Origin of the sequence: Arthrobacter sp. MA-N2, from assembly GCF_000517125.1 — a bacterium.
GTDB lineage: Bacteria > Actinomycetota > Actinomycetes > Actinomycetales > Micrococcaceae > Arthrobacter > Arthrobacter methylotrophus.
Genome location: NZ_KI912155.1, coordinates 882,065 through 996,650, shown reverse-complemented (window position 1 = coordinate 996,650; position 114,586 = coordinate 882,065). Strand labels below are relative to the sequence as shown.

Genomic DNA, 114,586 nt, shown 5'->3' with positions numbered 1-114,586 from the left:
GGGAGCGGCATCCATCATGTTGCCGGCATCGATGGCACTGATTCGACAGGCCTTTCCGGATCCGCGCCGTAGGGCACACGCCCTCGGGATCTGGGCCGTCGGAGGGGCCGTCGCCGGCGCTGTCGGCCCCTTGGTCGGCGGCCTGCTCACCACGGTGAACTGGCGACTCGTGTTCGGCATCAACCTTCCGGTCTGCATCGCGATGCTCGTACTTCTGGCCTCCGTTGCCACCTCGCCCCGCCGCCCCAGCCCTTTCGACTGGGCCGGTCAGGCCGCAGCGGTCCTCGCCCTGACCGCGTTGATGTACGGGCTCATCACGGGTGGTTCCGAGGGTTTCGGCACGGTGACCGTGGTGGCCAGCCTGGTGCTCGCAGCCCTCAGCCTTGCAGCTTTCCTCCTGATCCAGGCGCGCGTGCGGCACCCGATGATGCCCCTTGGGCTGTTTCGCTCCGCTGGCATGCGGATCTCCCTCTCGGTGGGATTCGCGTTCATGGTGGGCCACTTCGGGACGGTCTTTGTTATCAGCCTCTTCCTCCAACAGCATCTTGGCCTGACCCCACTTCAGGCTGGATTCGCTTTCCTTCCTTCTGCGGCATTCAGCATCGTCGGCAACATCGTCAGCGGGAGCCTCTCGAACCGCTTCGGGACGCGGGTGCCTGTGGTGGTGGGGCTGACGTCCATGGTCTGCGGAATCGTCGCCATGCTCCTCACTGCGCCGCTTGGATCTCCGCTCCTCGTCGCATTGTTCCTGATCCTGACGGGTTCCGGCGGATCAATCGCGATGCCGCAAGTCACCGCCGTCGTCCTCGCAAGCGTGCCCGGCGACAAGGCGGGCACGGCGAGCGCAGTGTTCAACACATTCCGTCAGGTGGGCGGCGCCGTCGCGATCGCGGTTTTCGGCGCGCTGATCGCCGGCCGCGGCGGCTTCGTCCAAGGAATGCAGACGAGCTTCATTATCGCGGCGTCCCTGCTCCTGCTCACCGCCATCGCGAGCCTCTTCATCCACGTTCCGGCCAGGGCTCAGGGGAACGCGCCGTCCCGCTAATTCATGCTCCGACGTAGGCCGCCAAGTGCTTGCCCGTGAGGGTGGAACGAGCCTCGACGAGATCGGCCGGCGTGCCCTCGAAAACGACCTGTCCACCGTCGTGACCGGCGCCCGGGCCGAGGTCGATGATCCAGTCAGCGTGCGCCATGACTGCTTGGTGGTGTTCGATCACGATGACCGACTTCCCGGAGTCGACGAGCCGGTCCAGGAGGCCCAGCAGGTTCTCGACGTCCGCGAGGTGGAGGCCGGTGGTCGGTTCGTCGAGGACGTAGACATCGCCCTTCTCTGCCATCTGGGCGGCCAGCTTGACGCGCTGCCGTTCGCCACCGGAGAGCGTGGTGAGTGGCTGCCCGAGGGTGAGGTAACCGAGTCCGACGTCGACCAGCCGGTCGAGGATCTTGTGGGCGGCAGGCGTGCGCGCCTCTCCTTCGCTGAAGAACTCCGCCGCCTCGGTCATGGACATCGCCAGGACGTCGGCGATGTTGCGACCGCCCAGCGTGTATTCGAGCACGGAGGCCTGGAAACGCCTGCCCTCGCACTCCTCACACGTAGACTCCACGGTCGCCATGACGCCCAGTTCGGTGAAAATCACCCCCGCGCCGTTGCAGCTGGGGCAGGCGCCTTCCGAATTGGAGCTGAACAGCGCAGGCTTCACGCCGTTGGCCTTCGCGAACGCTTTGCGGATCGGTTCGAGCAGTCCGGTATAGGTCGCCGGGTTGCTGCGCCGCGAGCCCTTGATCGCGGCCTGGTCGATGACCACCACACCTTCCCGGCCAGCCACGGAACCGTGGATCAGCGAGCTCTTCCCGGAACCCGCCACGCCCGTGACCACGCAGAGAACGCCCAGCGGCACGTCGACGTCGACGTCGCGGAGGTTGTGCGTCGAGGCGCCGCGCACCTCGAGGGCCCCCGACGACGTCCGGGCCGATTCCTTGAGCCGCGCCCTATCGTCGAGGTGCCGTCCGGTGATGGTGTCACTCTGCCGCAAGCCCTCCACGGTGCCCTCGAAGCAGACGCTACCGCCCTCGGTACCGGCGCCGGGACCAAGATCGACCACGTGGTCGGCGATCGCAATGGTCTCCGGCTTGTGCTCGACAACCAGCACCGTGTTGCCCTTGTCCCGGAGCTGCAGCAGCAGTTGGTTCATCTTTTCGATGTCGTGGGGATGCAGGCCAATGGTCGGCTCGTCGAAGACATACGTAATGTCCGTGAGGGACGAGCCGAGGTGGCGGATCATTTTGGTTCGCTGTGCCTCGCCACCGGACAGCGTGCCGGCCGGCCGGTCCAAGGAGAGGTAACCCAGCCCGATTTCGGCGAACGAGTCGAGGAGGTGCCGCAGACCCGCGAGAAGCGGCGCGACCGACGGTTCCTGGAGGCCCCGGACCCAGTCGGCCAGGTCGCTGATCTGCATTTGGCACAGCTCGGCGATGTTCTTGCCCTGGATCTTCGAGGACCGGGCCTCCGGGCTGAGCCGGGTACCGTCGCACTCGGGGCAGGCTTGGAAAGTGATGGCGCGCTCCACGAAAGCCCGAACGTGCGGCTGCATCGCGTCCACGTCCTTGGAGAGCATCGACTTCTGGATCTTCGGTATCAAGCCCTCGTAGGTGAGGTTGATGCCTTCGACCTTGATCTTGGTGGGCTCCTTGTAAAGAAGGTCGTCCAACTCCCTCTTGGTGAACTTCGAGATCGGCTTGTCCATGTCGAAACCGACGCCGCTGAAAATGCGGCCGTACCAGCCGTCCATGCTGTAGCCGGGGATGGTCAAGGCACCCCCGGCCAGCGACTTGCTGTCATCGTAGAGCGCCGTGAGATCGAAATCGGAAACCGAGCCCATGCCTTCGCAGCGCGGACACATGCCGCCAAGATAGACCGCGTTCCGGACCACGCTCTTCTCGACCCTGCCGCCCTTATCCGTGCTCATCACCCCGCTCGCCTTTCGCGTCGGGACATTGAAGGAGAACGCCGTGGGCGGCCCGACGTACGGCGAGCCAAGCCGGCTGAAGAGGATGCGCAGCATGGCGTTGGCATCAGTGGCCGTGCCGACAGTCGAACGGGGGTTCGCGCCCATCCGCTCCTGGTCGACAATTATGGCCGTGGTAAGTCCCTCAAGCCGGTCGACGTCGGGCCGGGAGAGGTTCGGCATGAAACCCTGCACGAACGCGCTGTACGTCTCGTTGATCATCCGCTGCGACTCGGCGGCGATCGTGGCGAACACGAGCGAACTCTTGCCCGAGCCGGAGACGCCAGTGAACACTGTCAGGCGGCGCTTCGGTATCTCAACGGTCACGTTCTTGAGGTTGTTCTCGCGCGCACCCTGGACCCGGATCAGATCGTGGGTGTCGGCAACATGCGTCTCAGGCGACTGTGTTTCCGTCCGCGAGTCCGTTCCGGTGGTAGTGCTCATTGTGTCTCCATCTGTTACGCGGGACCGCATTTGCGCTCTCCGTCGGCGTCTGGCTCTATCTAACCAGCTTCGAGTAATACGTCTTGGCCGGGACTCAGGGATCCTGAAGCAGCCCGAGGACGTTGCCATCCGGATCGGTGACGGTTGCTACCAAACGGCCGCCACCGACGTCGTGGGCTGCTTCCTTCACGGTGGCGCCCGCGGCGGTGACTTCCGCCAGCTTCGCCTCGATGTCCGAAACGTGCCAGTAGGCTACGGGCGAGGTCATTCCTTGCGGGCCGCCGCCCGGGACCAGCCCGATGTGCTGCCCCGCGGCATCGAAGCCAACGTAGTAGGGACCGTCAGCTTGTGGTTGTATGCCAAGCAGGGCGGAGTACACGGCTTTCGCTGAGGCGAGATCGGAAACGGGATGCAGCACGGTCTTGATTCCCTCGGTGGGAGAAGGGCTCATGATTTCTCCTGAAGTCGTTGCGGGACGAAGCTTCCGTGGACGGTGTTGTCCATGACCGCCATTCTAGGCGCGGGCAGTGAGCGGCGCTTCTCCGATCCTGACGGGTCTGGTTGCGGACTCAGACCCCGCCCCCGAGGTGCTGGATCAACGCATCGAGAATCGGCACTTGGCCGCCTACCAATTTGGTACGGGCAACACTTGCCGTGGCCCAGACGGCGTTGTCGATCTCCGGGTAGCTCCGGACCACACCGGATCCCTTCGGCCACTCCAGGTCAAAAGTGTTGCTCACGATTTTCCCGGGGTCAAAGTCAGACTCTGCCGCGAAGGCCGTGATGAGCTTGCCCGACGGTTGCCGGAAGGTGCCCAGCTTAAGGTAGCCGACGGCGGGTGCGGCAACGCCCATCTCTTCCGCGAATTCACGCTTGGCAGCCACCAAGGGATCCTCGTCTTCGAGGTATTCGCCCTTGGGGATGGACCACGCGCGCTCATCCTTGCGGGCCCAGAACGGTCCGCCCATGTGCGCTATCCACACTTCCAGTTCCGCGGTGGGGCTCTCGCGGTACAAAAGGATTCCTGCGCTTCGAACGGTCATCGCGTCCGCGTTTCTTCCGGTTTCAGCCGGTGTAGCCCTCCACTTGCTTGGGAGGCCGTGGTCTGGCATCGTTCGGGTTCTCGCCGTATTGCCTCTTGGCCCGCCGCTGCCGCAGCAAGTCCCAGCACTGGTCCAGGTCCTGTTCGATGTGCTCCAGCCTTGCGCGGTCAGGGGCATGACCGGGACCCGGTGGGGCTGCCTCTGCCTTTTCCCGGAGCTCCCGCTCCTCCTCCACAAGCGACTGGATACGGTCGAGAATGCCCTTTTCGTCCATGGAGTCCTTCTTCCTGAAGTAGCCGTTACCAGTCAGCGTAATGAGGTGCGCTGGGCGTGGCCAGAGGGGCACGTTGCCTGGACCATCCCGGCAACTTCCCGATTGCGGAATACTTGGATTCAGGTCCAGGATTTCCGCAAGCGAAGGCGGTTTGAACCGTGAACGGTGAAAACAGTGCGTTCAGGCACCGGCTGGAGCGTGCCATGGAGCTGCGAACTCTGCGCGCCACCGGCATGACAGCCAAGGAAGAAGCCGAACTTGAGGCCGCCGAGGAAGAAGAGCGGCGGAAGCGCAAGAAGGTGGGCGACGCGGCGCGGGTCGAGTACTTGATCCGCGATGCCATGGCGCAAGGAAAGTTCGACAACCTGAAGTACTCAGGCAAGCCGATTCCCGGGCTGGGGGAGCGCTACGATCCCGATTGGTGGGTCAAGGGCCTCATCCAGCGCGAGCACCTCAGCGGCCTGGGCCCCAAGGCCATCCTGCTGCGCACGGAAGACGCCGAATTGGATGCGAAGCTCGATGCCCTGTACTCAGAGACGCAAGTGCGCGAGGTGGTGGAGGACTTCAACGCCCGGGTCATCGACGCGCGTCGCCAGCTCCAGGGCGGACCTCCGGTGATCACAAAGACCCGCGACATCGGCGTCGAGCTGGAGCGCTGGCGCGAGCGCCGGGCCGCTGCCCAGGCTGCCGCCGCGGCAGCCGCCGCGGCCCGGGAATCCCTGAACCAGGAACTTGCGAGCAAACAGCTGTGGTGGCGCCGCATCTGGAACGGATCGGGCTAGGCCCCCGACACCGAATTTGCTCGCCACGTAGCCGCTCATCCCAGCGACGCCTTGTTCGCCGGCCGTGGAGGGCATGTTCACGATTGCCCCGCCGTTTCCGCCGGCCAGCATGAGCTCAATTTCGTATTTCAGGCAGAGGAACACTCCGCGAAGGTTTACCGAGACGGCACTGTCGAATTCCTCGCTCGCCCACTCGGCCAGCGGCGCCGGGATCCGCCCGCCGAAGCGATCGCGGCGACCTTCTCGGACAAGCCCGCGCCGTCCCGGGCGGCAAGGACAACTTGTGCCCCGGCGCCGGCAAGCGCCATGGCGATCTCCGCACCGATCCCGCGGCTGGCTCCGGTGACGAGCGCGACTTTGCCGGACAGCGGCCGGAGGGGATCCGCCGTCGTCATGGCGTTGCCCGGGTGGGGTGGGGCGCGCGCGATCGCGGCTCCCGGTTCGCGGCCGCCCGGGTGTGCGGCAGCAGGAACCCCACGGCAACCAGCCAGAGGAGGCCGCCGAAGCGCCCGATGGGAAGCAGGAATTGCAGCGGCTCGATCGCCATGGACAGGAAGCTCAGTTCGGAGAGGGCGGCAAGGGCAAGGCCCGCCCAGGCCAACCAGCGGGGCACGAACCGCAGGATCAGGGCCGGCACGGCGATGCCCGCAACCATCAAGCCGATTCCGACGACGAAGCCGACCCCTCCGGTGATGAACGCAAGGAACGCGAGGGCGTGGGTGAGCGTCGCATCCGTGGTGATTTCGGGCCGGCTCAAGAGCCACGTCACGGAACCCGAGAACATGAGGAAGATGGCCGCAGTGACCCCTCCGAAAAAGCCGATGGCCGGCCCGGGAACGCGCACGCCCAGCCGAAGCTGCCGGGCGTAGACGGTGGCGGCATAGATCCCCAGCGGCACCGCGGAGCCGAATTGGAGCATGCCGCCGACCCGCATCGCGGCAACGTTTTGCTGGAAGAAGGCGGCCACTTGCCCCGCCGGGGCGAAGAGCGAAACGAACGTTTGGCCGCCGCTCAGGATTGCGGACGTGATGAGGCTGGCCAGGAAAATGCCCAGGCTGACAAGGGCAAGGATGCCGGGGTGCGGGCCGCCTTGCCCGGCCCGGCTGGCGTCACCGGGAATCGAACGACTGCTCATGGCTGAACCTTTCGTAATTGCATCACTACTCAAATAGTTCACCTCTGGAATTGTTCTGTCAAGCATGTATTCTGGATGCATGGACTTAGCCACACCGGGCCGGCCGAAACGGACCGCTTTTCTCTTGTCGCAGCTGGGGGCCGTGGCGTCCTCCCGTTTTGCCGACCGCACGCGGGGCATCGGCCTCACGCCCGGCGACGCCGGCGTCATCCGCCTGCTCGGGCGTGCCCCCGGCTTGAGCCAACGCTCCCTCGCAGACAGGCTGGGCGCCGTCCCCAGCCGGGTGGTTTCACTCATCGACTCACTCGAGGAACGCGGCCTCGTGGAGCGGGTGCGCAGCAGCACCGACCGGCGGAACTATGAACTCCACCTCACCGACGCGGGCAAGGGCGCACTGCGGGAACTTCGGGGCATTGCCGAACAGCACGAAGCGGAGCTCCTGGCCCCGCTGACAGGCGCGCAGATCGCGCAACTGGACGAGCTGCTGGCACAGCTCGCCAACGGGCACGGCCTGGACAAGGACCTGCACGGCGGCACCGGAAGCGACGCCGGACCCGAGGCCCGCGACGGTGGTCTCGCCGGCCGGCCCGACGGCGGACGAAGGACTTGATCGGACGCCCGGACCGGGTGCCGGCGCCGGACATGGACATGTGAAAGGCGCCACACTTGACGCCGCATTGTGGGGAATAGCAGCAGGATGGTGTATGTTGCACATTCGCCAGTCAATACACAAGAGAAGAGATAAACCCCAAGTGGCAACCGATTACGACGAACTCCGCTCCGACGTCGCGGAATCCCAAAGCACGTCACTTCAGGCCCTGCAGTCCGCCAATGCACCGGACGCCCGCAGCGTTGTACGGGAACTGGACGAGGCCGATGCGTTTGAAGGCAACGAGGTGCCCGGCGGCGAATTCGTGGCCGAGGAACTGGTCATTGCGGTCGTCCCGCAGAAGGAGGACGAGTTCACGTGCTTCTCGTGCTTCCTCGTTCGCCACCGCTCCCAGATTGCCCGAGAAAAGAATGGCCACGCCTACTGCATAGAGTGCGAAGGCTGAGGCTGCGAGGCGTAGTCCTTTCCGTCACAGGCTAGTCAAGCGCTTCTTCTTAGCGAGCTTTTCATAGCGGCGCTCGGAATCAGTTGCTCGCTGCTCTTCAGCAGCGAGCACGCGGCCAAAGGCTGAATTGTTCTCGGTGGATCCTCCGGTGTCATGTATGAGGCGAAGCAGCACCGACTGCGCGATGACGCTGTCCTGGTGCTCACCCAGGATTTTCTGGATCTTTTGCGCATCACGGGCCAAGCGCGCAGCGGGCTTTCCGTGGACGTCCCGCAGCGCCTCGGCCGCATGCCGTAGCCTTTTTGCGTCTTTGCGGACCTGGTGCAATGCCTTGTCACGTTGTGCGCCGGCCTGCCGTGCTGCTTCCTTCTGGGACCGGTGCACCCGCTTGATGGCTTTTGCTGCCAGCTTGGCTGTGACGGGACGGGCCTTCTTTCCTGCACGCGGAGTTACAGGAGGCTCGTCGCGGAACGCCTCAAGTGCATCCAAGAGCTGGAAATAGCGTTTCGTTCCCAAGGAGCGGAGCATCTGGCGGTAACCGGAGTTGAAGGCGTCTTCGAGTTCGTCCGTGAGCTTGGCGGCAGCCGGACCAGACAGGAGTCCATCGGGTTGGGTATTTAGCAATTCCCCGATCCGGTCGCGCAGCACCTCGGCGTCCCGGGCCTTGCCCAGGACCTTGGTCAGCCATTTCAGTTCAGCCTTGAGGCGGCTCCGGGCGTCGGCGTCGAACAACTTGCCGTAGGCGGACAGGGCCGAGCGGAGCCGGCGGATGGCCGAGCGCATGCGGTGAACGGCGTCGTCCGCACCTTGCCGAACTCCGGAATCCAGTGTGGTGACTTCGGCGATTTGTGCGGCCATGTATGCCACTATCGCGTCTCCGGCAGAACCTTTCGGGCGTGCTTTAGGCGGTGCAGGCACCGGGAGCGGCCAGGCTGTCCCGAACGCACGGGCCAGTTTCGAGGCATGCGCGGACCGGGTCGCGCCTGCCAGCGAAACGACGTGCTCCGCACTCTCCAGGAGATCTTGATCGCCATGGACCAGTTCGATTTCCCATTCCCGCCATTGCCTCTCCACTTGCACCGGGTGCAACGTCTCGGCTGTCACGTGGTCATCGGCGAAATCGGCCAGTGTGAGGTCATCGCTTCCATGCAGTCGAAGCAGAGTCCGGCGGGTGTGGATCCGGGCCGTGGGCCTCAGTTCGTTGCCGCGGGTGAACACCAGGAGTCTCTCGGCCAACTCCTCGGGGACGGTCTCGGGCTGTCCCAGCGGTGCGTGGATCTCGATGCGACTGTCCTGCTCAGCCGGCAGTTTCAGATGCCAGCCGGCATCGGTGCCTCCAGTACGGCGCCGCAACGTGATGCGATGCCGAGCCAGGGCGAGGTCTGCTGTGTCGAAATAGACGGCTTCAAGGTGATGATCGACAGGGTTGGCTATCTGTTCCACGCCGGTGATATCCCCGAGCGCGGGGAGGGGCGTCTCCAAGTCAGCGTCATACTTGCGTTCGGTTTCCACGGATTCCAGGGTGGACATGGCGTCCTCGCCTTTCGCGTCGCTGATACAGGCATGTATAGGCATCGTCCCACGCGTCCGCCTCCCGGGAAAGGCTCGCAGCACTTCTCCGGCGGTCCTGGCGCTGGTGGACTTTCCAAGCTCGCGGCAGCTGATTCCCTAGACCGGAGTCAGTTCAGGCCCTAAGATCGCTCTGACGGCACCAGCCCTGCGCTGAGCGATGTCCGTCACGGTCTCACCTAAAACGTGAGCGCCGGGTCCGTTCATCGACTCCCCCAAAGTCCACGAACGGGCCCGGTCGACATCGCTTTGACCACTTGTCCCATGGCGAAATCAACTTGTCCCGCGGCGAAATCAACGCGGACTCGTACGCTGAAGCGATAGTTAGCGAGTAATTACTCGTAGATGGTGACTGCAACCCGACAACGGAGGATGCTTGATTGTTGGGAGGGAAAATCATGACACGAGATGTGAGTCATTTCGAGCGCCTTTCGGCATGGACCGAAAACGATATGAAGCCAGCCGTCGGCAAGCTCTTGCGCGGTGATGGCCTGCCTTCCGACGCCCTGGAAAGCAGCCGTCCCTCGCCCCTGGACTTCCAGATCCCCGAGGAACTGGACCGCGCCCTGGAGTCGGCTTCCCAAACACTCAGCCTCACGCCCAGCGAGATCTTGCGGGAGGCCTTGTCCGAATGGCTGGGGAGCCACGGACAGCCGGCCACGGGCCATCACCCGTTTGGGAAGCACACAGCACTGTAACGAGCGCCGGACCGCACAGCTCAAGTCTCGCCAGATCCGGGACATGACTCCGGCTGTATCGAGCCCCCCCGAGGACCAAGCATCCATGGCCAGCCCCCGGGCGGGGAATTCAAGCTGTCTCTAGCTGCCGCAGTACTTGCCGTAAGCGGTGCCGGCATTCTGGTACCCGGTCTTCAGCGAATCGAGCTTCGCGGAATCCGGGTTGTCCTTCACCGACTCGTCCAGATAGTCCACGATTGCCTTCAACGTCGGCTTCAGCTCATCTGAGGAGACAGCCTCGATGGGGCGGATCTGGTTGGCGAACTTGATCATTCCAGTCTTGTCGGTGCTGTTCGTGGGGTTTGAGATGACGGTCTTGACCCGGCTGCAGGTGTCCGCGGTGCTCAGCTGCTGCGGTGCGGAGCAGGCTGAAGCGGAGAGGAGGAGCCCGGCCGCGAGCAGGGTAGTGGTGATTTTCTTCATGGTTCCCTCAGTAGTTGCTGACGTCTGATTGTAAGCAGACGCCGAGCGGCACCCAATGCAGGTTTCGCCGTCGGAACGGTCTATTGCCTGCAGCGTGGGTCCGGTTGTGCCACTGGAGGGGTCCCTCAGCCGCCTGGCTGCCGAACCCCTCCAGTGTCCAACGCGCGGTTCGACCAGCGCCGGATCAGCGCTGAGGAAGAGCCTTGGTTCCTTCGATCTGCACGGCCTGCAACTTGTTCGGGTCCAGGCCAAGTGTCTTCAGGATGGTCGGGGCAATCTGGGTGGTCTCCACAGTGCTATCCACAGTGCGGGCATGGTGGTCGTTGGCGCCGGAGATCACCAGAGGCACGTCGCGGTCGTCGGCGTTGGCACCTCCGTGTTCGGCGATTTTTGACTTTCCGCCGGTGTAGACAACGCCGGTCTGGGCGATGCCCAGGATATCCGGGTAACGGGCATCGCTGGTTTGGGTGCCGAAGTAGCGGGCAACTTCGCTGCCCGCGTAGACCTTGCTCAGCCCCGAGGCAGGCACAGTTTTGGCGGCGCTGTTGATGTCATTGCCGGCGGCAGAGTGCGCTGCCAGGTAGTCCTTGGCGAACTGCGCTGCTGCCTGCGAGTGGTCCGAGAGCCACAGCTGCATGATGTCGTCGTCAGTGGAGAACGCCACCAGGTCAGCGGAGCCGGGGTGGGATGACTTCCACGCGGCGTTGAGGCCGTCGATAATTGCGCTGTCAGGAACCCTGGTCAGTGCTGCCGGATCCATGGGGGACTGTCCGTGCTTGGCCGAGAGGATCACGGTGGTGTCCTTGGCATGGCCGGAAGCGGCCAACGCGGACTCGAACTTGCCCACCGAGGAATTGACGAAGTCCAAGGCGTTGCTCAGGAGCGGTCCTGGAGCGGCGCCGCCCTGAAGGTAGCCGCCGGTGAGTCCGTCCGACGTCGGGAGCTTCTGCGCCGTCGAAACGGACTGGAAGTTCATCCCGAAGATGCCCGGTACCGCGGCGGCCTTGGTTCCGGAATGGTCCTTGCCCCCGATTTCGTTGAGCACGGCCTGGACCTTGTAGCCGTCGTACTGCTGGGTCGCGGCATTGTCCTGCGTCCAGTCGCCCGTGAACGGGGCAGGGGCCTTGCTGTTGATTTCAGGGGTGAACAGGTCATCCACGCCTTTGCCGGAGGGGCCGTTCAGGATTTCATAGGCCGGGTGCTTGTCCGACCACGCCGTGCCCAGGCCAGCGCTCTTGGCAACTTCGAAGACCGTGTTCACTTTCAAATACTGGTGCGGGTAGACCGGCTTGCAGCTTGCCGGGTCAACCGGGAGGGCGGCCGGGTCAAGGAGCGTGCCGGGCTGTCCCGTCATGTTCAGGATGCTGCCCGGAAGTCCAGGCAAGCCTTGGCCGGCGTCGAGGGCGTTCTGGCTCTTGTCTGCCGCTTCGGTGAATGCAACTTCGGCACCGGGCGCAGTGTTCTTGCAGTCCGTGGTGCCCGCGGGCAGGAGTGCCCGGTTGAACGTGTCGTCATAGTAGACGCCGGTGGTACCGGGATTGCCGCCGGTCAGCTGGCCGACCAAGCCGGGGAAGGAATCCGAAGGCACGGGAGTCTGGGCGTGCGTGTAGCTGGTGCCATGGTTGACCAGCGACGCCAGCGCCGACGTCGGGTGGTTCTTCACGTACAAGTCCAGGTCCTTCTGGTGGAGGCCATCCACCGAAAGCAGCAGGACATGCTTGGAGGTTTCACCCTGACCGCCCTGGTCCTTGTTACTGTCCGGTCCCTGCTGGCCTTGGACGTTCTGGCCGCCGCGTGAAGCGTCGTCGGCCATCGCCGGCGCTACCGCGGATCCGGCCATGAGCACGGCCCCCAGGACCGCTGCTGTGGCAAGCCCGTTCTTCTTGGCTGTCTTCTTCAAAATAAGGCCCTTCGCTCTTGCGTTCTTATCGATCGGAAAATGCGTCCCCGGACGATTCTTGTGGCCGGGAGGGACCTCATAACGCCGAATTGGCTTCATCCCTGAAACGTTCACGGCAGGTTCAATCAGGAGTTGCCAAACTCTTCCGAAACTCACAGAAGAAACGCGTACCCCTGAGGCGGCCCGAGGTACGGGCTCACTGGCGCTCCACGATCGGGGTCTTCAAGGCTCAGGGGGACGGACTCGCCGTCGGCGTTCCCGTCATGGAGGCGGGCGGCGCCGGGAACGCTGCGGCCGGGTACAGGCGGCCCACCTGCGTCATGTAGTTCGCCCACTGCGGCCCGGCCAGCATGTAGCCGTCGATTGCGGTGTAAAACTTGCCGTTGATGGTCACGTTTTGTCCGGCTCGGCTTTCCCCCGCCATGGTGTCGCCAAAGAATGACGCGGTGGCGAGGCCCGTGGTGTATCCGAGCACCCAGGTCGAACCATTGCTATTGTTCGTTCCCGTCTTTGCCGCGGTGGGGAACAAGTCCTGGACCTTGGGTTGAATGTAGACGCCGGATCCCCGTTTCAGGACGTCCTGAAGCACGGAGTTGACCCCGCGGGCCACCTCCGGCTTGATGGCCGGGCGGCAGGAAGCGGCTTGGGCGGGCAACTTGCTCCCGGCCGGGTCCGTCACGCTCACAATGGCGATCGGCGCGCAGTACGTCCCGTCGTTGGCGAAAGTCGCAAAGGCGCTAGCCATCACCAGCGGCGATACTTCGGTGCCGCCAAGGAGGTTGCCTAGCTGGTGCATGTTCACGGGGGCGTTGTCCACTCCACTATGGAGGCCTACTGCATCGACTACTTTCTGAATGCCACAGAAGTCCAGTTGGCTTGCCTCCGCAAAGGTTGCGGTGTTGATGGAGTTGTAGAGCCCGTAGTTGACGGGCATGGGGCGGTAGTAGCCCTCGTCGTTGTTGCGGAGATCGTCAGCTGTGCCAAGGCCGGCGATTTTCTGGGCCGTGCTGTAGCCGCCCAGGACTTTTCCACAGCTGTCTCTCCAGGGGAACCCGAGGGGATAGACCCTCCTCGACGCGTCCACCACGGTGGTCATTGACTTGCCCTCGTTGAGCCACTCCGTGAAAGTGAACGGCTTCATGGCCGAACCTGGCTGGAACCCCCCGGCTCCGTTGAGGTCATTGCCGTTGGCGTCCTTGGAATCGACATTGAAATTCAGCTGCGTATCGAATTTGCCGGGCTCGGGCAGAAATACCGTGTTTTGTGCCATGGCCAGGATCCTGCCCGTGCCCGGCTGCACCGTGACCAAGGAAGCGCCCCACTTGTCCGGGTTGGTCCCTGCCGTAGCATCGACCTGCTGCTGTGCGACTACCTGCAAGCGGCTGTCGAGCGTCGTGGTGATGGTCAAACCACCCCGGTACAGAAGCTGTTCCCGGTCTGTGACGCTGGCACCGTAGGCCGGGTCGTTAAGGATGAGATGGGAGATGTAGTCGCAGAAGTACACTGCCATCTCCGCGGCGGCGCAGCCTTGACCTCCCGGGGTGATGTTGAGCTTGAGGGGCGTGGCGACGGCAGACGCGTACTCTGCTTGCTGGATCTTGTGTTGGGCGAGCATGTCGGCCAGCACAAGATTGCGCCGTTTGATGGAGTTGTCCGGATGGAGGGACGGATCGTAGAAACTGGGGCTGTTGACGAGTCCGGCGAGCAGGGCGGCCTGCGGCAGGCTGAGGTCCTTGGCAGAGACGCTAAAGAAATGCTGTGCAGCGGCTTCGATGCCGTAAGCATCCCTGTTGAAGAAGACGATGTTCAGGTAACCCTCGAGGATCTGGTCCTTCGTGAATTTCTTCTCGAGTTCGACGGCGAGCTTCATTTCGCGGATCTTGTCACCGAGGGTCTTCTGCCCGCTGAGGACCACCGCTCCGGTCTGCCCTGCCGCCAAACGGGACTCGTTGAGTACGTTGGTGACATATTGCTGGGTCAGGGTCGACGCGCCCTCGTTGGTGCCTTTAGTGACGTTGGACGCCAGTGCCCGGAGAATCCCCTGGGGGTCGATGCCGCCGTGATTGTAAAAGCGGCTGTCCTCTACGGCGACGATCGCTTCCTTGATGTAGGGCGACATCTGGTCGAGGCTGACCCTCACGCGGTTCTCCGCATAGAAGGTTGCGATGGTCTTTCCGTCGGAACCAAGAACTCTGGTTGACTGTGACGGCGCATTGACGACGAGGTCACCAGGAAGGTTGTCAAAGTACTGGATGGAACCGCTGATGGCCATCCCTGCAGACGCAACACCGGGGACCACAAGCCCAGCGGCCAGAACGCCACAAAAAGCGCTCACCACGAAGAATCCGAAGATCCTCCACAGGGCCGCGCTCAAACCCCGTTTTCGACTGTTTTTCGATGCCATTTTTCCAGCTATCAACCGTCCGTGTATCCAGAGTACGCCGCTCTTCCACGCGTCAAACAGGCCCCGAAAATCGTGGCGACACGCCCTGCGCAGTTATGTTCGTCACTTCGCCCGCGCGCTGACAGCACTCCTTGTTTGTCCGGATGCATACTGAAGATATTCGGGTGTGACGAAGGAAGGCAGGTGGGCAGCCGGTGGAGACACTCATGGCTGTTGTGCGAAGCGAATATTTTCCGGCGGGAGCGGTGTTCGTGGGCGTGCTTCTGTTTTGGACGATCGGGTTGCTCGGCGGCTTGTCCTGGTTGAGCGGAGGGCAGCCGCCCCTGGCCATCCTGACGTGGATGATCTTTATCTACGGAGTGGTTGTGCTTTCTCCGCTCGCCGGAATCTGGGCCGCAGTGGATCTGGTCCGCCGTTGGTGGCGGAACCGCCAGACTCGCCGCCAGCAACTCGGAACGGCCGACGTCGAGTCCTCCTGATCCCCACCGCCGCCCTCGCCCCGCAAGTCCCCACCAGCTCCCAGCCTTCGCAAGCTCAGGCAGGGACCCTCGCCGGTGGGGCCCCACCGGCCAGGGAACCCTGGCAGCGCGGGCCCAGGCGATAGCCTAGGCATAGCCCTGCCATGATCTTCCCGCACCGAACGAGGACCTTCCCATGATCACACGCGCCGACGTCGATGAAGCGGCTGCCCGGATTGCCGGGAAGATCCGCCGCACGCCGGTATTCGAGGCGGATGCTGGAACGGTGCCCGGCCAATTGTGGTTCAAGTGCGAATTCATGCAGCACACGGGCACTTTCAAGGCGAGGGGTGCCTTCAACCGCGTCCTGGCGAGCCGGGAGCGCGGCGAGCTGAAGGACGACGTGGGAATCGTCGTCGCGTCAGGTGGCAACGCCGGGCTGGCGAACGCCTATGCGGCAGCGCAACTCGGCGTCCCCGCAACCGTTTTCGTCCCCGAAACGGCACCTGCCGTGAAGGTCAACAAACTCAAGGCCAGCGGTGCCACCGTGGTCCTGCGCGGAACTGAGTATGCCGAAGCGTTCGACGCCGCACTGGCCTATGCTGCGGAATCCGGCGCCGTCTATTGCCACGCCTACGATCAGCCCGAAATTGCCGCCGGCGCGGGCACTGTCGGCTCGGAACTTCTCGAACAGCTTGGCGAAGTAGACACCGTGGTGGTGGCTGTTGGCGGCGGCGGACTCATGGCGGGAATCGCGGCCGCCGTCGAAGGTCACGCCCGGGTTATCGGCGTCGAGCCGGACAACGCGCCCACCCTTCATTCGGCACTCGCCGCAGGGACACCCGTTGACGTGGCCGTGTCCGGGATCGCCGCCGACTCACTGGGAGCCCGGCAAATCGGCCGGATCGGCTTCGAAATGGCAGTCCGCACGGGCGTCCGGACGGTACTGGTGTCCGACGACGACATCGCCGCCGCGCGCTCCCTCCTCTGGGAGCAGTACAGGATCGTCGTGGAGCATGGCGCAGCCACCGCGTTCGCGGCCCTGAACGCCGGCGCATACGTTCCCGCGGAAGGGGAACGCGTGGCCGTGATCCTCTGCGGAGCCAACACCGACCCCGCCACGGTCTAGAGCGGCGAGCCAAGGCAACCCTGCCGCGAGCGCTTCGGAGTTGCTAAGCTCTAGCCCACATGCCGGGGCAAGAAGAACCGCTTCACGAACGGACAGTGACATTGCGATTAATCATCATGGGCCCTCCTGGCTCGGGCAAGGGCACCCAAGCTGAATACATCGCGAGGCATTTCGGTGTCCCCGCCGTCTCTACCGGCGACATTTTCCGCGCGCATGTTCTGGGCAGGACAGAACTCGGCGCCGAAGCCAGCAAGTACATGCACAGCGGTGAGTTCGTGCCGGATCACGTCACCAATGCCATGGTCCGGCAAAGGCTCGGCGACACCGATGTGCAGACAGGGTTCCTCTTGGACGGCTACCCCCGCACGACGGCGCAAATCGAGGCACTCGACGGCTTCCTGTCCGGCACCCGGCATCGGCTTGACGCGGTGCTCGAACTGACAGTCGACGACGACGAACTCGTGGCTCGCATGCTCCGCAGGGCGAAGGAACAGGGGCGCAGCGACGACACGGCGCCGGTGATCCGACGCCGTCTGGAGCTCTATCGCGACCAGACGCGGGCCGTCGTCGAGCGGTACCTTGAGCGTGGAATCGTGCTCGCCGTGGATGGTTCCGGCCACCGGGAAGAAATCACCGCCAAAGCCATAGGCGCCATTGAATCAGCTCTAAGGAAGGGACTGTGAACGGTCAACCGTCTACCGGCCAAAGAATCGAAGACTACGCAATGATCGGGGACCTGCATACCGCGGCCCTGGTCAGCACGGCAGGCTCCATTGACTGGCTGTGCCTTCCACGATTCGATTCGCCCGCGTGCTTCGCCGCGCTCCTGGATTCACCCAAAGCCGGCCGTTGGCTCCTTGCCCCTGAATCCGCGGGCACCTGCACGCGCCGTCAGTACCGGGACGGGACGCTCATCCTCGAAACCGAGTGGGAGACCGGGGAAGGGCACGTGCGGGTCACCGACTTCATGCCGCCGCGCGATGACGTCGCGGACGTCGTCCGGATAGTTGAAGGGATCCGCGGGACGGTCAAAATGCGGGGCGAGCTGATCCTGCGGTTCGACTACGGGCACGTGGTCCCGTGGGTGCGTCGCGACAGGCACGGCCTCCACGCGGTGGCCGGTCCGGATTCCGTCTATCTCAAGTCCCCGGCGCCGTTGATAGGAAAGAACTTCACCACGGTCAGCGAATTCACGGTGAATGCCGGTGACCATATCCCCTTCGTCATGACCTGGGCGCCCAGCCACGAACGGCGTCCCCGCACGGTCGAGGCAGATATCGCTTTGGATGACACAGCGGCGTTCTGGACGGAATGGTCCAAGCGTTGCACGGTCCGGGGGCCTTACCGGAAAGCCGTCCAGCGCTCGTTGATCACGCTGAAAGCTCTCACCTATGCGCCCACCGGGGGCATCGTTGCCGCTGCCACCACTTCGCTCCCCGAGCAGATCGGCGGGCCGCGGAACTGGGACTACCGCTATTGCTGGCTGCGTGATGCCACGTTGACTCTGCAAGCCTTCCTGGCCGCTGGCTATACCGAGGAGGCCGCCGCATGGCGCCATTGGCTCCTGCGCGCTGTGGCAGGCGACCCGGCCGACCTCCAGATCATGTACAGCCTGCATGGCCACCGGAGATTGCCGGAGGCGGAGCTGGCGTGGCTTTCGGGATACCAGGGTTCCACGCCGGTACGAACCGGGAATGCGGCAGCCGAGCAGCTCCAGCTCGACGTCTGGGGAGAGGTCCTGGACTGCCTGTCCCTGACCCGCGCATCGCTGTTGGCCATCGGCGACGATTCCTGGGATGTCCAGACTGCCTTGATGCGCCACCTTGAGCGCATCTGGAACCAGCCCGACAACGGGCTCTGGGAAGTGCGGGGCCCGCGGCGCCACTTCGTGCACTCCAAGGTGATGGCATGGGTCGCGGCCGACCGCATGGTCCGCGGCATCCGTGAATCGGGGATGCCCGGACCGTTGGATCGCTGGGAGGCTCTGCGGGACACCATCCACAACCAAGTCATGACCAAGGGATTCGACACCGAACGCAACACTTTCGTCCAGTCCTACGGGAGCAAGGAGCTGGATGCGAGTCTTCTCCTGATTCCCAAGGTGGGCTTCCTGCCGCACGATGATCCACGCGTTATCGGGACCATTGAAGCCATCCAGCGCGAGCTGACGGAGGACGGCTTCGTGCTGCGCTACCGTCCGGCAGACAGCGACGACGGACTGCCGGGCCGCGAGGGCGTCTTCCTTGCGTGTTCCTTCTGGATGGTGGACGCCCTTCTAGGGGCCGGGCGCCATGCGGAGGCGACGGCGCTTTTCGAGAGGCTCCTCGGCTTGAGCAATGATGTGGGGCTGCTGAGCGAAGAATGGGATGCACAGGCCGGACGGCAACTGGGCAACATGCCCCAGGCCTTCAGTCACTTCGGCCTTGTTCTGAGTGCCTTGCAGCTGCACCACGGCAAAGTCCATCACAGCAACGCCCCGATTGGCGGGGTACCGCCGTCGGACTCAACGGCAGCCTCATCGGAAGCGACGTCGGCGTCGTCTGCGAGCTCAAGCCCGGCGTCGAACTGACGTCCGGGAGCGTTGGGGCCGGCGGAAGATCCGGCCCAGCAACGCCAGCCCGGCCCCGAGGTTGAGCATTGGGAGGTATGCCCTTGCCACCGCAGTTCCGACGGCGGGTAAGGAAGCGGCATCCGGGTAAAGCATGTAGAGGGGCTCGTACCGGGGCCGGAATTTTGCTTTGAAGGCCAGGAGGGACCTGAACCCGTACACCGGCTCCAAGGTCGCCCCCAACCAGTCGAGCAAGCGGTCGAGGTTGCCTGGAGGCCGGGATCGTGGTCTTGGCCTCGGGTTTTCGGAAGGATCCTCCTCGGCCCGCGCCAGGGGTGCTCCGGAAAGGCTCAGGAATTCGCATCCTTCGTCCTTGAGGCTGAGAGCTGCGGAAGCGATGAGGAATTCGATGCTGGCGCGGAAGCCATTGCTGCGGCGCCGCATGAAATCGAGGGTCCAGCCGACGATGTGCCCGTTGCGGTACACGGGCAACCACGACGTGACAGCGTGGACGGTATGGCGCTGGTCAATGGCGAGTAAGCAGCGGACCTCGGGATCGTCGAGCTCGTCGAGGCTGCCGAGGGTAAACCCCATCTCGGGCATGTTCTTGTCGGCCACCCACTCTTCGGAGATTTCCTCGATCTGGACCTGGACGGAGAACGGAGCCGAGGCGTAACTCGTCCACTCGTAACGGATGCCGGCCTTCGCAGCATTGTTCAGGGCTGTACGGATGTCCTGGAACTTCTTTCCTTTGAAGGAAACCGAGTGCAGCGGCAGGATCGTCTCTTGGGCCACTTGTGCCGAACTCCAGCCGGAGGAGTCCGCGTGGTCGCGCAAACCCTGGGGTACGGAATAGAAACACGGTGTCCACCCGTTGCCCCTGCAATAGCGGGCAAATTCCGCGAATGTGGCATTCATCTCGGATTTGGGTCCCACCGGGCCACCGAGCGTGAGCGCAATCCCCGTGCTGACCCGATACGCGACAAAGGACTTTCCTGAAGCGGAGAACCAGTACATGTTTCCTGGCCACGTGGTCATCCAGGATAGCGAGCTGCCTTCCCCGGTCCTGATGACCTTCCGGGCGCGCTCCGTGCTGGCGTCGGGCCGGGTATGCGCATGGCGGAGGAACGTCCGGAATATCAGGAAACCCGCAACGGCCCAAAAGACAACTCCGACACCCTCGTACACGAGGACGGCGGCCGTACCAATGGGGAAGAAAGCCGGAGGCACGTCCAGTACGAAGCCCAGTGGCAGGAAACGGTCAGGGACATCCGCGAGGAGGTCCGGCCATCCTGGCACAGGAGAGAAGTCCCGGGCCAAGACGAGAGCTGCACCGACGTACACCACACTGAGGGCAGCCGCGATGGCAAGAACCTGGAAAAGGAGGCGCCGGTAGCTCCCTTTCGGCGCCTTGACGTGGAAGAGGCGCCGGGTCGTTAAAAGAACGATGGTCAGGGCAAGGGGCAGCAGCAATGGCAGGGCGAGGGTGAGCGGCTGGGAGGAGGCGGATCCCTCGATTGCGGCGATCCCTTCGCTAGCCCCGGTATCCGAGGTAGTCGGTTGCAGGACTCCGGCAATGGCAATTCCCGCCAGGACGGAAAGGCCCACTTGGATCAGCAGGACTCCCACCCAAGCGAAACGCCGTCCGCGACGTAGGCCCTCCGCGAGCAACAGCAGGAGGAACGAGGGGAGTATGGCCATAAAGAGCCCGCCGGCCCCGGCGCGCAACTGCAGTTGTGCGACGGCACAGTCCTTCGCTTGTGCCGGATCCGAGCAAAGATTCTGGAGCGTTTGGGGATCCACGGGCTGGATGTTGGTAAACAGGAACCGCAGGATCGACAACGGCCCCACCGCATGCGGGATAAGTCCGGCAACCACCGGGCCGATCGCTGACGCGGCGATGAGCAGCGATAGCAGCACGCGTGCTTCATGCCGGGAACTGAGCAGGCGCCCGAATCGCGGCCGGCGGCCCATCAACAGTGGACCTAAGGCCACGCCTACCGCTGCGGCCCCGAGCCTCACGAGATCCGCAAACCCTCCGCTGTAGAGCGCCAGGAGCATCAACAGTGCGAAGGCGGCCAGCCTGATACGGCGCCTCCACAGGGTTGCCATGGACGCCGTTCCTGCCATGGCCGTGCCGATGATGAACGCACTCGGACCGATAAAGAGATGGCTGCCCATCTCGGTGGTCCAACTGCCCAGCAAGCCTTGGGCCAAGGCCAGGAATCCAAGGGAAACACCGACGCCCAGAACCTGGCTCGAAACGGCGGCGAGGGCAAACGCCCGCCGTCCCATTCGCCGTTCCAAAGGCACTCCGAGCAGCAGCACCATCAAGGTTCCCAGCACATACCCCGCCAGGTCCCTTGCCCACAGCGCGGAAGCCAGGACGGTCCACCAGTGATCGGTTACCGAACGGGGCGTCAACTCGACGTTGAGCCGCCAGAGGGTGTCTGGTCCAGCGGCAAGGCTCGAGGTGAGGGCACCCAATCCCCAAAAGACGACGATAAAACCCAGGGTGAGCTGCGCCGAACGCAGTCTTCCGGTCCACGATCGTCGCGAGCGGACGTCGGGGACAGGAGGGGTTCCCGGCTCGGGCGCCGGTGCGTGCACGGGGTTCCTTTCTGGGCGTTGGAAGGAAGGGATGCGAAATGAAATTCTTCCACACCGGCCGGCCCACGAGGATAGTTCCCCCTTCGTTGTGACGAGCCTTGCCCTGATCCAATAGACTCCGACGTAGCAGGTTCTCCGGTCGATTTTCTCGCTCGCAAATGGGCAGGACAGCCGCATTTGCACGTTGAGCCACATTTCCACGTTGAGACCAAGAGAAAGCAAGCCCGGGACAGGACGATGCACAAACCGCGCACATTCCATTTCGCTGCAGCCGTGATCGCCGCCGGTTTGGTGCTGGCGGGCTGCGCACCGGCGCCCACCACGTCCTCCGACGGGCCGCAGACGGCGGCGCCCGTAGCGCCCTCCGGAAGCCCGGCAGCAGCGGCCCAAGCTCCCAAGAAACCGGTCACCGGCGAGGACCCGCTCAAGCTTCCGGTGGGGTCCCTCTACAAGAACCCGAGTAACAACCGGAACGAAGTCATCCTCGCTGACGTGCGGCACACTGCCGTCCTTATCGGCGACTCGCAATCGCAGCCTGAGGGATCCTGGCCGCGGGCGGCACTGGGCTCCATCGGTTACAAGGTGTACACCGTGGGCCGTGGCGGAACAGGCTTCGTGGCGGCAACGGCCACCACAGGCAATTACATCGATGCGCTGCAACGCGGAGACTGGGTGCTGCCTTTTGGGACGCCACCATTGATCGTGATCCAAGGCGGCGGCAACGACGCCGCCCGCAACGCGAGCGATGAGCAGATCACGGCCAACGCCAACAGGCTCATCGTGACTCTCAGGAAGCGATATCCGCTGGCCAAGATCGCGATGATCGGAACTCTCGCCAAGGGCGCCGACGACGGCGGAGGCCGCCGCACCCAGGTCGACGCACTGCTGGGCACCATCGCGGCGAAAGCCGGGGCCCCGTTCTTCAGCGTCGGCGACTGGATCACTAAATATCACGTCGCAGGGGATCTCGTGGACGGCGTGCACCTGAACGCTGCCGGGCATGCCAAGCTCAGCGGTATATTGGCGGCAGATATGGCGGCAGCAGGGCTTCGCCTGCAGCCGGACCCTGCGGGCTGAGCCGCCCCCGCCATTTCGCGCCATCAGGACGATCTAGCCATCAGGACGAACTCGAGGAGTGCTTCGTGAGAATCGCGGTAACCGGAGGAAGCGGAAAACTGGGCAAGAGCGTGGTCCGCAGGCTGAGCGCCGCCGGGCACGATGTCATGAATTTGGACCGCGCGGGCGGGAGGGAGCGCGGTACAGTCACAGTAGACCTCCGCAACTACGGCCAGGTTGTGGACGTGCTCCTTGGATTGGACGATCGCCATGACGGGTTCGACGCCATCGTCCACCTCGGCGCAATCCCGGCTCCAGGGCTGCTTCCGGACGTCGCAACCTTCGAAAACAACATGCTCTCCACCTACAACGTCTTCCAGGCCGCCAGACGGGCGGGAATCAAGAAAGTTGTCTACGCCTCCAGCGAGACAGTGCTGGGGCTGCCGTTCGACGTCGATCCTCCTTATATCCCGGTGGACGAGGCATATCCGGCGCGACCGGAAAGCACCTATTCCCTGGTGAAGCACCTGGAAGAACAGATGGCCATCGAACTTACGCGCTGGGATCCCCAACTGAGCATCGTGGCCTTGAGGTTCTCCAACGTGATGGACCCGGAGGACTACGAAGCCTTCCCGTCCTTTGATGCCGACGCGAAACTTCGCAAGTGGAACCTTTGGGCCTACATCGACGGGCGAGACGGTGCTCAAGCAGTGGCGCGTGCTTTGGAGAACGGCAAACCGGGTTTCGACGCGTTCATCATTGCGGCGGCGGACTCGGTCATGGGCCGCTCAAGCGCCAGCCTCGCCGCCGAAGTCTTCCCTGGGGTCAGCGTGACCAAGGAATTGGAAGAACACGAAACCATGCTGTCCATCGACAAGGCCAGACGCGTCCTGGGGTTCTCCCCGGAACACAGTTGGCGGGACTACCACTCGAACCGGACCACACCCACCGAAGACTAAGCCCACCGAAGGCTGAGGCGCCCGACGGCGGCACGTGCCTTGCGCCGTCGGGCCCCGTTGTCCGAACCAGACTCAGGTCTGGCAGAACTCCCCGCCGCGGAGAACAATTGATGCATGGTCAGCTATTCAGCCCTTGAAGCAGCGTCCAGCAAGAATCCGCATGACTGGGGCCGGGCGATGGCAACGGCAATGACGAAGCTCCTGGATGCGGCCCGCATTGATGGACGGCATTTTGAACATGAGTTCCTCTACGGCGAGGAACTGTGCATGAGGATCGACGAAAACAACGACGGAGCCACGGTCAAGCTCACGTGGACCCCCACGGACCCGGAGCCCAAAGAGGAGGAACCTGCGCAGTAGCCGCCATGGATATTACTCAGCAGAGGCCGTTCATGGCAGCAACGGCGACGTCCCGGAGCTGCTGGAACTCCGGCTGGCTGCTACCGTCCAAGGATTCAAGGTGCTTGGTCGTGTCAGACGGGTAGGCGAAGCTCACGGCGATCTGGCGTGTCCCGTCGCTCGTGGAGAAGGCGATGCTGGCAAACCATGTGCTGCCGCCGTGGCCGTAGTAGAAACCGTTGGTGCATTCGTCATTCCAACGCTGCAGTCCGAGTCCGTAGTTCTCTTCCCAAATGGTTTGCATTTCCCGGAGGGTGTTCGCACTGAGTAGCCGGCCCTCCATGAGCGCAGCGTAGAAGGTGTTGATATCGCCGACCGTGGTGATGACTCCCTCTGCGGGAGAACCCAGGAGAAACCCCGGCTGAGAGGCGTTGACGCGCTCGCCGTCGATGAATTCGTAGCTCTGGATCATGTCGCGCGCATCCAGGACCGGCTCGGCGGACAGTGATGTGTGGTTCATTCCGAGCGGAACGAAGATGTCCGAAGCCAAGACGTGGCCAATCGGCTGGCCACGGAGCTTTTCGACGAGCGCGGCCAAGGCGTAGTAGTTGGCGCCCGAGTAGCGGAAGGGCTGGAAGTGCGCGGACCCCCATGGCACGGTTCCGGCCATCCGAAGATAATCCTGGATGCCGAACCTCGTGTTCATGGCCTGCTTGGGCGTCATGGCCTTCAAGATGGCTTCCGGCGCGTCGGGCAGCCCGGAGCTGTGGTTCAGCAGGGAACGGACCGTCACTGGTCCCGGCGGATGGACGAGCTGTTCGAAGTCCGGCAAGTACTCCGTGATGGCGTCGTCGAGCCCCACCTTGCCCTCCTCCACCAGTTTGAGCACTGAAACTGCCACCATGGACTGGGTGATGCCGCCAGCCTGGATCAGGTCGTTGACGGCGGCAGGTTCCCCGGTTTCGACGTCCTGGCTGCCGTAGGCCTGGGACCATTCGCGTCCCCGGACTTTGATCCGGACGACCACCGCCGGTGCGCCCCGGCTGAGCATTTCATGGGCGAAGAAATCCACGGCGGGGGATTCGGGCAGTGCTGTTGGCGATGCAGACGCTGAGGTACTTGGCGGGGATTCAGGTGTCAGGGGGTAGGTGCACGCGGAGGAAGACAAGGTGAGGACAACACTGGCGGCCACCAGGAGTCTTGCAAGCGAAGGGGTAGCTCTCGATCGGGAAGTCGGGGCTACCCGCGCAGCCTGCATGACTGCCTCCTGAAGCTATCCCGGGGCAACAGCTAGGCGCCAGTGCCCCCGTAGTTTCGATCGTCCTCTTCGGAAGCGAGGGGGTCAACGCTGGAGACACGGGTGCGTCCCGAACCCAACTGACTCGCATTTAATGTCGCTATGAGCGCTCATAACGACATTAAATGCGAGTCAGTTGGGTAGCCGGGGGAGGACTAGGTTAGCTTGATCTGCCGGTTGACGTCCTTGTACAGCAAGTACCGGAACGGACCCGGGCCGCCGGCGTAGCAAGCCTGCGGGCAGAAAGCGCGCAGCCACATGAAGTCGCCTGCCTCGACTTCCACCCAGTCGTTGTTGAGCAGGTACATGCCCTTGCCCTCAAGGACGTACAGGCCGTGCTCCATGACGTGGGTCTCCGGGAATGGGATGACCCCGCCGGGCTGGAATGTCACGATGTTCACGTGCATGTCATGGGCCAGGTCATTGGGGTCCGCGAAACGGGTGGTTGCCCAGACGCCATTGACGTCCGGCATTTCGCCGGCCTCGACTTCAGCATCACTCGTGACGAAGGACTTGGCTTCGTAGCCCTCAAGGCGCTCGTAGGCCTTGCGGATCCAGTGGAAGGAGACGATGTCATCCGAGACGTTTTCCAGGCCCCATGTGGAACCGGCAGCCAGATAGGCGTATCCACCCTCCTCGAGCCGGTGCAGTTCACCGTCAAGGGTCAGGTTGACTTTGCCCTTGGTGACGAAGACGACGCCTTCGACGCCTGCCTCGAACTCGGCCTTGGGAGCACCGCCTCCCGGACCGATCTCAACGATCAGCTGGGAGAACGTGGTGGCGAATCCGGAGATCGGGCGGGCAATAATCCAGGAACGCGTGTTGGAGAATCCAGGCAGGTTGCTGGTCACGATGTCGGTCAGGACGCCCTTTGGGATGACCGTGTAGGCCTCCGTCACGATCGCGCGTTCCGTGGTGAGGTGGGTCTGCGGCGGCAGGCCGCCTTGAGGATAGTAGTACTTGCCCATCATTGGATCCTTAGTTGGAGGTGGTGTGTGCGAGCCGGGGATGCGCCAGTGCAGTCAGCCGGGAGAGTTCGACGCCGGCAAGCGCCAGCACTTCTTCGGAACCTACCGCCCCGCACTGGACGCCGCGGAGAACGAAAGCGGCCAAGGCCCGGGCGGTTGCGGGTTCGTCCATGACGCCGCCTTCGGTACGCTCCACGTAGTTGCGGAGGCGGGCCGCTGCGGCAGGCAGGCCCTCGCGGTAGAAGGCGTACGTTGCCGCGAAACGGCTCGGCAACTGGGCAGCATGGAGGTCCCAGCCCTGGTAGTAGCCACGTTCAAGGGAACGCCGCACCAAACGGCCGTGCAGCTTCCACGCGTTTTCCACGTTGTCGCCCACCGGGATGATATTGGTGGAGCCATCGGAGAGCCGGATACCCGTCCCCGCAACAGCCAACTGCATGACTTCCTTCGCGAAATCCGCCACCGGGTGCTCCATGGACTGGTACTCGGCCGAGATCTGCAACGAGGCCGAGTAATCGTAGGTGCCGTAATGCAGCGCGCTGATGCGGCCCGGAACTGCGTGCGGGAGCTGAGCCACGGGGGAGGTTCCCTCCGGGCCCAGGATGAGCTGTGGCGTCTCGACCTGGACTTCGAAGCGGAGCCGGCCTGCCGGAAGGGAGTGGATCTCTTCCAAACGCGAGACCGCGAAGTCCATTGCCTGCACCTGGGCCACCGTGGTGACCTTCGGCAGCGTCAGGATGAGGCCCTCCGGGAGCTCTCCTGCGGATGCCAAGGTGGAGACGAACAGATCCAAGGTCTTCAAGCCACGTGCCCGGGTGGAGGCCTCGAAGCACTTGAACCTGATCCCGATGAACGGCGGGGCCGAGCCCGCGGCAACGGCTTCGCTGACAGCCTGGGCCGCCGCGACCGCTGCGACGTCTTCCGTTTCGTCGCCGCGATCGCCGTAGCCGTCTTCGAAGTCGAGGCGCACGTCTTCGATCGGTTCGCTGCGGAGCTTGGCAGCCACACGGGTGGCGACGGCGGCAGCCAGCTCGGGCTCCTGGCCCAGCAATGTGCCGAGCCTTTCGAGACCGCCGTGGGCCTCCGCCGTCGTGATCGCCTGGGCGCCCCATTCAGCGGAGAGCGACGGCGTGAAACGGTCCGCCGCGACGTACACCGTGTGCACGGGCTGGCGTGTGCCGTTGTCGCCGGGGTAGTTGCGCTCCAGGAGCTGGTCGGTGGCGGCAAGCTGCGAGTCGATCGCGGCGAGATCTGCCGGAGTCAAGGAAGCCTGGAAGGAGGATGCGCCCATCCCTACACCAGCTCGTAAGCGGGAGTGGTGAGGAAGTCCGTGTAGTCCTCGGAGAGACAGATGTCCCCGATGAGGCGGCTGGCGGGCTCGTAGAACTTCTCGAAGGACTCGGCGTCAACCTCGCTGCGCAGACGATCGGTCTCCTCGCCCAGGATACGGGTGACCAGTTCGCGGGTCACCGTGTTGCCGGTGTCAGCCAGGACGGACTTGTTGCGGATCTGCTGCCACACCTGGGAACGGGAGATTTCCGCGGTGGCGGCGTCTTCCATGAGATTGTGGATGGCAACAGCGCCGCTGCCGGAGAGCCATACGGCGGTGTACGCAACAGCGACGTAGAGGTTCAGGCGAAGCCCGGCCTCGGTCACGTGGCCACCGGCGGAGGAAATGTCCAGCAACTGTTCGGCTGTGACGGAGACCTCGGGCCGCTGCTTGTCCAGCTGGTTCGGCTTGTCGCCCAGGACCGAGTCGAACACTTCGCGGCAGGTGGAGACCAGATCCGGGTGGGCCACCCAGGAACCGTCGAAACCGTCGTTGGCTTCGCGGGTCTTGTCGGCCCGGACCTTCTCGAAGGCCTGTGCCGTGACTTCGGGTTCGCGGCGGTTCGGGATGACCGCTGCCATGCCGCCCATTGCGAAAGCGCCGCGCTTATGGCAGGTCTTGACCAGCAGTTCCGTATAAGCGCGCATGAACGGGGCCGTCATGACCACGGACGCACGGTCCGGCAGGATGAAGGACTCGCCGGCATCGCGGAAGTACTTCACGATGCTGAACAGGTAGTCCCAGCGGCCGGCGTTCAGGCCGGAAGCGTGGTCGCGCAGCTCGTAGAGGAACTCGTCCATTTCGAACGCGGCCGGGATGGTCTCGATCAGCATGGTGGCGCGGACGCTGCCCTGCGGGATCCCGAGGTAGTCCTGGGCGAAGACGAAGATGTCGTTCCACAGCCGGGCCTCGAGGTGGCTTTCCATCTTGGGCAGGTAATAGTACGGGCCCTGGCCGTTGAGCAGGAGCTGCTTGGCCACGTGAAAGAAGTGCAGGCCGAAGTCCACCAGCGCGCCCACGGTGGGTTCGCCGTCGAACAACAGGTGCCGTTCGTCCATGTGCCAGCCACGGGGGCGCGCGACGACGACGGCGAGCGGCGCGTCCGTGCGGAGCCGGTACTCCTTGCCTTCCGGGGAGGTGTAGCTCAGGGTGCCCTGGGCGGCGTCGCGGAGGTTGAGGATGGCGTCGATGACGTTCGCCCAGGTCGGAGTGCTGGCGTCCTCGAGGTCGGCGAGCCATACCTTGGCGCCGGAGTTGAGGGCGTTGATGGCCATTTTGGCGGGGGAAGCCGGGCCTGTCATCTCAACCCTCCGGTCCTGCAAGGCCGCGGGTGCCTCGGCAACTTTCCAGTCGCCGTCGCGGATGCCCTGCGTTTCCGGAAGGAAGTCGAGGCGGCCGGTACGGGCCACTTCTTCACGCTTGGCCGTGCGGGCCGCGAGGAGCTCGCTGCGGGTGCCGGCGAAGCGGCGGTGCAGTTCCTCCACGAAGGCCAGCGCCTTGGGAGTCAGGATTTCCTCGGCGCGTTCGATCGGCCGGGGGTCTGTGACGATGAGAGCCATGGGGTGGTCCTTTCCTAGAGAGCGCTAGTGGCCGTGGCGGACGCTGCAGCTGCCGCTTGCGCAACCGCATTGGCCACGTCGGCGGCAACGTGGGGATCGAAGACGCTGGGGATAATGTAGCTCGCATTCAGTTCATCATCCGCAACCCGGTTGGCGATAGCCTCTGCGGCAGCTACGAGCATCTCCGGGATGATGTCCGATGCTCCGGCGTCGAGCAGTCCGCGGAAGAAGCCCGGGAAGGCCAGCACGTTGTTGATCTGGTTCGGGAAGTCGCTCCGGCCGGTGGCGACCACCGCGGCGTGCTTGGACGCAATCACCGGGTCGATTTCCGGGGTGGGGTTGGCCATGGCGAAAACGATCGCGTCCTCGGCCATCGAGGCGACCTGCTCTTCGCCGATCACGTGTGGAGCGCTGACGCCGATGAAAACATCGGCACCCTTGAGGGCTTCGTGCAGCGTGCCGGAGAAGCCTGCCTCGTTGGTGTTCGCGGCGATCCAGGTGCGGTGCTCGTCGTCGTACTTTTCGCCCGAGTGGATGGCGCCGGAACGGCCCGCCGCGACGATGTGCTGCGCGCCCTGGGCCTTGAGGAGCTGGATGATGGCTGAGCCCGCAGCGCCGACGCCGGAGACCACGATCTTGACCTCGGAGAGCTTCTTGTCTACTACGCGTAGCGCGTTGACGAGGGCGGCGAGGGTGACGATCGCCGTGCCGTGCTGGTCGTCGTGGAAGACGGGGATGTCCAGCTCGTCGCGGAGCCGCCTCTCGATTTCGAAGCAGCGCGGAGCGGCGATGTCCTCGAGGTTGACGCCGCCATAGACCGGAGCCAGGGCCTTGACGATCTTGATGATGTCTTCGGTGTCCTGGGTGTCCAGGCAGACCGGCCACGCATCGACGTTGGCAAACTGCTTGAACAGCGCGGCCTTGCCTTCCATGACCGGCAGTGCGGCGGCGGGGCCGATGTTGCCGAGGCCAAGGACCGCGGAACCATCAGTGACGACGGCGATGGTGTTCCGTTTGACCGTGAGGTTGCGGGCAGCGGCCGGGTCTTCGGCGATGGCGAGGCAGACGCGTGCGACGCCGGGAGTGTAGGCGCGCGAGAGGTCGTCGCGGTTGCGCAGGGCCACCTTGGGGACGACCTCGAGCTTGCCGCCCAGGTGCATGAGGAAGGTGCGGTCCGAGACGTGCTGGACGGTGACGCCGTCGAGCGCGTTGAGGGCGTCTTTGACGCGGTTTGCGTGGTCTTCGTCTGTTGTGTTGCACGTGACGTCGACAACCAGGGTGTCGTGGTGGGACTCGCTCACGTCCAGCGCGGTGACGGCTGCGCCTGCGGCAGCGACGGCCGCCGCCAGCTCGCTTGTGGCGGTGAAGCTCGACGGCGCGGCGACGCGCAGGGTGATCGAATTTCCGGGGCTCGGGTTCGCCATTGAATTTCCTCCTCGTACAGGCCCGTAACGGGCCTCCGCTCAAACGAATGTTTTCGTATTATGGATATTATTATCTACAAAGTGGAAACACAAGCCCTCGTTGTGTGGGTAAGCATTCCGGCGTCGCGTGCTGTATCTTGAGTGTTCTAAGCAATTCTTTTCACGATGCGGATAAGAGTTGTCAGATTCCGAGCCATAGGAGACAACGGAATGGCTGAAAAGCCCTCGGGAGGCGTGCAGTCCGTCGAGCGCGTCTTCGAACTGCTGGAACTCATCACCGACGCCGGCGGAGACGTGACGTTGAGCGAGCTGTCGTCGTCAACAGACCTGCCGCTCCCCACCATCCACCGCCTGCTGCGCACCTTGGTGTCCCTCGGCTACATCCGGCAACTGCCTAATCGTCGCTACGCCCTGGGCCCCCGGCTCATTCGGCTGGGAGAGGGGGCCAGCAAGCAGCTCGGAGCCTTGGCGCGTCCCCAGCTGAAGTCACTCGTGGACCGGCTCGGCGAGACGTCCAACATGGCTGTGCTGGATTCCGACATGGTCATCTACGTGGCCCAGGTTCCATCCCTGCACTCAATGCGCATGTTCACCGAGGTGGGCCGTCGGGCCCATACGCACGACACCGGCGTCGGCAAGGCCATCCTGGCCCAGCTGGATGACGAGGTGGTCCGCGGCATCGTGGCCCGCACGGGCATGCCCACTCCCACGGCAAAGAGCATCGGGGACATCGATTCCCTCCTTGCTGACTTGAACCGGATCCGCGAACGTGGCTATTCGATCGACGAGGAAGAGCAGGAGGTCGGCGTCCGTTGCTTCGCGATGGCCGTCCCCAATGCGCCCACGCCGACGGCTATCTCCGTTTCCGGACCGGTGTCCCGTGTAGACCAGCACTTTGCCGACCGTGCGGTTCCTCTCCTTCGCGAAGCAGCGCAGGCGATTTCCGACGAGCTGAACCAGAACTAGCGCCCCCTTTTCGCGCCTTTCTCGCGCGAACTGGCAGTTGTTGCCCCTTTTCTTGCGAAGTAGGGGCATTAGCTGCCTGTTCGCGCGGAAACGCTGACGCAAATGCCGCCCGACACGTGTGTGGGGCGGCATTTGCGATTAAGAGCCGTCAGTGCTCGACGGCGGTGGTTGGGGTGGTTGACTTGAGCGGCACTTCCTTGCCTTCGGCGTCGATCAGCTTGCCGTTCTCGAAACGGTCGCCGTGCGCGAGGCAGGCAATGTCCGCTTCGCTGACCACGCGTCCCGTCCCTGCCACGAACACCGACTGGTTGTCCGAGTTGCCGGCCTTGAAGTGGTTGAACAGGACATTGAGAAGGATTGCCATGAGGGCCGCCGAGCTGATGCCTGAGTGGAAGATCGTGCTAAACCACGCAGGGAACTGGTCGTAGAATTTCGGGGCCGCGATCGGGATCATGCCGAAGCCGATGGATGCAGCCACGATGATCAGGTTCATGTTGTTGCGGTACTCCACCTTGGAGAGCGTCCGGATACCGCTGGCGGCCACGGTTCCAAAGAGTACGACGCCGGCGCCGCCCAGGACGGGCGTCGGAACCGCCGCGACGACCCGGCCCAGGACGGGCAGCACACCGAGCACCACCAGGATGAGTCCGCCGGCGCTCACCACGAAGCGGCTCTTGATGCCGGTGATTGCCACGAGGCCGACGTTCTGGGCAAAGGCGCTCTGGGTGAAGGAATTGAAGATCGGCGAGACGGCGCTGGAGAGCATGTCCGCTCGAAGGCCGTTGCCGATGCGCTTGGAATCGACCTTGGTTCCCACGATTTCGCCGACGGCGATGATGTCCGCCGAGGTCTCGGTCAGGGTGACCAGGATGACGATCAGCATGGAGACGATTGAGGCGATCTCGAAGGTTGGGGCGCCGAAGGCGAAGGGGGTGGGGAAGGCCACCACCGGACCCTGGCCGACCTTGGAGAAATCAGCCATTCCCGTGGCGAGGGCAATGATGGTTCCGATCACCATGGCAAGCAGGATGGACAAGCGCGAGATGGCCGCATTGCCGATCTTGCTGAGAAGCAGGACGATTCCCATCGTGGCCGCGGCGAGGCCGATATTCGCCACGCTGCCGTAGTTGGGCGCGGTGCTGTTGCCGCCCATGGCCCAGTTGGCTGCAACCGGCATGAGGGTTAGCCCGATAGTGGTGATGACTGTACCTGTGACGACGGGCGGGAAGAATTTGATGATCTTGGAGAAGAGGGGGGTGATGACCAGCCCGATCAAGGAGGCCACCATGACCGAGCCGAACACCGCTTGGATCCCGCCGCCCCCGTTGACGATCGCCACCATGGTGGAAACGCCGGCGAAGGACACTCCCTGGACCAGCGGCAGCTGCGATCCGAAGAAGGGGATGCCGATGGTCTGCAGGATGGTGGCGAGGCCGCCGACGAAGAGGCAGGCCGCGATCAGGAGGCCGATATCCTGCGAGGACATGCCTGCCGCCGCTCCAATGATGAGCGGCGGAGCGATGATCCCGCCGTACATGGTCAAAACGTGCTGGAAGCCGTAGGCGAATGTGCTCCCGATCGAGAGGCGCTTGTCCTCGGGCCGGGCCGGCACGGGCTCTGCGGGAGGGGTCTTCTTCTTGATGTTCATGGCAGACTCTCTTGGTTCATGGCAGACGTCTTTGTCTGGCTAACAATGTCTGGCTAACAAATGTTGAGTTTTGGGTACGGCCGCCCAACTGACTCGCATTTGATGTCGCTTTGACGCTCCAAAACGACACTTACTGCGAGTCAGTTGGGCGGGTACCCGGGGGCTGGGGGCTTAGCAGAATCCGGCGATGCCGCTCCAGGCGATGGGGGCAGGCGTGGTGTCGTCGCGCTGGACCGTGGCTTCGATCAAGCCGTACGGGCGGTCAGCGGCGAAGAAGACCTCGTTGGGGTTGTCGAGGCCGAACGGGCTAAGGTCCACCAGGAAGTGGTGCTTGTTGGGCATGGAGAACTTGATCTCGTCCACTTCGCTGTGGGCTTCGAGGACCTTCTTGCCCATGTCGAAAAGGGTCTGCTGCAGGGCGTGGGAGTAGTTCTCCGTGAAACCCTCCAGGAGCAGGGCTTTGATGTCCTCGTAGCTCTTGTTGAAGTCCGTCCCGGCAAGGTCCAGGCCGGTGCTGTAGCGCCAGCGGGCCGAAACGTCGGTGGCGAGGATGCGGTCCGTGGTTTCGGGCAGCGTGGTGTACCGGTCGCGGGGATAACCCACGAAGCCGGACTGCGTGGTCTTGAGGACGGTCAGGTCCTTGAGGCCGGAAATGACGTGCGTGGTGTTGCCTTCGCGGACCACGACGGCGGTGCGGACTTCCTGACCCTTGCGGACAAAGCTGTGGTCGTGTTCGGAGCCGTGGGCTTGGATGCGGTCCCAGGTGTAGGCCTCGGCTTCCCACCGGCCGCCGGTGACCCACTCGAAGCCCGAGGTGAAGTGTTCGCTCAGGCGCAGGAGGAAGGCCTCGGGGGAGCCGATGCCGTCACGGGCAAAGGCGTAGATGGTGTTCTTCTGGGTGTCCGTGGCGACGATGTGTGCGTTGTCGCCTTGGAGGTGCGCAGCCTGGAAGTCGCCACGCAATTGCGACGTGACGTTAAGGTCTTCGATCTGGTGGCGGTCGGTATCGCGGGTGACTTTGACGACGCGGACTTCTGCCTTGCCGTACTGGTTGTCGCCGAGGACGATGTTGTTGCTCATGGTCATATCCCAACTTCTATGAGGTGGAAACACTAAGGTCCACCAATGAAATTAAGCGCGTGTTTCATACGCGTTTCTGGTGGAGCCGACCCAACAAAAAAGAGCCGGCATCCGTTGATGCCAGCTCATTACGACCCTGCCTGCTGCTCCCAGGTTACGTGACCTGCGCCACGAATTGAAAAAAGCGTAGCCCATGTTTGCTAGTGGTGTACATCACCCTTGGAGAATCGTTATCTACTTTCCGAATGTGACCGCCACTGTCCGACGGCGGGAGCGCGGTCCGGCGGGCGCCTCTTGACGGGATTTCGGGAGGGCTTTAGTATTTTCCATATAACAAAAAAACTTTTCCAAGATGCGGAATGACTCTCATGTCTGAGAGTCTCGGTGCGCATCGCCACAGATAACTTGAACGTATGAACGAGGAGGACAGATGGACTCGCAGGATAAGAACAACGTGGTCGAATTCCCGGCGCCCGGCCAGGAACTGTACCTGCCGTTCGGCGCTACGGATCCTGACTTTTACATTCCGGCCGACTGTGACCGCAAGCCCGGGACATTCTCGCGATGGCTGCGCGCAATTCCGGCCTTCGGCCAACAGCGTTCCTAGGGCGCCTGCCCCTGGGGATGAATGACTCTTCGCAACAGAGCCAAAAGGCGGGCGGCACTGACCCCTCTCGGGGTGGTGCCGCCCGCCGCTTTGCGTTCCGTGACAGAACGTCAGCCGGGGGAATCTACATAGTCATGGCCCTGGCGATGGTCGAAGCAATCATGCTCACTTTGACGGCCACCAGGATGAAGCCCAGAGCAAACAGGCCAATCAGTGCCCAAACCGGCGCGAGTCCGCGCTGTGGGGCGACCTTGTGGACGATCACGGAGCGGCCCACCACGTAGACTCCCGCGCCGAGGAAAGCCCATGCCCAGTGGAAGGGGCGGACCACACCGTCCCTTTGCAGCTTTTGCCAGTCGAGGTAAGACAAGAGAACGCTGACCCCGTAGATGAGCCAACCAGTGGCGATGAGCAGGAAGTATGGAACGCCGAAGGAGCCGGGATCGAGGACCGGCACACGTCTGGCGCCCGCATACCGCAGATGGAAGACCGGGTTCCAGATAAGCAGGATGATCAGCGTGATCACCGGCAGCAGCGTTACGAGCCAGATGAATGGGTTGTAGACCGGGGTCTGCTTGCCGATTTCCGGGCGTGGCGTGGGCTGGATCGGGCCCGCGTATTGCCCGGGCCCCCCATATTGCCCGGGCCCGGCGAATTGTCCAGGCCCCCCGTATTGTCCTGGCCCCCCGTATTGTCCTGGCCGCGCGGCCGAGGGCCACGCTGCACCGGGCTGACCTGTGCCGGGCTGACCTGCGCCGGGCTGGCCTAACCCCGTCTGGGCGGCCGCGGCTTGTCCCGGTGGATTCCACGCGGTTCCGGTCCAGGCGTTGCCGTCCCACCACCGTAGTTGCCCTGAGCCTGAGGGGTCCGGGTACCAGCCTGGAGGGGTCGGCGTGTTGTGCTGGGGGACGGTCATGATATGCCTCCTGATCTACGACCTAATCGAGAGGCTACTCCAAACCTCTGATGATTTTCTGTGCGGCGGCTGTATGTTTGGCAATAAGTTCCGGGATGTCCAGATCCGGAATCCGGCCGTCCACCACGCGCCACTTGCCGCCCACCATGACGCGGTCGGCGCGGTCCGCCGCGCAGAGCAACAATGCCGCGATGGGATCGTGGCTGCCGGAGAATCGCAGCCCGTCCAGCGTGAACATGGCAAGGTCAGCCTGCATTCCGGGGGCGATCTGGCCAATGTCCGTCCTGCCCAGGGCTGCGGCGGATCCCCGCGTCGCCCAGCCGAGGGCTCTCTCCACGGGGACGTCCGCGCCATAGCGGAGCCGCTGGAGGTATAGCGCTTGCCGCGCTTCGAGGATCATGTTGGAAGCATCGTTCGACGCCGAGCCGTCCACTCCCAGCCCCACCGGAACCCCGGCGGCCTCGAGTTCCAACACCCTTGCGGTGCCGGACGCGAGCCGCATGTTCGACGTCGGGCAGTGCGCGACGGCGGTGCCCGCGGCACCCAGCCGGGCGATCTCGTCGTCGTCGAAATGGATGCCGTGACCAAGCCAGGTTCGCTTGCCAAGCCAGCCCACACTGTCCAGGTAGTCCACGGTGCGCAGCCCGAACATCTCGCGGCAAAAATCTTCCTCGTCGACGGTTTCGGCGAGGTGCGTGTGGAGCCGGACATCCAGCCGTTCGGCCATGGCGGCGCTCTCGGCCATGATCTCCCTGGTCACTGAGAACGGTGAACAAGGGGCCAAGGCAATTTGGATGACCGCCCCGTCTCCGCGTTCGTGGTACTTCCCGATCAGCCTTTCGCTGTCCGCCAGGATCACCTCCGGGCGCTGCACGGTGGACCGCGGCGGCAGGCCGCCGTCGTCCTCGCCCAGCGTCATGGACCCGCGGGTGAGCATGGCGCGCATGCCGAGTTCACGCACGACGCCGGCCTCAACATCGATCGCGTCCTCGAGTCCCGCGGGGAAGAGGTAGTGGTGGTCGGCTGCGGTGGTGCAGCCGGAGAGCAGCAGTTCCGCGAGGGCCACTTTGGCGGCAAGCTCCAGGCTGTCCGGGGTGAGGCGGGCCCAGACGGGATAGAGGTTCTGCAGCCAAGGGAACAGTGGCGCGTTGGCCACCGGGCCCCAGGCGCGCGTGAGCGTTTGGTAGAAGTGGTGGTGCGTGTTGATGAGCCCGGGCAGCAGGACATGGCGCCCGGCGTCGAAGGTTTCATGGCAGGGTGCGGAAGGTTGCTTTCCGGCGGGGACGAGCTCGGCGATTTTGCCGCGGCTGACCACGATGCCGCCGCCGGCGTCGAGTCCGTTGGCGGTGAAAGCTGCGAGGGGGTTCTTGATCCAGAGTCGGTGAGGGCTTGGATCCGTTGCTGGGGCTGCTGGCTGGAAATCGGATTTCGGGGACATGGGAATCCTTGACTGGTCGGCGTAGTTGCGTTCCAGCTCAGTGGTTCCTGTCTGCTGATCCAGGTTCCGGAGGTCAACCCTGCCGGTGGCACCCAGCGTAGGTGGCTCGCTGAAGCGCGTCAATGTGACCGGCGCCGGCACTCGGCACCCGGCCGCAAATTTCGCATCTCGAAATTTTTTTTCCAGAACCTATGGCGCGGCTCACATCTCCGGTGCTAATCTCAATTTGCCAAAGGCGGGCACCCGGGCTCCGGGAAGCTATGTACCAGGCGAAACCTTCAAAAGCACATGCTGAAGCCTGGTAATCGCAGCACTGGTCTGTCATGTTCAGATGCCTCCCTGGTTACAGGCTTCCTCCGCACTAAGGAAGTCGCACATGAGTACCACCGTCACGGCCGAACAATTTCTGGCCACCTCCATTGAGCTGGCAACAGCCAATGTCCTCAACAGCGGCGGGCCGTTCGGCGCCGTCATTGTCACCGCGGACGGCCGCGCCTTCGAAGGCGTCAACCGGGTCACCGCAAGCAACGACCCCACGGCGCACGCCGAGGTCACCGCCATCCGCAATGCCTGCCGCGAGCTCGGCACCTTCGATCTCAGCGGAGCCACCCTCTACACGAGCTGCGAGCCATGCCCCATGTGCTTGGCCTCGGCCCTCTGGGCACGCATCGGCAACGTGGTTTTCGCAGCCGACCGGCACGACGCCGCGTCCGTCGGCTTCGACGACGCCGTCTTCTACGAATACTTCGAGAACGAGGACCGGGACAAGCTCATGCCGGTCACCAAGCTGGAGCTGGGCGACCCCCAGGCGCCGGCCATCCTGGAACCGTTCAACACCTGGAACACGCTTGACTCCAGGATTGACTACTAGGGCCCGGTGGCTGAAATGACAATCCTGGACCCCGCAGAAATGCGAACGGCAACTGAAAAGCAGGCTGCGCCCTCCGGCGCAGGGCAGACAGAGGCACGCGAAAAGCCCGCGGCAACCGGACTGGCACAGCGGGGGAGCAGCCCCAAGCCCCCGGCGTCGAACTCCTTCCTGGACGGTTTCTTCCAGATCACCAAACGTGGCTCCACCCTGGCCCGCGAATTCCGCGGCGGCATCGTCACGTTCTTCACGATGGCCTACATCGTGATCCTCAACCCCCTGATCCTGGGCGGATTCTCGGCCCAGAACGCGCCCACGGACGTTGCTGGCGGATGGTTGTCCGCAGCGCAAGTGGGGGCGGTCACCGGCCTGACCGCCGGTGTCATGACCGTCCTCTTCGGCCTGATCGCGAACCTGCCGTTCGGGCTCGCCGCGGGCTTGGGCATCAACTCGTTCCTGGCAGTCGCCGTCATCCACGAAGTCACTTGGCCGGAAGCCATGGGCCTGGTGGTCATCAACGGCATCCTGATTGTCCTGTTCGGCGTCACGGGTGCCCGGACTGCGATCTTCAAGGCTGTCCCCAAGGAGCTCAAGGCCGCCATCACCGTCGGCATCGGCCTGTTCATCGCCTTCATCGGCTTCGTCGACTCCGGCTTCGTCCGCCCCACCAAAGGCGGACCCCCGGTTCAGCTCGGCACGGATGGTTCCATCACCTCCATCCCCACCCTCGTTTTCATCGTCGGTCTGTTGGTCATGGGTATCCTCGTGGCCCGCAGGATCCAAGGCGGCCTCCTGATCGGAATCGTCGCCACCACGGTCCTCGCCGCCGTCGTCGAGGCCGTCATGCACATCGGAGCTGGCAGCGCCGCCAATCCCGGTGGCTGGCACCTCAATACTCCGGTACTGTCCGGCCAGCTGGTCTCCGCCCCGGACTTCAGCCTGGTGGGCCATTTCGACCTCTTCGGCTCGTTCACCCGGATCGGCGGGCTGGCGGCCACGATGCTGGTGTTCACGCTCGTGTTCACCAATTTCTTCGACGCCATGGGCACCATGACCGGTCTCGCCAAGAGCGCCGGCGTGGCTTACAAAGACGGCACGTTCCCCAAACTGAAGTCGGCCTTCATCGTCGAAGGCCTGGGCGCGGTAGCCGGCGGCGCGACGTCGGGCTCGTCAAACACCGTGTACATCGATTCCGCTGCCGGCATTGGCGAAGGTGCCCGCACCGGCCTGGCTTCGGTGGTCACGGGCCTGTTGTTCCTGGGCTCGATGTTCCTGACCCCGCTCACAAGCGTGGTTCCGCTCGAGGTCGCAGCCGCAGCCTTGGTGGTAGTGGGAGCCATGATGATGGCACAGATCCGCGAGATCAAGTTCTCCAAGTTCTCGGTGGCCCTGCCGGCCTTCCTGACCATCGTCACCATGCCCCTGACGTACTCAATCGCCAACGGCATCGGCGTCGGGTTCATCTCCTGGTCCGTGATCCACGCGGCATCGGGCAAGGGCAAGAAGGTCCATCCGCTCATGTGGGTGGTGACCCTGGGCTTCCTGATCTACTTTGCCCGCGGGCCGATCAGCACCCTCTTGGGATCGTGACCTAGGATAGCGGGCCATTGAGACGGCGGTCCGGCCGCGCTTCACCGCAATGAATAGGCGTCCGCCGATCGCTCTCCAACCGCACAGGACGGACGACGACGGCGGACGGCGGCAAAGCGCGGCTGCTCCGCCCAGGACCGGGGTGGGAAATGAGAGGCCCGCCCCGGTCCTCTTCACCCAACGGGCTGTTTGTTTACCCGAAGCCCTCCTGTACAGACGCAAGGAATGAGAATATGAGTCAAGATCGCACACTGCCCCGGGCGGGCCTCCGGCCCGGGACCGCGGTAAAGGAAGTGGCGCCATGCTGGATTTGATGCCTTCTCTGGGCACATGGCGGCCTGCGGTCTCCGGCCAGCGCTGCGCCGTCGCCACGATCGTGGCCGCGGAAGGCTCCGTGCCCAGGCCCCTCGGCACATCCATGCTGGTCTCCGAATCCGGCGATGTCCTCGGCAGCCTCTCCGGAGGATGCGTGGAAGGCGCCGTGGTGGACGCCGCCCTTGAAGCAATGCGCGACGGCGGCAGCCGCCTTGAGTGGTTCGGCTACAGCGCCGAGGACGCATTCGCCGTCGGGCTCAGCTGTGGCGGCGAGCTGGAAGTACACATCCAGCCAATCCAATCAACCAGCGCCGCCGGCCTGGACCTGGCTTTGCTGGGTGCCGTGAACGGCCGGCCGTCTTCCGCGGCACTCATCCGCAGGCTCGACGCTGCAGGAGGCGCCGTGGTGGTCCTTGATCCGGTGCACTTTTCCGCCGAAGGTTCACCGGAACTCTCTGCGCTGCTTGGCGGGGATGCCGCCGTGATCCGTGCGGCAGCGCAGCTCGATCCGCTCCTGCAGGGTGGCCGCGCAGGGCTCGTACGCGTGGCCCCGGACGAAGGCTGCGGGGGCGCCGCGCCGGAAGCCGAATCCATTACCGTCTTCGTGGAAAGCCGCTTGCCCGCACCCCGCATGCTCATCTTTGGTGCCAACGACTTCGCCGCGGCACTGCTCCCCGCCGGGAAGCTCCTGGGCTACGAGGTCACCCTCTGCGATGCCCGGCCCGCGTTTTCGGGCCAAGACCGGTTCCTCGCCGCCGACAATCTCGTCACCGACTGGCCGCACCGCTACCTGGCCGCAGAAGCAGCCGCTGGCCGGATCGATCCCCGCACGGTCGTATGCGTGCTGACCCACGATCCCAAGTTCGACCTTCCACTGCTGGAAACCGCCCTTGGCCTGGGCCTGGCGTATGTGGGAGCCATGGGTTCGCGGCGGAGCCACCGGCAGCGGATCGATGCGCTTGCCGCTCGGGGTGCCACGGCCGTGGAGCTCGAACGCCTGCATTCGCCGATCGGGCTGGACCTCGGTGCCGTCACTCCCGCCGAGGTGGCGGTCTCCATCACGGCCGAGATCCTCGTTTCCCGTGCTCCGCGAACACCTCGAGCTGCTTCCGGCTGGGGTTCCCTCAAGGACGGCGCAGGCCCGATCCACCAACGCACCCCCGCGAACTGCACTGTGGAAGACAGCAAGGTGAACCCATGGACATGAACACCATTGAAGCCGTGGTTGCCACCACCGATCCGGGCCAATGGCGCGACGGCGACGCCTGGCTTGCCGGCGGCACAGTCCTGTTCTCCTACGGCAGCCCCGTGTCTACCGAAGAACCACTGAAGCGGTTGCTGGACCTCGGCCATGCCGGGTGGCCCGCCGTGACCGTGAGCGACGACGGCATCGAGCTGGCTGCCACCTGCACCGTCGCGGAGCTGTACGCGCTCCCGGCGTCGCACGCCGTGGCGGGACGCGACTGGCCGGGACTGGACATGTTCCGTCCGTGTTGTGATTCGTTCGTCGCTTCTTTCAAGGTGTGGAACATGTCCACCGTTGGCGGCAATCTGTGCACTTCGCTCCCGGCGGGTCCCATGATTTCGCTGTGCGCCGGCTTGGATGCCACGGCCACCATCCTTGGCCGGCACGGCAGCAGCCGCACTATTCCGGTGGCCGAATTCGTGACCGGAGACGGAAAGAACTGCCTGGCACCCGGCGAGCTCCTGCGCAGCATCCAGCTGCCGGCGTCGTCCCTTTCTGCTCGGGTCGCTTTTCGCCGGCTCTCGCTCAGCAACCTCGGGCGCTCCGGAGTGCTGCTCATCGGAAGACTCGACGCCGATGGCAGTCTGGTCCTCACCGTCACCGCTGCCACCAAGCGGCCCGTGCAGCTGCGGTTCGCCGCAGCTGAGCTGCCGGACGCCGGCCAGCTGGCCGCCGCCGTCGAACGCTCCATCCCCACCGAGCTGTACCACGACGACATCCACGGGCTGCCGGAATGGCGCCGTGACATGACCTTCCGGCTTGCCGAGGAGATCCGTGCGGAGCTGCTCAGCCGGACTTCAGACGAAGCGCAATTCGCGGTCTCGGGCGATTTTTGGCCGCCGCACGCCACGTCACCCCAACCGTCCACCCAAGCAGCATCATTCGACACAGAACAGCAGAAGGACGCCTGAGCATGGCAATCGAGATCAACGGAACGGCCGCCGAGGCCGCACCCCGCCCGGGCCAGTGCCTGCGGACGTTCCTGCGCGAACAGGGGAACTTCGGCGTCAAGAAAGGGTGCGACGGCGGGGACTGTGGTGCCTGCACCGTCCATGTGGACGGCAAACCCGTGCATAGCTGTATCTATCCGGCCATCCGCGCCGAGGGGCACACGATTACCACCATCGAGGGGTTGTCCGGTGCGGGAGTGTCCGGTGGGGAAGAGCTACATCCCGTGCAGCAGCAGTTCCTGGAGAACCAGGGCTTCCAGTGCGGCTTCTGCACAGCAGGCATGATGATGACTGCCGCCACCTTCGACGAGGAACAAAAGGCCAACCTGCCGCGCAGCCTCAAGGGAAACCTGTGCCGCTGCACAGGCTACCGCTCCATTGCGGACGCTGTGTGCGGCGTCGCCCGCAACGGGCAAGACACCTCCGACGGCGGTACGGCAGCTCTGGCCTCCTCCGGCCAGCTCGGCGACGACGTCCCCGCCCCGGCAGGCCACGCCGTCGTCACGGGCACAGCCCGCTACACCCTCGACGTACCGGCGGAGCAGCTCCCGGGACTGCTCCACCTCAAACTGCTGCGCTCGCCCCACGCGCACGCCCGGATTGTCTCGATCGATACGACGGCGGCCCTCCAGGTTCCGGGCGTCGTCGCCGTGTTCACCCACGAGGATGCGCCGGCCCAACTGTTCTCGACAGCACAGCACGAGATTTACACCGATGATCCTGACGACACCAGGGTCCTCGACGACGTGGTGCGCTTTATCGGCCAGCGGGTTGCCGCCGTCGTCGCCGAATCCGTGGGCGCAGCGGAAGCCGGAGCGCGGGCCATCAAGGTGCAGTACGAACTCCTCGACGCCGTCTTCTCGCCGCAGGACGCGTTGCTGCCAGGTGCGCCTGCGATCCACGGGGAGAAGGATGCGGAGTCGGCCCGCATATCCCGCCCGCAGGACAACGTCGTGGCGGAGGCCCATTCCGAGCTCGGGAACGTCGAAGCCGGGTTCGCCGAGGCCGACTTCATCCATGAGAACACGTATCAAACCCAGCGGGTGCAGCACGTCGCCATGGAAACGCATGCCTCCATCGCTTGGATTGAAGCTGCCGGGAACCCCGGGGAGGACCGGCTCGTGGTGCGTTCCTCCAGCCAAGTCCCCTTCCTGGTCCGGCGCACCCTGGCCCGCGTGTTCGATCTCCCCGAGGCCCGCATCCGGGTGGTGGCCGGCAGGGTAGGCGGTGGCTTCGGCGGCAAGCAGGAAGTGCTCACCGAGGACCTCGTGGCAATGGCGGCCCTTAAGCTGCGCCGGCCTGTGCAAGTGGAGTTCACCCGCACCGAACAATTCACTGCCACCACCACGCGCCACCCCTTCACCATCAAGGTCAAAGCCGGAACCAGCCGCGGCGGCCGTCTGACGGCGCTGCAGTTGGACGTGGTCACCAACACGGGGGCGTACGGAAACCATGCGCCCGGAGTCATGTTCCACGGTTGCGGGGAGTCCTTGGCTGTCTACAACTGCGCGAACAAGAAGGTGGACGCACAGGCTGTTTACACCAACACCGTTCCGGCCGGGGCCTTCCGCGGTTACGGCTTGAGCCAGATGATCTTCGCGATCGAATCCGCCGTGGACGAGCTCGCTGTTGGAATCGGCATGGATCCGCTGGACTTCCGCCTCAAGAACATGGTCCGGCCCGGTGACCATATGCTCTCCACCAACCCGGAACCGGAAGAGGACGTCTTTTACGGCAGCTACGGCCTGGACCAGTGCGTGGCGTTGGTCCGTGATGCGCTCGAGCGGGGCGAGAAACGCTACCGGGACGCCGGCCTGGACAACTTCGGCCCGGGGTGGGTCACCGGCGTCGGCTCCGCGCTGTCCATGATCGATACCGTTCCGCCGCGCGGCCACTTCGCCCACACGCGCCTCAGGCTCCTTCCGGACGGCACGTTCGACGCCGCCGTCGGGACCGCCGAGTTCGGCAACGGCACCACCACGGTCCACGCCCAACTGGCCGCGACGGCCCTTTGCACCGGCGCTTCGCAGGTGGCCGTGCGCCAGTCCGACACGGACCTCGTGGAACACGATACCGGCGCGTTCGGCTCCGCTGGCACTGTGGTGGCTGGCCAGGCCACCCTCCTCGCGGCGCAGGAGCTCGCACTCCGGATCCGGGCTGCGGCGGCCGCGCTCGCGGGTGTTGCGGAGGCAGACTGTGTGCTTGAGGAATCTGCGGTGCGCTGCGGTGAGCGGCTCGTGACGCTGAAGGAGGTGTTCGACGCCGCGCAACAGCAGGGCATGGAACTCGCCACTGAGGGCCGTTGGGGAGGCACCCCACGTTCGGTCGCGTTCAACGTCCACGGGTTCCGGGTGGCCGTGAACACCGGCACGGGGGAGCTACGGATCCTGCAAAGCGTGCAGGCGGCCGATGCCGGCGTCGTGGTCAATCCGCGGCAATGCCGTGGTCAGATCGAAGGCGGGATCGCCCAAGCGCTGGGTGTCGCCCTGTACGAGGAAGTCCGCGTGAACGACGCTGGCAAGGTCACCACCGACATCCTCCGGCAGTATCACATTCCTTCTTTCGCGGACGTGCCACGCAGCGAGGTCTATTTTGCGGCAACGAACGACCGGATGGGGCCGCTCGGTGCGAAGTCCATGAGCGAGAGTCCGTTCAACCCCGTGGCACCCGCACTGGCCAACGCGATCCGGAACGCCACCGGGGTGAGGTTCGCCTCGCTCCCCATCGCCCGGGACAAGATCTATCTGGCGCTCAAGGACGCCGCCCCCACCCAACTAACTCGCATTTAACGTCGTTTTGAGGGGTTTTAGCGACAACAACTGCTAGTTAGTTGGGTGGCTGGTCGCTGAGGAGGCGCAGCTGGTCCTTCGTGTCCACGTCCGCTCCGTCGGCGAGGTCGCTGCAGTCCACGACATCCACCAAACCGGGGTGCGCTGTGAGGAAGCGCCGCGCTCCCGCGTCCCCGACTGCGGACCCGGCCACCTCGGCGCGAAGGGCCGCGTCGATGATCAAGGGATGGCCGCGCCGGAGTTTCGCGGTATGGCCACTCTCGAACGCGGATTCCGCAGCGCCGGCTTCCGGGTATCCCGCTGCTGTCACGCGGCCGGGTCGGTGTGCGGCCAACAGCCGGGCGACGACGGCGGGGGTCACCCCGGGCTGGTCCACCAACGCCACCAGGACGTTGTGGCCGTCGGCCGCAGCGGCAAGACCTGTCCGGAACGAGCCGGCCATGCCGGACGCCCACTCCGGGTTGTCGACCACGAGGTACTTCGCCAAGTCCGTGGCGCGACGGACTTCCTCGGCTCCGGCTCCAAGCACCACCACTACCTCATGGCAACCGCCGTCGAGCAAGGTCTTGGCAAGTACCTCCACCAAGGTGTGGCCGCGGTACGGCAGCAAGGCTTTGGGACCCAGGCCCAAGCGCGTCCCTGCGCCCCCGGCCAACAGCACACCGGTGGTGGAGGCGGGGCTGGTAACGTTCATGGGTTCACCCTATCCATGGGCCTCTGACCTTACTTTTCTTTCCGAGATACGTCTACCGATAAAGGTTGAATATTACCCGTGGGTAGGCCTTCTGGGACACTCCCATGCCGGATATTCTCTTAGGGACTTTACGAGAGTCAGTGGTCATCGGAAGGGATGCAACGAGGCATCCGCGGTGGAAAGAGGGTTTATGTCTGGCATTTTCGAAATCTTGGCAACAGGGGAGCAATCCTTTCGATTCCGGCTCAAAGCCGATGATGGAACCGTAGTGGCGGTGTCGCCCAAGTTCCCGGATATCGCGGCCCTCGTGGCCGGAATCCATGCAGTCAGGGAGAATGCCGCCACAGGATTCGTGGTGGATCACCGCTCGCTCGGAGCGCAATAACAAAATCGGCGGTGGCGCTCATAGGGCGCCACCGCCGATTTTTTATTGCTGCGTCCTAGCTTTCGCCCCCTGCCCCGCCGGTGGTTCCGGCGGTGACGTCCAGCAACTTGTACCGGTCAATGGCGTACGACGGCGCGCTCGGGTCGACTTCGCCTCTGGCGGCGAGGAGTTGGAGGGTTTTGGTGACGATGGAGTGGGTGTCGTTTTTGAAGTAGCGGCGGGCGGCTTGGCGGGTGTCGGAGAAGCCGAAGCCGTCGGCGCCGAGGGAGGCGAATTCGTTGGGGATGAATTGGCGGATTTGGTCGGGGACGGCTTTCATGTAGTCGGTGACGGCGATGACGGGTCCGGTGGCGTTGGCGAGTTGTTGGGTCAGGAAGGGGGTGCGGGGTTCTTCGCCGGGGTTCAGGAAGGCGTGTTCTTCGGCGGCGAGTCCGTCGCGTCGGAGTTCGTTCCAGGAGGTCACGGACCAGACGTCGGCTGAGACTGCCCAGTCGGTGGCGAGGATGTGTTGGGCTTCGATGGCCCAGGGGACGGAGACGCCGGAGGCCAGGATGTGGGCGCGGGGCCGGTTGTTGTGTTGTTGTGTTGGTTCCGCGGGGGAGAGGAGGTAGATGCCTTTGAGGAGGCCTTCGGTGTCGAGGTTTTCCGGTTCCGCGGGTTGGTTGATGGGTTCGTTGTAGACGGTGAGGTAGTACATGAGGTTGCGGTCTTGGGAGTCCGGTCCGTACATGGTTTCGAGTCCGTGGCGGATGATGTGGCCGATTTCGTAGCCGTAGGCGGGGTCGTAGGTGCGGACGGCGGGGTTGGTGGAGGCCAGGATGGGGGAGTGGCCGTCGGCGTGTTGGAGTCCTTCGCCGGTGAGGGTGGTCCGTCCTGCGGTGGCGCCGATGATGAAGCCGCGGGTCATTTGGTCCGCGGCGGCCCAGAAGGCGTCGCCGGTGCGTTGGAAGCCGAACATGGAGTAGAACACGTAGATCGGCACGAGGGGTTCGCCGTGGGTGGCGTAGGCGGTGCCGGCGGCGGTGAACGCGGCGACGGCGCCGGCTTCGTTGATGCCGGGGTGGATGAGTTGTCCCATGGGGGATTCCTTGTAGGCCAGGACGAGGTCCCGGTCCACGGAGAGGTAGTTCTGGCCCTTGGGGTTGTAGATTTTCGCGGTGGGGAAGAACGCGTCCATGCCGAAGGTGCGTGATTCGTCCGGGACGACCGGGACGAAGCGTTTCCCGAAGTTCTTGTCCCGCATGAGGTCTTTCAGGAGCCTCACGAAGGCCATGGTGGTGGCGGCTTGTTGTTTGCCGGAGCCGCGTTTGGCGACGTCGTAGGAGGTGGCCTCGGGCAGGGTGACGGGGGTGTGGGTGTGGCGGCGTTCGGGCACGGGCCCGCCCAGGGCGGCGCGGCGTTCCATCATGTACCGGATTTCCGGGGCGTCGGGGCCGGGGTGGTAGTACGGGGGCCGGTAGAGGTCGGTGTCGAGTTGTTCGTCGGTGATGGGGATGCGCAGGTGGTCCCGGAAGGCTTTGAGGTCTTCCATGGTGAGTTTCTTCATCTGGTGGGTCGCGTTGCGGCCTTCGAAGTGGGGTCCGAGTCCGTAGCCCTTGACGGTCTTGGCCAGGATCACGGTGGGTTTGCCCTTGAATTCGGTCGCGGCCTTGTACGCGGCGTAGACCTTGCGGTAGTCGTGGCCGCCGCGTTTGAGGTTCCAGATCTGTTCGTCGTCCAGGTCCGCGACCATGTCCTTGGTGGCCGGGGTCTTGCCGAAGAAGTGTTCGCGGACGAACCCGCCGGACTCGGCCTTGTAGGTCTGGTAGTCCCCGTCGACGGTTTCGTTCATGATCTTCACCAAGGACCCGTCGGTGTCCTTGGCCAGGAGGGCGTCCCATTCCCGGCCCCAGACGACCTTGATCACGTTCCAGCCCGCGCCGCGGAAGAATGCTTCCAGTTCCTGCATGATCTTCCCGTTGCCCCGGACCGGTCCGTCCAGGCGCTGGAGGTTGCAGTTGATCACGAAGTTCAGGTTGTCCAGGTTCTCGTTCGCGGCGAGCTGGAGCAGGCCGCGGGACTCGGGCTCGTCCATTTCCCCGTCGCCCAGGAACGCCCAGACCTGCTGGTCACTGGTGTCTTTCAGGCCGCGGTCGTGCAGGTAGCGGTTGGACTGGGCCTGGTAGATCGCGTTCATCGGGCCGATCCCCATGGACACGGTGGGGAATTCCCAGAACGCGGGCATCAGGCGCGGGTGGGGGTAGGAGGAAAGGGCGTGGCCTTGTTTGGACTTTTCCTGCCGGAACCCGTTCAGGTCCTCTTCCGTGAGCCGGCCTTCCATGAACGCCCGGGCGTACATGCCCGGGGACGCGTGTCCTTGGAAGAAGACCTGGTCTCCGCCGCCGGGGTGGTCCTTGCCGCGGAAGAAATGATTGAAACCGACCTCGTACAAGGTCGCGGCACCGGCATAGGTCGAGATATGCCCGCCGACCCCGATATCGGCCCGCTGCGCCCGGTGCACCATCACGGCCGCGTTCCAGCGCATGTACGCCCGGTACCGTCGCTCGAATTCCTCGTTGCCCGGGAACTGCGGTTCCTGGTCCGCCGGGATCGTGTTCACGTAATCAGTCGTCGTGACCATCGGTACCCCGACCGACTGCGAACCCGCCCGCTGAAGCAGGCTACGCATGATGAACTGCGCCCGCTCCGTGCCCTGCTCCCTGATCAACGCATCCAAAGACTCAACCCACTCGGCAGTCTCTTCCGGATCACGATCAGGCAGCTGGGAAGTCAACCCGCTAAGGATGTGTGAGGTCTCTTCTCCTGCAGCCACGTCCAACCTCTCTTCATTGAATGTCTGGGCGCTTGCACTGTAGTGCTCGCTGAAACGACATGGAAATTTCGTAATGTGAGAATAAAATTCTGTAATTTGAGATTAGCCACGGGCTTGCTCAGCGTCAATCTGTCGTTACGGAGGCGAGTGCCCGCAAGGCTTTTCGGCGCCAGGCTGCCGTTTGTGACCGCCGTCGGCCGCGGAGCCCTTGACCAATGGTGACGTAGCTCATACAGTTATTCCACTATTCAATAACTAGATTCCACGATACGAAAAGCTTTATTCCCTCTCGCAGTGTCTCGGAAGCCTAGTTGCAGCACCACAAAGAAGTGGAGATCCACGATGCAAGCGACTCCCCCAGTCGGCGTCACCACGGCCCCGGAGCAGACCGCGCTGCCAGGCAGCTCCGTCCATCCCTCAGTAGGAAATGAAACACTTTGCGAGGTAGCCTCCGTCGCAGCAGGCAGGACCATCAGCCCCAGCCTGTACAACCTCGACCTTGCGCCCACGAAGAAGGAGGGGAGGCGCTGGACCAGCTACAGCATCTTCACCCTCTGGGCCAATGACGTCCACAGCCTTGGCAACTATGCATTCGCCATCGGGCTCTTTTCCCTTGGCCTGGGTGGATGGCAAATCCTCGTTGCCCTCGGCATCGGTGCGGTTTTGCTGTTCACACTCCTGACCTTCTCCGGATTCATGGGCCAGAAAACCGGAGTCCCCTTCCCCGTGATGAGCCGGATCAGCTTCGGTATCCGCGGGGCGCAGCTGGCCAGTCTGGTCCGCGGCGCCGTAGCCATCGCATGGTTCGGAATTCAGACCTATCTCGCCTCCGTAGTACTCCGCGTCATGCTCGTCGCCATGTTCCCCGGACTGAAGGACATGGATGCCAACTCGATCCTGGGATTGTCCACCCTCGGTTGGATCGCCTTCGTGTCGCTCTGGATTGTTCAGTTGGTCATTGTCAGCTTCGGTATGGAGATGATCCGCAAGTATGAAGCCTTTGCCGGGCCCATCATCCTTGCCACGATGCTGGCCATTGCCATCTGGGTGTTCGCGGAGGCCGGGGGCGCCATCCAATGGTCCGGCATCAAAGGCCTCGAGGGCGGCGAGATGTGGCGCACGATCTTTGCCGGCGGCGCTCTCTGGGTCTCCATTTACGGAACTTTCGTCCTGAACTTCTGCGACTTCACCCGTTCTTCGGTATCCAGGAAGTCGATTGTCCGTGGCAACTTCTGGGGCATTCCCATCAACATGCTCCTGTTCGGCGCAATTGTCGTGATCATGGCCGGCGGCCAGTACAAGATCAACGGCAAGATTATCGAAAGCCCCTCGGACATTGTGCAGAGCATCCCCAACACGCTCTTCCTGGTCCTGGCCTGCCTGGCCTTGTTGATCCTGACGATCGCAGTGAACCTCATGGCCAATTTCGTGGCGCCCGTCTACGCCCTGACCAACCTCTTCCCCAAGCACCTCAATTTCCGCAAGGCAGCTTGGGTCAGTGGAACCATCGGCCTGATCATCCTGCCGTGGAACCTCTACAACAACCCGCTGGTCATCGTGTACTTCCTCGGCGGACTCGGCGCACTGCTCGGCCCGCTGTTCGGCGTCGTGATGGCCGATTACTGGCTCCTGCGTCGGGGCAAGGTCAACATCCTCGACCTCTACACGGACCATCCCTCCGGGACCTACTTCTACAAGCGGGGCGTCAACCCCCGGGCGATCGCCGCCATGGTTCCGGCCGCCGTCGTCGCAGTCCTTATCGCTTTCCTTCCCGCGCTAAAGACCGCAGCGCCGTTCGCTTGGTTCTTCGGCGCCGGCATCGGGGCGTTGTGCTACTACCTGCTCGCAGACAAGAACCAGCGGCACAGCGACGTGTCCGGCGAGCCGATCGCCGTCGTCAGCAACCACTAGCACCCAACTGACTCGCAGTTAACGTCGTTTTGAGCCCTCAGAACGACAATAACTGCGAGTCAGTTGGGCCGCCCCGGGCCCACAATCCAGGAGCAAGCCATGCGCATCCTCGTCGCAAACGTCAACACCACCCAATCCATGACCGACTCCATCGCAGCCCAGGCGCGGAGCATCGCGGCTCCCGGCACCGAGATCATCGGCCTCACGCCGCGATTCGGCGCCGATTCCTGCGAGGGGAACTTCGAAAGTTACCTCGCTGCCATCGCCGTGATGGACCGCGTGGTCAACTACCCCGAACCGTTCGACGCCGTCATCCAGGCCGGCTACGGCGAGCACGGCCGCGAAGGACTCCAGGAGCTCCTCGACGTTCCGGTGGTGGACATCACCGAGGCGGCGGCCAGCACCGCGATGTTCCTCGGCCACAAATACTCCGTCGTCACCACGCTGGACCGGGCGGTTCCGCTCATCGAGGACCGTCTCAAGCTCGCCGGGCTGGATGCCCGCTGCGCCTCCGTCCGTGCGAGCGGCATGGCCGTCCTGGAACTCGAGGAATACCCGGACCGCGCAGTCGAAGCCATTGTGGAACAGGCCGAACGCGCCGTGCGTGACGACAAGGCAGAGGTTATCGTCCTCGGCTGCGGCGGCATGGCGGGCCTTGACGAGCAGATCCGCCAACGCTGCGGAGTGCCGGTGGTGGATGGAGTGGCCGCCTCGGTGACTATCGCCGAGTCGCTCGTCCGTCTGGGGCTGTCCACGTCCAAAGTCCGAACGTATGCCACGCCGCGCCCCAAGACCGTCATAGGCTGGCCACTGACCGTCACAACCACGACGACGGCGGATGCTCCCGCCGCGCACTAGCTCAACAAACAGGAGAACCGCGTGAGCGAAACCATCCCCACCCGGCCCCGCGTCGCCGTCGTCACCGGAGCCGGCTCCGGGATCGGGCGGGCAGTCGCCCGGCTTCTGTTGGCCGAAGGCTACAGGGTTGCCCTCGCCGGACGGCGGGAAGCGCAGCTTCTCGAGACGGCCGAAGGCCACACGGAGGCGCTTGCGGTGCCATGCGACGTGACAGTGCCCGACGACGTCGCGCGCCTTTTCGCCGCCGCCCGCCAACGCTGGGGGAGGGTTGATGTCCTGTTCAACAATGCGGGCATCTTCGGTCCTTCCGGGGCAGTGGACGAGATCAGCGTAGACGAATGGAATGCCACGTTGGCCGTGAATGTCACCGGCTCCATGCTGTGCGCGGCCGAGGCAGTCCGGATCATGAAGTCCCAGGAACCGCAAGGTGGCCGCATCATCAACAACGGCTCCATCTCCGCCCATTCGCCGCGGCCATTGTCCGCGGCGTACACCGTGAGCAAGCACGCGATGAGTGGCCTGACGAAGAGCATCGAGCTGGACGGGCGTCCATTCGGAATAACCTGTGGGCAGATCGATATCGGCAACACCCGCACCGAAATCATGGACACCATCGGCGTGGGCTCGGGGGCGCTCCAGGCTGACGGCAGCAGGCGCGTGGAGCCGATGTTCCCCGTGGAGGACGCTGCCCGCGCGGTGCTCATGATGGCCAACATGCCAGCGTCGGCCAATGTCGGATCCGTAGTGGTGACCGCCGCCGGGATGCCGTTCGTGGGCCGCGGTTAGCTCGCTGGGGTTAGCTAGCCTAGCGTCACGAAGCTCGGCGTCACGAAGCTCGGCGTCACGAAGCTCGGCGTCACGCGACGCAGGTTTTTAGCGCCTCCGGGATGGCTGCAGGCCGGAAATACGCGGGCGCGGCCGCGTCCGCCTGCCAATAACCTGCTCGGTGTGACGCGTCTCTTCGCGTTCCCCCCTGGATACCCCCTCAGCCCAAACTGTGGGGGTATTTCGCGTGTTCAGGGAGGAGCGTCCGGCCGATTAATTCCATAATATGAAAATTAGATTCCCTCTTGTGGAATGGTGTGAGCGGGATTACATTGAATTCATCCCCGAAATCAGGGGGCTGTTCCCAAACTGATTGGTTCAGATCAATGAAGTTTCCAGACTCTGCGGCGCTGAAGGCGAGTTCGGCTCCGCGGAAGAAGAAGCCACTGTACAAGTCGCTCTTCTTCCAAATTCTGATCGCCGTCGTCGCAGGTGTACTCATCGGCCATTTCTGGCCGAACATCGGGTCCACCCTCCGGCCACTGGGCGATGGTTTCATTCAACTCATCAAGATGATCATCGCTCCGCTGATCTTCCTCGTGATCGTCACGGGAATCTCGGCAGTGGGCGACGTCAAGGCGGTCGGCAGGGTCGGAGTCAAAGCCCTCCTGTACTTCACCGGCGCCACGCTTTTTGCCCTGGTCTTTGGCCTGATCGTGGGAAACCTCGTGCAGCCCGGCGCCGGACTGCATATCGATCCGAACTCCCTTTCGCAGGATGCCCTGAAGGCCCAGACCGGCAATGCGGCGCCGCCCAAGGATGCCGCGTCCTTCATCCTGGACGTGATCCCCACCAGCGTCATTGGGGCTTTCGCGAACAACAGCCTGCTCCAGGTCCTCTTTTTCTCGGTCTTCTTCGGCGCGGCAATCGTCGTTATCGGACGCGAGCGCTGCCTCCCCGTCATCAGCCTCATGGAAACCGTCCTGGAACTGATCTTCAAGATCATGTCCTGGATCATGAAGGTTGCTCCCATCGGCGCTTTCGGTGCCATGGCGTACATCATCGGCCAGTACGGACTAGACACGCTTGGCACGTACGCGCTGCTGATCGCCTCCTGTTATGGAGCGGCCATCGTGTTCATCGCCTTGCTGTTCCTCGTCGCCTGGAGCTTCGCGAGGGTGCCGCTGTGGCAATTCTTGAAATACACCCGGGAAGAGTTCCTCCTGGCTCTCGGCACGGCGTCCACGGAGTCCGTGCTCCCGCGCATCATGACCAAGCTGACCAACGCAGGCTGCTCGCGGGCCACCACCGGCTTGGTGGTCCCCACGGGCTACTCGTTCAACCTCGACGGCGCCGCGATCTACCTTTCGATCTCCCTGCTGTTCCTGGCCCAAGCCTTCGGCCACCACCTCGATCTCGGGCAGCAGCTGGCAGCCCTGGGTGTCCTGCTGCTGACGTCCAAGGGCATGGCAGGCGTACCGGGATCGTCGTTCCTGGCGCTTTCCGCCACGGCAGCGGCCCTCGGCATCTTCCCGGTTGCCGGCGTCGCCCTGCTCCTGGGCGCCGACCGCCTCATGGACTCCATGCGCGTCGTCGTGAACCTCATGGGTAACTGCGTAGCCACATTTGTGGTGGCGAAATGGGAGGGGCAGTTCGACTGCGACGTCATGGTCCGCGCCTTCCGCGGTGAAATCACCAACGAGGATTCCGCCATCATGCTCGGAGCCGAGGCCGTTTTTGAGGAACAGGAAATCGAGCGCCTCAGCGAAGGACGCGAGCCTTCGCCGAAGTTCCGGGGCGGCCCCAGCTCGGATGAGATCCCGCAATTTGAAATGATCAAACCGGGCCAGCACCAGAGCCCTACCGTCAGCCCGGACTAGGCCCCAGACTCCAGTTGAGCGCCCCACGAGACCGTCGCGGGGCGCTCAACCGCGAAAAGGCTCACAGAAGCGGGAGAAGCTCCGACAAATCCGCGCGCAGACCCGAAGCGGCTACCCGGCCGGCGTCGACGGCGGCGGACCACGCCAAGCGTCCGGTCACCAATTCGAGCCAAGTGGCGGCGTCGCACTCAATGACATTAGGTGGGGTGCCGCGCGTATGCCGGGGGCCTTCCACGCACTGGGTGACTCCGAACGGCGGTACCCTGACCTCAACCGAGTTCCCGGGGGCACGGGCGGTGAGTTCCTCCAGCGAGTAGCGGACCGCAGTCGCCAGCACCGCGCGCGACGGCGGTGCCCCGGGCGCTGTTTCTTGGCCGACGGCGGCCTGCCATGCGGCCAGTGCCGCGCGGCCTTCCGCAAGGTCGATCCGGCGTCGTGCGATTGCCATCTTCCGGGCCTCCAATCAGTCCAGTAGCGCCGAGACCGCGTGGCCCAACCGGATCCGGCCGACCGAGTGGCCACCGCCGAGGACGGGCTCCACGACCTTTTCGAGCACGCTTGAGACACCGGGAATATCCACGGCGCCAGCAACAGCGAGAAGCGTCAGCCCAACAAGGGTGGCTGCGCGGGGGTTCCCGTCGAGGATTTTCACTGCCACCGAGGCACCGGTGGGCGTCGCCATTACCAAGACACCTTCCGCCCCGCCTTTGGCAAGCACGTCGAGTTCGTCCATGACGATCGTGTTCGCCTCGCCTCGGCCCTGTACTGCCCACGGGTAGTCCAACATGGACGTGGCGATGGTGGCTGCGCGGGCATTGCAGCTCTGATCCTGTGGGGCCTGTGCGAGGCGCGAATACGCCCGAGCCAAGCCGGTGAGGGAAAGTGCGGCCACCGGCGCCCCGCAGCCATCGATGCCCAAGTGTGCAATCTTCTCGCCACTGTATTCCTCGATCACGGACCGCACACGCTGCTGCAAGGGGTGGTTGGGTTCGAGATAACTGTGTGTGTCCCAGCCGTTCTCGGTGCAGGCCCAGAGGAACGCTGCGTGCTTGCCTGAACAATTGAAGGCCAGCTTGGACTTACCGTGCTCGGAACGGATCAGCCAATTGCGGGCGACTTCGTCCTGCGGCCACGCCGAAGGGCATTGCAGCTGTTCTTCCCGGACACCGGCGGCTTTGAGCATGCCTTCCACCACGTCCATGTGGTCCAGCGAGCCCACATGGCTGGCGCAGGCCAAAGCCACCTGGGCGCCGCGCAGTGGCACGCCCGCCTGCATCGACGCAAGGGCCTGGAAAGGCTTGAGCGCGGAGCGGGCGTATATGGGGGTCGTGATGTCGCCGAGCTGTGTCACTACAGAGCCGTCACCCGAAAGGACGACGGCGGAACCGATGTGGCGTGATTCGATGAAGCCGCTGCGTTCAATCACTGCCAGTTCGACGGCGGAATCAACACTGAAGGTTTCATGCGAGCTCAAGGGCATGAGGCAAGTCTAGGGTGCAGGAACCGTCTTCCCGAGTTACTCCACGGTCACCATAACGGACTGCCACCCGGAGGCGCCGTCCGGTACAGGGTCCGCACGCGTTTCGGTCTGCAGTTCGCCCGTTCCGTCGGTGGCCCGGACCTTGATGTAGTGAGGCCCAGGTGTGGCGTCCCAAATGTAGGACCACTGCCGCCACGTGACCACGGATGCCTCGGCTGCAAGGGTGGCTTCGGCCCATACGCCGTTGTCTATCTGGACTTCGACCTTGGTGATGCCGCGCGTCTGGGCCCAGGCGGTGCCACCCAATGCGACCTTGCCAGCGGGCACCTTGGCGAAGGACTTTGGCACTTCGAGACGGGCCATGGTCTTGATGGGACCGCGCTCTGACCATCCGCGGTTGGTCCAATAGCCTTTGTTGTCTGCGAATCGGGTGACTTCCAGGTCCACCACCCACTTGGTCGCGGAGACGAAGCCATAGAGCCCGGGAACCACCATGCGAACGGGGTAGCCGTGTTCCAGCGGCAACGGCTCGCCGTTCATGCCGATTGCGAGGATGGCGTCCCTGCCGTCCTGGAGCACTTCCAGCGGAGTGGAAGCGCTGAAGCCATCGACCGAGGTGGAGAGGACCATGTCCGCTCCGGCTTGGGGGCGGGCCCGTTTGAGTAGCTCGCGGATGGGCATGCCCAGCCATTTGGCGTTCCCGGCCAGGTTCCCGCCCACGGGGTTGGACACGCAGGTGAGCGACACGTATGTCTCGATCAATTCGGCGTCGAGCAGGTCCTGGAACGTCAACCGGACCTCTTGTTCCACCATCCCGTGGACCCGCAGCTCCCAATCCTGGGCGCTGACCTCAGGAACGCTGAGCGCAGTGTCGATCCGGTAGAAGTCCTTCGATGGGGTGAGCCAGGGGGTGACTCCCGGCGTCGGGGACTGGACATCCGCCGGGACGGGAGCCGCCGCCCGGGCCGGGGTCGGGAGCTTCAGCGAATCCCGGGCCTGGGCCACATTGCTGCGGGCGGCGCTCAGGAACCGCCCTCCGCCAGCTGCGATGGCCGCGGCCACAGCCGTGATGCCGGTAGCGGCGAAGAAAGTTCGGCGCGTTGTAATGGGGCGTTCGATGCCTTTTGCCGCGGTGTCGGCGGGGGCATCGGGGAAGGCATGCAGCCGCCACAGCCGGGTCACCAGGAGACGGAGGACAATGAGTCCGGCCAGGGTGCCGATCAGGCTCGGCAAGGTATCCACCGGCTTCACGCTGGCCCGGGTCACCACGGCTGCCACGATCACCGCTCCCATGGCCAGGACGCCCACCACGCCGAGCCCCCAATTGCGGAAGGCCACGACGCCTAGAACGCAGGCCAACACGAAAATAGTCAGGCCCATGCCGACAAACAGGGCGGCCTTGTCATTGGTGCCGAACGTGGTCACGGCAAAGTCCTTCATCCACGGCGGCGTGAAGTCGATGAACGTGGACCCCAGTGCAATCACGGGAGTAGCCCGGGCCGTGAAGAAGGCGCCGATCAGTTCCGCAACGGCAAGTACGACGCCGGCAGCGACCACCCCGGCCAAGGCTGCCAATGCGGTGGGTCCCCTGAGCCAGTTCCTGAGCTTCTTCATGCAGGTTGTTCGTAGCGGAAGCATTCGGGGATGGGCGTGGACATGCGCTGCGCTGGTGGTGGTTTGTGGACATGCGCTGTGCTGTTGCTGGGGTTTGGACATGCGCTGCGTTGGTGGTCAGGAATGGGCATGTTGCTGGAATGTCCATCGCTCATGACGAAGGGTGGGCATGTCCCTTCGTGGAGCGCGCGGCCAGGGGTGGACATGCGCTGCGTTGGTGGTCAGGAATGGGCATGTTGCTGCAATGTCCATCGCTTGTGGCCAAGGGTGAGCATGTCCAGCGGGGGAAACAGCTTAGGAGTCCGGCGCCCGCACAAAGTACCCTTGAGGACTGTGAAGGTACTCGTCATTGGCCCCGGGGGCCGCGAACACGCCATTGTCCGCTCATTGCTCAAAGATCCCAATGTTTCCGAGGTCCACGCGGCCCCGGGAAATGCTGGTATCGCCAAGCTGGTCCCCACGTACGCGATCGACGGCAACGATCCCGCCGCCGTCGCCGCGCTTGCGACGAAACTTGCCGTTGACCTGGTTGTCGTTGGCCCCGAAGCCCCGCTCGCGGCAGGCGTTTCAGACGCTGTCCGCGAAGCAGGCATTCCGGTCTTTGGCCCCAGCAAGGCCGCTGCCCAGCTCGAAGCCTCCAAAGCGTTCGCCAAGGAAGTCATGGCAGAGGCAGGTGTTCCCACCGCCATGGCCCGCGTGGCAACAAACGCCGCAGAGGCCGCCGACGCGCTGGACACCTTCGGCGCTCCGCATGTTGTCAAGGATGACGGTTTGGCAGCCGGCAAGGGCGTCGTGGTCACCAACGACCGCGAGGAAGCGCTCGCCCACGCCCAGAGCTGTTTCGACGCTGGTGGAACCGTGGTGATCGAGGAGTTCCTGGACGGACCTGAGGTCTCCTTGTTCGTACTGTGCGACGGCCGGACCACGGTGCCGTTGTCCCCGGCGCAGGACTTCAAACGAATTTTCGACAATGACGAGGGGCCCAACACCGGCGGCATGGGCGCCTATAGTCCTCTCGACTGGGCGCCTGCAGGCCTTGTCCAGGAAGTCATCGACCGCGTGGCACAGCCCACCGTGGACGAGATGGCAAGCCGAGGCACGCCGTTTGTGGGGGTCCTCTACTGCGGCCTTGCGCTGACCTCGCGCGGCACCCGCGTCATCGAGTTCAACGTCCGTTTCGGTGATCCCGAAACCCAGGCGGTCCTTGCCCGGCTCAAGACTCCGCTCGGCGCGCTGCTGCTGGCAGCCGCCAAGGGCGAACTGGACCGGGCCGAAGAGCTGCGCTGGTCCAGGGAGTCGGCAGTCGCCGTCGTCGTTGCCGCCGAAAACTATCCGGACACGCCCCGCACGGGGGACCGCATTCGCGGTCTCAACAAAGTGGACGCGCTCGAAGGCGTCCATGTCATCCACGCAGGCACCAAACTGAATGAAGAAGGCTGGGTTGTTTCCGCCGGCGGGCGCGTGCTGGCCGTTGTGGCGCTGGGCACTGACCTAGTGGAGGCCCGGGAGCGGGCTTACGACGGCGTGGAGCTGGTCCAGCTCGACGGCGGACAGTTCCGTACCGATATCGCCGGCAAGGCGGCTCGCGGCGAAATCCACGTGGTCTCTCCTGCCACCGGCTCCATTCCGAATGTAAAGGCCTGAACCATGCCGGACAACAACGCCAACGGACTACAAACTGAGACCCGCGACCTCCCGGGGTGGAAGCACGTCTACTCCGGCAAAGTCCGGGACCTCTACGTTCCGGCAGATGATCTCGGCGGGTCCGAATCAGGCCAGGACCGCATCTTGGTGGTGGCCAGCGACCGTATCAGTGCCTACGACCACGTCTTGAGCAGCGAGATCCCGGACAAGGGCCGTGTCCTCACGCAGCTGAGCTTGTGGTGGTTCGAGCAGCTTGGCGTGGAGCACCACGTCCTGGCGTCCACGGTGGCCGAGGGAGTGCCCGCGGAAGTCGAGGGACGCGCGATGATCTGCAAGCGACTGGAGATGTTCCCCGTGGAGTGCATCGCACGAGGATACCTGACGGGTTCGGGCCTGGTGGAGTACCGCCAATCGGGGACCGTCTGCGACATCCCCCTGCCGGAGGGCCTCGTTGACGGCTCGCGCCTTAAGCACGCCATTTTCACGCCTTCTGCCAAGGCTGAAGTCGGCGAACACGACGAGAACATCACTTATGACGACGTCGTAGCGATGGTCGGCGACGATATCGCCGCACGCTTGAGCGAGCTCACGTTGAAGATCTACACCCGCGCTGAAGAGATTGCCCGCGGTCGTGGCATCATCCTGGCCGACACCAAGGTGGAGTTCGGCATCGACGTCACCACTGGTGTCATCACCTTGGGCGATGAGGTCCTGACGCCGGACTCCTCCCGGTTCTGGGACGCTTCCACCTACGAGCCGGGCAAGGCGCAGCCGTCGTACGACAAGCAGTTCGTGCGTGACTGGCTGACCTCGGCGGAGTCTGGCTGGGACCGCGCCGGTGACGTCCCACCGCCCGCGCTGCCGGCCGACGTCGTCGAGAAGACGCGCGCCCGCTACGTGGAAGCGTACGAAAAGCTGACCGGCAGGACCTTCGCCTAACTCGCAGTTGTTGTCGTTTAGCCGATGCTAAACGACAACAAATGCGAGTTAGTCGGGTTCGCTCAGGCCACTGTCCTTAACTTGCGCGGGACGAATGAGCGCTTCCACCATGGTTTGCCGCCGCCCGACGTTCCGCCAGCCGGATTTCCAGCACCGAGTCCAAGGCCTGCTGGACACGGTCTGCCGCGCCCGCAGCAGTGAAATCACGCTGGGCTTCTTCGAGATGGACCAAGGCTTCCGTGTTTTCACCGGCTGCCTTGAGTGCCTTGCCGAGAAGGAAAGTGACTTCACCCGCGGTATGCCGGGCGAGGACATCGCGGTCTGCGTGGATTTCGCGCAACTTGGTGATCGCGGCAGGGATGTCGCCGGTCAGGTAGAGCCAGCGGGCTCGGATGAACGCGACTTCCAACTGGTCCGTCTTGTTTCCGCCCACAATCGATAGGGCGAGTTCAGCCCGTTCGATGGCGGAGAGTGTTTCTGGTTCGACGATGCCGGAGGAGAGCCGAACAGCCGCCGATGCTTTGTTGAATCGCGCCCATAACTCTATGTCATTGGCGGGGGAGAGCAGCTTGGCGGCTCGCTCGTGGTGCTTGATGCCTTCCACATAGTCGTGCCGCATGAAAGCTACGTTTCCGACCACCCAGGCAACCTCGCCCGCGAGCTGCGACATCGAGTGGTCGTCCATCTGGCTATTCATGGCCTGGCAATACTCCCAGGCTTCGTCCAACCTGCCGCTCTCGGCCAGGGCTCCGATCAATGCACGGTGCGCGCCGATAATCAACGTTGAGCCCTTCGGCAGTTGCGCGGAAAGCCTCACGGCTTCCATGGCGTGCTCGACGGCGGTGGCCAGCTGACCTTGTCCGTGGCAGACCGCGGCAAGCATCTGCCGGGCGCGGACCCCCAGGCCTGCAGACTCCGTAGCCATGGGATGTTCCAGTAGATGCTGGATGATCTGCTGGCATTCCTTCAGCTGCCCCTGTTTCATGAGGCACTCGGCTTGCATGTAGGTCATGTTCCACCAGGCGCTGGTGTTTCTTGCCTCAAGCGCGATTTGCGCGGCCGCCGCTGCGTGGCTTGCGGCAAGCGGGTAGTCCCTCAGGTCCCAGGCTTGCCGCGCATATAGCCCGGCAAGCACGTATTCGGCGTCACTGACGGATACCGGCTGGCTCCAGGCTTCCAGGGCTTTCGGCGCGAGCTCCAGGCGCCGCGCGAGTTCTTCAATGACCTCGGCTGTAGGCTCCCGGCGCCCGGTTTCAAGAAGCGAAATATAGCTGGGTGAGTAAAGATCCCTACCTAATTCAGCCTGGGTCAGCCCGCGTTCGAGCCGTTCGGCACGGAGCTTTTCTCCGAATCCGTTCCCCACAGGTTCCTCCTAGAGGCTTGTCTTTGCACTGTCTTTTCGCCTAAGCCTTGACAGTCGCTGTGGAAAACATTTTACAATGAATGTCAACAGGGACCGCGTAATTTCCGTAACGAATCCGACTCGCATTGAGGAAAAATTATGTTGAAGAAGATTGCTGCAGCAGTCGCCTTGGCCGGCGCTCTTGCATTCTCCGCCGCGGCGCCAGCCGTGGTTTCCGCAGCCCCTGTGGCAGACACCGTCAACACGGTGCTCAGCATTGGTAACTGGCCCGATCCGATGAGGCTCACGCAGGCGATCGGCAACTGGCCGGATCCCATGGTTGTTTCGCAGGCGATTGGCAACTGGCCTGACCCCATGAGTGTCGCGCAGGCGATCGGCAATTGGCCAGACCCAGTGTAAGTGAGACCCTAGGGTGGCGTCCGGGGACTCGGGCAGCCGCCTAATTATTCAAATGAAGTGAAGAATCCCCGAGGCGTCCGAAATAGACACTCCGGGGATTTCTTTTGCGCTCTGATCCACGGGTCCGTTGTATAGCCCGAACCATTGCAGGGGGTTGTTAACAACACTTGTCTCTAAATCTCGGGCGGGTGGGAAAACCGGTCGAGGGAATGTTCTTTGCGATTTCCGGGCTGGCCAAGAAACTCGTTAAATAAAGTTAGAAGGTCTTCCGAGTGGAAGCCCTTCTAACAATTGGTCGGGATGACAGGATTTGAACCTGCGACCTCTTCGTCCCGAACGAAGCGCGCTACCAAGCTGCGCTACATCCCGATCCGCTGCGAAAGCAACTGTTCAAGAATAGCCGATCCCCTCCCGGATGCGAAATCGAACGGAACACCCGATGGAACACCGCGCTCAGACCAGCGAGTCCTTCCAGGCACCGTGCAAACGGGCGAAGCGCCCTCCGCCGACGATGAGCTCGGCAGGCGAGCCGTCTTCCACGATGCGTCCCTCGTGTACCACGAGGACCCGGTCAGCTGTCTCTACCGTCGAGAGCCGGTGGGCGATAATGATGGCCGTGCGTTCGGAATCCGTGCCAGACAACAGCTTGCTGAGGCCAGCCTGAACCAGCCGTTCGGAAGGGATATCAAGGGATGATGTGGCTTCGTCCAGGATGAGCACTGCCGGGGCGGCAATGAACGCCCGGGCGAAGCCGATCAACTGCCGTTGTCCGGCGGAGACGCGTCCGCCGCGCTTGTTAACGTCCGTGTCGTAGCCGTCAGGCAACCCGGAGATGAATTCATGTGCCCCTACCGCTCGGGCAGCTTCTTCAATCTCCGCGCGGGTAGCCTCAGGCCGTCCCAGCGCGATGTTGTCCGCCACCGAGCCACTAAAGAGGAAGGCTTCCTGGGTGACCATGACGACGGCGCGGCGCAGGTCCGCCGTCGAGAGGTCCCGGAGATCGACCCCGTCGAGTGTCAAAGACCCTGCGGTGACGTCGTAGAAGCGGGCGATCAGCTTGGCGAAGGTCGATTTGCCGGCGCCGGTCTGTCCGACGAGCGCTATGGTCTGCCCTGCGGGAATGTGCAGATTCAGCTCGGGGACCACTACCTTGCCGTTGCCGTAGCCGAACTCCACGCCGCGGAAGTCGATTTCGCCACGGGCACGAGGCAGGGGGACCGGGTTCTTGGGAGGCCGGACGGTAGGAACCTCTTCGAGCAGGCCGGACACCTTCTCCAGCGCGGCTTGGGCGCTCTGGAAGGAGTTGTAGAACATGGCCATCTGGTCCACAGGCTGGAAGAAGCGTTTGGTGGAAAGGATCAGCGCCAAGAGCACGCCTACTGCCAGGTCTCCGGAGAGCACCCGGAAGCCGCCGAACAGCAGGACCACGGCCACGCACACATTGCCGACCAGGACCAGGCCCGGTTGGAAGATGCCGTTCAAGTTGATGGAGCGAACCGTGACCTTGCGGTAGTCCTCGGACAGTTCGGCGTAGCGCCGGGCGTTCTCCGGTTCCTTCCGGAATGCCTTGATGGCCCGGATGCCGGTCATGGTCTCCACGAAGTGCACAATCAGTCGGGCGGAAACCACACGGGACTCGCGGAAAGCGATCTGTGAATGCTTCTGGTACCAGCGGGCCAGAAAGTATGCGGGTACGCCTGTGGCGAGCATGATGAGTCCGCTGCGCCAGTCGAGGGCAAAGACGGTACATGCCGTGAAGAGCATGAACAGGATCCCCGAGGCCAAGGAACTGACGCCGGAATCGAGGAGTTCGCGCAACGCTTCGAGGTCCGAGGTCTGGCGGGCTATGATCCGGCCTGAAGTGTACCTCTCGTGGAACTCCAGGCTGAGCCGCTGGGTGTGTCGGAAGACCCTTAGCCGCAAGTCAAGTAGCATCGATTGACTCAGCTTCGCCGTCGAGGTGACGTAGAGGGCCGTCAACACCGCCGTTGCGATGGCCGCCGCCAGATACAGGGCGCCGGCCAGGACCAGCGGCATGTTGTTTCCTGCGAGCAGCGATGGCAGGGCGTGGTCGATGCCGAAAGCAATGATCGCCGGCCCGGCCACCCGAGTGGCCTGCGAGAGCACCACCATCCCCAGCGTGAGCCAGAACCGCAACCGTACCGGGCGGATGAGCGATCCCAGCAAGGCAACCGACCGCCGTCGTACTGCTTTGCTGTCGCTACGGCTCAGGTGGGCGTTGTCTTCATTGGCGGTTCCGAACGTGCTCATCGGCGGCCTTCCCCGGCTTGGTTCATGTGCTGTTCCGCATCGAGCTCGTGCTCGAGTTCGTCGAGTTCGAGGTCGAGATCCTTCGGACCCGCATCGAGGCTCGCGATCACGTAGCGGTAGTGCGCGTTGTTGGCCAAGAGCTCAGTATGGGTCCCGACGGCGGTGATGCTTCCTTTTTCGAGCAGCGCCACCCTGTCGGCCAGGGCAACAGTCGAGGGCCGGTGCGCCACGATCAGCGTAGTGGTGTCCCGGAGGACCTCGCGGAGACGGGTCTCGACGAGTTCTTCTGTGTTCACGTCCAGGGCCGAGAGCGGATCATCCAGCACGAGGACCTTGGGCTTGGCTGCGATGGCGCGGGCGAGGGCGATCCGCTGCCGCTGGCCTCCGGAAAGGCTGAGACCTTCTTCTCCGATAAGGGTCTCGACGCCGTCGGGCAGCGAATACGCGAAGTGCGCCTGCGCGACGTCGAGCGCTTCTTCGAGTGCCTCCTCGGAAGTATCGGGCGCGCCAAGCAGCACGTTGTCCCGGACCGAGCTCGAGAACAGGGTGGTGTCCTCGAAGGCGACGGCGACCACCGTCCGCAGTTGCTCTACGCTGAAATCCCGAATATCCACGCCGTCGATGCTCACGGATCCTTCGCTCACGTCATAGAGCCGGGGGACCAGCTGGAGGAGGGCGCTCTTTCCGCTGCCGGTAATGCCCACGAGGGCCATGGTTTCGCCCGGCCGGATATCCAAGGTGATGTCGTGCAGGAGCCGGGCGCCGTCGTCGAAACCGAAAGCGGCGCCTTTGAAGCTCAAGGCCCCAAGCAGTTTCTTGGGTGTTCTGGGGTTCGCCGGGCTGGTGATCGTGTTGGGCGTGTCCATGACCTCGAAGTGGCGGTCGAGGGCCGTCTTGGCGGTCAAAGCCATGGCAAGGAGCGTGCCCGAGAATTCCACCGGTGCGGCCACCACCGCCGCGGTGCCAAAGAACGCAACGAGGGAACCGATGCTGAGTTCGCCTGCGGAGACAAGCAGGACGCCCGCTACGAGCCCGACGCCGAGTGCCAGCTCGGGCAGGAGGGTCACCACGAGCGTGAAGGTGGCTTGGTGCTTGGCCTTGGCGATCTCGGTCTGCCTCAGCTCTTCGGCCTGCTCGTTGAAGTTCTCCAGTGCCTCGCGACTGCGACCGAACGCCCTGAGCACGCGGATGCCGTGAACGGACTCCTCAACAGTGGTGGCGAGGTCGCCGGCCTGGTCCTGGCTGAGGCGGGTGACCAAGCTGAAGCGGCGGCGGAAGCGGAACGAATAGACCATGATGGGCACAGCGGCTGCCAGGAAGATCAAAGCCAGTTGCCAGCTCATCGCGAACATCACGACGACGCCAATCACCACGGTCAGCGTGGTCACCACCAGCATGATCGCGCCGAAGGCCATCCAACGCCGCAGGAAGTTCAAGTCGGTCATCGCGCGGGACAGCAATTGCCCTGAGCCCCAGTGGTCGTGGAAGGAAACTGTGAGGTCCTGCAGGTGGCCGTAGAGGGACACCCGCATCCTGGATTCCACGGTGGTTGCGGGATTGATGACGAACTGGCGCCGCAGAGCCACTAGCCCGGCTTCTGCGATACCGAGTGCCAGAACCACCGCGGCGGCAATCCAGACAGCGTTGCTGGGGCCGCCGGGGTGGAGGGAGCCGTTGATCAGGACCCGCAGCACTTGCGGGATGGCAAGCGCCATGATGCTGGCCAGCAATGCGCTGAGCAGCCCCATGAAAAGCCGGGGGAGGATCGGTTTCACGTGCGGATAGAGACGTTTGATGGAGGTGAAAAATGAAGTCTGTTTGGCCATGCCCGCTTCTCAACAGCTGTGCTCCGGTGCTCTGCGCCTTCCCGGCACGACACCCGGAGGTAGTTTCCTGTAGCAACTACCCTATGCCATCGCGTCACGGGATTGACAGCACCATTGCGCTACGTGATGCGAGGTATTGGCGCCGGGAGAAGGGGAGTCGTGGGTGAGGTACCAGAAGTGATGGGGACCTCGTTTCCTGCTGGACGTGGTTCGCCGCGGCCCTCTTCCCCTGATGGACATGCTCAACCCTGGCAGCCAAGGATGGACATATTGCTGTTATGCCCATCCTTGGTGTTGGACAAGGGGCATGCTCAGCGGGGTGGGTTTGTTATGTCCATCCTTGGTTTGACAGGATGCGCATGCTCAGTGGTGGTGCGGGCTACTGACGCGCCGTCAGCGTCAGCAGAACCGCTTCAGGCTTGCAGGCGATCCGGACTGGGGCGAAGCGGGAGGTGCCGATGCCGCCGGAGACGTTGACCGGCGTCGTGCGTCCGTTGTTTTCCCAATCGTGCAATCCTTTCGCGCGCCACGTGGGGAGATCGCAATTGGCCACCAGGGCGCCGTAGCCGGGGATACAGATCTGGCCGCCGTGGGTGTGTCCGGCCAGGATGAGGTCTGCGGAGTCGTTCGTGAAATGGTCCAAGACCCGTTGATAGGGGGCATGGATCACGGCCACGCGCAGATGAGGGCGGGAGTCCTGTCCGGCCGTGCCGCGGGGCCAGCCAGAGTAGCGCTCCCGATTCAGGTGGGGGTCATCCACCCCGGAGAAGTCGAAGCGGATCCCGTTGATCGGCAGGGACTGGTGCCTGTTGGTGAGGTCGATCCAGCCGGACATCCCGAAACCTGAACGGAGGCGCGGCCAATCGAGCTCATGGGGATTGCTTTTGACCCGCGATGGGCCGCGGAGATAGGCGGCGGGGTTCTTGAACCGCGGGGCGTAGTAGTCATTGGAGCCCGGTACGAAGACGCCCGGGAACTTCAACAGAGGCCGCAGCGCATCCAGCAGAGGAACCACAGCATGTGGGTGGCTGAGATTGTCACCCGTGTTCACCACGAGGTCTGGTTGGAGGGCCGCGAGCGAACGCAGCCACTCCGCTTTCTTTCGTTGGCTCGGGACGAAATGGATATCGCTCAAGTGCAGCACCCGGAGCGGAGCCGAGCCTTCGGGCAGGATGGGAACGGTTTCTTCCCGGAGCACGAATTGGTTCTTTTCCCAGAGCCCGTAAGCGAAGCCCGCGACGCCGGCGGTTGCGCCCGCACCCGCAGCGACGGCAAAGCCGCGTCCGATGCTTCGGACGCGGCTTGCGAGCGATTCAATCGTGGGCTTGGAGCCGTTAGCCATTTTTGTTTCCGTTGCCATTTCCATTTCCATTGCCGTTCCCGTTGCTGCTGGGCTGGGTGTTCGGCTGCGTGCTCTGGGAATTGTTGTTGCTCGGAGTTGACGTCCGGTAGCCCGGCGGATCAAGCAGGTTCGACGGCGGGGCCGGGAACGGGTTGGTTCCGTAAGCAGGGGCAATCTGGGACATGTAGTTGGAGAACTGCGGTCCGGCGATCATGTAACCGTCGATGCCCGTATAGAACTTACCGTTGACGGTGATATTGCGACCAAAACGGGTTTGGCCACCCAAGGGATCGCCGAACCAACTTGCTGTTGCAAGGCCCGAAGTGTAGCCAACCACCCAGGTGGAGCCGTTGCTGTCATTGGTTCCGGTCTTTGCGGCGATGGGGAAATTGGTCTTCGTGGAGATCCGAGGACGGATGAGCGAACCGGAACCCTGGTTGAGAACCTCTTGCATCGCGTAGGCGACACCGTGGGCAACTTCCGGCGTCACGGCGTCACGGCAATTGGGGGACTGGGCAGGCAGCTTGGCACCCGTCTGGTCCGTCACGGAAGTAATGGCGATTGGCTCACAGTACTTGCCGTTGTTGGAGAACGTGGCCATGGCGCTCGCCATGGTCAAGGGGGCGGTCTGGGTTGAACCGATCAGGTTGCCCAGCGTAGTCATGGGAACCTTCGGATTGGGATCTGTGATCGCCCCGGACTGGTCGCGGGCAGGGGTTCCGCCGTGGATGCCGACGGCGTCGACGATCTTCTGGATACCACAGAGATCCAGTTGAGAGGCAGAGGCAAATGTTGCAGTGTTGATGGAGTTCATCAGGCCATACAGGACCGTCATGGGGCGGTAGTAGCCTTGGTCCGAGTTCTGGAGGTCAAAGCTACCGGGTACCGAACTGTCATAGAAGCCGTTAGTGGGAGTAGGACACGTGTTCCGCCAAGGGAACCCGGGCCTATATGTCCGGACGGCGGCGTTGATGGTGGTGTTCATCGACTTGCCTTCATTAAGCCATTCGGCAAAGGTGAAGGGCTTCATGGTGGAGCCAGGCTGGAACCCGCCCAAACCGTTAAGGTCGTTGCCCTGTCCGTCGACCACATCCACATTGAAGTTCTGCGTCTGATCGAACTTCCCCGCCGCGGGTAGCCACACCGTGTTCTGGGCCATGGAAACGATCTTTCCACTGCCTGGCTGGACCGAGACGATGGTGGACCCCCACTTGTCCGGGTTGTCGCCGGTGGTGGCATCGACCTGGGCTTGGGCAACGCTTTGGGCCTTGGAATCAAGCGTGGTCTGAATCGTGAGGCCGCCGCGGGAGATGCGATTGACGCGTTCGTCCTGGGTGGCGCCGTAGGCAGGGTTGTTGTAGAGCAAATGCAACACGTAGTCGCAGAAATACGGTGCCGTAGCCGCGTACGCACAACCTTGGCGAGGTCGCGTGACCTTGGTGGTGACCGGCGTCGCGATGGCGGCGTCGTAGTCCGCCTTCTTGATCTTGCCCTGGTCCAGCATGAGGCCGAGCACCAGGTCGCGGCGCTGTTTGGCGTGGTCCGGGTTCGCAATGGGGTCGTAGTACGACGGGCTGTTGACGACGCCGGCCAGCAAGGCGGCCTGCGGCAAGGTGAGATCCTTGGCACTGACGCTGAAGAAGAGCTTCGAGGCGGCCTCGATGCCGTACGCGTCCTTGTTGAAGAAGACGATGTTGAGGTAGCCCTCAAGTATCTGCTGCTTGGAGAACTTCTTCTCCAAGGCGATGGCCAGCTTCATTTCCCGGAGCTTGTCACCGACGCCCTTGTTGACGCCGTTGAGCTTCACGTCCGCGGCTTTGTCCTGGGATACGAGAGACTCATTGATGACGTTGTTGACGTACTGCTGGGTGATGGTGGAAGCACCCTGTTTCTGGCCGCGCGCCGTGCTGACGATGGCACGCATGATGCCTGTGGCGTCGACGCCACCGTGCTCATAAAAGCGGCTGTCCTCGACCGCGACGATCGCATCCTTGATGAACGGGCTCATCTGGTCGAGCGAGACCCGCGTGCGGTTCTCGGAGTAGATGGAGGCTATCTGGCTGCCGTCCGCGGCCAGGATAGTCGTCGCCTGGCTGGGCGGGTTCACCTGAAGCTCCGCCGGAAGCGTGTCGAAGAACTGGATGGATCCACTCGCCGCACTGCCCGAAACGGCGGCCGCCGGGACGAGCAAGCCCGCCACCAGGACACCACAAATCGCACTCACACCGAGGAATCCGAGGATCTTTCCAAGAGTGGTGGCAGTGTCGAATAGAGGGTTCCTACGAGTCACCATGTTCTCCACTTTACCGGCAAGGGCTAGTCTTTCTTTCATGACCAAATGGGAGTACGCGACGATTCCGCTCATCATTCACGCCACAAAGCAGATCCTGGACCAGTGGGGAGAGGACGGCTGGGAGCTTGTCCAGGTCGTTCCCGGGCCCGATGGAAACGGACTTGTTGCATACTTGAAGAGGGAGAAGCAGTAACAATGACAACCCCCGCAGAAGCCACTGTTGGCGCGGATTCCGCAGTCCCGGCATCCGCCGTCGAGCAGCGCCTTGCCGAACTCGGTTTGACCCTACCGGCTGTTGCCGCTCCAGTGGCCGCCTACGTTCCGGCTGTCGTCTCAGGCAACCACGTGTACACCTCGGGCCAGCTGCCCTTCATTAACGGAAAACTTGAAGCTACGGGCAAGGTTTCCAGCGGCGAAGAGGGCCTGTCCGACGAGCCGACAGTATCTCCGGAAGACGCCCAGATGTATGCGGCCGTCTGCGCTGTCAACGCGTTGGCCGCCGTCAAGAGCGTCATTGGCGACCTCGATCGCATCACACGCATCGTGAAGGTCGTTGGCTTCGTGGCCTCCGATACCTCCTTCACCGGTCAGCCCGGCGTAATCAATGGCGCGTCCGAGCTTCTTGGGCGTGTCTTTGGCGACAAAGGACAACACGCGCGTTCCGCCGTCGGAGTTGCAGTCCTTCCGCTCGACTCTCCCGTTGAGGTCGAGCTGATCGCTGAATTCAGCTAAGGAACCGGTTCATTCAATTGCCACAGCTAGCCCGACGCCTGTTTGCTTTACCCCCCGAACTCGAAGGGGCGGCACGGAACTGGCTTGAGCTCGGCGAACGGACTCCCCGCGCCGCGCGCCTTGCATCATCTGTTGTTCTGCTCCGCGATTCTCCCACCGGCCTGGAAACGTGGATGGGTTACCGTCCCGGTTCCTCGCCGTTGGGGGTCGTTGCGTTTCCCGGCGGATCGCTGCTACCCACCGACGACGACGCCCTCGGCTGGCTTGGCCCCTCGCCTCAGCATTGGGCTGAGGCGCTAGGGACCGCCGACGTCGGACTTGCCCGCCGTCATGTGGTGGGCGCGATCCGCGAACTGTTCGAGGAAACCGGTGTGTTGCTGGCCGGCCCTGACCTGTCCTCCACAGTGGAGGCGACGTCCACCCCGGAGTGGATGAAAGCCCGCGAGGCCGTAGCGACCCAGGACAAGTCGTTCACGGATGTCCTGGCCAAGCGCGGCTTATTGCTGCGGACGGACCTGCTCAAGCCGCTCGTCAACTGGCTCAGCCCGGACTTTGCACACCGGCGCTTCAACACCCGCTACTTCGCGGCTACCCTTCCGGTCAACCAGCAGCCCTCCCTGCTGGCGAGCAAGGGTGTCTGGGGCCGTTGGGTGTGCGTTTCCAAGCTCATGGCCGAGCGCGGGACAACCGCTCTCGGCGACGAGATCGGCCAAGAAAACACAGTTGGACTGTCGCTAGGCCAATTGCTGGTGCCGGGCTCGGAGATTATTCTCGAGAAGATGGCCGCTGCCCAAGGCTGTATTGCTTACCTCAGCTACAAACGAAAGCCGCACATGTACAAGCCGCGGCTCGTCGACGAGGACGGCACGCTCATGCTCGAAGTCGAAGCCGCCCGGACGGTTTCAGGAGAGCCGCAGCGGGAACGCTAACGACACTCAAATCCACTGATGACAGAAAAAATGCCTGGCGACACCGGAATTCCGGTGTCGCCAGGCATTTTGCGTCTCGCGGGAAACTAGCGGGAGCGCTGGCGGAGGCGCTGCATGTCCAGGATGACAACTGCGCGGGCCTCCAAGCGGAGCCAGCCACGCTGGACGAACTCGGCGAGGGCCTTGTTGACCGTCTCGCGGGAGGCGCCGACCAGCTGGGCCAGTTCTTCCTGAGTGAGTTCGTGGGCCACCAGGACGCCATCGGTCGCAGGCCGGCCGAAGCGGTCCGCCAAGTCCAGCAGCGCCTTGGCGACACGACCCGGGACGTCCGAGAAAACGAGGTCGGACAGGGAATCGTTGGTACGGCGCAAGCGACGGGCAAGTGCCTGCAGCAACTGCGCAGATACTTCGGGACGGGTACGCAGCAAGGCGTTGAGGCTTTCGTTCTTCAAGCCTGCCAAACGGGTCTCCGAAACGGCTGTGGCCGTTGCGGTACGCGGGCTGGGGTCGAACAGGGCCATTTCGCCGAAGAGCTCGCCCGGGCCGAGGATGGCCAACAGGGATTCGCGGCCATCCGGAGAAGTGCGGCCGAGCTTAACCTTGCCAGACACGATGAAGTAGAGCTGGTCACCCTGATCGCCTTCGCGGAAAACAGACGCTCCGCGTGAAAGGTCCACCTCGGTGAGTTCGTCCGTCAGCAGACGGAAAGCGTCGTCGTCAAGGGTCGCGAAGAGGGGCGCGCGGCGCAGTACCTCGATGTCCATGAAATCTCCTGAGTAAAAGTTCGGCTGTGGCGCTTCAGCCATTGTTTCAGAATTTTCTCGGCTCTGTGACGTACTTGGCAGCCGAAACGCCCGAAATCACGCGGAAGAGGCCCGAAACTGCGGCCTAACCGGCCGGGAATGCTGCGCTGGGCGGCGGCTTCGGGATGCGGTTGGCATCTTGCTTCTGAGGGGAGACTGTCAGTCTGTGCATCTACAATTGGGGCTTACCCGGCGGTGAGGAGCTTTGGTGTTCGGTTTGACCATATTGGACTTGGCGTTGATTCTGATGCTTCTTTCCTACCTGATCTACGGGCTGCGCAACGGCTTCCTCGTGACGCTGGGTGGAATCACAGGCTTCGCTGCAGGGGCCGTAGCTGCCTTCATCGCGGTCCCGCTCGTCGGCGACTGGGTGAAGGACAGCGGTTGGAGATTGACGGCCATCATAGGCTCCGCCGTGCTTCTCATCGTCTTGGGACACGGACTCGGTACCTGGATTGGCCAAAAGGTCCGCAGGGCCGTGCGGATCCAGCCATTGAACGCCTTGGACCGCTTGTTGGGCGGTTTCGTCAGCCTCGTTGTGGCGGCACTTGTCATGTCCATGTTGGCTTTCAGCATCAGTTCCTTGGGCGTGCCGTTCGTCTCACAGCAACTGGCCGATTCCAAGGTAATCCGCTTCATCGACACCATGACACCCACGCCGGTTAAAGCAAGCGTGGCGCAATTGCGTTCCACCGTCATGGGCAACGGTATTCCGCACCTCATCGAAGGGATCGGCCCCGTGACTCCGGTGCAGATCCCGAACACCAGCACAGACACCCCGGCGCTCAATAATGCCGCCCGTTCCGTGCTGAAGATCGCCGGCACGGCCTACCAATGCGGCCAGAACCAGACGGGATCCGGCTTCGTGGTCTCTCCTGGCCGCGTGGTGACAAACGCTCATGTGGTGGCCGGCGTGTCCCAGCCTGTTGTCGAAATTTCCGACGGCGGCGCATTGCCAGGCCGAGTTGTCTACTTTGACAGCCAACGTGACCTCGCCGTCGTCGCTGTCGACGATCTCCCGACGGCGCCGCTGCCGTTGAGCGCCGATCTTCCAGATGGTTCGCCCGCGGCCTTCGCCGGCTACCCGCATGGTGGCCCTTTCCAGTCCAAACCGGCTGCGGTGGAAGGCATCTCGACCCTTTTGGTTCCGGACATCTACGGCAACAACCCGTCCCCGGAACAGGTTTACAAGCTTGCCGGCGACGTTCAACCGGGTAACTCGGGCGGCCCGCTCCTCACCACCCAGGGCCAGGTTGCTGGCGTTGTCTTCGCCAAGACCACATCGGATGTGGCAGTGGGCTATGCCCTGACCATGGAGGAGCTATCACCCGTTGCGGCGCAGGCGTCATCCCTGAACACGGCAGTGTCCTCGGGCCAGTGCACCAAGAAGTAGCCCCGCCCACCTAGGGACATGCTCAGCGCTTGAGCTGAGCACTGGACATATTGCGTTTATGTCCAGCGCAGGGTGTGAAGGCTGGGCATGTCCCCCCGGGGAAGAGATGGACGAGGCTTCTAGACTGCGGTGGCGAGGTAGTCGATGGCCAGCTTGTAGCCCTGCACTCCTGCTCCGACGATCACTGCGGCGCACACCGGGGAAAGATAGGAGTGGTGCCGGAATTCCTCGCGCTGGTGCACATTGGTGATGTGGACCTCGACGGCGGGAAGCTGGACCGCCGCGAGGGCGTCCCGGAGTGCCAAGGACGTGTGAGTATATGCGCCCGCGTTGATGACGATCCCGGCGGCGGTTCCGCGCGCGCCGTGGATGGCGTCAATGAGATCGCCCTCGTGGTTGGACTGGACGCAGTCCACGGTGAAGCCGTTGGCCTCGGCGGCTGCCATGGCGAGCTGTTCGACGTCGGCCAGTGTGGAAGTGCCGTACTTTTCCGGCTCGCGGGTTCCGAGAAGGTTCAGGTTGGGGCCGTTAAGGACGAGGATGGTGCCGCGACCGGCTTTGGTGGCGGTGAGAGCTTCAGTCATACTTCCCAATCTATAGCTGCGAAGTGCCCGTTCGGCCTTTCTTACACCGTTGCCGCAGCCCAACTAGCTCGCAGTTCTTGTCGTTATGAGCCCCCAAAACGACAACTACTGCGAGCTAGTTGGGAGGCGGCAGGGAACTTGGGCGGCCCTCAGAGCGCGGCGATCCTGAGCTTCCCGACGCCTTCGGCGAGGATTCGCCGGGCATCCTGGCCGAGTTGCGAGTCCGTGACTAGCACGTCGGCTTCCTCCAGCTGGGCGATCGAGGCGATGCCTACCGTTCCCCACTTGCTGTGGTCCGCCAAGACCACCACGTTGCGGGCCGCACTGATGAAGGCCCGGTTGGTCTCGGCTTCCTGCAGGTTCGGCGTGGTGAATCCGGCGTTCGCATCCATGCCGTGGACGCCCAGGAACAGCGTGTCCACGTGCAGTTGTTTCAGCGCGGCCGTAGCGATGGGACCCACTAAGGCGTCCGACGGCGTGCGCTCGCCTCCCGTGACGATCACCGGGAAGCCGTGGCGCGAACCGGAGGCACCGTGGAAGAGATCCGCGATCCTGATTGAGTTTGTCACCACCGTGATCCGCGGACCCTTCAGGAGTTCCTTGGCAAGCTCATAAGTGGTAGTTCCAGCGCTCAGGCCCACGGCCATGCCTTCGTGAACCAGTGCGGCGGCTTCGACGGCGATTGCGTGCTTTTCCGCGATCAGCTGGGTCGATTTCAATTCGAAGCCAGGCTCGTGGGTCCGCGCCTCGCCGGGGATCTTGGCGCCGCCGTGGATACGCTCCACGAGGCCTGATTCCTCAAGCGACTCAATATCCCGCCGGACGGTCATGGCGGAGACGCCCAGCAGTTGCGCGAGGTCCGAGACGCGGACAACCCGTTCGCGCCGGACGGCGTCGACTATGGCGGTGTGGCGCGCTGCCTGGAGCATCGGGGCCTTTCTGGACGGACGGCAGGGTGGCTAAGCGGGAGTGGCGACGACCGCGACCCCTCCGGCAGTAAGGTTCAGCGTACCTCCGGTGGGCGTTCCGCTCAGGAGCTCGACGCCGTCGAGCGGCACCTCGACGCCGTGCGCACTGTGGTTGATCACGAAAGTCCATTCCTTGGTACCGTTGCTCCGGCGGACGATTTCGACGTCGTCCGGCGGCCGAATGCCCAAGACCGGCTCCACCCCGGCGTCGGAGCAGAGGAGCTGGAGCAGTTCGGCCAGCCCCGCACGGCCCAAACTGGTGGCCACGTAGTATGCGGCACCCTGACCGTTCGATCCGGCCCGGCGCGTCACGGCCGGCGAGCCGCCGACCCCGGAGCGCCCGACGCCGGAACCACCACTTCGCGTCTGGCCGTCGAACGTGGCAAGAACCTCCGCCCCGGTTGCCTTCCCCAGCTCGCTCCAGACCGTCCCGGGGCCGAAGCGGCTCAAGCCCACGGAATCTCCGGAACGCAAGGGGCAGAATTCTTCCATGCTGACGCCCAACAGTCCGGAGAAGGCCCCCGGGTAGCCGCCCCCGTTGACGGGGGCCATCCTGATGTGGTCGTTCTCGTCAACGATCCCGGAGAAATAGGTGATCACCAGGGTGCCGCCGGTTTCCACATACTCGTGGAGCTTTGCGGCGCCCTCATCCGTGACCAGGTACAGCATCGGCGCGATCACCAATTTGTAGCTGGCAAGGTCATCGGTGCTTTGCCGGATGTCCGTGGTGACGCCCGCCCGGAAGAGCGCGTCGTGCCAGCGCCGCGTTTCGGGGATGTTCCGGGCGTCCTCGCTGGGGTGCGAGTCCAGTTCGGTGCCCCAACGTGCATCAGTGTCGTGGATGATGCAGGCTTCGGCCCGGACCGTGGAGCCTGCCACCTCCGAAATGCTCTCGAGGACACGGCCCAGCTCCACCACTTCGCGCCAGACTTTGCTGTCTCGGCCAGCGTGGGGGACCAGTCCGGAGTGGTATTTTTCGGCCCCGGCGCGGGAGGCACGCCATTGGAAGAACAGCACGCCGTCGGTTCCGCGGGCCACGTGCTGCAGGGAATTGCGCAGCATTTCGCCCGGCGCTTTGGCAAGGTTGCGGGGCTGCCAGTTGACTGCAGAGGTGGAGTGTTCCATCAGCAGCCACGGTTTGCCCTGTGCCCAGCCGCGGGTGAGGTCCGCCGTCATGGCCAGGTCTTGGAAGTTCCGCTCGTCGGCCGCAATCAAGTAGTGGTCATTGGACACGACGTCCATCTGTCCGGACCAGCGCCAGTAATCCACGGGAGCGTTCAAACCCATGTTGAACCCCATGAAATTGGTGGTCACGGGGTGTTTCGAATGTGCCCTGATGATGTCTGCCTCCGCATTGAAGCATTCAAGGAGGGCATCGGAGGAAAACCTCGCGAAATCCAGTTGCTGCGTGGGGTTCACCCACGTTCCCGATCGGCGCGGCGGCAGGATCTCTGCCCAGTCGTAGTAATGCTGGGACCAGAAAGCCGTGCCCCAGGCCTCGTTAAGCGCGTCCAGGTTCCCGTATCTGTCCTGGAGCCATTCCTGGAAGCCGCGCTCCGCATGAGGGCCGAAATCCGGTTGGTTGTGGCAGCCGTACTCGTTGTGGACATGCCACATCACGACGGCGGGGTGCCCCGCGTAGCGCTGCACGATCGCCGTCGTCAGTGCTGCTGCGGCCCGGCGATAGTCCGGCGAGCACGCCGCGAAGGCCTGGCGCGAACCGTAACTTTGCCGGACGCCGTCGGCATTCACCGGTAGTGAATCGGGGTACTTGCGGCTGAACCACGGCGGGGGAGAAGCACTCGCATTCGCGAGATCCACGCTGATGCCGTTGCTGTGGAGCAGCTTGAGGATTCTGTCCAGCCAGCCGAACTCGTACCGGCCTTCTTCGGGCTCCAGGAGGGCCCAACTGAAGATGCCGACACTCACTAGGTTCACTCCTGCTTCCTTCATGAGGGCCACGTCGTGTTTCCAGACCTCTTCGGGCCATTGTTCGGGGTTGTAGTCGCCGCCGAACGCGATCCGTCCGCCCAGCTTGTCGACGATGTAGTCCATGGTCATACGTTGTTCTCCTTTATTGGAACTGACGGTGAGGCCGGCCATGAGCGGAGTGAATCTTCTACATCTGTTATATCTGCCAAGCTGCGATTGGGATCGCTTCAGTCTCAGGGTGGAGTGCATTTAGCTGTTCGAAGGAGCGGTCACGGATTTCGCCGAGCCGGTTGAAGAACAATGTCCGGGCGAGGGTGTTCCGGGCCTCGCCTTTGCTCAGGCCGGCGGCGAACTTTGCGGCGCAGGCCGGGTCCTGGAGACAGTCAACGAGGAAAAGGGTCCGCCCGATTCGACGGCTCGGAGAGGACCCCCGCTAACGTCCCTGACGGTCGGTCGGCAATCCGCTAGCGACAAGCATAAAGACGTTCGAGAGCCTCGCACAGCGGACCTTCCGCGTTGACTCATAAAAAACCTCCGCGTAGCCGCATACGTTGCCTCATGGGAAAAGGTCCGGGAAGGGTGGCCGCGGAGATCCTTGAGGGATGGGATTGACGATGGGTGAACGCAAAGCCGTGACGAAGCACCTGGCCGAGTCCTACCGGGCCGGTGACCGGGCCAGGAAGGGGCGGATCCTGGATGAGCTTGTCGAGCTGACCGGCTGGCACCGGGACCATGCGCGGGCGGTTTTGCGGCATGCGCTCGATCCGCCGCGGCCACGGCCCGTCAGGCCGGGACGCGCCCCGGTGTATGGGGCCGACCTGCAGGACGGTCTCGTGCTGTGCTGGGCGGTGCTACGGGGCCCTGCGGGCAAGCTGCTGGCCCCCATGCTGCCGGATCTCGTGCCGATGCTGCGGGCAGAGAAGGTCCTGGACATTACCGACGGGCAGGCAGCGATGCTCGCCCGCATGAGTGCGGCGACCATTGACCGGCGGCTGGCCGGTCAGCGGGCGAAGCTCCTGCCGCATGGCCGGTCCCATACCAAGCCCGGATCTTTGCTGAAGTCCCAGATCCCGATCCGCACCTGGGCCCAGTGGGACAACGCTGTGCCGGGTTTCGTCGAGATCGATCTGGTCGGCCACGAGGGCGGCGCCGCGTCCGGGCAGTACTGCTTCACCCTCACGGTCACCGATATCGCTACCGGGTGGACGGTGAACCGGTCCGTGCCGAACAAGGCACAGAAGCACGTCTTCGCGGCCCTGCGGCACGTCCTGGCGGTCTTCCCTTTTCCCGTCATCGGCATCGATTCGGACAACGGCAGTGAGTTCATCAACAACGAACTCTTCGAGTTCTGCCTCGAGCACCGCATCACCTTCACCCGGTCCCGCCCGAGCAACAAGAACGACGGCGCCCACGTCGAACAGAAGAACTGGTCCAGGGTCCGTGAGCTTGTCGGCTACCTGCGCTATGACACCGCCGCGGAACTGGAGCTCCTCAACGAGATCTGGGAGCTGGACCGGATTTTCACCAACTACCTGCTGCCCCAGCAAAAGCTCATCGCCAAGGTCCGCCACGGAGCCAAGGTCAGCAAAACCCACGACCGGGCGACGACCCCGCACAGGCGCGCCGTAGCAGACCCCGCCGTGGCACGGATGCCCGTGATCCGCATGAACGCCCAATACAAGAAGATCAGGCCGGCCGCGCTCTCACGGCAGATACTGGCCCTCACCGGCCGGCTTGAAGCCATCGCCACCGCCAAACAACCGGCACCGATCAAACCCGCTGTGAACGAACGATGGAACCACACCAGCCGGAGGTTTTCACATGAGGCAACGAATCAACCTTCCCGGAGGTATTGACGTGAGGCAACAGGCCTTCTCGACAAACGTCGACTTATCGTTGACGCTCAGAAGACATCGGATGTTTAGCTGCGCCCGGGCAGTTAGCTCTGGCTTTGCCCTCGAAAGCTTGTTAGCTTCGGGTCTGTGAATGGGGACACACGGTCAATAGCCGTCAAAATAATGTCATGGGCCCGGGGTGCGGATGCGTCAAAAGCATCTGAACTCGTCATGGTCTCGGAAGATTCAGCGCTGATCGGCAAGCTGGCCGACCACGATTTAAAGGCGCAGGATGTGGTGCTTTTCGCACCGCAAGGGAATCGGCCTCCTCCGACTGTACCTCGATGGCAGCAATTCCATTACCTCGGCGACTTCAAGGACCCGGACGCTGACATTATAATCGGTGAGGACTTTTACGTCCAGCAGCAGTCCTACGCTGTTTCCGAGTTTGTTCCCATTGGTGGTCCGACGATTCTGCGTGCGGACAATGATGTCGATAGAGCAGCGTTCATCCGTGATGCAGACACAGCACACTCGTCCGGGAAGTTCCCGCTCGCATTATGCCACCCCAAATCCCTTTTGGGTGACATGCCAACTCTGGGTTTCGTTCCAGATACTGCGGTGGTCAGTAATGCCTTTATCGCCAGCTCCGGGGAAGTGTTCACCTCGCCTGCGGGCCTCCCTTTAGGGAATCTGGAAGAGCCCAATCCGAACTGGTCCGAACGCTGGGCGGCTAGGATGACTGAAGTTCGGCAACGCCCGGAGGTCTCCGGCCGGCCTTGGATCAGCCGCTACCTGTCGGCGGCAGATGCTCTCCGACATGCCCAGGTCCGGGGCTTTCAGGGGATGCGGGTATCCGGTTTCGGCGGACATCTTGTCGAAGAGCTGGACGGGCTTGGTGACAAACGTCAGACCTCACGGTTGCTGCTCCTCTTCAACGGGGGCGTGGCTCATTTGCACGACACCGCCTCATCGAGGACGTACAGTCTGGGTTCTGATGCCGCCAAGCTCGCCGACATAATGCTTACGGTGGGTTCGGATGTATCTGAAACGGCGGCACGAATCCTCGGCTGTTCGGAATCGTTGGCGGCGGCTTCTATACGGCAGATCGAGGAATCGTTCAGCGACAAAGGCATCCGGGATGGCTTTGTCGAACCTGTGGGGCTCTAATGGAAGCGCTCCCTGAGGCCATCAACGGCCGTGCCCGCGTTGCCTTGAAGAACGTTCCCGACGTTATTGTTCACGACATCTATTCTCCCCTCGGGGCAAAGCTTTATGATGCGATCGCACTCCAGGACGGCCATGAGCTTCGGGAGATGATCGCAATCGCCCGCCAAACTACCGGGCCGATCCTTGAATTGGCCTGCGGGGCCGGACGTTTTACGCTGGCTCTCCTCGCCCTGGGGAGGCAGGTGACCGCCGTCGACCTCTCCCCCTCGATGCTAGCCATCTTGTCGGACCGGCTGGATTCAAGCCATGCGCATCTGCGGGGCAATCTCACAATGATCGAAGGTGACATTTGCGACTTCGATCCCGGACGCCGGTTCAACACCGTCATCTTCGGTTGTGTCACCGTGTCGCTCCTTGATTCGACCGCAAGAGGCAGGCTATTCCGCCACATGGGATCGGTGTTGTCTGCCGACGGTCGCTTCTTCCTCTCGACCACAGTGGCGGAAGGGGACACCGATCTTGCCACCCCAGGGACTCCCATCGAGAATCTGCAACAGGTCCTCGATTCCGCTGGAACCGCCTACTGCCTCCATGAATACATAGCGGCCGATCGAAGCATCCGTGCGATCACCCTGATCCCGGAAGTAATCACTCCGGGTGCCCCCGTGGACGTCTTTACCACCGCCGTCCGGGTCCTGCCGCCGGATCAATTGATGACAGAGCTCCAGGCAAATGAACTGGAAGTCATCAGAACCCACCCGGTGAAGACACCAGGTGCAGCCCACGAGATCGTCATCCTGGAAGTCGGACACCCTGCCTAGCGCGGTCTGGACTTCGCTCCAGCCGCTGACGGAAACCAACCTCCCTTCCTCGGGAGTAGTGTCTGCTTTCGGGCACAGGATCCGTTTCGGTAACGGTGACGACGTGCTCTGCGCAACAAGCGGCCTATGGAACGTAAATCTGGGCTACGGCAACCCTGCGATTGCTGAAGCAGTTCACGGGGCGCTCCTGGAGTGTTCATACTCGACGTTGTTCAGGCAATGGAACGCGCACGCCGAAGAGGCGGCGGCTGCGCTGTTGGGTGCAGCAGGCGAGGACCTCTTCGCCCGTGTTATCTACTCAACTTCCGGGAGCGCTGCCAATGACTTGGTCATGAAACTGGTCAGGCAGACTCAGATCCTCCGACAGTTTCCCGAAAAGCAATTGATTGTGGCTTTACGGGGCAGCTATCACGGCCTGACCTACGGCAGTTTCTCGCTGACAGGCGAAGATCTTGGGCAACGCATTTATGGCGTCGACCAAAAACTGATTCGCCATGTCGGATGCGAATCCGGAGATGAACTCTCGGAACTCATGGCCCTGCAAGGCAACCGTATCGCGGCGGTCGTTGTCGAGCCTGTGTTGGGGACCGGGGCGTATCCCGTGCCGACCGATTTCCTCGATGAGCTGTTCCGTTTCCGGGAAAAGTACGGGTTCATCATTGTTGCGGACGAGGTTGCCACGGGGTTCGGACGAACCGGTCCGATGTTCGCCTCCACAAGATGGTCCCAGGGACCCGACGTCCTGATCACATCAAAAGGACTCACAAACGGCTCGTGCGCCGCCGCCGCGGTACTGACGTCTGCGGACATCGCCGAGCTGTTTGTGGCTTCCGGAAGCGTGTTCACCCATGGCGAGACCCAAGCAGGAACACCAGCAACGGCAGCGGCGATCCTCGCGACCTTGTCCGAATTCATGCGTTTGGACGCTCTCGAAAACGGTGTGAGAGTCGCCAGGCAACTCGATTCCGCGCTCAATGCTCTGACTGCCTCAAACAGGTCTGTCACCGCGCATCGGGGCCAAGGATGTTTCCGGGCTCTGGAAGTGATCGGTGCAGAGGGGGTACCGATCACGGGGAAGGAAACTTCTTTCCTGCTCCAAAGCATCCGGAGGGCCGGAGCGAGCGTCTACCCCGGGCCGGGGGGCATCCAACTGATCCCGTCTCTGACCTATTCAGAGGTTGAGGTCAGAGAGCTCTTCGAATCAATTGCTGGCGGCCTATCCGAATTCGCTGCGGTAGGCGTAAGTCATGATTAGCACCGTGCGCACCGTGCGATCAGGGCCGTCGGTGTTCACTGCCCCCGCGGATTTCGTCAATTGGCTGGGCGACGCGACCCGAGCCCGCCCGCGTCGTCCGGTGCTGGCTGTTGTTGACGCCGCCGTCACCCGGTCCCCCGACGGACTACGGTTTCTAGACTTGCTGCGGGGGACAGCCGATTTGCTGTGCGTTGGCCCCGCGGCGGATGAAGCCGCTCTGCTTTCGACAGCTGAGAGCTCCGGTCCGGTGGATGTTGTGCTGGGCATAGGTGGCGGGGCTGCAATGGACACAGCCAAGCTGTTGCCGCCGTTCTGGGACCCAGGCCACCGCCTCACCCTCATGTCCCGGACACGTGCCGGTCACCTGATGCTCCGAGACGAACCTGTTCCGAGGTCCGCCCTCGGTTTGGTGCCCACAACGCTGGGCACCGGCTCAGAGTCGGGAATGAACGCCTGCATCTCCGACGGATCGCGGAAGCGGCTGGTTTCCGGCCGTCAGCTCCGGGCGGATGCCGTCCTTCTGAACTCCGGATTGACTGCATCGCTCCCCATGCATTTGGTGCTGTCCGGCACATTTGAGGCCATTTTCCGGCTTGCCACCCCGTTTGTCCTGACCGGCACGCCGAGGCGATCCTCGGACACACTTGCCTTAGCCACCATACGGGCACTGGCACAGGCCGCAGACGAGGTGCAACATCTACGATTGCAGGGCAGCCCCGGCATCCGCGCGGCCGAGGTGCGTCAGGAAGTAGCCGAGCTGAGTTCCTTTTCGCAGACCGGGTGGGCCAGCCTTGGCCGCAATTCCTATGGCACGCTCCCCTGGATCATTGCGACGGAGCTCTCCACGGCGGTAGGGCTGTCGAAGATGGAAGCGGTTGCGGCGATATTGCCGGCATACTGGCGCCGAGTGGAGTCCGGAGACAAACGGTTCGGATTCGCCGCCCGCTTATCGGACGTCGGTCATGCACTCCCACATACCAATGTGAGCCCGGCTGCAGGTCCAACCGCAGCCCTGGAAAATGCTCTGTCGCGATGGGACCTCACCAGGTCCTTGTCCATTGGCACTCAAGACATTCATCGCATTTCCCAACAGATTTCGCGCGCCTGGGGAGGCGGCCTTCCGACGATGCAGGGCTTGACTTCAGCGGACACCGAGGCCTTCCTCACGGAAGCCGTCGGTGCCGTGCGCGAATAAAGCGGGGGACGCGCAACCGGCGCGACCCGCGAGACCCATCGAAAGGAGGAAAAACATGGACATGACTAACCTGGATCTGAATATCGCAGAGCTGGAGACGATGGAAGCTCCCGATATCTGGGCCGGATTCACCGCCGGCATCGCTTCGACTATTTCAGCGATCGGCGTTGCGGCAGCCATTGTTGCCCTGACCTAATCGACGAATCACTGCACTGATCTCATCAACGGAAGAACAAATACAGAAACGGATGTCGAACATGGTTGAACTGATGGATGCTCCAACTGTCTCACCGGACCTGGCGATCGACGAGCTGGAACAGCTCGAAGCTCCCGAATTCTGGAACACCGCGGCCGGATTCGTTTCGGGAGTAGGCGCCGGAATAAGCCTCGTTGGGGCGGCCGTCCTTGTCCTGACCTGATCTGATCTGAAGCCTAAGTACGGGTTTCAAGCCTAAGCAAGGGCGAGGTGGGGCAGCTCAGTTGTCTTGCCCTACCTCGTCCGCGCCATCCGGCCGTCCAGGGATGAGCCTGCCAAACCGAAAGGGGGACTCTCTCATGGTGGTCAACATGATGCAATTCGCCGACTTTTCCAAAGGCCTTGGCAGCAGCGATGTAGTAAAGGACCTCTGGTTCTCAGTCGAGGGGGCGTCGCGGGCCTCCTTGAGGTGCCGCCCGCTGGCATCGCGCTCGTCGTTTGGCTTCTCACCCTCCGCCCAGGCGGGCACTTCGTGACAATGAAGAAAGGCCTCACATAGATTGGCAGACACTCAGCCCACTGCAGCTTCTGGCACCCTTGCTCCGCGCTTGCGAAAGGGCCTGGAAATAGAAGCGTCAGGACAAGAATGGACCGTCGCCGATCCCAGTGGGCGAATCTTCCGGATTTCAGCCGATATCGCGGCGTTGCTGAACTTTCTTGACGGTATTCGGACGCGGCAGGAGCTTCCGGCGCAGCTGACGCAGCAGACCGGGCGCCGATGGACCTCCGAAGCCGTCGACCAGGCACTCGAATCCTTCGCTGCCAAAGGACTTATCGAGGACGGAACGCAAGGACGAAAGAAGCCACCGCGGATTCGCTTCGTTCCGCCACTGACGTTGCAGATCGGGTTCTTCAGCCCGGCCCCCTTCCTGCACCGCATCAGACGCACCCTGGAATGGCTCGTCTCGACCCCATTGCTTGTTGTTTACGGCCTCATCATCCTTTTAGGAGCGACGATCCTTGCCGTCTCCGCCGGGGACGTTTGGGCGGCTTTGACAACACCGCTGCCACTCTCCACGTACTTGGCGGTTGCGTCGGCGATGATGCTCTCCACAATGCTCCACGAGATGGGACACGGTGCAACCCTTGCAGCCTTCGGCGGGAAACCCCGCCAGATCGGGTTCATGCTTTTTTACCTCACCCCCGCATTCTTCTGTGACGTTTCTGATGGCTGGCGACTGGATTCGAAATGGAAAAGGGTGTCCATCGCCTTGGCCGGTATCGTCACCCAGGGCGTCCTTGCGGGAACCGCCAGCCTCTTTTCCCTTGCGGCGAGCGTCCCCGAAGTCAAAGCCGGTCTGCTCGTTTACGCCGTCTTGGGGTACACCTCAGAGGTCATCAATCTGATCCCCTTCGTCAAGCTTGACGGCTACATCGCACTGATGTCCTACCTTGACATCAGCCACTTACGCGACAAAGCACTGCGGGACGCCCGCCGTCTTATCTCCAGAGTGCTCTTTGGCCATTCCTCGAAAGATGAACTACCTCCGCTTCGAAGGTTTAAGATTTATGGTCTGCTTTGCATGCTTTTCCCGGCGTACCTGATCGTCACCGTCTTGTCGCTCTGGCTTGACGTGATTGCCAGGTTCGGCATCTGGGGAGCCGGAACAGCACTGCTCGTCGTCGCCCTCGTCGCCGCACGCGTAGCTGCCGGATACCTCAGCATCGTTAGGGAAGGCTGGGACCGGCCGGGGTCAAGAAAACGAATCCTGGCGGTGTCCGTTTTGCTTCTAACCGGCGTTGCCGTGTCCGGGGCCTACATACAGATACCTGCCGCTATTGAGGCAGGTTTCGTCAACGATGCGGGAGGCACCGGCGTCGTCTTCGAGGCAAATTCATCAGTCCCTCATCTCGATGCCGGGCAGGTAGTTGACGTTTATGGATCCGGTCTCATAAACACGCGGAAGATCGGATCGCTGAAGGTGAGGGAAACGAAAGTCTCCACGAGAACGGTACCCCTGAACGCGATAGCGCCATTCACGCTCCCGGGCGCCCAGCTGCTCGCAGAAGTAATCCCCTTGGAAAGCGAGGCTTCCAACTCGCTCCCTTCGTCCGGGACTGCGCTCATTCGACTGCAGAACCGGAACACCTACGAGTGGCTGAATGAGAAGTATCTTCAGCCCGTCATTGCAGGACTGTCCACGGGCCGGCCGCCCACTGAATAGGGGGAACGGCGCATTGGCGGGACACCGTTGGCCTTTGTATGGTGCTTTAGCCGGCGGGGCAGCCTCGAACGGGCCCTTGATCCCGTCATAACTGAAGGAATCCAAGGACAGCGTTTTGCCGTTGAGGACCAACAAAGACGCGGGTGGCGGTCCTCCGGGAAGAGAACCGCCACCTTTGTGCTTGCCGGGCCCGGAGCCTACTTCTTCAGTGACTCCGCGATCTGGGCCATGATCGTGGGGTCGGAGAGGGTGGTAGCGTCGCCTGCTTCGCGGCCTTCCGCGACGTCTTTGAGGAGGCGGCGCATGATTTTCCCGGAGCGGGTTTTGGGCAGTTCGGGGACCACGAGGATGTGCTTGGGTTTGGCGATGGGCCCGATTTCCTTGCCGACGTGGTTGCGCAGGGTGGTGACGATGTCGTCGTCGCTGTTCTGTCCCGACGTGGCGGATTCGCGCAGGATCACGAACGCGACGACCGCCTGGCCGGTGGTTTCGTCGGAGGCTCCGACGACGGCGGCTTCGGCGACCCAGGGATGCGACACGAGCGCGGACTCGATTTCGGTGGTGGAGAGCCGGTGCCCGGAAATGTTCATCACGTCATCGACCCGGCCCAGCAGCCAGATGTCCCCGTCTTCGTCTTTCTTGGCACCGTCGCCGGCGAAGTACATGCCTTCGAAACGCGACCAGTAGGTCTCCTTGAACCGTTCCGGGTCCCCCCAGATGCCGCGCAGCATCGCGGGCCACGGTTCGCGGACCACGAGGTAGCCGCCGTGCCCGTCCGGGACAGGCTCGCCGGCCTCGTCCACGACGTCGATCGCGATGCCCGGCAGCGGAACCTGCGCCGAGCCTGGCTTGGTCGCGGTGACCCCGGGCAGGGGTGCGATCATCTGGGCACCGGTTTCGGTCTGCCACCAGGTGTCCACGATCGGGGCCGGGTGCTCCTTCTTTTCCCCGTTCTTGCCGGCGTTGGAGCCGATGACCTCCCGGTACCACATCCACGCTTCGGGGTTGATGGGCTCACCCACCGAGCCCAGGACCCGGATGGAGGACAGATCGTACCCGGCAGGGATGTCCTTGCCCCATTTCATGAAGGTACGGATCGCGGTGGGGGCGGTGTAGAGGATGGAGACCTTGTACTTTTCCACGATTTCCCACCAGCGGCCCTGGTGCGGGGAGTCCGGGGTGCCTTCGTACATGACCTGGGTGGCGCCGTTGACCAGGGGCGCGTAGGCGACGTAGGAGTGGCCGGTGACCCATCCGACGTCGGCTGTGCACCAGAACACATCGGTCGCCGGGTGCAGGTCGAAGACGGCTTTGTGGGTGTAGGCGGTCTGGGTGAGGTACCCGCCGGTGGTGTGCAGGATGCCCTTGGGCTTGCCCGTGGTCCCGGAGGTGTACAGGATGAAGAGCGGGTGCTCGGAATCGTGCCCGACGGCGGTGTGCTCACCGGAGGCGGCCCCGACCGTGTCCTCCCACCACTGGTCCCGGCCGTTGTGCCAGTCCACGTCCTGGCCGTTGCGCTTGACGACCACCACGTTCTCCACGGTGTGGCCCGGGGCGGTCAGTGCCTGGTCCACGGCGGGCTTGAGGGGGCTGGGCTTCCCGCGCCGGTAGGTGCCGTCGGCGGTGACCACGAGCTTGGCCTGGGCGTCATCGATCCTGGAGCGCAGCGCGTCGGCGGAGAAACCGCCGAACACCACCGAGTGCACGGCACCGATCCGGGCACACGCCAGCATGGTGATCACCGCTTCCGGGATCATGGGCAGGTACACGGCGACCCGGTCGCCCTTGGCCACGCCCAGGGATTCGAAGGCATTCGCGGCTTTCTTGACCTCTTCGGTTAGCTGCGCATACGTGTAGCTGCGGGTGTCACCGGGTTCACCCTCGAAATGGATGGCCACCCGGTCACCGAGCCCGTTCGCCACGTGCCGGTCCAGGGCGTTGTACGCGGCATTGACTTCCCCGCCGACGAACCACTTCGCGAACGGCGGCTCGGACCAGTCCAGGGCCTCAGTGAAGACCGTCTCCCAGTCCAGCAGTTCCCGGGCCTGCTTTGCCCAGAAGGCGGGCCGGTCCGCAGCGGCCTCTGTGTATTCCGCCGCGCCGACCACCGCGTTCGCAGTGAACTCCGCCGTGGGCGCGAACTTCCGGTGTTCTTGCAAGAGGTTTGCAAGGGCATCTCCGTTGCCTGTCCCGTCGGATGCGAGTGCAGCGGCGGTCGTTGATCCATTGGCGTCCTGGGACATGTGAACCTCATCATTCATCGATCTCTGCTGCTCGGGGGTCCGGTGGCGGGACCGCCCTGCCCAATGCGCGAATAATGCACGACATTGGGCCGCGGCGCCTCATAGGTTCCGCAATGAGCTTTACCGGAACCCACCTTAGCGTTTTGCGTTGAGAACAAGTGCCTGCGGTCACATTTTGGACCGCGAAGGGCGGTTGATTCGCGCCGAACGGCGCCGGTGGCTCTTGGGTTCTCCGTCACATGGAGAAATTGAGACTCTGCGTCCCGGCCGCCACGCAGCTGCCAACTAGTGGACTGTCAGGCGGGTGACATAGGCTGAAGAGGTCTCGAGACGCGAAAACCAGCCCCCAGCCGGGCACGGAAAACACCGATGCAGCCTTGGGTGGCAGCGTCCGGAACACCGCCGCACTAAGGAGATTTGCACATGAACCAGACGAGCCTAGGTCCGAAGAACGGCGCGCAGCCGCCCGGCTCGGCCTCCGAAGCAACAGCTGGCTCCGGGGCGCCAGAGCCCGGCAGCAAGACCTCCCCGATGTACCAAGCCGTACTGGGCCCGTTCACTGTCCGGGACCTGACCGTTTTCGGTTCCACCTTGCTGATGTTTGTCGGGTCCCTTTTGCCGATGTTTGGCGGGCTCTACAACCTATGGAACTTGAATAACCTGTTCTTCCTTGCACTAGGCATCATCCTTCCCTTGGTTGTCAGCTCCTTGTTCGTTGCACGGCGCCTGCAACCGGGGACTGTTGTGAGGATCGGTTCGCTCTCGATTGACCAGTTCGCATCCGTCGTGGCGTCTTTCGCCGTCGCCCTCTTCTTCCTGTCCACAGCTGGCGCGTTTACCGTGCTCGCGCTGGCGGGCCTGATCGGCTCAGCGGGCCTGCTGGTTGCGACGGTCCTGGCTCCGCACTTGCCGATTCTCCGCGAGGATTTCAAGGACCGGGCCGAACGTCCCGCACATCTCGTGGCCCGGGAATCGGCCATCCCGACCCGTAAGCCTGCCGTGCCGAAGGCAGCCAAGCCGGAACCGGACGCCCCGAAGGCAGAGGTCACGGTCCGCCCAGCCGCTACCATCGCTGCTCCGGAACCTGCCTCGCCCGCCGGGGACCACGACGTCGTAGCCGCTGAGCCCGCCGTCGAATCCTCCGTGCCCGCTGGGCACACCGCCGCTGCGGCTGATGCCGAGCAGGCCGCACAGGCCGCCACTCCCGAGGAGCCACGGCACATGCCAGCTGCCACCATGGCCACGCCGATCGTCGGAGGAGCCGACACCGGAGCCGGTCCCGCCACCCAGCACATCGGCACGGTTGACCAGGCCCGGGTGTATCAGCCGATCGGCGCCACCGTTGATCCGGCCACCCGGAGGGACGAATCCGAACACGGCGCTGACTACGAGGCATTCTGGTTCGCTGTGGCGCATTCCCGCGTCGCGGTCGACGAGCACAGCGGTGCGCCCGCTTTCACCATAGAACCGGGCGGGTGGGTCCTTGCCCTCGAGGACCGGGGCGAAGAATTCCTCGTGCAGGATGCTGACGGCAAAGTGGGCGTTCTGCGCGATCTCAGCCAGATTGAACGCGGCTAGCCAGGCAGGCTATGGTCACCGTCGTCGAAACCCCGCTGGCTTTGAAGCGGCGGGCGCGCAGAATCAACAAGGCCCTTGCGGAGCTTTATCCTTACGCCCACGCTGAGCTTGATTTCAGGAACCCGTTCGAACTGCTTGTAGCCACAGTCCTGTCCGCGCAGACCACGGATGTGCTGGTCAACCAGGTCACCAAGATCTTGTTCGCCCGCTATCCGGATGCCCGGAGCATGGCCGAGGCCGACCCCGCCGAGCTGGAGACGATCCTGCAGCCGACTGGCTTCTTCCGCGCCAAGGCCAAAAACGTCCTGGCGCTCAGCACGCGCTTAGTCGACGAGTTCGACGGCGAGGTCCCCGGTCGCTTGGAAGATCTGGTGACGCTCCCCGGCGTCGGGCGCAAAACGGCAAACGTCGTACTGGGAAACGCCTTCGGTGTTCCAGGAATCACGGTGGATACGCATTTTGGCAGGTTGGCGCGCAGGTTTGCTTGGACGACGTCCGAGGATCCGGTGAAGATCGAGTTTGACGTCGCGGAATTGTTCGAGCCGAAGGATTGGACCATGCTGTCCCACCGAGTGGTTTTCCACGGACGCAGGGTCTGTCATGCGCGCAGGCCAGCGTGCGGCGCATGTCCAGTGGCCGATTGGTGCCCCAGCTACGGCGACGGCGAGACCGATCCCGTCAAAGCTGCCAAGTTGCTCAAATACGAATTGGCGCCGGGCAAGGAAGCGCTGCGGGCACAGCTTCTCGCCGAGACCCACCGCGCGGCCGAGATTCGGATGGAATCACAAAGGAGGCCGGGATGACCGCACTTGAGGATCTCGTCAGTCTCATCACCAGGATTGATTCCGGGCTGCATCCCGGCCCTGATCCGCGGATTGCCGCTGCAATGGTGGATCCGGACAAGGCAAGAAAAGCTGCCGTGCTCATGCTCTTCGGGGTCTTGGAGGACGTCCCCGCCCGATCCGGCAGGCCGGTGGCCCCGGCGGACCTGGACGTGTTGCTTCTGGAACGCGCGCACACACTGGACGACCATCCCGGGCAGGTGGCATTCCCTGGCGGAAGCATCGATCCAGGGGATGAGTCAGCCGTAGCGGCAGCTCTTAGGGAGGCGGTCGAGGAGACAGGCCTGGAAAGTGGAGGCGTGCAGGTGCTGGGTGTCATGCCCGAACTCGGCCTGATACGCAGCAACTTCGTGGTCACCCCGGTGTTGGCTTGGTGGGCTTCGCCGTCGCCCGTGAGGGTTGTGGACTACGGGGAATCCGCGCAAGTTTTCCGGGTTCCGGTGCGGGAGCTCCTGGGCCCGGACAACCGTTACACAGGAACGCTCACGCGACTGGGCCGGACCTTCTCGAGCCCCGTCTTCATGGTCAACGGACTAGTGGTCTGGGGCTTCACCGGGATGGTGCTCAGTGGCCTTTTCGACGCCTTGGGGTGGACAGTTCCCTGGGACACGGAGAGATTGCTCGAGATCGAGATGTAGCCTCATGCGCCGCCGCCTGCCCTACGCCGCACTTCGGGCTGTTTTCGAGTGGTCTACGACGAGTGCCGTGGCGGCATTTTCCCGAACGGCGTTGATGCCGGCGACTACTGCCTTGAGGTGCTTGAATCGGGGCGATTCCGCCACGAGTGTTCCGTCGGCTGCCGTCAGCCGGAAACGGTAACCGTCTTCGCCGTCTTTGAGAATTTCGAATCGTCCAGCCATCGTTGATGTTCCCCCTTGATACTGCATCGCTTAATGAGCGGGTCGTTGCATTACGGCGTTCCTCATGTTGAACGCCATAGTCGAGACTAACCAGAAGGAAGGGGAAGGCAGAAGTTACTTTAGGGTAAGTTACCTGACAGGGTCATGGCAGCGTCCTTTCCGCAGAATGACTCGCTTTCGGCCCAGCTCGCAGCTATGGTTCCGGACTTCAATAGATCAGCGCGCGCCTCGGAGCCGGCACGGGATACTCTGCCATGGCCACCTTGAAATCTTCCTCCGCGTTGAGCCGCCGCCGGACTTCCATTGACTCCAGCCTCTGGGAATCTTCCGCGTCGATCCCTGGGGCTTTTGCCAGTTCCCTGATCCAGGCGCCAGCTACGACGGCGTCGTGCTGCTCGCCCAACAACCGTTGCAGGCCAATGGCCGGCTGGATCACTCCGGAAGCATGGTGGCTGAACGTGTCCGCAATTGCCTCCACCGAATATCGGAGACACTTGACGTCCTTGCGCGCTTGGTGGAGCGCAGCATTGCGCACGTCCGGGTCGCCGCTTGCCGCCTCCTCCGCGAGGCTGTGCTGCAACTGCTCCCACCGCGCCTGGAGGCGCTCCGCGAGATCCGCCGTCGGGTGCCTGTATTCCTTGGCAGCGGGGACTTCCAGCAGCGCTGCCCTTGCAGCCCGCAGCGTCCGCTTGCTGCGCTTGCCTCCACCAAGGGCAGCTGCCAGCCGGGCGCTGGACGATTCCAGTTCCTCAAGGGCCCGGCGCACCGCCTCAGGAGCTTTCCAGGAATCCTTCGCTTCAAGGGAAAGGCGTATCCTCTGCGCCAGGACAAAGGCATCCCGGGACTCGCCGAGTGAAGTCGCCAGCCATCTGACTTCCTGGCGGACCGGTTTGGGCAGTCCCGGGATCATGCCGCGATAGCAGCTAAGCACTGAACGGAGGCGGCGAAGGGCAAGCCTGGCGTTGTGCACTGCTTCCGGGTCAGCCGTTGCGATCAGGGGTAACTGGCCTTCTACCTCCGTTAGCTGGAAGGCGATGTACACAGCCAACGGCGCCCTATCTTTGCTTCCCACGGGGCAATCGTCCTCCGCTGCGGTTCCGGGGACAATAGCTGTGCTTACTTCGCCTTGTCGTAAGAATCGACGACGGCGATGCTCACCGGAAATTCCACTGGAACCCGCCCGAACAACAGCTCCTTCGCGGCAGCCGCGGCCTCCTCGATGGCACGGATGCAGGCGTCCACCGACTCGGTCGGCGCGTGCACCATGACTTCGTCGTGCAGGAAGAACACCAGTTCCCCGGCCGGCGTTGCGCCCCCATCCATGGCCCGCAGCCGCCGTCGAAGTTCGGCCAGCCAGCACGACGCCCAGTCCGCCGCTGAACCCTGCACCACAAAGTTCCGCGTGAAACGTCCTCGCGATCGGGCGATGCTGTCCGCGCGCCGCTGTTCTTCCGCCGTCGTGGATTGCTGGCTGCGGATCCAACGTTCCGACGGCGGCGGGCTGCTGCGGCCCAACCTCGAGGTCACGGTGCGGCCGGCTTCGCCGTCGCGGGCAGCCTGCTCAACGAAGCCGACAGCTCGCGGATAAGTACGGGTCAACTGAGGCATGAGCCGCCCGGATTCGCCTGTTGTGGCGCCGTAAATTGCACCTAGCAGGGCGATCTTGGCCTTCGAGCGGTCGCCGCCGAATCCCTGCGCGGCGATGCCGGCGTACAAGTCCTTGTCCCGGGCCGCCTCGGCCATCTTGGAGTCTTGGGCCAGTGCCACCAGAACCCTCGGTTCAAGCTGGGAGGCGTCGGCAACGATCAATTTGTGCCCGGGGTCCGCGTGCACTGCGCCCCGGATCTGGCGCGGGATCTGCAGCGCCCCGCCACCCCTGGAAGCCCAACGGCCGGACACCACGCCGCCCACCACATACTCGGGACGAAACCGGCCTTCGCTGACCCAAGCGTCCAGCCAGGACCAGCCGTTGGCGCTGAACAAGCGGGAGAGTTTCTTGTATTCCAGCAGGGGCCCGATGGCCGGATGCGTTGATTCCTTGAGCTCCCATTGGCGGGTTGTTTTCACCTCGATGCCGTTCCGATGCAGGGCACGCATGAGGTCCTGGGGTGAGTCCGGGTTCAGCCTGGGAGCGTGGAGGATCTCCCGGAGCTCGTTGCATAGCGCCTCGAGCCTGGCTGGCCGGTGGCCTGCTGGCGGACGGGGACCCAGGTGGCCTTCCAGTATTTCTTCGTGGAGGATCTCCTGCCACGGCACGCCCGTCAACTGCATTTCAGCCGCGATCATGGCGCCGGCGGATTCCGCGGCCAGCAGCAGTTTCAAGCGGTGCTGCCGGCCTCCCTCCCTTGTTGCCTGGCCGAGCGCGTGTTGCTGTGCCGCGAATTCGGCGCGGATCTCGTCCAGTCCGCGCTCCGTGCTGCGCCTGCCAAGATCGTCAAAGAGCGCGCCTTGCCCGGCAGAGGCAGGGGCGGGGGGAGGCTGAAGGATCCGTGCAATGTCATCGTCCTGGGTGAGCTTTTCCGCGCTGCGGGCGTAGTCCGTGTGCGCCGTGAACTCCGAATGCACCAGGATGGCGCGGCAGAGCGTGAGGTCGTGGCAACGTTCCAGCTCCACTCCTGCCTGGAGCATTGCCGGGTACCAATCCTGGGTCCGGTTCCAGACCCAGCGCGGCCGGCTCTCTTCCAGCCCGCTGACGACGCCGGCAAGATCGCCTCGTCTTATCACGCGAGGCTCGGCCACGGCTACTCCAGCCGGGCTGCTTTCCTGAATGGCTACGCCGTCTGGGTGGGTGGCGAGCAGCAGGTACATGCTGATAATTCTGCCCTGTGACTGCGGGAAATCCGGTACTTTGCGGACAGCCTCCGTCCGCGAAGCTTCCTTGCGGCGCACACTTGTCCTCCACAGCAGCTATTCCGGCTGCTTGTCCACATACGCAACTACCGTTCTTCAATCCTCGCCGCGAACCGGAAACAGTGGTTTCATGAGCGGGCAACATATCGAACCGAGTGGCGGCAGTGGTGGCGACAGCGGCGGCGTCCGGGAGGGGGGCGGTGCTCGCGCCGGATTGCAGGCCGGTGTTGGTTCCCGCGCACGCGCAGGGCGGCGGGGCATGCATGACGCGTCGGGACTCCAACGCGGACGCCACCGGCCCGGCATTGCCTCTGCACGCGGTCCGGATCCAGGCCGGGATCTACGTCCGGATCCGGATCCGGACCCCAGCACAGCGGCAGCCGAGCCGTGGCTGCCCGTCGATTCCGCCGAAGTGCTGCTGGTGACGGACAACGTGCGGTTGCATGCCGACATAGAAAGGATCGCTGCCGCGGTCGGCGTCAGTCTCCGGACTTCGGTGGATTCGGCCGGTGCCCGATCCATGTGGGACACCGCCGGGATGGTGCTTCTTGGCAGTGACATCCGTGAACTCCCGCCCCGTCGTCGTCCGCCTTCGGTCTTGCTGGGCCTCGACGGGGAAGGGGACTCTTTGTGGCAATTAGGGGCGGCATTGGGGGCCGAACGCGTGGCGGTCTTGCCCGAAGCTGCAGCTTGGCTGGCGGAACACCTCAGCAGATCCCATGCCCCCGAACCCGGAGGGCTGGTGCTTGGCGTGATGGGAGGATGCGGCGGTGCAGGCGCCTCCACGGCTGCCGTTTGGCTGGCCCAGGAAGCGGCCGCCCACGGGGTAGGGACCCTGTTGGTTGATGGCGATCCCAGGGGAGGCGGCCTGGAGCTTTGTTTGGCAGCCGAGGATGCACCTGGCCTTCGCTGGCCTGATCTTGCAGGCGCCAGCGGTAGCATCGGTTCCGGGCAGCTAAGCGACTCACTCCCCGCAGCGGGAGGATTCTCCTTCTTGTCTTGGCCGGGTAGCCGCGAGCCGTCACTGGACGTAGAACCCGGTGCCGTTGCGGCTGTCCTGGATGCTTCAAGACGGGGCTTCGAGCTGGTCATCGTCGACATTGGCCGCGGATCGGAATCACTCGCGAGCTTCGCCTGGGACTGCGACAGAATTCTTCTCGTGGCACCGGCCCAGCTCCGCGCCGCAGTCGCTGCGGCCAGGCTCCTCCAGGAGTTGCCACCCGTGGACACTGCCCTGGTGATCCGCGGAAATGCGGGTTCGGCCCTGGACGGACCCCTCATCGCCGAATCACTTGGGCTGCCACTCGGCGGCGTGCTCCCTGAGATCCGCGGAACCGCAGCCGCAGCCGAGCTCGGACGCCTGCTCGAATTCGGGAAGCGGAAGGCCGTCCGCCGCTTTGCCAGAGCCGTGCTGCAACTTCTCGACGGAGCAGCATGATTGCCCCCGGCTTCCGCAGCGAGGGCCCCCGGCGCAGGGGCCAGCGCCTGGATGCCGCACTCCTTGAGACTGTTCGGGAAACGGTCATGGCCGATGCCGGACCGGTCACGCCGTCGCGGGTGGCCGCCGCCGTGCATGCCACGGGCCGACTGCTCGGAACCGCCGGTGCGCTCGCCGCCGTCGAATCGATCAGCGCTGAGCTGAGCGGGTTGGGACCGCTCCAACAACTTGCGCGGGATCCTTCCGTGACGGACATCTTCGTGAATGGCCCGGACTCTGTGTGGTTCGATCGCGGCAAAGGATTGGAACGGGCACAGCTGCACTTCGACGGCGAACCTCAAGTCCGGGCACTGGCCTCCCGGCTTGTGGCGGCCGGCGGGCGCCGTTTGGACGATGGTTCGCCGTGCGTTGATGTCCGGCTCGACGGTGGATACCGGGTCCACGCGGTGTTGCCTCCGATCTCCACCGCCGGAACCTTGTTGTCCGTGCGGATCCGGCGTGAGGAAGTTTTCTCCATGGACGAGCTGCGCGAGGGAGGCATGTTTGCGCCACACGTGCAGCATGTGCTTCAGGCCGTAGTGGACCGGAGGCTGAGCTTCCTGATCAGCGGTGCCACTGGTTCCGGGAAGACTACGCTCCTGTCCACGATGCTCGGATTGAGTGATCCCACGGAACGCCTGGTCCTGATTGAAGATGCCTCGGAACTGAATCCTGTGCACCCGCACGTTGTGTCTCTGGAGTCCAGACACGGAAACCTTGAGGGCGGGGGTGCGCTCGACCTCGGTGAACTCGTGCGGCAAGCGCTCCGCATGCGTCCGGACCGGCTCATCGTGGGAGAATGCCGCGGTGCCGAAGTCCGCGAGCTGTTGACGGCACTCAATACCGGTCATACAGGCGGTGGCGGCACCATCCATGCAAATACGGCCTCCGCTGTCCCGGCCAGGCTCGTTGCCTTAGGCGCGCTTGCAGGCTTGAGCAGGGAAGCGGTCCAACTGCAGCTTTCAACGGCATTGGACGTAGTGATCCACGTCGAGCGGACCGCCGCAGGCAGAAAAGTGTCGTGCATTGGACTGTTGGTGGACGACGCATCGGGCCAATCCGTCCTTCCTGCCATAGAGCTGCGGCGAGGCGGCGCCGTTGCCGCCAGGGCTTGGAAGGATCTCGCAGCGCGACTTGGGCTGGACCCAGGGCTCTTGCCCGGGCTGACGGAACGGCCCGAATCGGAGGGGCGGATTGACCGTTCGAATTACTCGGGGACCGTCCGGTGACCGCGGTTTTGATGCTTGTCCTGGCCGCTGCGGCGTGGGTGATATTCCAACCGTTCAGGCGACTTGGCAACCGGGTAGTACACGCCCTGACACCTACACCTACACCTCCGGCTGCGCCCGCAAGGGTGATGCCGTGGAGACGCGTTCGCGTGGATGCCCTGCCACTCACTGTGCTCGTGCAGCAGTTGGCAGCACTTCTCCGGGGCGGACGTTCGCCGTCCAGGCTTTGGGAAGAGTTGTGGCTGGTGCATGGAGACAGCGATAAGGATCCGGACTCCGAGGGGCCCAACGCACGAGGAAAGAGTTCGGCCATGCCCAGACTGTCCGCTGGGTCCGTGCAGCTTCTCGCGGCGGCGCGGGCGGCCTCCGCGATCGGAGAGTCAGTCGCGGAAGCAACCAGAACAGCGTCTGCGAAAGACCTCATCGGCGGGAATCCCTCGGAACGGCGAATTTGGGGAGAACTTGCCGCATGCTTGGACATTGCGGAGGCGAGTGGTTGCCCATTAGCGGACGTCCTGACGCGATTCGCCGCCCAACTTGAGGCCGAGGACGACGCCGATGGTGCCCGGCAGACCGCTTTGGCCGGCCCGAAAGCCACGGTGCGCCTCCTGACGTGGTTGCCCGTGTTCGGCTTGGGGCTGGGCATGATGCTTGGAGTGGATCCATGGGGCATCCTCTTGGTCAATGGCGTCGGATTGGCGGCGCTTGTCGGCGGGATCGTCCTGACGGTCGCCGGCAGAGTCTGGTCGTCCCGACTAGTGCTCGCGGCGGTTGGGGTTCACTGATGGATGTGCCTCTCGCTGCCGTCGCAGTGTCCTCGATGTTGATCTCCGCCGCCGTGTTGGGACTGCTCCGTGCGGGACAGGCCCGGCGGCGAACAGCTCTACGGATGCTTCGCGGCCCTTCCGGGGGCAACGGCCCGCCGAATCGCGTTGACAGCGGCCGAGCCCCCAAGACGGCCGGGAATCCTCACATGTACGAAGGGTTGCGCGATGTGCCCATGATGCTTGAACTAGTGGCCGTCATGCTCGATTCAGGCGCGGGAATCGCACGATCACTTGAACTGATTTCCAGTTGTGCGGCCCCCCAGCTCAGCCGCTCGCTGGGAGCAGTGGTTGCGGCCTTGGATATCGGAACGGACTGGGAGACGGCGTGGCGGAGCGCAGGCCAGCAGTGCTCTGAAGCGCGCAGGCTCAAAGACGCCCTCGCCTTTGCCGCCCTGACCGGCGCTCCATCCTCGGCAATCCTTTACGCCCAGGCAGCGCGTATGCGGCGTGAACAGTTCCGGACAGCGGAAAAGCGCGCCGCGGCACTGGGTGTGAAACTCGTCATTCCATTGGGGCTGTGTTCCCTTCCCGCTTTCATTTGCCTAGGCGTCGTCCCGGTGCTGTTGGCAATGATTCCGTCCGCGGGATAGCCGGCCGCAGTGTGGCTCAGGGGGCGGCTTCGCGGCTTCGCCGCACACAAGTCCTCCACACAACCAGTCAGGGGTGAGTTTTCCACTTAGAAGATTTGGGTTCTTTCAAGGCCCAGACCCCGACGGAAGAGTAAGAGTACAGCCGGTGCCCAAGCCGGTCCATAGAAAGGAACTGAAATGAATGCCGCCACCCACCCCCTGGTTCAGGCCGCCACTTCTCGACATGAGGCTGAGGTTCTGGAGCTTTTCCCGAGCTCTACGGCAGATATGCCCTTTCGGCAGCCTCACGCTAGGCATTCCAACGATGGAACAAACCATGAGCAGTCCAGCGACGATCCCGAGGAAGCGAGAGGGTCTAAGAGGCGGCTCATGGCGTCCGAGCTAGGCATGGCAACAGCCGAGTATGCCATCGCGACTCTTGCCGCGGTGGGCTTCGCAGGACTCCTGGTGGTTATCCTCCGGAGTGAGGAAGTACGCGGCTTCCTCCTCAACCTTATTCGCACCGCACTCGCCCTACCATGACACACCGGCAGCCCTTCGAGCACTGCAAGCTGCGGCTCGGTCGGTCTCCACGGCCGTGGTCATCCTCGACAAGGCAGCCTCCTCCGGCAGAGAAGTTTCGCGGCCCGGGGAAGGATCGTGAGAGTGATTTCCTACCGGGGAGAGACCACGGTGCCGTCACTGCGGAGTTCGCTGTGGCGTTGCCTGCTGTCCTGCTTCTTTTGGCCCTGCTTCTGGCTGGATCGGCCGCGGGAATTACCCAGCTGCGCTTGGAAGAAGCAGCCAGGGCGGGAGCAAGAGCTCTTGCCCGCGGCGACGGCCACGCGGTCGTGGACGGAATCGTTCGGAGATTGGCCGGGGATGCCGCATCAGCCGTGGTAGCGGAGGACGGCGAATGGATCCAGGTCACCGTCTCCGCCCGGGTCGCTGGACCGTTGGGCTCCGTCATTCCTTGGAGCCTTTCAGCCACGGCGTCGGCCAGGGGAGAGACTCCGCGGGCATCCGAATCCCCCTTGCCGTCCATTGGTGTCGACGGCGGCGTTGTTGACTTCAACGGTGCTCTGCCGGAGACGCGGTTCGTGACCGCTGCGGAAGAAGTCGTGGCGTGAGGGCTTGCATCGACGACCCTGACCTTGGCTGCCCGGATCTGGAACGCGGTTCGGGAACGCTCCTAGCTGTTTCCCTGGGTCTTGTCGTCATGATCTGCATGGTGGCAACGCTCATGCTGGCGCAGGCAACAGCGATGGCACAGCGCGCAGCGTCTGCATCCGACCTTGCCGCGCTTGCGGCTGCGGACGTGGCCCGTGGGCTGACTGATGGAGACCCTTGCGCAGTCGCCCGCGAAACGGCCGCCCGGCACGGAGCGTCGGTTTCGGCCTGCACAGTGAGCGGAGGCGAGGTCGTGGACATCCGCGCTGAACTTGTGCGAGGCACTGTTTTTGGAGCCGCTACTGGCCGGTCACGGGCCGGGCCACCCCCTTAGGCCGTGCCCCAAACCGGGCGAACTGCCCGCGCCCAAACGGCGTCGGCTATACCGCGTCCGTTACACCGCGTCCAGCAGGAGCACATCGATTAGAGTGACCGCGGCGTCCTTGTCCAGCGGATTGTTCTTGTTGCCACACTTTGGGGACTGGACACAGGAAGGGCAGCCAGTCTCGCACTCACATGCTTTGATGGCGTCCCTGGTGGCGGTCAACCACACTTTGGCTTTCTCGAAGCCACGCTCGGCAAATCCGGCACCGCCTGGATGGCCGTCGTAGACGAAGATCGTGGGAACACCGGTGTCGGCGTGAAGCGCTGTAGATACACCCCCGATGTCCCAACGGTCACTTGAGGCCACCAGCGGGAGAAGACCGATGGCGGCATGCTCGGCAGCGTGAAGCGCACCGGGGAATTGTGCCTCGACAAGACCTGCGCTTGTCAGTGAACGGTTGTGGACCACAAACCACACTGCTTTGGTGAAAAGATCCCTGGCCCCAAGTTCCAGCGGCTCTTCCCCTAATACCTCATTGGAGATCAGTGCCTTACGTTGGAAGGAGACCACCTGCGTTGTTACTTTCACTTCGCCGAAATGGACCGCAATATCGCCCCATTCCACGGTCCGCAGAGTCTGCAGGACCTCGATTTGCGTTACGTCCCGCGCGGTCGTGTAATAGTCGGGGTTCGCTCGACGAACCATCACGCAATGGTCCTCTTCGTTTAGTTCCTCCACCAGGTAACTATCTCCTTGGTGTACATAAATGGCACCGGTGTGTGCCTGGTAATGCGTCTGGGGCGAATCCATGGTGCCCAACAGGGAGCCGGTCTCGGAGTCCACGATGCTTACTGGTCCGCCGCCATCCGCGCGAAGGTTCACCATGGCCGCGGCGCTCTCAGGATGGGTCCAGAACCAGCCTGCGGGCCGTTTCCTCAGGTAGCCCTGTTCCACCAATTGGTTCAGCAAAGGCTCGGAGGTGGGCCCAAAGAGTTCAAGTTCGGCGGCCCCTATGGGGAGCTCGGCCGCCGCGGCACACAGGTGGGGGCCCAGCACGTACGGGTTTCCTGGATCGAAGACGGTGGCTTCGACGGACACGTCGAAGATCGCCTCCGGATGATTGACGAGGTATGTGTCCAAGGGGTCGTCGCTGGCCACGAATGCGGCAATGGCGTTTTGGCCCGCGCGGCCCGCCCGTCCGATCTGTTGGAACAGGGAAGCCCTGGTTCCGGGCCAGCCAGCCACCAGCACGGCGTCTAGTCCGGAAATGTCGATGCCCAGTTCCAACGCAGACGTGCTGGAGACTCCTAGCAGCTCGCCGGAGCGCAACGCCCTCTCCAGTGCCCGTCTCTCCTCGGGGAGATACCCCGAACGGTACGCGGCAACCCGCTGGGGCAGGCTGGGATCGACCTCGTTTAGGAGTCGCTTGGTAATGGACGAAATGGTCTCTGCGCCGCGCCTCGATTTAATGAAAGCGATGGTGCGCACACGGGAGGACACCAGATTTGCCAGGATGTCCGCGGTCTCGGCCACGGCGGTTCTCCGAGACTTGGCCCCGTTTTCGCCCTTCACATCGGTCAGGGCAGGTTCCCAGAATGCGACAGTCGTTGAGCCGTGCGGAGAGCAGTCCTCTGAAACTTCCCGGACGCGAGTGCCGATGAGCCGCGCAAAAGAAGTGGCAGGGTCCGAGGCCGTCGCCGACGCCGCAATGAACACCGGCTCGGGGAAGGAGGTGCCGGCACCGTAATACGCACAGATCCGGCGTAGCCTTCGCATCAGATTGGCGACGTGCGAACCGAACACCCCACGGTAGCTGTGTGACTCATCCACGATGACGTAACGCAGCCTGCGGAAGAAACGGGCCCACCACGTGTGGTTCGGCAGGATCCCGAAGTGCAGCATGTCGGGGTTGGCGAGAATGAAGTTGGCGTGATCGCGAATCCAGCGGCGCTGGGACTGCTCGGTATCGCCGTCGTACGTTTCGGCCCGAACTGTCGGGAGCTTGAGCGCCCGGATCGCTGCCAGTTGGTCGGCTGCAAGGGCTTTGGTGGGGGAAAGATACAGCGTGACGGCACCGTCGTCGTGGATCTTTCCCGGTTCGGACAGCACGCGCAACTCTGAACGATGGATCGCGTCCAGGGCCGGCAACTGATAAGCCAGCGACTTCCCGGAAGCCGTGCCAGTGGCAATGACGACGTGTTGACCCGAATGGGCGAGCCCGGCTGCTTCGATTTGATGCCGGTACGGCTCATGGATTCCCAACATTCCGTAGGCGGCAACGATATCGGGATGGGCCCATTCCGGCCATGGCTCATGAATTGCCTGGCGTGCTGGAATGGTGCGGACATGTCGCAACTGCTCCGGGTCCGGGCTCCTGCCCAGGAGGGAGATCATCGATTCAGTTGCGTTCACTTGAACATTCTGTCACCGCGCTGAGAGCCCGCGTCTATTGAAGCCGCTGTGGACGCTGTTGCAGACGAGGAAGGAGGCGAAGCGGAAAGAGGACTACGCCACGGACAGATCGGTTTCGTCGACAGGTTTGGTGGACATCATGAGCACCTGGCACACGTGCTTCCAGCCAAGGTGTGAATAGAGATGTTGTCCGTCCAAGGAAGCCAGAAGGAGGCCGCTATCAACGTCGTGTTGAAATGCCTGCGCGGCGAGGGCCTTCATGATGAAACTTCCCAGTCCCCGGCGCTGGTAATTGGCTTCGGTAACGATCTTGTCGAACACCGCAGTCTGCCCGACCACGAATACCTGGCCGCTGGCCGCCACCTTTTCGCCCGCATGGACCACCGCGTAGTGGACGCCATTGCTTTCGGAAATCGTGAGCTTGAGATCGTCATCCGACAACCATGGGTCTTCCGCATCTTGGGTCCCCATGTCCACGATCATCATGGTCTGGGAATCGGAGGGGATGTTCAGCCCGTTCTCGCGTGCCAACTGGGTGTAGCGCCCGGCATCGTTAGTAAGGATCGTCAAGATGCGTGTGTCCGCCTCCGCGGTCTTTGCAGCCAGTTCAGCAAACTCGGAATCCGACGGGTCATACGCAAAGTACTCCCAATCACCGGTCTTGTCCGCACGCAGCGCCGCCGGGAACCGGCCTTCCTTGCGCGTGTCGTAATTCCGGGAACCAGCCCAGCCAGCCACCCAGACTTCCAGCAGTTCAGCGATGTCTTCAACCAAGGCGTCGTGACTCATGTAGAGAGACTATGCCAGCATTCTGGGAATCAACAGGGGGCTGCCAGTAACAGCTCCATTAACACTTTGGAGCCCCGGATTACAGCTCGAAACAGCGGGTTTGGGACCACCAAGTACCCTTAACTGGTGGCTTTAAACAGAATTGTTCTCTTCTATGGTTTTACCCCGATAGCGGACCCCGATGCCGTCCGGCTCTGGCAACGTGCCCTGTGCGAGAAGCTCGGCCTGACCGGGCGCATCCTCATTTCGCGGGACGGCATCAACGCCACAGTTGGTGGGGAGCTGAACCAGGTCAAGCAGTATGTGAAGACCACGAAGGAGTACAAGGGTTTCCGCGGGATCGACGTCAAATGGTCTGAAGGCGGAGCCTCGGACTTCCCCCGCCTCAGCGTGAAAGTCCGCGATGAGATCGTGTCCTTCGGTGCCCCCGGCGAACTGAAGGTCGATGAGAAGGGCGTTGTCGGCGGCGGCACCCACCTTCAGCCCGAAGAGCTCCATGCACTCCTGGAGCAAAAGAGGGCGGCCGGGCAGAACGTGAAGTTCTTCGACGGCCGCAACGCTTTCGAAGCCCAGATCGGCAAGTTCAAGGACGCAATTGTTCCTGACGTCGCCACTACCCACGACTTCATCAAGGAACTCGACTCCGGCAAGTACGACGACCTCAAGGACCAGCCCGTGGTCACGTACTGCACGGGCGGGATCCGTTGCGAAGTCCTCTCCAGCCTCATGGTGAACCGCGGTTTCAAAGAGGTCTACCAACTCGACGGCGGAATTGTCCGCTACGGCGAAACCTACAAGGACCAAGGCCTCTGGGAAGGATCCCTGTACGTTTTCGACAAGCGCATGCACCTGGAATTCAGCAAAGAGGCCAAGACCATCGGCCAGTGCGTCCGCTGCCAGGCGCCCACCAACAAGTTTGAAAACTGCTCCAACCTGAGCTGTCGCAACCTCACGCTCTATTGCGCCGAATGTGCCTCCAGCCCCGAAACGCTGCGTTGCCCGGAAGGCTGCGCGGCCTAGAGCCGCTTTACCGGTACGCGAATCTCCCCGAGGCATTCCACACCGGCGGCATTCCCCACCGGCCCCCCGTCATCAGCCCCCGTCACGAGGCCGCAGTCAGGAAGCGGGCACCAGTTGGTAGGCGTAGATTACAGGCGCATCCACGCTGCTTGCACTGATGCTCAGGGGACCGGAGGACGGAACTTTGATGCGGGAGGTTTCCGAGCTGCCATTGCATGCCGCCCCGGCTTCGGTGATCGGCTTGCCGCCCGAGGAAACGTCGAAGAATGCCTTGCCGCCGCCTCCGCAGGCCACGGTCAAAGTATAGTTTCCCGCTGCGATGCCGGTGAAGTTCTTGACCAAGGGGTCGCGGTTCGGAATCTTGCCGGAGTCCTCCAGGACGATCCCCGTCGCGGAAGGCATGGTGGCCGCCTTCCACGCTGGGACGTTGGCGTCCGAAACAGACCCGCCGGGGGAGCACGCCGCTATCGCCAAGGTACCTGCGCCAATGACCAGGACCGCGGCGCGGCGCCAAGTGGAGAGGTGAAATGCCATGATTCAACGCTACCCGCTCAGGCGCCTCTCCGCGGACGGGGTCACCAGCGCCAATAGACTTGTACAGTGACTGATCCCGCAACGCCCATCATCCCGGGGACCACCCCCACCCCTCCCGACGCTCCGCGCAGTGACCTCCACGAGCTACTCACGGCGCTCGCCGGAGATCTGCGAAACGTTGGATACACGGTGGATGGAGTGGCGGCTCTTCTGGGGGAGTCGGCCCACACGGCGCTCGCCCGGGACCAGCTCATCCCCGCACTGATCGTCACCGATCCGGCTGCCCTCAAGGGCGACTCGACGACGGACCGCGCGAAAGCCGCGCTCGCCGTCGTCGTCCGCTTGTGGCTCCTGGCCGTCCCCCAAACGGAAGACGATGTTGACGCCGCGCTGCCGGGGATCCGCACCTCGGGCCTGGTGGTACTTGGCCTGGTGGAGAAGAACGACGCCGGTGCTGTCGCCGCCAAAGTGGATGTGCGGCCGTACGGCTGGGAAGGTGACTCCGGAGCAGGCAACAGCGGAAGCGGCGGCGCCGAACTGTGGGTTGCCAGCGATCTCGCGGCCCATCAGCGGCCGGGCGTTCTCCGGCATGACCACGTGCTGGGCATCGGGCAGGCTTCCACTACGCTTGTCCAGACCACCATCCGGCGGCACTCGAAACGCGCCCTGGACCTCGGGACGGGCTGCGGAATCCAGACCTTCCACCTCCTGCACCACAGCGATCACGTCACCGCCACAGATATCTCCGAGCGGGCCCTCGCGTTCACCCGTTTCAACCTGATGCTCAATGCCGAGGCCCTGCACCTGGACCCGGCCGACCTGGAATCGCGCGTGAGCTTGCGGCTGGGGTCCCTGCTGGAGCCTGTGGCGGGAGAGACTTTTGATCTGGTGGTGTCCAATCCGCCGTTCGTCATTACCCCTCGAAGTGCCGGCGAGCACGCTTCGGAGCAGTTCACCTACCGCGACGGCGGGCTCCCCGGTGACGATATCGTCGCCACCCTCGTCCGCACGCTGCCCGATGTCCTCGCGCCCGGAGGCACGGCGCAGATGCTCGGCAACTGGGAAATCACCGCGGGCACGGGATGGAGCGAGCGGCCCGCCTCGTGGCTGACCGGTTCCGGCACGGAAGCATGGTTCATCCAGCGGGAACAAGTGAGCCCGGAGCTTTACGCAGAAACATGGCTCCAGGACGCTTCCGAGGGCCGCGACCGCAAGCTCTACCGCGATGCCTACGTCGCCTACCTGGAAGATTTCGCGTCCCGCAATGTTGAGTCCATCGGCTTCGGAATGATCTGGCTGCGGCGCCCGGCAGATGGTGCGGTAGACGCTGGAACCGTGCGGAAGGAGGCACGACGCCGCTTCGAAGAAATCACGTACCCCATCGAGCAACCGATCGGTCCGCACCTCGCCGCCGCCGTCGAACGCGCCGATTGGCTGGACACCCACGAGCTTGCCGACGCCCATCTGGTCGTGGCGGAGGACGTGACCGAGGAACGCCACCAGCGTCCGGGCGCCGAGCATCCCGGGGTCATCTTGTTGCGCCAGGGCGCGGGGCTGCGCCGGACGAACCTGCTGAGTACAGAGCTGGCCGGCTTTGCCTCGGCGTGCGACGGCGAGCTGTCCGTCCGCCAGCTGGTCGGGGCCTTGGCCGCCCTCCTGGGTGGAGGGGAGGACTTCGACGACGAGGCTTTCCGCGCCGGATTGCTCGACGACGTCGCGAACCTGGTACGCGATGGCTTCCTGCAGGCCGCGGGCTAGGACAACGGAATAGCACAATTGCGGCGGCCCCGGCGGATAAACTGTTCCGGTGAATGAAGACAACGGGATAATCACCGGGCTGGCATCCCCGAAACGCCGGAAACGGCCCGGGAAGACGGTGGAGATCACCGACCCCAAAGCCATCCGTGCACTGGCCCATGCAGCCCGGCTTGAGGTCATCTCGGAACTGTATTCCACGCAGCTGAGCCGCACTGCCACTGAGCTTGCCGTGCAGACCGGCCTCACGCCCAGCGCCATGAGCTACCACTTGAGGGCCCTCCAGAAATGGGGGATCGTGACTCCTGCCGGCAACAAAGGCGATGCACGCGAACGCCGTTGGAAGGCCGCCGGTTCGGACTTCACCATCAAATCCGGCGGAAATGCTCCGAGTCCGGAGATCGCCGTCGTCGAACTCGAACTGGACGCTTTCCGGCGTCGGGCCACCGCCTTCACCCGCGCCCGTGGCGAGCGGCGGCAGCGTGGTGAGGCCGCGAACGAGGCAGCCGCGATGGTGCTGTCCAGCGATCTGCTTTACTTGACTCCGGAGCAGCGGACGGATCTCAAGGCCAAATTCCAGGAACTCATCAGGTCATATGAGCTCGAAGATCCTACGCGGATTCCGGAAGGTGCGGTGCGGATCGCTACGATGTGGTCGATGATTCCGGACGACCGGACGCCATCTGCCAGCTAGTTCACACAACCGTTCCTCCACCGCAGTTCTTCACATGGAAACGCACGATTCTGCAAAATATGGTGAACTAGGCCAATATGGGCACGAGCCCAAGCAATTCATTTTTCTGTAGGAGAACCGTGCCCAGCAAGGCAAAAACCGGCAAGAAACTCGTGATCGTGGAGTCTCCGGCCAAGAGCAAGACCATCGCCAAGTACCTGGGCGAAGGCTTCATTGTCGAGGCCTCGATCGGCCACATCCGCGACCTCCCGCAGCCGTCGGAACTCCCTGCAGAACTGAAGAAGACCTCGGTGGGCAAGTTCGCCGTCGACATCGAAAACGACTTCAAACCGTATTACGTGGTGTCTCCGGACAAGAAGAAAAAGGTTGCCGAACTCAAGGCCCAGCTGAAAGACGCTGACGCGCTCTATCTCGCAACCGATGGGGACCGCGAGGGCGAGGCCATCGCGTGGCACCTCCTGGAGGTCCTGAAACCCAAAGTTCCCGTCTACCGCATGACCTTCGGTGAAATTACCAAGGAAGCCATCCACCGCGCCATGGACAACCTGCGCGACGTCGACAACGCCCTGGTGGACGCCCAGGAAACCCGGCGCATCCTGGATCGCCTGTACGGCTACGAAATCTCCCCGGTGCTGTGGCGCAAGGTAGCCCGCGGCTTGTCGGCCGGCCGTGTGCAGTCGGTGGTGACCCGCATGGTGGTTGACCGCGAACGCGAACGCATGGCATTCAAGGCCGCGTCCTACTGGGACCTGACGGGCCAGTTCGGCACCGGCTCGGCGACGTTCAAGGCGAAGCTCGCTGCCGTGGACGGCGCGAAGGTGGCCAGCGGCCGTGACTTCAACGACGACGGCGTTCTCACCTCCGCGAACGCGGTGCACCTCAACGAGGAACTCGCCACGTCGTTGGCGGCCGGGCTGGAGAACGCGGACTTCCGCGTCCGCTCGGTGGACACTAAGCCGTACACCCGCCGGCCCGCCGCTCCGTTCACGACGTCGACCCTTCAGCAGGAGGCCGGGCGTAAGCTGCGCTTCTCCTCCAAGAGCACCATGCAGATCGCCCAGCGCCTGTATGAAAACGGCTACATCACCTATATGCGTACCGATTCCTCGGCGTTGAGTGACGAAGCCCTCACGGCCGCCCGCCGCCAGGCCGCTGAGCTGTACGGTCCCGAGTACGTGCCGCAGTCTCCGCGTGTCTACGCGAACAAGGCCGCGAACGCACAGGAAGCCCACGAGGCCATCCGCCCCGCGGGTGATTCCTTCCGCACTCCGGCCCAGGTGGCCAGCCAGCTGAGCGGCGACGCTTTCCGTCTCTACGAACTCATCTGGAAGCGCACCATTGCTTCCCAGATGGGTGACGCCAAGGGCTCCACCGCCACCATCCGCCTCGGCGCAGTGGCTACCGACGGCCGCGACGCCGAATTCTCGGCCTCGGGCACGGTCATCACCTTCCCCGGCTTCCTCGCAGCCTACGAGGAGGGCAAGGACGAGAGCCGCGGCGACGACGACTCGGATGACGCCCGCCGCTTGCCCAACGTGGCCAAAGACGATTCCCTTACGTCTTCCGAGATTGTTGCCGTGGGCCACGAGACCTCCCCGCCGCCGCGGTACACCGAAGCATCGTTGACCGCAGAACTGGAAAAACGTGGCATCGGCCGCCCGTCCACGTATGCCTCCACCATCTCCACCATCCAGGACCGAGGCTATGTCCGGAAGCAAGGCTCAGCGCTGGTTCCCAGTTGGATCGCCTTCTCGGTCATCCGCTTGCTGGAGCAACACTTCAGCGACTATGTGGACTACGAATTCACGGCGGACATGGAAGGCGACCTGGACAAGATCGCCAATGGCCAAGCGATTGGCGCTGCGTGGCTCAAGCACTTCTACTACGGTGAGGACGCCGATCCGGGCCTGTTGAGCATCGTCAACAACCTCGGTGAAATCGATGCCCGCGAGATCAACTCCGTGCCGATTGCCGAGGGAATCACGCTGCGCGTCGGCAAGTTCGGTCCGTATCTGGAAAGCTCGATCCCCACTATCGATCCCAAGACCGGCGAAGTCGTGGAGGCGGCGCGGGCCAACGTCCCCGAGGACCTCGCACCGGACGAGCTCACTGCGGCCAAGGCCATGGAACTGATGGAAACGGCGGCCCCCGAGGAACGCGTCCTGGGCGCGGACCCGCACACCGGCCACACCGTGGTTGCCAAGAACGGCCGCTACGGCGCCTATGTCACAGAGGTCATCCCGGAGATGACCGAAGAGCAGTTGGCAAACCAGCCGGTGGAGTACTACAAGAACGGCAAACCCAAGCCGCCGAAAAAGCCCGTCAAGGCCAAGCCGCGCACAGGTTCCCTGTTCAAGTCCATGTCCGTGGACACGATCACCCTCGACGAAGCCATGCAGCTCATGAGCCTTCCCCGCGTCCTGGGCGAGGATGCCGAAGGCAACCCCATCACGGTGCAGAACGGCCGCTTTGGGCCCTATTTGAAGAAGGGCACGGATTCGCGGTCCATCGGATCCGAGGAAGAGATCTTCACCATTACGCTGGAACAGGCACTGGAGATCTACTCCCAGCCGAAGCAACGCGGTGCCCGGGCAGCCGTCCCACCGCTGGCTGAGTTTGGCCCGGACCCGGTTTCGGAGAAGAACATCGTGGTGAAGGAAGGACGTTTCGGTCCGTACATCACCGACGGCGTCACCAACATCACTGTTCCTCGGGATACGTCCATGGAGGAGCTCACTCGCGAGCAGGCTATCGAGCTGCTCGCCGAGAAGCGCGCCAAGGGCCCCGTCAAGCGGACTACCACGGCCCGTAAGGCACCGGCGAAGAGGGCACCCGCGAAGAAGTAGCGCTGGGGACACGCATATTTGCCGGGGGAATTGTGTCGGGAGCCGGGTCGGGAATTGCGTCCCGGATGGCACTCGTGATCGAGTAGAACCATGACTGATCAGCCCGCAGCCCCGGAGTCCCTGCCCTTGAACGACCTCGAATCCAAGCTCGCGAAGGCCGGACAAGCCGATGCGAACCCCGTGGATGTCATCCTGGCCTTCCTGAACAACGAGGTCTACATCTTGAGCAGTGACTCGCTGGATAAGCCTGATGCTGCGGTGGAGCCACTTGTCCTCGCCAACTCCGAGGGACAACCTGTCCTGGCTGTGTTCAGCCACCCGAGCCGTGTGGAATCACAATTCCTGGAGGCAGCGCCCAATATTTTGGGAACCCACGGCGCCGCGATTCTGGACAGCATCGGTGACGAGCTCGGCCTGGTGATCAACCCCGGCAGCGAGCACGGCTTCGAGATGGGCCCGGAAGGCATCGCCAACGTCCGCCGCGACTTCACCCGCGCCGACACTGCCGACACAGCTGACGCAGACGCGCCCAGGAATATTTGACCGGCTCGCGGCATGAAACGGCAGTCCTAGTTGCTTCACACGCTTCGAATCGGGGAATAATGGCAGAATGCGTCTTGGCGTCCTAGACATCGGTTCCAACACCGTCCATTTGCTTCTCGTGGACGCGCACCCAGGCGCACGCCCGGTGGCGTTTGCCTCCCATAAGCGACCGCTTTCGCTGGTTCAGTTCCTGGACGGCGACGGCAACATCAACGATGCCGGACAACACGAGTTGATTGAATTCGTCCTTGAGGCGTGGGAGTTCGCGGCCCGCCACAAGGCCGAGGACCTCTTGGCTTTTTGTACCTCGGCCATTCGTGAAGCCACCAACGGCGTCGAGGTCCTCGCCCGCGTGAAGCACGAGACCACCGTGACGCTGCAGGAACTGACCGGCAGCGAAGAGGCCTCCATGACCTTCTTCGCGGTTCGACGCTGGTACGGCTGGGGAGCTGGCCCGATTCTGGACTTGGACATCGGCGGCGGCTCCTTCGAAATGGCGTTTGGCCAGGACGAATTGCCTGAGCTTGCGCTGTCGGTCCCACTCGGAGCCAGCCGTTTGACCAGGGACTGGCTCCACAACGATCCGCCCACGGCCAAGAGTGTCAAAGAGCTGCGAAAATACATCCGCCAAACTCTGAAGCCTGTGGTCCGCGAGTTCAAGCAGCTGGGCCGGGCCAATTTGGTGGCGGGAACCTCCAAGACCTTCCGTTCGCTCGCACGTATCGCAGGCGCGGCTCCCAGTGGCGCCGGTCCGTACGTCAAGCGCGAACTCCACGCCACGGACTTGGGGCTCTGGACACAGCGGATCTCGGCCATGACGGTCGAGGACCGCTTGTATCTTCCGGGCGTCTCGGACGCTCGGGCCAGGCAGATCCTCGCTGGCGCACTCGTGGCCGAGGCCGCCTTGGAAATGTTCGAGTTTCCAAGCATGGAGATTTGCCCTTGGGCCTTGCGCGAGGGGCTGATCCTGCGCCGCCTCGACCAGCTGATCTTTGACGGCCCGCTGGAGCCGGCACCGCATGTCGGGCTCGGGGGCGCAGTACCGGTGCCCCGTCCGGGCGCCAACACCGGAAGACCCGTCCCTGCGGCGGCATCCATCCCTATCGCGACCGCTGGGAGGCAGGCCAACTGACATGAGCACCGACGTCGAGCACTCTGAAGAAGACACACCGAGGATTCCGGTGGCGCTTTCCAGCGCTTCTGTCTATCCGCTCAGCGTCCATGACGCTTTTTCCGTGGCCCAGGACCTGGGGTACGACGGTGTCGAAGTGATGGTGACCAACAACGCCACCAGTCAGAACCCGGATGCCCTCATCCAGCTTGGCCACCGCTACGACCAGCAGATCGTCTCCATCCACGCGCCCACCCTGCTGCTGACCCAACAGGTCTGGGGACCGGCGTGGAACAAGATCGAGATGTCTTGCCAGATGGCCCGCGAAGTCGGCTGCAACACCGTGGTGGTCCATCCGCCGTTCCGCTGGCAATCGAACTATGCGGAGAACTTCGCTGCCGGCGTGCGCGAGATCGCCGCGATGTATCAGGTGCACATTGCGGTGGAGAACATGTACCCGTGGCGTGTGCGCGGTCGGGAGGCGCTTGCGTACCTTCCGCACTGGGATCCGTTGGGCCAGGATTACGACGACGTCACCTGGGACTTCTCGCATGCCGCCACCGCCGGTGCCAACAGCCTTGAGGCGATACGGACTCTCGGGACCAAGTTGCGCCACGTCCACCTCACGGACGGTTCGGGTTCGGGCAAGGACGAGCACCTGATTCCCGGTTACGGGACGCAACAGTGTGCCGAAGCCCTGCAGTATCTGGCATCCAGTGGTTTCGAGGGCACTGTGGTTGCCGAGATCTCCACGCGCAAGGCCAAAGCTGCCGGCGAACGTGAGCAGTGGCTCGCCGAAACGCTGCGCTTCGCGCGCCAACATTTGGGCGCGCCGCTCGTGGGAGCCTTCGAGATCTAAGCACGCCTGCGGGCAAGCAGAGGTTCCGCATCGAGCCTTGAAGAACACCCGATGAAGGCAGGGGGGCGGGCATTTCCCCGGAACCGTGCGTCTCCTGCCAAAGGGTTCGATTCTGCTGGATCATTCCACCCGTCAGTGGTGCCCGCCGCGTGATTCCGGGGCACCGGGACTTGCCAAAGCGGACGATCGAGCAGAATCCGACGTTCCCCGATGCATCCGCTTTCATCGCGCCCGGGATTTACACACGTTTTGTCCTGTAACCCGACCTCAAACGTGATCGCGCCACTTAACCGGGCCACTTAAACGAGAAAGCACCGGCGGTCGATACGGGAAAATGGGGGGAAACCCGTTCGACCACCGGTGCTTGTGGCGGACATCCCCATGCCCGCCTCATCACTCGCACCCTCAATGAGGTAACTACTAAGTTACGGAGCAATATTGGGTGCAGCCTGCAATAACCTTGAGAACCAGCTGGGAATTCCGGTACCCGTCATGCCGCACCGAGCTGGTTCTGCAGCGGCTAAGCCGAACTGGCATCATGGAAGCCATGAGCAACCGAATCGCATTCCTTGGCTGTGGGTCCATGAACGAGGCCATTCTAGGTGGCCTGCTTGCCGCCGGAACGGATCCGTCGGACGTCGTCGCCACTGTGCGTCGCGCAGAACGCGCCGCCGAACTGGCTGAGCGCCACCACGTCATGACCATCGCCGGAGCCGAGGAACCAGACAACAACAAGTTAGCCACCAAGGGCGCTTCGGTTGTCATCCTGGGCGTCAAGCCCGTGGGCATTGCCGATCTAGCCCGCGAAATCTCCTCCTCCCTGGCCAGGACCACCATTGTGATCAGCGTTGCCGCTGCCGTCTCCATCGCCCAGCTGGAAGCAGCTTTGCCCGAGGGCCAGCCGGTCATTCGCACCATGCCCAACACCCCCGCCAAGTTGGGCCGTGGGGTGGTCTCCGTGTCGGCCGGAACCAATTGCACTCCCGAGCAGCTCCAGCAGGCCAAAGACATCCTCGCCGCAGCAGGCACCGTGGTGGAAATCCCGGAGGAACAGGTGGACGCCCTGTCAGCCATCAGCGGCTCGGGCCCTGCCTACGTGTTCTACCTTGCTGAGGCCATGGCTGCTGCCGGCGTCGAACTTGGTTTGGATCCCGAACTCTCCCTCATGATTTCCCGCGAGACCGTTGCCGGTGCCGGTTTCATGCTTGCCGAGCCGGGAGCGGACCCCACCGCACTACGCATCGCCGTGACCAGTCCCAACGGCACCACGGAGCGGGCCATCGCAGCCTTCAACGACGGCGGGATTCCCGCAATCATCGCCGACGGAGCGCGCGCAGCCGCGGCCCGGGCCGCGGAAATCACGCAGCAACTCGGCTAGCTCCCTGGAGAGCCGGTGCCATCAGCCGGTGCCGGGTCTTCCGGCCCCGGCAGCCAGGAGTTAACGTTGTCTAAGGCATGGAACGGTTGGAAGCCAGCCCGTTCCCACCTTCAGGTGTCCGGGCTGCAAAGAGGTAGCCATGAGTTATATCGCAGTGAGCAGGCGAACAGCGAGACGGCGCGAATCGGAACTCGCCACGCGACGGCTGGTTGTCATCCTGAGTGCTTCGGCCGCCGCGGCATGGCTGATATCGGTACTGTTGGCAGGATCCACGCGAGTAGGCGGCCTCATCCACACTTACGCCCTCATTGCCCATGTTCTGGCCATGGTGGTGTCCTTCGGAGCCATCCTTCTGGTGGACTGGCATGGCTTTCTGTGGCTCATCGGAAGACGCGGCTTGGCCGAGACGATCCGGCTCGACGGGGCTGCAACCCCGTTGATCTGGGGTGGATTGGCTGGCATGCTGGCCAGCGGAGTCTTCCTCAACGCTAATTTGAGCAGCACCATGACAGACGTGAAGCTGCTTGCGGTGCTGATCCTCACCCTCAACGGCATCATGCTCATACCCCTGATGAGGCGGCTGGCACACTTGGCGCCTACTGCATCCTTTCGGGATCTGACACCGGGGCAACGCTTCCACATGCTTGCGTGCCTAGCCATCTCGCAGCTGTGCTGGTGGACAGCCATCGTCATTGGATTCATCAACGCTGCACCTTGAGCGCCGCGCTTTGGCCGCCCAGCGACGGCCCCGCCGCTATGGCCGTGCCGCGAACCGTTCCAGCAGGTCAACGTGCCCGGACACGATCAGCATGTCGCGGCCGGAGACCTTGGTCTCTGGCCGGGCGTAGGTGAAGTCTTCGCCGGGTGATTTAACCCCGACAATGGTCACGCCGTACTTGGAACGGACCTTGGACTCATCCAAAGTGAAGCCCACGGTTTCCTTGGGCGGGTACATTTTCACGATGGCGAAATCGTCGTCGAACTCGATGAAGTCCAGCATGCGCCCGGAAACGAGGTGGGCGGCGCGGACCCCGGCGTCGGCTTCGGGGTAGATGACGTGGTTGGCACCGATGCGTGTGAGGATCTTGCCGTGCGAGGCAGTGATGGCTTTCACCCAGAGGTGTTCAATGCCCAGGTCCACGAGGTTCACCGTAATGAGCACAGAGGACTCGATCGATGTTCCCACGCCCACCACTGCAGAACTGAATTCCTGTGCACCGAGCTGGCGGAGGGCATCGATGTTGGTCGCATCCGCTTCCACCACATGGGTCAGGACGGAAGCCCAGTTCTGCACGAGCGT

100 protein-coding genes, 1 tRNA gene and 2 pseudogenes (2 of these 103 cut by a window edge) are annotated in these 114,586 nt (G+C 63.4%); 58 read left to right on the top strand and 45 right to left on the bottom strand.

What is annotated here, in order from left to right:
• Window positions 1-1,045: the 3' portion of an MFS transporter gene (locus tag A3M3_RS23825; protein ID WP_081736693.1), read on the top strand. 371 nt of this gene lie to the left of the window's left edge; 1,045 of the gene's 1,416 nt are visible here — the last part of the coding sequence; its start codon lies beyond the left edge, outside the window; it ends in the stop codon at window positions 1,043-1,045.
• Between the two features lies 1 nt (window position 1,046).
• Here A3M3_RS23825 and A3M3_RS0105105 read toward each other — a convergent pair whose 3' ends face one another.
• The 4 genes from A3M3_RS0105105 to A3M3_RS0105090 all read right to left on the bottom strand — a co-directional run bounded on the left by A3M3_RS0105105 (window position 1,047) and on the right by A3M3_RS0105090 (window position 4,766).
• Window positions 1,047-3,449 carry an ATP-binding cassette domain-containing protein gene (locus tag A3M3_RS0105105; RefSeq protein WP_028265444.1) on the bottom strand — a complete coding sequence of 801 codons (2,403 nt, stop codon included), beginning with the start codon at window positions 3,447-3,449 and terminating at the stop codon, window positions 1,047-1,049.
• 94 nt (window positions 3,450-3,543) lie between these two features.
• The gene (locus tag A3M3_RS0105100; protein ID WP_028265443.1) at window positions 3,544-3,900 is read right to left on the bottom strand and encodes a VOC family protein; all 357 of its coding nucleotides are present in this window, start codon (window positions 3,898-3,900) and stop codon (window positions 3,544-3,546) included.
• A 118-nt stretch (window positions 3,901-4,018) separates the two neighbouring features.
• A complete protein-coding gene (locus A3M3_RS0105095; protein ID WP_028265442.1) occupies window positions 4,019-4,492 on the bottom strand; it encodes an NUDIX domain-containing protein in 474 nt (157 codons plus the stop codon).
• A gap of 22 nt (window positions 4,493-4,514) precedes the next feature.
• On the bottom strand, window positions 4,515-4,766 hold the full coding sequence (locus tag A3M3_RS0105090; RefSeq protein ID WP_028265441.1) for a DUF2630 family protein: 252 nt from the start codon (window positions 4,764-4,766) through the stop codon (window positions 4,515-4,517).
• A 203-nt stretch (window positions 4,767-4,969) separates the two neighbouring features.
• On the opposite strand from A3M3_RS0105090, the gene A3M3_RS0105085 reads away from it, so the two are divergent.
• Complete coding sequence (locus A3M3_RS0105085) at window positions 4,970-5,548, top strand: J-domain-containing protein (RefSeq protein WP_197023123.1); 579 nt, start codon at window positions 4,970-4,972, stop codon at window positions 5,546-5,548.
• Between the two features lie 45 nt (window positions 5,549-5,593).
• Here A3M3_RS0105085 and A3M3_RS29465 read toward each other — a convergent pair.
• The 3 genes and pseudogenes from A3M3_RS29465 to A3M3_RS0105075 all read right to left on the bottom strand — a co-directional run.
• Window positions 5,594-5,749: pseudogene (locus A3M3_RS29465) on the bottom strand (SDR family NAD(P)-dependent oxidoreductase); the annotation flags it as partial.
• A complete protein-coding gene (locus A3M3_RS28415) occupies window positions 5,704-5,943 on the bottom strand; it encodes an SDR family NAD(P)-dependent oxidoreductase (protein WP_028265439.1) in 240 nt (79 codons plus the stop codon). The pseudogene A3M3_RS29465 and the gene A3M3_RS28415, both read right to left, overlap by 46 nt.
• On the bottom strand, window positions 5,940-6,683 hold the full coding sequence (locus tag A3M3_RS0105075) for a hypothetical protein (protein WP_035741373.1): 744 nt from the start codon (window positions 6,681-6,683) through the stop codon (window positions 5,940-5,942). The genes A3M3_RS28415 and A3M3_RS0105075 overlap by 4 nt, the downstream gene beginning before the upstream one ends.
• Before the next feature lie 79 nt (window positions 6,684-6,762).
• Between A3M3_RS0105075 and A3M3_RS23820 the strand changes: the two genes are divergently transcribed.
• Window positions 6,763-7,293, top strand: coding sequence for a MarR family winged helix-turn-helix transcriptional regulator (locus tag A3M3_RS23820; protein WP_081736692.1), 531 nt, complete (start codon window positions 6,763-6,765; stop codon window positions 7,291-7,293).
• A 142-nt stretch (window positions 7,294-7,435) separates the two neighbouring features.
• Complete coding sequence (locus A3M3_RS0105065) at window positions 7,436-7,738, top strand: DUF4193 domain-containing protein (protein WP_028265437.1); 303 nt, start codon at window positions 7,436-7,438, stop codon at window positions 7,736-7,738.
• A gap of 24 nt (window positions 7,739-7,762) precedes the next feature.
• On the opposite strand, the gene A3M3_RS0105060 is transcribed toward A3M3_RS0105065, so the two are convergent.
• Window positions 7,763-9,268 (bottom strand): CYTH and CHAD domain-containing protein, encoded by a 1,506-nt coding sequence (locus A3M3_RS0105060; RefSeq protein ID WP_028265436.1) that lies wholly within the window; start codon window positions 9,266-9,268, stop codon window positions 7,763-7,765.
• A 437-nt stretch (window positions 9,269-9,705) separates the two neighbouring features.
• On the opposite strand from A3M3_RS0105060, the gene A3M3_RS0105055 reads away from it, so the two are divergent.
• Window positions 9,706-10,005, top strand: a complete 300-nt coding sequence (locus A3M3_RS0105055; protein WP_028265435.1) for a hypothetical protein — start codon at window positions 9,706-9,708, stop codon at window positions 10,003-10,005.
• 120 nt (window positions 10,006-10,125) lie between these two features.
• On the opposite strand, the gene A3M3_RS0105050 is transcribed toward A3M3_RS0105055, so the two are convergent.
• From A3M3_RS0105050 to A3M3_RS0105040, 3 genes are all read right to left on the bottom strand, one after another.
• The gene (locus tag A3M3_RS0105050) at window positions 10,126-10,467 is read right to left on the bottom strand and encodes a hypothetical protein (RefSeq protein ID WP_028265434.1); all 342 of its coding nucleotides are present in this window, start codon (window positions 10,465-10,467) and stop codon (window positions 10,126-10,128) included.
• 184 nt (window positions 10,468-10,651) lie between these two features.
• A complete protein-coding gene (locus A3M3_RS0105045; protein ID WP_197023121.1) occupies window positions 10,652-12,367 on the bottom strand; it encodes an alkaline phosphatase family protein in 1,716 nt (571 codons plus the stop codon).
• Between the two features lie 229 nt (window positions 12,368-12,596).
• Window positions 12,597-14,771, bottom strand: a complete 2,175-nt coding sequence (locus A3M3_RS0105040) for a transglycosylase domain-containing protein (RefSeq protein ID WP_028265432.1) — start codon at window positions 14,769-14,771, stop codon at window positions 12,597-12,599.
• A gap of 206 nt (window positions 14,772-14,977) precedes the next feature.
• On the opposite strand from A3M3_RS0105040, the gene A3M3_RS0105035 reads away from it, so the two are divergent.
• The 4 genes from A3M3_RS0105035 to A3M3_RS23815 all read left to right on the top strand — a co-directional run bounded on the left by A3M3_RS0105035 (window position 14,978) and on the right by A3M3_RS23815 (window position 18,927).
• Window positions 14,978-15,250 (top strand): hypothetical protein, encoded by a 273-nt coding sequence (locus tag A3M3_RS0105035; protein WP_231497188.1) that lies wholly within the window; start codon window positions 14,978-14,980, stop codon window positions 15,248-15,250.
• Window positions 15,251-15,425: 175 nt separating this feature from the next.
• Complete coding sequence (locus A3M3_RS0105030) at window positions 15,426-16,358, top strand: threonine/serine dehydratase (RefSeq protein WP_028265430.1); 933 nt, start codon at window positions 15,426-15,428, stop codon at window positions 16,356-16,358.
• A 59-nt stretch (window positions 16,359-16,417) separates the two neighbouring features.
• Window positions 16,418-17,041, top strand: a complete 624-nt coding sequence (locus tag A3M3_RS0105025) for an adenylate kinase (RefSeq protein ID WP_051422937.1) — start codon at window positions 16,418-16,420, stop codon at window positions 17,039-17,041.
• Between the two features lie 41 nt (window positions 17,042-17,082).
• The gene (locus A3M3_RS23815; RefSeq protein ID WP_051423295.1) at window positions 17,083-18,927 is read left to right on the top strand and encodes a glycoside hydrolase family 15 protein; all 1,845 of its coding nucleotides are present in this window, start codon (window positions 17,083-17,085) and stop codon (window positions 18,925-18,927) included.
• On the opposite strand, the gene A3M3_RS23810 is transcribed toward A3M3_RS23815, so the two are convergent.
• Window positions 18,907-21,516, bottom strand: a complete 2,610-nt coding sequence (locus A3M3_RS23810) for a bifunctional lysylphosphatidylglycerol flippase/synthetase MprF (RefSeq protein WP_051422936.1) — start codon at window positions 21,514-21,516, stop codon at window positions 18,907-18,909. The genes A3M3_RS23815 and A3M3_RS23810 overlap by 21 nt on opposite strands.
• A 237-nt stretch (window positions 21,517-21,753) precedes the next feature.
• Between A3M3_RS23810 and A3M3_RS0105010 the strand changes: the two genes are divergently transcribed.
• From A3M3_RS0105010 to A3M3_RS0105000, 3 genes are all read left to right on the top strand, one after another.
• Window positions 21,754-22,593 carry an SGNH/GDSL hydrolase family protein gene (locus A3M3_RS0105010; RefSeq protein ID WP_028265428.1) on the top strand — a complete coding sequence of 280 codons (840 nt, stop codon included), beginning with the start codon at window positions 21,754-21,756 and terminating at the stop codon, window positions 22,591-22,593.
• 65 nt (window positions 22,594-22,658) lie between these two features.
• On the top strand, window positions 22,659-23,531 hold the full coding sequence (locus A3M3_RS0105005) for an NAD-dependent epimerase/dehydratase family protein (protein ID WP_028265427.1): 873 nt from the start codon (window positions 22,659-22,661) through the stop codon (window positions 23,529-23,531).
• A gap of 114 nt (window positions 23,532-23,645) precedes the next feature.
• Window positions 23,646-23,891, top strand: coding sequence for a hypothetical protein (locus tag A3M3_RS0105000; RefSeq protein ID WP_028265426.1), 246 nt, complete (start codon window positions 23,646-23,648; stop codon window positions 23,889-23,891).
• A 16-nt stretch (window positions 23,892-23,907) separates the two neighbouring features.
• On the opposite strand, the gene A3M3_RS23805 is transcribed toward A3M3_RS0105000, so the two are convergent.
• The 5 genes from A3M3_RS23805 to A3M3_RS0104975 all read right to left on the bottom strand — a co-directional run bounded on the left by A3M3_RS23805 (window position 23,908) and on the right by A3M3_RS0104975 (window position 30,448).
• Window positions 23,908-25,062 (bottom strand): serine hydrolase domain-containing protein, encoded by a 1,155-nt coding sequence (locus A3M3_RS23805; RefSeq protein WP_197023120.1) that lies wholly within the window; start codon window positions 25,060-25,062, stop codon window positions 23,908-23,910.
• A 260-nt stretch (window positions 25,063-25,322) separates the two neighbouring features.
• Window positions 25,323-26,135 (bottom strand): bifunctional allantoicase/(S)-ureidoglycine aminohydrolase, encoded by an 813-nt coding sequence (locus tag A3M3_RS0104990; RefSeq protein ID WP_028265425.1) that lies wholly within the window; start codon window positions 26,133-26,135, stop codon window positions 25,323-25,325.
• A gap of 10 nt (window positions 26,136-26,145) precedes the next feature.
• Window positions 26,146-27,426, bottom strand: coding sequence for a DUF6986 family protein (locus tag A3M3_RS0104985; protein WP_028265424.1), 1,281 nt, complete (start codon window positions 27,424-27,426; stop codon window positions 26,146-26,148).
• Window positions 27,427-27,428: 2 nt separating this feature from the next.
• On the bottom strand, window positions 27,429-29,024 hold the full coding sequence (gene aceB, locus A3M3_RS0104980) for a malate synthase A (protein WP_028265423.1): 1,596 nt from the start codon (window positions 29,022-29,024) through the stop codon (window positions 27,429-27,431).
• Between the two features lie 14 nt (window positions 29,025-29,038).
• The gene (locus A3M3_RS0104975; protein WP_028265422.1) at window positions 29,039-30,448 is read right to left on the bottom strand and encodes an NAD-dependent malic enzyme; all 1,410 of its coding nucleotides are present in this window, start codon (window positions 30,446-30,448) and stop codon (window positions 29,039-29,041) included.
• Window positions 30,449-30,658: 210 nt separating this feature from the next.
• Between A3M3_RS0104975 and A3M3_RS0104970 the strand changes: the two genes are divergently transcribed.
• A complete protein-coding gene (locus tag A3M3_RS0104970) occupies window positions 30,659-31,414 on the top strand; it encodes an IclR family transcriptional regulator (RefSeq protein WP_028265421.1) in 756 nt (251 codons plus the stop codon).
• A 148-nt stretch (window positions 31,415-31,562) separates the two neighbouring features.
• Here the strand turns inward: A3M3_RS0104970 and A3M3_RS0104965 are convergent, their stop codons facing one another.
• Both A3M3_RS0104965 and pucL read right to left on the bottom strand, forming a co-directional pair.
• Window positions 31,563-33,062 carry a nucleobase:cation symporter-2 family protein gene (locus A3M3_RS0104965; RefSeq protein WP_028265420.1) on the bottom strand — a complete coding sequence of 500 codons (1,500 nt, stop codon included), beginning with the start codon at window positions 33,060-33,062 and terminating at the stop codon, window positions 31,563-31,565.
• Window positions 33,063-33,233: 171 nt separating this feature from the next.
• Window positions 33,234-34,148 (bottom strand): factor-independent urate hydroxylase, encoded by a 915-nt coding sequence (pucL, locus tag A3M3_RS0104960; RefSeq protein WP_028265419.1) that lies wholly within the window; start codon window positions 34,146-34,148, stop codon window positions 33,234-33,236.
• A gap of 424 nt (window positions 34,149-34,572) precedes the next feature.
• Here pucL and A3M3_RS28410 point away from each other — a divergent pair, with 424 nt between their 5' ends.
• Complete coding sequence (locus A3M3_RS28410) at window positions 34,573-34,749, top strand: hypothetical protein (protein ID WP_197023118.1); 177 nt, start codon at window positions 34,573-34,575, stop codon at window positions 34,747-34,749.
• Between the two features lie 124 nt (window positions 34,750-34,873).
• On the opposite strand, the gene A3M3_RS27280 is transcribed toward A3M3_RS28410, so the two are convergent.
• Window positions 34,874-35,665, bottom strand: a complete 792-nt coding sequence (locus A3M3_RS27280; RefSeq protein WP_081736690.1) for a DUF2510 domain-containing protein — start codon at window positions 35,663-35,665, stop codon at window positions 34,874-34,876.
• Between the two features lie 34 nt (window positions 35,666-35,699).
• A complete protein-coding gene (locus A3M3_RS0104945) occupies window positions 35,700-37,103 on the bottom strand; it encodes an 8-oxoguanine deaminase (RefSeq protein WP_051423294.1) in 1,404 nt (467 codons plus the stop codon).
• A 376-nt stretch (window positions 37,104-37,479) separates the two neighbouring features.
• Here A3M3_RS0104945 and A3M3_RS0104940 point away from each other — a divergent pair, with 376 nt between their 5' ends.
• From A3M3_RS0104940 to A3M3_RS0104920, 5 genes are all read left to right on the top strand, one after another.
• Complete coding sequence (locus A3M3_RS0104940) at window positions 37,480-37,974, top strand: nucleoside deaminase (protein ID WP_028265417.1); 495 nt, start codon at window positions 37,480-37,482, stop codon at window positions 37,972-37,974.
• A gap of 15 nt (window positions 37,975-37,989) precedes the next feature.
• Window positions 37,990-39,561: an NCS2 family permease gene (locus A3M3_RS0104935; protein WP_442853110.1), complete on the top strand. Its 1,572-nt coding sequence runs from the start codon at window positions 37,990-37,992 to the stop codon at window positions 39,559-39,561.
• Window positions 39,562-39,862: 301 nt separating this feature from the next.
• Window positions 39,863-41,083: an XdhC family protein gene (locus A3M3_RS0104930; RefSeq protein WP_028265415.1), complete on the top strand. Its 1,221-nt coding sequence runs from the start codon at window positions 39,863-39,865 to the stop codon at window positions 41,081-41,083.
• Window positions 41,074-42,033, top strand: a complete 960-nt coding sequence (locus A3M3_RS0104925) for an FAD binding domain-containing protein (protein ID WP_028265414.1) — start codon at window positions 41,074-41,076, stop codon at window positions 42,031-42,033. Before A3M3_RS0104930 ends, A3M3_RS0104925 begins: the two co-directional genes overlap by 10 nt.
• Window positions 42,034-42,035: 2 nt before the next feature.
• On the top strand, window positions 42,036-44,861 hold the full coding sequence (locus tag A3M3_RS0104920) for a molybdopterin-dependent oxidoreductase (protein WP_028265413.1): 2,826 nt from the start codon (window positions 42,036-42,038) through the stop codon (window positions 44,859-44,861).
• A gap of 37 nt (window positions 44,862-44,898) precedes the next feature.
• Here A3M3_RS0104920 and nboR read toward each other — a convergent pair whose 3' ends face one another.
• Window positions 44,899-45,555 (bottom strand): nicotine blue oxidoreductase, encoded by a 657-nt coding sequence (gene nboR / locus A3M3_RS0104915; protein WP_028265412.1) that lies wholly within the window; start codon window positions 45,553-45,555, stop codon window positions 44,899-44,901.
• A 190-nt stretch (window positions 45,556-45,745) separates the two neighbouring features.
• Between nboR and A3M3_RS0104910 the strand changes: the two genes are divergently transcribed.
• Window positions 45,746-45,940 carry a YegP family protein gene (locus A3M3_RS0104910; RefSeq protein WP_028265411.1) on the top strand — a complete coding sequence of 65 codons (195 nt, stop codon included), beginning with the start codon at window positions 45,746-45,748 and terminating at the stop codon, window positions 45,938-45,940.
• 55 nt (window positions 45,941-45,995) lie between these two features.
• Here A3M3_RS0104910 and aceE read toward each other — a convergent pair whose 3' ends face one another.
• Window positions 45,996-48,752, bottom strand: coding sequence for a pyruvate dehydrogenase (acetyl-transferring), homodimeric type (gene aceE / locus A3M3_RS0104905; protein ID WP_028265410.1), 2,757 nt, complete (start codon window positions 48,750-48,752; stop codon window positions 45,996-45,998).
• Window positions 48,753-49,094: 342 nt separating this feature from the next.
• On the opposite strand from aceE, the gene A3M3_RS0104900 reads away from it, so the two are divergent.
• From A3M3_RS0104900 to A3M3_RS0104885, 4 genes are all read left to right on the top strand, one after another.
• Window positions 49,095-50,663, top strand: a complete 1,569-nt coding sequence (locus A3M3_RS0104900; RefSeq protein WP_028265409.1) for an NCS1 family nucleobase:cation symporter-1 — start codon at window positions 49,095-49,097, stop codon at window positions 50,661-50,663.
• Window positions 50,664-50,762: 99 nt separating this feature from the next.
• Window positions 50,763-51,521, top strand: a complete 759-nt coding sequence (locus tag A3M3_RS0104895; protein WP_028265408.1) for an aspartate/glutamate racemase family protein — start codon at window positions 50,763-50,765, stop codon at window positions 51,519-51,521.
• Between the two features lie 21 nt (window positions 51,522-51,542).
• Window positions 51,543-52,307: an SDR family oxidoreductase gene (locus A3M3_RS0104890; protein WP_028265407.1), complete on the top strand. Its 765-nt coding sequence runs from the start codon at window positions 51,543-51,545 to the stop codon at window positions 52,305-52,307.
• A 365-nt stretch (window positions 52,308-52,672) separates the two neighbouring features.
• Complete coding sequence (locus A3M3_RS0104885) at window positions 52,673-54,166, top strand: cation:dicarboxylate symporter family transporter (RefSeq protein WP_028265406.1); 1,494 nt, start codon at window positions 52,673-52,675, stop codon at window positions 54,164-54,166.
• 61 nt (window positions 54,167-54,227) lie between these two features.
• Here A3M3_RS0104885 and A3M3_RS0104880 read toward each other — a convergent pair whose 3' ends face one another.
• The 3 genes from A3M3_RS0104880 to A3M3_RS0104870 are packed head-to-tail and all read right to left on the bottom strand — an operon-like array spanning window position 54,228 to window position 57,260.
• Window positions 54,228-54,614, bottom strand: coding sequence for a sterol carrier family protein (locus A3M3_RS0104880; protein WP_028265405.1), 387 nt, complete (start codon window positions 54,612-54,614; stop codon window positions 54,228-54,230).
• A 15-nt stretch (window positions 54,615-54,629) separates the two neighbouring features.
• A complete protein-coding gene (locus tag A3M3_RS0104875; protein WP_028265404.1) occupies window positions 54,630-55,646 on the bottom strand; it encodes an asparaginase in 1,017 nt (338 codons plus the stop codon).
• Between the two features lie 36 nt (window positions 55,647-55,682).
• Window positions 55,683-57,260 (bottom strand): molybdopterin-dependent oxidoreductase, encoded by a 1,578-nt coding sequence (locus tag A3M3_RS0104870; RefSeq protein ID WP_028265403.1) that lies wholly within the window; start codon window positions 57,258-57,260, stop codon window positions 55,683-55,685.
• 333 nt (window positions 57,261-57,593) lie between these two features.
• On the opposite strand from A3M3_RS0104870, the gene purD reads away from it, so the two are divergent.
• Both purD and A3M3_RS0104860 read left to right on the top strand, forming a co-directional pair.
• Window positions 57,594-58,904, top strand: a complete 1,311-nt coding sequence (gene purD, locus A3M3_RS0104865) for a phosphoribosylamine--glycine ligase (protein WP_028265402.1) — start codon at window positions 57,594-57,596, stop codon at window positions 58,902-58,904.
• A gap of 3 nt (window positions 58,905-58,907) precedes the next feature.
• Window positions 58,908-59,843: a phosphoribosylaminoimidazolesuccinocarboxamide synthase gene (locus tag A3M3_RS0104860; RefSeq protein ID WP_028265401.1), complete on the top strand. Its 936-nt coding sequence runs from the start codon at window positions 58,908-58,910 to the stop codon at window positions 59,841-59,843.
• 76 nt (window positions 59,844-59,919) lie between these two features.
• Here the strand turns inward: A3M3_RS0104860 and A3M3_RS0104855 are convergent, their stop codons facing one another.
• On the bottom strand, window positions 59,920-61,206 hold the full coding sequence (locus A3M3_RS0104855) for a helix-turn-helix domain-containing protein (RefSeq protein ID WP_028265400.1): 1,287 nt from the start codon (window positions 61,204-61,206) through the stop codon (window positions 59,920-59,922).
• A 138-nt stretch (window positions 61,207-61,344) separates the two neighbouring features.
• Between A3M3_RS0104855 and A3M3_RS23795 the strand changes: the two genes are divergently transcribed.
• Window positions 61,345-61,605 carry a hypothetical protein gene (locus A3M3_RS23795; RefSeq protein ID WP_035741368.1) on the top strand — a complete coding sequence of 87 codons (261 nt, stop codon included), beginning with the start codon at window positions 61,345-61,347 and terminating at the stop codon, window positions 61,603-61,605.
• Window positions 61,606-61,897: 292 nt separating this feature from the next.
• On the opposite strand, the gene A3M3_RS0104845 is transcribed toward A3M3_RS23795, so the two are convergent.
• The 5 genes from A3M3_RS0104845 to A3M3_RS0104825 all read right to left on the bottom strand — a co-directional run bounded on the left by A3M3_RS0104845 (window position 61,898) and on the right by A3M3_RS0104825 (window position 69,376).
• Window positions 61,898-61,974: transfer RNA gene (locus A3M3_RS0104845), tRNA-Pro, on the bottom strand.
• Window positions 61,975-62,058: 84 nt separating this feature from the next.
• Window positions 62,059-63,876: an ABC transporter ATP-binding protein gene (locus A3M3_RS0104840; RefSeq protein WP_028265399.1), complete on the bottom strand. Its 1,818-nt coding sequence runs from the start codon at window positions 63,874-63,876 to the stop codon at window positions 62,059-62,061.
• On the bottom strand, window positions 63,873-65,702 hold the full coding sequence (locus A3M3_RS0104835; protein ID WP_028265398.1) for an ABC transporter ATP-binding protein: 1,830 nt from the start codon (window positions 65,700-65,702) through the stop codon (window positions 63,873-63,875). Before A3M3_RS0104835 ends, A3M3_RS0104840 begins: the two co-directional genes overlap by 4 nt.
• A gap of 379 nt (window positions 65,703-66,081) precedes the next feature.
• A complete protein-coding gene (locus A3M3_RS0104830; RefSeq protein WP_231497187.1) occupies window positions 66,082-67,062 on the bottom strand; it encodes a metallophosphoesterase in 981 nt (326 codons plus the stop codon).
• Window positions 67,037-69,376: a transglycosylase domain-containing protein gene (locus tag A3M3_RS0104825; protein ID WP_028265396.1), complete on the bottom strand. Its 2,340-nt coding sequence runs from the start codon at window positions 69,374-69,376 to the stop codon at window positions 67,037-67,039. Before A3M3_RS0104825 ends, A3M3_RS0104830 begins: the two co-directional genes overlap by 26 nt.
• Here A3M3_RS0104825 and A3M3_RS23790 point away from each other — a divergent pair.
• Genes A3M3_RS23790 through A3M3_RS0104810 form a run of 3 tightly spaced genes read left to right on the top strand, consistent with a single transcriptional unit; the run spans window position 69,375 to window position 70,998 of the window.
• A complete protein-coding gene (locus A3M3_RS23790) occupies window positions 69,375-69,530 on the top strand; it encodes a DUF4177 domain-containing protein (RefSeq protein WP_009359196.1) in 156 nt (51 codons plus the stop codon). The genes A3M3_RS0104825 and A3M3_RS23790 overlap by 2 nt on opposite strands.
• 2 nt (window positions 69,531-69,532) lie before the next feature.
• Window positions 69,533-70,069, top strand: a complete 537-nt coding sequence (locus tag A3M3_RS0104815) for a RidA family protein (protein WP_028265395.1) — start codon at window positions 69,533-69,535, stop codon at window positions 70,067-70,069.
• 17 nt (window positions 70,070-70,086) lie between these two features.
• On the top strand, window positions 70,087-70,998 hold the full coding sequence (locus tag A3M3_RS0104810; protein ID WP_028265394.1) for an NUDIX hydrolase: 912 nt from the start codon (window positions 70,087-70,089) through the stop codon (window positions 70,996-70,998).
• A gap of 86 nt (window positions 70,999-71,084) precedes the next feature.
• Here the strand turns inward: A3M3_RS0104810 and A3M3_RS0104805 are convergent, their stop codons facing one another.
• A complete protein-coding gene (locus A3M3_RS0104805) occupies window positions 71,085-71,762 on the bottom strand; it encodes a Crp/Fnr family transcriptional regulator (protein ID WP_011775987.1) in 678 nt (225 codons plus the stop codon).
• Between the two features lie 247 nt (window positions 71,763-72,009).
• On the opposite strand from A3M3_RS0104805, the gene A3M3_RS0104800 reads away from it, so the two are divergent.
• On the top strand, window positions 72,010-73,194 hold the full coding sequence (locus tag A3M3_RS0104800) for a MarP family serine protease (protein WP_028265393.1): 1,185 nt from the start codon (window positions 72,010-72,012) through the stop codon (window positions 73,192-73,194).
• A gap of 119 nt (window positions 73,195-73,313) precedes the next feature.
• Here A3M3_RS0104800 and aroQ read toward each other — a convergent pair whose 3' ends face one another.
• The 4 genes and pseudogenes from aroQ to A3M3_RS27275 form a co-directional block, all read right to left on the bottom strand.
• Window positions 73,314-73,778 (bottom strand): type II 3-dehydroquinate dehydratase, encoded by a 465-nt coding sequence (aroQ, locus tag A3M3_RS0104795; protein ID WP_028265392.1) that lies wholly within the window; start codon window positions 73,776-73,778, stop codon window positions 73,314-73,316.
• Between the two features lie 149 nt (window positions 73,779-73,927).
• On the bottom strand, window positions 73,928-74,707 hold the full coding sequence (locus A3M3_RS0104790; protein WP_028265391.1) for a DeoR/GlpR family DNA-binding transcription regulator: 780 nt from the start codon (window positions 74,705-74,707) through the stop codon (window positions 73,928-73,930).
• 30 nt (window positions 74,708-74,737) lie between these two features.
• A complete protein-coding gene (locus tag A3M3_RS0104785; RefSeq protein WP_155854286.1) occupies window positions 74,738-76,807 on the bottom strand; it encodes a beta-galactosidase in 2,070 nt (689 codons plus the stop codon).
• Window positions 76,808-76,931: 124 nt separating this feature from the next.
• A pseudogene (locus A3M3_RS27275) lies at window positions 76,932-77,090 on the bottom strand (Tn3 family transposase); the annotation flags it as partial.
• Between the two features lie 202 nt (window positions 77,091-77,292).
• Here A3M3_RS27275 and A3M3_RS0104780 point away from each other — a divergent pair.
• The 8 genes from A3M3_RS0104780 (at window position 77,293) to mpaP (ending at window position 85,375) form a co-directional block, all read left to right on the top strand.
• On the top strand, window positions 77,293-78,534 hold the full coding sequence (locus A3M3_RS0104780) for an integrase catalytic domain-containing protein (protein WP_081736879.1): 1,242 nt from the start codon (window positions 77,293-77,295) through the stop codon (window positions 78,532-78,534).
• Window positions 78,535-78,696: 162 nt separating this feature from the next.
• The gene (gene mpaB, locus A3M3_RS0104775; RefSeq protein WP_331280371.1) at window positions 78,697-79,683 is read left to right on the top strand and encodes a daptide biosynthesis RiPP recognition protein; all 987 of its coding nucleotides are present in this window, start codon (window positions 78,697-78,699) and stop codon (window positions 79,681-79,683) included.
• A complete protein-coding gene (mpaM, locus tag A3M3_RS23785) occupies window positions 79,683-80,504 on the top strand; it encodes a daptide-type RiPP biosynthesis methyltransferase (protein ID WP_051422933.1) in 822 nt (273 codons plus the stop codon). Before mpaB ends, mpaM begins: the two co-directional genes overlap by 1 nt.
• Window positions 80,458-81,759 (top strand): daptide-type RiPP biosynthesis aminotransferase, encoded by a 1,302-nt coding sequence (gene mpaD / locus A3M3_RS0104765; RefSeq protein WP_331280356.1) that lies wholly within the window; start codon window positions 80,458-80,460, stop codon window positions 81,757-81,759. Before mpaM ends, mpaD begins: the two co-directional genes overlap by 47 nt.
• Complete coding sequence (gene mpaC / locus A3M3_RS0104760; RefSeq protein WP_081736688.1) at window positions 81,752-82,954, top strand: daptide-type RiPP biosynthesis dehydogenase; 1,203 nt, start codon at window positions 81,752-81,754, stop codon at window positions 82,952-82,954. The genes mpaD and mpaC overlap by 8 nt, the downstream gene beginning before the upstream one ends.
• 55 nt (window positions 82,955-83,009) lie before the next feature.
• Window positions 83,010-83,150 (top strand): hypothetical protein, encoded by a 141-nt coding sequence (locus A3M3_RS28405; protein ID WP_197023117.1) that lies wholly within the window; start codon window positions 83,010-83,012, stop codon window positions 83,148-83,150.
• A 73-nt stretch (window positions 83,151-83,223) separates the two neighbouring features.
• Window positions 83,224-83,373, top strand: coding sequence for a hypothetical protein (locus tag A3M3_RS27860; RefSeq protein ID WP_155854285.1), 150 nt, complete (start codon window positions 83,224-83,226; stop codon window positions 83,371-83,373).
• Between the two features lie 337 nt (window positions 83,374-83,710).
• A complete protein-coding gene (gene mpaP, locus A3M3_RS26850; RefSeq protein WP_051422932.1) occupies window positions 83,711-85,375 on the top strand; it encodes a daptide biosynthesis intramembrane metalloprotease in 1,665 nt (554 codons plus the stop codon).
• A 197-nt stretch (window positions 85,376-85,572) separates the two neighbouring features.
• Here mpaP and acs read toward each other — a convergent pair whose 3' ends face one another.
• The gene (acs, locus tag A3M3_RS0104735) at window positions 85,573-87,618 is read right to left on the bottom strand and encodes an acetate--CoA ligase (protein ID WP_028265384.1); all 2,046 of its coding nucleotides are present in this window, start codon (window positions 87,616-87,618) and stop codon (window positions 85,573-85,575) included.
• 423 nt (window positions 87,619-88,041) lie between these two features.
• Between acs and A3M3_RS0104730 the strand changes: the two genes are divergently transcribed.
• From A3M3_RS0104730 to A3M3_RS0104720, 3 genes are read left to right on the top strand one after another with little or no spacing between them, the layout of a single operon-like run.
• The gene (locus A3M3_RS0104730; protein ID WP_028265383.1) at window positions 88,042-89,196 is read left to right on the top strand and encodes a hypothetical protein; all 1,155 of its coding nucleotides are present in this window, start codon (window positions 88,042-88,044) and stop codon (window positions 89,194-89,196) included.
• Between the two features lie 11 nt (window positions 89,197-89,207).
• A complete protein-coding gene (gene nth, locus A3M3_RS0104725; RefSeq protein ID WP_028265382.1) occupies window positions 89,208-89,999 on the top strand; it encodes an endonuclease III in 792 nt (263 codons plus the stop codon).
• The gene (locus A3M3_RS0104720; RefSeq protein ID WP_028265381.1) at window positions 89,996-90,676 is read left to right on the top strand and encodes an NUDIX hydrolase; all 681 of its coding nucleotides are present in this window, start codon (window positions 89,996-89,998) and stop codon (window positions 90,674-90,676) included. Before nth ends, A3M3_RS0104720 begins: the two co-directional genes overlap by 4 nt.
• 21 nt (window positions 90,677-90,697) lie before the next feature.
• Here the strand turns inward: A3M3_RS0104720 and A3M3_RS0104715 are convergent, their stop codons facing one another.
• From A3M3_RS0104715 to A3M3_RS0104705, 3 genes are all read right to left on the bottom strand, one after another.
• Window positions 90,698-90,898, bottom strand: a complete 201-nt coding sequence (locus A3M3_RS0104715) for a YegP family protein (protein ID WP_035741362.1) — start codon at window positions 90,896-90,898, stop codon at window positions 90,698-90,700.
• Window positions 90,899-91,106: 208 nt separating this feature from the next.
• On the bottom strand, window positions 91,107-91,970 hold the full coding sequence (locus A3M3_RS0104710; protein ID WP_197023116.1) for a CHAD domain-containing protein: 864 nt from the start codon (window positions 91,968-91,970) through the stop codon (window positions 91,107-91,109).
• A gap of 44 nt (window positions 91,971-92,014) precedes the next feature.
• Complete coding sequence (locus A3M3_RS0104705) at window positions 92,015-93,706, bottom strand: bifunctional 3'-5' exonuclease/DNA polymerase (protein WP_028265378.1); 1,692 nt, start codon at window positions 93,704-93,706, stop codon at window positions 92,015-92,017.
• A 172-nt stretch (window positions 93,707-93,878) separates the two neighbouring features.
• Here A3M3_RS0104705 and ssd point away from each other — a divergent pair, with 172 nt between their 5' ends.
• From ssd to A3M3_RS0104670, 7 genes are all read left to right on the top strand, one after another.
• Window positions 93,879-95,186 (top strand): septum site-determining protein Ssd, encoded by a 1,308-nt coding sequence (ssd, locus tag A3M3_RS23775; RefSeq protein ID WP_081736686.1) that lies wholly within the window; start codon window positions 93,879-93,881, stop codon window positions 95,184-95,186.
• Window positions 95,183-96,454: a TadA family conjugal transfer-associated ATPase gene (locus A3M3_RS23770; RefSeq protein ID WP_051422931.1), complete on the top strand. Its 1,272-nt coding sequence runs from the start codon at window positions 95,183-95,185 to the stop codon at window positions 96,452-96,454. Before ssd ends, A3M3_RS23770 begins: the two co-directional genes overlap by 4 nt.
• Entirely contained in the window at window positions 96,451-97,239 is a 789-nt protein-coding gene (locus A3M3_RS0104690) for a hypothetical protein (protein WP_028265377.1), read from the top strand. The genes A3M3_RS23770 and A3M3_RS0104690 overlap by 4 nt, the downstream gene beginning before the upstream one ends.
• Entirely contained in the window at window positions 97,239-97,871 is a 633-nt protein-coding gene (locus A3M3_RS0104685) for a type II secretion system F family protein (protein ID WP_028265376.1), read from the top strand. Before A3M3_RS0104690 ends, A3M3_RS0104685 begins: the two co-directional genes overlap by 1 nt.
• Window positions 97,872-98,048: 177 nt before the next feature.
• Window positions 98,049-98,393, top strand: coding sequence for a DUF4244 domain-containing protein (locus A3M3_RS29460; RefSeq protein WP_028265375.1), 345 nt, complete (start codon window positions 98,049-98,051; stop codon window positions 98,391-98,393).
• Complete coding sequence (locus A3M3_RS27265; protein WP_081736685.1) at window positions 98,390-98,980, top strand: TadE family type IV pilus minor pilin; 591 nt, start codon at window positions 98,390-98,392, stop codon at window positions 98,978-98,980. The genes A3M3_RS29460 and A3M3_RS27265 overlap by 4 nt, the downstream gene beginning before the upstream one ends.
• Window positions 98,977-99,354: an Rv3654c family TadE-like protein gene (locus A3M3_RS0104670; RefSeq protein WP_231497184.1), complete on the top strand. Its 378-nt coding sequence runs from the start codon at window positions 98,977-98,979 to the stop codon at window positions 99,352-99,354. The genes A3M3_RS27265 and A3M3_RS0104670 overlap by 4 nt, the downstream gene beginning before the upstream one ends.
• 60 nt (window positions 99,355-99,414) lie before the next feature.
• Here the strand turns inward: A3M3_RS0104670 and A3M3_RS0104665 are convergent, their stop codons facing one another.
• Together A3M3_RS0104665 and A3M3_RS0104660 are read right to left on the bottom strand one after the other, a co-directional pair.
• Window positions 99,415-101,739 (bottom strand): DEAD/DEAH box helicase, encoded by a 2,325-nt coding sequence (locus A3M3_RS0104665; protein WP_442853109.1) that lies wholly within the window; start codon window positions 101,737-101,739, stop codon window positions 99,415-99,417.
• A gap of 111 nt (window positions 101,740-101,850) precedes the next feature.
• Window positions 101,851-102,546, bottom strand: coding sequence for a GNAT family N-acetyltransferase (locus tag A3M3_RS0104660; protein ID WP_028265372.1), 696 nt, complete (start codon window positions 102,544-102,546; stop codon window positions 101,851-101,853).
• 126 nt (window positions 102,547-102,672) lie between these two features.
• Between A3M3_RS0104660 and trhO the strand changes: the two genes are divergently transcribed.
• Window positions 102,673-103,566 (top strand): oxygen-dependent tRNA uridine(34) hydroxylase TrhO, encoded by an 894-nt coding sequence (gene trhO, locus A3M3_RS0104655; RefSeq protein WP_028265371.1) that lies wholly within the window; start codon window positions 102,673-102,675, stop codon window positions 103,564-103,566.
• A gap of 96 nt (window positions 103,567-103,662) precedes the next feature.
• Here trhO and A3M3_RS0104650 read toward each other — a convergent pair whose 3' ends face one another.
• Entirely contained in the window at window positions 103,663-104,100 is a 438-nt protein-coding gene (locus A3M3_RS0104650) for a hypothetical protein (protein ID WP_028265370.1), read from the bottom strand.
• Between the two features lie 66 nt (window positions 104,101-104,166).
• Here A3M3_RS0104650 and A3M3_RS0104645 point away from each other — a divergent pair, with 66 nt between their 5' ends.
• The 8 genes from A3M3_RS0104645 to A3M3_RS0104610 all read left to right on the top strand — a co-directional run bounded on the left by A3M3_RS0104645 (window position 104,167) and on the right by A3M3_RS0104610 (window position 114,004).
• On the top strand, window positions 104,167-105,858 hold the full coding sequence (locus tag A3M3_RS0104645; RefSeq protein WP_051422930.1) for a DUF7059 domain-containing protein: 1,692 nt from the start codon (window positions 104,167-104,169) through the stop codon (window positions 105,856-105,858).
• A gap of 49 nt (window positions 105,859-105,907) precedes the next feature.
• Window positions 105,908-106,549 (top strand): helix-turn-helix domain-containing protein, encoded by a 642-nt coding sequence (locus A3M3_RS0104640; protein ID WP_051422929.1) that lies wholly within the window; start codon window positions 105,908-105,910, stop codon window positions 106,547-106,549.
• A gap of 119 nt (window positions 106,550-106,668) precedes the next feature.
• Entirely contained in the window at window positions 106,669-109,395 is a 2,727-nt protein-coding gene (gene topA, locus A3M3_RS0104635; protein WP_028265367.1) for a type I DNA topoisomerase, read from the top strand.
• A 90-nt stretch (window positions 109,396-109,485) separates the two neighbouring features.
• A complete protein-coding gene (locus A3M3_RS0104630; RefSeq protein WP_028265366.1) occupies window positions 109,486-109,938 on the top strand; it encodes an SseB family protein in 453 nt (150 codons plus the stop codon).
• 67 nt (window positions 109,939-110,005) lie between these two features.
• A complete protein-coding gene (locus A3M3_RS0104625) occupies window positions 110,006-111,070 on the top strand; it encodes a Ppx/GppA phosphatase family protein (RefSeq protein ID WP_028265365.1) in 1,065 nt (354 codons plus the stop codon).
• A 1-nt stretch (window position 111,071) separates the two neighbouring features.
• Window positions 111,072-111,908 carry a sugar phosphate isomerase/epimerase family protein gene (locus A3M3_RS0104620; protein ID WP_028265364.1) on the top strand — a complete coding sequence of 279 codons (837 nt, stop codon included), beginning with the start codon at window positions 111,072-111,074 and terminating at the stop codon, window positions 111,906-111,908.
• A 547-nt stretch (window positions 111,909-112,455) separates the two neighbouring features.
• Entirely contained in the window at window positions 112,456-113,286 is an 831-nt protein-coding gene (gene proC, locus A3M3_RS0104615; RefSeq protein ID WP_028265363.1) for a pyrroline-5-carboxylate reductase, read from the top strand.
• A 139-nt stretch (window positions 113,287-113,425) separates the two neighbouring features.
• On the top strand, window positions 113,426-114,004 hold the full coding sequence (locus tag A3M3_RS0104610) for a hypothetical protein (protein WP_028265362.1): 579 nt from the start codon (window positions 113,426-113,428) through the stop codon (window positions 114,002-114,004).
• A 36-nt stretch (window positions 114,005-114,040) separates the two neighbouring features.
• On the opposite strand, the gene A3M3_RS0104605 is transcribed toward A3M3_RS0104610, so the two are convergent.
• A protein-coding gene (locus A3M3_RS0104605; RefSeq protein ID WP_028265361.1) for a potassium channel family protein crosses the window boundary here: on the bottom strand, window positions 114,041-114,586 show its 3' portion. It continues 93 nt past the right edge of the window; 546 of the gene's 639 nt are visible here — the last part of the coding sequence; the start codon falls outside the window, past its right edge — the gene reads right to left on this strand; it ends in the stop codon at window positions 114,041-114,043.

Bases quoted from the DNA above. Each gene is read 5' to 3' on its own strand.
- A3M3_RS0104825 (WP_028265396.1), bottom strand. From the start codon at position 69,376: ATGAAAGAAAGACTAGCCCTTGCCGGTAAAGTGGAGAACATGGTGACT.
- A3M3_RS0104975 (WP_028265422.1), bottom strand. From the start codon at position 30,448: ATGGCGAACCCGAGCCCCGGAAATTCGATCACCCTGCGCGTCGCCGCG.
- A3M3_RS23770 (WP_051422931.1), top strand. From the start codon at position 95,183: ATGATTGCCCCCGGCTTCCGCAGCGAGGGCCCCCGGCGCAGGGGCCAG.
- A3M3_RS0105090 (WP_028265441.1), bottom strand. From the start codon at position 4,766: ATGGACGAAAAGGGCATTCTCGACCGTATCCAGTCGCTTGTGGAGGAG.
- A3M3_RS0104785 (WP_155854286.1), bottom strand. From the start codon at position 76,807: ATGACCATGGACTACATCGTCGACAAGCTGGGCGGACGGATCGCGTTC.
- A3M3_RS0104920 (WP_028265413.1), top strand. From the start codon at position 42,036: ATGGCAATCGAGATCAACGGAACGGCCGCCGAGGCCGCACCCCGCCCG.
- A3M3_RS0104935 (WP_442853110.1), top strand. From the start codon at position 37,990: ATGACAATCCTGGACCCCGCAGAAATGCGAACGGCAACTGAAAAGCAG.
- A3M3_RS0104650 (WP_028265370.1), bottom strand. From the start codon at position 104,100: ATGGCATTTCACCTCTCCACTTGGCGCCGCGCCGCGGTCCTGGTCATT.
- A3M3_RS0104780 (WP_081736879.1), top strand. From the start codon at position 77,293: ATGGGTGAACGCAAAGCCGTGACGAAGCACCTGGCCGAGTCCTACCGG.
- A3M3_RS28410 (WP_197023118.1), top strand. From the start codon at position 34,573: ATGGACTCGCAGGATAAGAACAACGTGGTCGAATTCCCGGCGCCCGGC.
- A3M3_RS0104835 (WP_028265398.1), bottom strand. From the start codon at position 65,702: ATGGCCAAACAGACTTCATTTTTCACCTCCATCAAACGTCTCTATCCG.
- A3M3_RS23790 (WP_009359196.1), top strand. From the start codon at position 69,375: ATGACCAAATGGGAGTACGCGACGATTCCGCTCATCATTCACGCCACA.
- A3M3_RS0105010 (WP_028265428.1), top strand. From the start codon at position 21,754: ATGCACAAACCGCGCACATTCCATTTCGCTGCAGCCGTGATCGCCGCC.
- A3M3_RS0104925 (WP_028265414.1), top strand. From the start codon at position 41,074: ATGGACATGAACACCATTGAAGCCGTGGTTGCCACCACCGATCCGGGC.
- mpaM (WP_051422933.1), top strand. From the start codon at position 79,683: ATGGAAGCGCTCCCTGAGGCCATCAACGGCCGTGCCCGCGTTGCCTTG.
- pucL (WP_028265419.1), bottom strand. From the start codon at position 34,148: ATGACCATGAGCAACAACATCGTCCTCGGCGACAACCAGTACGGCAAG.
- A3M3_RS0105075 (WP_035741373.1), bottom strand. From the start codon at position 6,683: ATGAGCAGTCGTTCGATTCCCGGTGACGCCAGCCGGGCCGGGCAAGGC.
- aroQ (WP_028265392.1), bottom strand. From the start codon at position 73,778: ATGACTGAAGCTCTCACCGCCACCAAAGCCGGTCGCGGCACCATCCTC.
- A3M3_RS0104885 (WP_028265406.1), top strand. From the start codon at position 52,673: ATGAAGTTTCCAGACTCTGCGGCGCTGAAGGCGAGTTCGGCTCCGCGG.
- A3M3_RS0104880 (WP_028265405.1), bottom strand. From the start codon at position 54,614: ATGGCAATCGCACGACGCCGGATCGACCTTGCGGAAGGCCGCGCGGCA.
- A3M3_RS28405 (WP_197023117.1), top strand. From the start codon at position 83,010: ATGGACATGACTAACCTGGATCTGAATATCGCAGAGCTGGAGACGATG.
- nboR (WP_028265412.1), bottom strand. From the start codon at position 45,555: ATGAACGTTACCAGCCCCGCCTCCACCACCGGTGTGCTGTTGGCCGGG.
- A3M3_RS0105050 (WP_028265434.1), bottom strand. From the start codon at position 10,467: ATGAAGAAAATCACCACTACCCTGCTCGCGGCCGGGCTCCTCCTCTCC.
- A3M3_RS0104815 (WP_028265395.1), top strand. From the start codon at position 69,533: ATGACAACCCCCGCAGAAGCCACTGTTGGCGCGGATTCCGCAGTCCCG.
- A3M3_RS0104945 (WP_051423294.1), bottom strand. From the start codon at position 37,103: ATGTCCCCGAAATCCGATTTCCAGCCAGCAGCCCCAGCAACGGATCCA.
- A3M3_RS0105100 (WP_028265443.1), bottom strand. From the start codon at position 3,900: ATGAGCCCTTCTCCCACCGAGGGAATCAAGACCGTGCTGCATCCCGTT.
- A3M3_RS0105035 (WP_231497188.1), top strand. From the start codon at position 14,978: ATGGCTGTTGTGCGAAGCGAATATTTTCCGGCGGGAGCGGTGTTCGTG.
- ssd (WP_081736686.1), top strand. From the start codon at position 93,879: ATGAGCGGGCAACATATCGAACCGAGTGGCGGCAGTGGTGGCGACAGC.
- A3M3_RS0104630 (WP_028265366.1), top strand. From the start codon at position 109,486: ATGACTGATCAGCCCGCAGCCCCGGAGTCCCTGCCCTTGAACGACCTC.
- A3M3_RS0105030 (WP_028265430.1), top strand. From the start codon at position 15,426: ATGATCACACGCGCCGACGTCGATGAAGCGGCTGCCCGGATTGCCGGG.
- A3M3_RS28415 (WP_028265439.1), bottom strand. From the start codon at position 5,943: ATGACGACGGCGGATCCCCTCCGGCCGCTGTCCGGCAAAGTCGCGCTC.
- A3M3_RS0104870 (WP_028265403.1), bottom strand. From the start codon at position 57,260: ATGAAGAAGCTCAGGAACTGGCTCAGGGGACCCACCGCATTGGCAGCC.
- nth (WP_028265382.1), top strand. From the start codon at position 89,208: ATGGTCACCGTCGTCGAAACCCCGCTGGCTTTGAAGCGGCGGGCGCGC.
- A3M3_RS29460 (WP_028265375.1), top strand. From the start codon at position 98,049: ATGAATGCCGCCACCCACCCCCTGGTTCAGGCCGCCACTTCTCGACAT.
- mpaB (WP_331280371.1), top strand. From the start codon at position 78,697: ATGTCATGGGCCCGGGGTGCGGATGCGTCAAAAGCATCTGAACTCGTC.
- A3M3_RS27860 (WP_155854285.1), top strand. From the start codon at position 83,224: ATGGATGCTCCAACTGTCTCACCGGACCTGGCGATCGACGAGCTGGAA.
- aceB (WP_028265423.1), bottom strand. From the start codon at position 29,024: ATGGCTCTCATCGTCACAGACCCCCGGCCGATCGAACGCGCCGAGGAA.
- A3M3_RS0105060 (WP_028265436.1), bottom strand. From the start codon at position 9,268: ATGTCCACCCTGGAATCCGTGGAAACCGAACGCAAGTATGACGCTGAC.
- A3M3_RS0104910 (WP_028265411.1), top strand. From the start codon at position 45,746: ATGTCTGGCATTTTCGAAATCTTGGCAACAGGGGAGCAATCCTTTCGA.
- A3M3_RS27265 (WP_081736685.1), top strand. From the start codon at position 98,390: ATGACACACCGGCAGCCCTTCGAGCACTGCAAGCTGCGGCTCGGTCGG.
- A3M3_RS0104665 (WP_442853109.1), bottom strand. From the start codon at position 101,739: ATGATCTCCCTCCTGGGCAGGAGCCCGGACCCGGAGCAGTTGCGACAT.
- A3M3_RS0104610 (WP_028265362.1), top strand. From the start codon at position 113,426: ATGAGTTATATCGCAGTGAGCAGGCGAACAGCGAGACGGCGCGAATCG.
- A3M3_RS0104715 (WP_035741362.1), bottom strand. From the start codon at position 90,898: ATGGCTGGACGATTCGAAATTCTCAAAGACGGCGAAGACGGTTACCGT.
- A3M3_RS0104860 (WP_028265401.1), top strand. From the start codon at position 58,908: ATGCCGGACAACAACGCCAACGGACTACAAACTGAGACCCGCGACCTC.
- proC (WP_028265363.1), top strand. From the start codon at position 112,456: ATGAGCAACCGAATCGCATTCCTTGGCTGTGGGTCCATGAACGAGGCC.
- A3M3_RS0104900 (WP_028265409.1), top strand. From the start codon at position 49,095: ATGCAAGCGACTCCCCCAGTCGGCGTCACCACGGCCCCGGAGCAGACC.
- A3M3_RS0104970 (WP_028265421.1), top strand. From the start codon at position 30,659: ATGGCTGAAAAGCCCTCGGGAGGCGTGCAGTCCGTCGAGCGCGTCTTC.
- A3M3_RS0104930 (WP_028265415.1), top strand. From the start codon at position 39,863: ATGCTGGATTTGATGCCTTCTCTGGGCACATGGCGGCCTGCGGTCTCC.
- A3M3_RS0105055 (WP_028265435.1), top strand. From the start codon at position 9,706: ATGACACGAGATGTGAGTCATTTCGAGCGCCTTTCGGCATGGACCGAA.
- A3M3_RS0104965 (WP_028265420.1), bottom strand. From the start codon at position 33,062: ATGAACATCAAGAAGAAGACCCCTCCCGCAGAGCCCGTGCCGGCCCGG.
- A3M3_RS23795 (WP_035741368.1), top strand. From the start codon at position 61,345: ATGTTGAAGAAGATTGCTGCAGCAGTCGCCTTGGCCGGCGCTCTTGCA.
- A3M3_RS0104790 (WP_028265391.1), bottom strand. From the start codon at position 74,707: ATGCTCCAGGCAGCGCGCCACACCGCCATAGTCGACGCCGTCCGGCGC.
- A3M3_RS0104660 (WP_028265372.1), bottom strand. From the start codon at position 102,546: ATGAGTCACGACGCCTTGGTTGAAGACATCGCTGAACTGCTGGAAGTC.
- A3M3_RS0105085 (WP_197023123.1), top strand. From the start codon at position 4,970: ATGGAGCTGCGAACTCTGCGCGCCACCGGCATGACAGCCAAGGAAGAA.
- A3M3_RS0104940 (WP_028265417.1), top strand. From the start codon at position 37,480: ATGAGTACCACCGTCACGGCCGAACAATTTCTGGCCACCTCCATTGAG.
- A3M3_RS0104805 (WP_011775987.1), bottom strand. From the start codon at position 71,762: ATGGACATCGAGGTACTGCGCCGCGCGCCCCTCTTCGCGACCCTTGAC.
- A3M3_RS27280 (WP_081736690.1), bottom strand. From the start codon at position 35,665: ATGACCGTCCCCCAGCACAACACGCCGACCCCTCCAGGCTGGTACCCG.
- A3M3_RS0104830 (WP_231497187.1), bottom strand. From the start codon at position 67,062: ATGGCAACGGAAACAAAAATGGCTAACGGCTCCAAGCCCACGATTGAA.
- A3M3_RS0104685 (WP_028265376.1), top strand. From the start codon at position 97,239: ATGGATGTGCCTCTCGCTGCCGTCGCAGTGTCCTCGATGTTGATCTCC.
- A3M3_RS0104730 (WP_028265383.1), top strand. From the start codon at position 88,042: ATGAACCAGACGAGCCTAGGTCCGAAGAACGGCGCGCAGCCGCCCGGC.
- A3M3_RS23820 (WP_081736692.1), top strand. From the start codon at position 6,763: ATGGACTTAGCCACACCGGGCCGGCCGAAACGGACCGCTTTTCTCTTG.
- A3M3_RS23815 (WP_051423295.1), top strand. From the start codon at position 17,083: ATGATCGGGGACCTGCATACCGCGGCCCTGGTCAGCACGGCAGGCTCC.
- A3M3_RS0105000 (WP_028265426.1), top strand. From the start codon at position 23,646: ATGGTCAGCTATTCAGCCCTTGAAGCAGCGTCCAGCAAGAATCCGCAT.
- A3M3_RS0104620 (WP_028265364.1), top strand. From the start codon at position 111,072: ATGAGCACCGACGTCGAGCACTCTGAAGAAGACACACCGAGGATTCCG.
- A3M3_RS0104705 (WP_028265378.1), bottom strand. From the start codon at position 93,706: ATGTACCTGCTGCTCGCCACCCACCCAGACGGCGTAGCCATTCAGGAA.
- acs (WP_028265384.1), bottom strand. From the start codon at position 87,618: ATGTCCCAGGACGCCAATGGATCAACGACCGCCGCTGCACTCGCATCC.
- A3M3_RS0105025 (WP_051422937.1), top strand. From the start codon at position 16,418: ATGCCGGGGCAAGAAGAACCGCTTCACGAACGGACAGTGACATTGCGA.
- A3M3_RS0105040 (WP_028265432.1), bottom strand. From the start codon at position 14,771: ATGGCATCGAAAAACAGTCGAAAACGGGGTTTGAGCGCGGCCCTGTGG.
- A3M3_RS0104985 (WP_028265424.1), bottom strand. From the start codon at position 27,426: ATGGGCGCATCCTCCTTCCAGGCTTCCTTGACTCCGGCAGATCTCGCC.
- mpaC (WP_081736688.1), top strand. From the start codon at position 81,752: ATGATTAGCACCGTGCGCACCGTGCGATCAGGGCCGTCGGTGTTCACT.
- A3M3_RS0105105 (WP_028265444.1), bottom strand. From the start codon at position 3,449: ATGAGCACTACCACCGGAACGGACTCGCGGACGGAAACACAGTCGCCT.
- A3M3_RS0104990 (WP_028265425.1), bottom strand. From the start codon at position 26,135: ATGGGCAAGTACTACTATCCTCAAGGCGGCCTGCCGCCGCAGACCCAC.
- A3M3_RS0104895 (WP_028265408.1), top strand. From the start codon at position 50,763: ATGCGCATCCTCGTCGCAAACGTCAACACCACCCAATCCATGACCGAC.
- A3M3_RS0104875 (WP_028265404.1), bottom strand. From the start codon at position 55,646: ATGCCCTTGAGCTCGCATGAAACCTTCAGTGTTGATTCCGCCGTCGAA.
- A3M3_RS0104625 (WP_028265365.1), top strand. From the start codon at position 110,006: ATGCGTCTTGGCGTCCTAGACATCGGTTCCAACACCGTCCATTTGCTT.
- A3M3_RS0104720 (WP_028265381.1), top strand. From the start codon at position 89,996: ATGACCGCACTTGAGGATCTCGTCAGTCTCATCACCAGGATTGATTCC.
- A3M3_RS0105095 (WP_028265442.1), bottom strand. From the start codon at position 4,492: ATGACCGTTCGAAGCGCAGGAATCCTTTTGTACCGCGAGAGCCCCACC.
- A3M3_RS0104840 (WP_028265399.1), bottom strand. From the start codon at position 63,876: ATGAGCACGTTCGGAACCGCCAATGAAGACAACGCCCACCTGAGCCGT.